At 71.1% G+C, this 112790-nt stretch carries 105 protein-coding genes, 7 tRNA genes and 1 pseudogene; 42 read left to right on the forward strand and 71 right to left on the reverse strand.

All coding sequences use genetic code 11. The features are described from left to right. Positions 1-158 (reverse strand): annotated as a pseudogene (locus tag ACWD68_RS09375) (vitamin K epoxide reductase family protein); the annotation flags it as partial. Between the two features lie 140 nt (positions 159-298). Between ACWD68_RS09375 and ACWD68_RS09380 the strand changes: the two are divergent. Both ACWD68_RS09380 and ACWD68_RS09385 read left to right on the forward strand, forming a co-directional pair. Next, positions 299-1165 (forward strand): ABC transporter ATP-binding protein, encoded by an 867-nt coding sequence (locus ACWD68_RS09380; RefSeq protein ID WP_451805865.1) that lies wholly within the window; start codon positions 299-301, stop codon positions 1163-1165. Then, on the forward strand, positions 1162-2007 hold the full coding sequence (locus ACWD68_RS09385; RefSeq protein ID WP_451805866.1) for an ABC transporter permease: 846 nt from the start codon (positions 1162-1164) through the stop codon (positions 2005-2007). Before ACWD68_RS09380 ends, ACWD68_RS09385 begins: the two co-directional genes overlap by 4 nt. Before the next feature lie 264 nt (positions 2008-2271). On the opposite strand, the gene hisS is transcribed toward ACWD68_RS09385, so the two are convergent. Together hisS and ACWD68_RS09395 are read right to left on the reverse strand one after the other, a co-directional pair. Beyond that, positions 2272-3534 carry a histidine--tRNA ligase gene (gene hisS, locus ACWD68_RS09390; RefSeq protein WP_451805867.1) on the reverse strand — a complete coding sequence of 421 codons (1263 nt, stop codon included), beginning with the start codon at positions 3532-3534 and terminating at the stop codon, positions 2272-2274. A gap of 11 nt (positions 3535-3545) precedes the next feature. Then, positions 3546-4259: an MBL fold metallo-hydrolase gene (locus ACWD68_RS09395; RefSeq protein WP_451805868.1), complete on the reverse strand. Its 714-nt coding sequence runs from the start codon at positions 4257-4259 to the stop codon at positions 3546-3548. Positions 4260-4439: 180 nt separating this feature from the next. On the opposite strand from ACWD68_RS09395, the gene ACWD68_RS09400 reads away from it, so the two are divergent. Continuing rightward, positions 4440-5258, forward strand: coding sequence for a peptidylprolyl isomerase (locus ACWD68_RS09400; RefSeq protein ID WP_451805869.1), 819 nt, complete (start codon positions 4440-4442; stop codon positions 5256-5258). Positions 5259-5393: 135 nt separating this feature from the next. Beyond that, a complete protein-coding gene (locus ACWD68_RS09405) occupies positions 5394-6623 on the forward strand; it encodes a DUF349 domain-containing protein (protein WP_451805870.1) in 1230 nt (409 codons plus the stop codon). A gap of 90 nt (positions 6624-6713) precedes the next feature. Here ACWD68_RS09405 and ACWD68_RS09410 read toward each other — a convergent pair whose 3' ends face one another. From ACWD68_RS09410 to pgsA, 15 genes are all read right to left on the reverse strand, one after another. Continuing rightward, complete coding sequence (locus ACWD68_RS09410) at positions 6714-9278, reverse strand: RelA/SpoT family protein (RefSeq protein ID WP_451805871.1); 2565 nt, start codon at positions 9276-9278, stop codon at positions 6714-6716. A gap of 230 nt (positions 9279-9508) precedes the next feature. After that, on the reverse strand, positions 9509-10048 hold the full coding sequence (locus ACWD68_RS09415; protein WP_451805872.1) for an adenine phosphoribosyltransferase: 540 nt from the start codon (positions 10046-10048) through the stop codon (positions 9509-9511). Then, positions 10045-11163, reverse strand: coding sequence for a protein translocase subunit SecF (gene secF, locus ACWD68_RS09420; protein ID WP_451805873.1), 1119 nt, complete (start codon positions 11161-11163; stop codon positions 10045-10047). Before secF ends, ACWD68_RS09415 begins: the two co-directional genes overlap by 4 nt. Position 11164: 1 nt before the next feature. Further along, on the reverse strand, positions 11165-12907 hold the full coding sequence (secD, locus tag ACWD68_RS09425; RefSeq protein WP_451805874.1) for a protein translocase subunit SecD: 1743 nt from the start codon (positions 12905-12907) through the stop codon (positions 11165-11167). Positions 12908-13045: 138 nt separating this feature from the next. Further along, the gene (yajC, locus tag ACWD68_RS09430) at positions 13046-13567 is read right to left on the reverse strand and encodes a preprotein translocase subunit YajC (RefSeq protein ID WP_451805875.1); all 522 of its coding nucleotides are present in this window, start codon (positions 13565-13567) and stop codon (positions 13046-13048) included. A gap of 163 nt (positions 13568-13730) precedes the next feature. Continuing rightward, on the reverse strand, positions 13731-14825 hold the full coding sequence (gene ruvB, locus ACWD68_RS09435) for a Holliday junction branch migration DNA helicase RuvB (protein WP_451805876.1): 1095 nt from the start codon (positions 14823-14825) through the stop codon (positions 13731-13733). A gap of 89 nt (positions 14826-14914) precedes the next feature. After that, positions 14915-15526, reverse strand: a complete 612-nt coding sequence (gene ruvA / locus ACWD68_RS09440) for a Holliday junction branch migration protein RuvA (protein WP_451805877.1) — start codon at positions 15524-15526, stop codon at positions 14915-14917. Continuing rightward, positions 15523-16119: a crossover junction endodeoxyribonuclease RuvC gene (gene ruvC / locus ACWD68_RS09445; RefSeq protein WP_451805878.1), complete on the reverse strand. Its 597-nt coding sequence runs from the start codon at positions 16117-16119 to the stop codon at positions 15523-15525. Before ruvC ends, ruvA begins: the two co-directional genes overlap by 4 nt. 130 nt (positions 16120-16249) lie before the next feature. Continuing rightward, a complete protein-coding gene (locus ACWD68_RS09450) occupies positions 16250-17002 on the reverse strand; it encodes a YebC/PmpR family DNA-binding transcriptional regulator (RefSeq protein WP_451805879.1) in 753 nt (250 codons plus the stop codon). Between the two features lie 75 nt (positions 17003-17077). Further along, entirely contained in the window at positions 17078-17683 is a 606-nt protein-coding gene (gene pdxT, locus ACWD68_RS09455; RefSeq protein WP_451805880.1) for a pyridoxal 5'-phosphate synthase glutaminase subunit PdxT, read from the reverse strand. Between the two features lie 6 nt (positions 17684-17689). Next, positions 17690-18613, reverse strand: coding sequence for a pyridoxal 5'-phosphate synthase lyase subunit PdxS (gene pdxS, locus ACWD68_RS09460; protein WP_451805881.1), 924 nt, complete (start codon positions 18611-18613; stop codon positions 17690-17692). Between the two features lie 121 nt (positions 18614-18734). Continuing rightward, positions 18735-19280 carry a hypothetical protein gene (locus ACWD68_RS09465; RefSeq protein ID WP_451805882.1) on the reverse strand — a complete coding sequence of 182 codons (546 nt, stop codon included), beginning with the start codon at positions 19278-19280 and terminating at the stop codon, positions 18735-18737. 425 nt (positions 19281-19705) lie between these two features. Continuing rightward, a complete protein-coding gene (locus ACWD68_RS09470) occupies positions 19706-20866 on the reverse strand; it encodes a glycosyltransferase family 4 protein (RefSeq protein ID WP_451805883.1) in 1161 nt (386 codons plus the stop codon). After that, a complete protein-coding gene (locus tag ACWD68_RS09475) occupies positions 20863-21810 on the reverse strand; it encodes a phosphatidylinositol mannoside acyltransferase (RefSeq protein ID WP_451805884.1) in 948 nt (315 codons plus the stop codon). Before ACWD68_RS09475 ends, ACWD68_RS09470 begins: the two co-directional genes overlap by 4 nt. Further along, complete coding sequence (gene pgsA / locus ACWD68_RS09480) at positions 21807-22529, reverse strand: phosphatidylinositol phosphate synthase (RefSeq protein ID WP_451806020.1); 723 nt, start codon at positions 22527-22529, stop codon at positions 21807-21809. The genes ACWD68_RS09475 and pgsA overlap by 4 nt, the downstream gene beginning before the upstream one ends. A 247-nt stretch (positions 22530-22776) precedes the next feature. On the opposite strand from pgsA, the gene ACWD68_RS09485 reads away from it, so the two are divergent. After that, positions 22777-24972: an elongation factor G-like protein EF-G2 gene (locus ACWD68_RS09485; RefSeq protein WP_451805885.1), complete on the forward strand. Its 2196-nt coding sequence runs from the start codon at positions 22777-22779 to the stop codon at positions 24970-24972. Between the two features lie 156 nt (positions 24973-25128). Further along, the gene (locus ACWD68_RS09490; RefSeq protein ID WP_451805886.1) at positions 25129-26796 is read left to right on the forward strand and encodes a hypothetical protein; all 1668 of its coding nucleotides are present in this window, start codon (positions 25129-25131) and stop codon (positions 26794-26796) included. Positions 26797-26925: 129 nt separating this feature from the next. Here ACWD68_RS09490 and ACWD68_RS09495 read toward each other — a convergent pair whose 3' ends face one another. After that, positions 26926-27486, reverse strand: coding sequence for an HIT family protein (locus tag ACWD68_RS09495; protein WP_451805887.1), 561 nt, complete (start codon positions 27484-27486; stop codon positions 26926-26928). A gap of 67 nt (positions 27487-27553) precedes the next feature. On the opposite strand from ACWD68_RS09495, the gene ACWD68_RS09500 reads away from it, so the two are divergent. Continuing rightward, entirely contained in the window at positions 27554-28210 is a 657-nt protein-coding gene (locus ACWD68_RS09500) for a potassium channel family protein (protein ID WP_451805888.1), read from the forward strand. Positions 28211-28263: 53 nt separating this feature from the next. On the opposite strand, the gene thrS is transcribed toward ACWD68_RS09500, so the two are convergent. From thrS to ACWD68_RS09515, 3 genes are all read right to left on the reverse strand, one after another. Further along, a complete protein-coding gene (thrS, locus tag ACWD68_RS09505) occupies positions 28264-30240 on the reverse strand; it encodes a threonine--tRNA ligase (RefSeq protein WP_451805889.1) in 1977 nt (658 codons plus the stop codon). A gap of 134 nt (positions 30241-30374) precedes the next feature. Then, on the reverse strand, positions 30375-31592 hold the full coding sequence (locus ACWD68_RS09510) for a hypothetical protein (RefSeq protein ID WP_451805890.1): 1218 nt from the start codon (positions 31590-31592) through the stop codon (positions 30375-30377). Continuing rightward, on the reverse strand, positions 31589-32155 hold the full coding sequence (locus ACWD68_RS09515; protein WP_451805891.1) for a DUF4365 domain-containing protein: 567 nt from the start codon (positions 32153-32155) through the stop codon (positions 31589-31591). Before ACWD68_RS09515 ends, ACWD68_RS09510 begins: the two co-directional genes overlap by 4 nt. A 170-nt stretch (positions 32156-32325) precedes the next feature. Between ACWD68_RS09515 and ACWD68_RS09520 the strand changes: the two genes are divergently transcribed. After that, on the forward strand, positions 32326-33051 hold the full coding sequence (locus ACWD68_RS09520; RefSeq protein ID WP_451805892.1) for an exonuclease domain-containing protein: 726 nt from the start codon (positions 32326-32328) through the stop codon (positions 33049-33051). 65 nt (positions 33052-33116) lie between these two features. On the opposite strand, the gene ACWD68_RS09525 is transcribed toward ACWD68_RS09520, so the two are convergent. Next, positions 33117-33188 (reverse strand) — tRNA-Val (locus ACWD68_RS09525). Between the two features lie 39 nt (positions 33189-33227). Then, a complete protein-coding gene (locus ACWD68_RS09530; RefSeq protein ID WP_451805893.1) occupies positions 33228-33674 on the reverse strand; it encodes an SRPBCC family protein in 447 nt (148 codons plus the stop codon). Between the two features lie 117 nt (positions 33675-33791). Here ACWD68_RS09530 and ACWD68_RS09535 point away from each other — a divergent pair, with 117 nt between their 5' ends. After that, positions 33792-36290, forward strand: a complete 2499-nt coding sequence (locus ACWD68_RS09535; RefSeq protein ID WP_451805894.1) for an SCO7613 C-terminal domain-containing membrane protein — start codon at positions 33792-33794, stop codon at positions 36288-36290. A 7-nt stretch (positions 36291-36297) separates the two neighbouring features. Here ACWD68_RS09535 and ACWD68_RS09540 read toward each other — a convergent pair whose 3' ends face one another. From ACWD68_RS09540 to ACWD68_RS09570, 7 genes are all read right to left on the reverse strand, one after another. Further along, positions 36298-39036, reverse strand: coding sequence for an exo-rhamnogalacturonan lyase family protein (locus tag ACWD68_RS09540; protein ID WP_451805895.1), 2739 nt, complete (start codon positions 39034-39036; stop codon positions 36298-36300). 82 nt (positions 39037-39118) lie between these two features. Beyond that, positions 39119-39625 carry a hypothetical protein gene (locus ACWD68_RS09545; protein ID WP_451805896.1) on the reverse strand — a complete coding sequence of 169 codons (507 nt, stop codon included), beginning with the start codon at positions 39623-39625 and terminating at the stop codon, positions 39119-39121. Positions 39626-39800: 175 nt separating this feature from the next. Then, the gene (locus ACWD68_RS09550) at positions 39801-40706 is read right to left on the reverse strand and encodes a carbohydrate ABC transporter permease (protein WP_451805897.1); all 906 of its coding nucleotides are present in this window, start codon (positions 40704-40706) and stop codon (positions 39801-39803) included. Next, complete coding sequence (locus ACWD68_RS09555; protein ID WP_451805898.1) at positions 40703-41659, reverse strand: carbohydrate ABC transporter permease; 957 nt, start codon at positions 41657-41659, stop codon at positions 40703-40705. The genes ACWD68_RS09550 and ACWD68_RS09555 overlap by 4 nt, the downstream gene beginning before the upstream one ends. A gap of 11 nt (positions 41660-41670) precedes the next feature. Continuing rightward, positions 41671-42960, reverse strand: coding sequence for an ABC transporter substrate-binding protein (locus ACWD68_RS09560; protein ID WP_451805899.1), 1290 nt, complete (start codon positions 42958-42960; stop codon positions 41671-41673). Between the two features lie 1694 nt (positions 42961-44654). Then, positions 44655-44726 (reverse strand) — tRNA-Val (locus tag ACWD68_RS09565). A gap of 82 nt (positions 44727-44808) precedes the next feature. Further along, positions 44809-45243, reverse strand: coding sequence for a TIGR02611 family protein (locus tag ACWD68_RS09570; protein WP_451805900.1), 435 nt, complete (start codon positions 45241-45243; stop codon positions 44809-44811). A gap of 191 nt (positions 45244-45434) precedes the next feature. Here ACWD68_RS09570 and ACWD68_RS09575 point away from each other — a divergent pair, with 191 nt between their 5' ends. Both ACWD68_RS09575 and ACWD68_RS09580 read left to right on the forward strand, forming a co-directional pair. Next, complete coding sequence (locus ACWD68_RS09575; protein ID WP_003959770.1) at positions 45435-45848, forward strand: SsgA family sporulation/cell division regulator; 414 nt, start codon at positions 45435-45437, stop codon at positions 45846-45848. A 463-nt stretch (positions 45849-46311) separates the two neighbouring features. Continuing rightward, positions 46312-46869, forward strand: a complete 558-nt coding sequence (locus ACWD68_RS09580; RefSeq protein ID WP_451805901.1) for a CGNR zinc finger domain-containing protein — start codon at positions 46312-46314, stop codon at positions 46867-46869. Positions 46870-47070: 201 nt separating this feature from the next. Here ACWD68_RS09580 and ACWD68_RS09585 read toward each other — a convergent pair whose 3' ends face one another. Both ACWD68_RS09585 and ACWD68_RS09590 read right to left on the reverse strand, forming a co-directional pair. Next, positions 47071-47223: a hypothetical protein gene (locus ACWD68_RS09585; protein ID WP_266756592.1), complete on the reverse strand. Its 153-nt coding sequence runs from the start codon at positions 47221-47223 to the stop codon at positions 47071-47073. 159 nt (positions 47224-47382) lie between these two features. Continuing rightward, positions 47383-47829: a hypothetical protein gene (locus tag ACWD68_RS09590; RefSeq protein ID WP_451805902.1), complete on the reverse strand. Its 447-nt coding sequence runs from the start codon at positions 47827-47829 to the stop codon at positions 47383-47385. Positions 47830-48001: 172 nt separating this feature from the next. On the opposite strand from ACWD68_RS09590, the gene ACWD68_RS09595 reads away from it, so the two are divergent. Then, positions 48002-48523: a DsbA family protein gene (locus ACWD68_RS09595; protein ID WP_451805903.1), complete on the forward strand. Its 522-nt coding sequence runs from the start codon at positions 48002-48004 to the stop codon at positions 48521-48523. A 60-nt stretch (positions 48524-48583) separates the two neighbouring features. On the opposite strand, the gene ACWD68_RS09600 is transcribed toward ACWD68_RS09595, so the two are convergent. The 3 genes from ACWD68_RS09600 to ACWD68_RS09610 all read right to left on the reverse strand — a co-directional run bounded on the left by ACWD68_RS09600 (position 48584) and on the right by ACWD68_RS09610 (position 51448). Further along, positions 48584-49408 (reverse strand): GNAT family N-acetyltransferase, encoded by an 825-nt coding sequence (locus tag ACWD68_RS09600; RefSeq protein ID WP_451805904.1) that lies wholly within the window; start codon positions 49406-49408, stop codon positions 48584-48586. 79 nt (positions 49409-49487) lie between these two features. Then, the gene (locus ACWD68_RS09605; RefSeq protein ID WP_451805905.1) at positions 49488-50309 is read right to left on the reverse strand and encodes an aminotransferase class IV; all 822 of its coding nucleotides are present in this window, start codon (positions 50307-50309) and stop codon (positions 49488-49490) included. Positions 50310-50401: 92 nt separating this feature from the next. Further along, positions 50402-51448 (reverse strand): chorismate-binding protein, encoded by a 1047-nt coding sequence (locus ACWD68_RS09610; RefSeq protein ID WP_451805906.1) that lies wholly within the window; start codon positions 51446-51448, stop codon positions 50402-50404. A gap of 156 nt (positions 51449-51604) precedes the next feature. On the opposite strand from ACWD68_RS09610, the gene ACWD68_RS09615 reads away from it, so the two are divergent. The 5 genes from ACWD68_RS09615 (at position 51605) to ACWD68_RS09635 (ending at position 52069) form a co-directional block, all read left to right on the forward strand. Then, a tRNA-Gly gene (locus tag ACWD68_RS09615) sits at positions 51605-51677 on the forward strand. Between the two features lie 39 nt (positions 51678-51716). Continuing rightward, positions 51717-51790: transfer RNA gene (locus ACWD68_RS09620), tRNA-Cys, on the forward strand. A 1-nt stretch (position 51791) separates the two neighbouring features. Further along, a tRNA-Val gene (locus ACWD68_RS09625) sits at positions 51792-51863 on the forward strand. A gap of 19 nt (positions 51864-51882) precedes the next feature. Then, positions 51883-51954 (forward strand) — tRNA-Val (locus ACWD68_RS09630). A 40-nt stretch (positions 51955-51994) separates the two neighbouring features. Next, positions 51995-52069: transfer RNA gene (locus ACWD68_RS09635), tRNA-Val, on the forward strand. 130 nt (positions 52070-52199) lie between these two features. Here ACWD68_RS09635 and ACWD68_RS09640 read toward each other — a convergent pair. The 4 genes from ACWD68_RS09640 to ACWD68_RS09655 form a co-directional block, all read right to left on the reverse strand. Next, on the reverse strand, positions 52200-52493 hold the full coding sequence (locus tag ACWD68_RS09640; protein ID WP_451805907.1) for a TFIIB-type zinc ribbon-containing protein: 294 nt from the start codon (positions 52491-52493) through the stop codon (positions 52200-52202). Positions 52494-52567: 74 nt separating this feature from the next. Next, positions 52568-53512, reverse strand: a complete 945-nt coding sequence (locus tag ACWD68_RS09645) for a phosphotransferase family protein (RefSeq protein ID WP_451805908.1) — start codon at positions 53510-53512, stop codon at positions 52568-52570. A 215-nt stretch (positions 53513-53727) separates the two neighbouring features. Beyond that, on the reverse strand, positions 53728-53934 hold the full coding sequence (locus ACWD68_RS09650; protein WP_451805909.1) for a hypothetical protein: 207 nt from the start codon (positions 53932-53934) through the stop codon (positions 53728-53730). Positions 53935-54175: 241 nt separating this feature from the next. Continuing rightward, positions 54176-54409 carry a hypothetical protein gene (locus ACWD68_RS09655; protein WP_389504281.1) on the reverse strand — a complete coding sequence of 78 codons (234 nt, stop codon included), beginning with the start codon at positions 54407-54409 and terminating at the stop codon, positions 54176-54178. A gap of 196 nt (positions 54410-54605) precedes the next feature. On the opposite strand from ACWD68_RS09655, the gene ACWD68_RS09660 reads away from it, so the two are divergent. After that, positions 54606-55922, forward strand: a complete 1317-nt coding sequence (locus ACWD68_RS09660) for a serine/threonine-protein kinase (protein ID WP_451805910.1) — start codon at positions 54606-54608, stop codon at positions 55920-55922. An 83-nt stretch (positions 55923-56005) separates the two neighbouring features. Here the strand turns inward: ACWD68_RS09660 and ACWD68_RS09665 are convergent, their stop codons facing one another. The 9 genes from ACWD68_RS09665 to ACWD68_RS09705 all read right to left on the reverse strand — a co-directional run bounded on the left by ACWD68_RS09665 (position 56006) and on the right by ACWD68_RS09705 (position 68461). Beyond that, positions 56006-56824, reverse strand: a complete 819-nt coding sequence (locus ACWD68_RS09665) for a TrmH family RNA methyltransferase (protein ID WP_451805911.1) — start codon at positions 56822-56824, stop codon at positions 56006-56008. Positions 56825-56888: 64 nt separating this feature from the next. Beyond that, positions 56889-58121 (reverse strand): uroporphyrinogen-III C-methyltransferase, encoded by a 1233-nt coding sequence (gene cobA / locus ACWD68_RS09670; protein WP_451805912.1) that lies wholly within the window; start codon positions 58119-58121, stop codon positions 56889-56891. A 152-nt stretch (positions 58122-58273) separates the two neighbouring features. After that, positions 58274-62077, reverse strand: coding sequence for a nicotinate-nucleotide--dimethylbenzimidazole phosphoribosyltransferase (gene cobT, locus ACWD68_RS09675; protein WP_451805913.1), 3804 nt, complete (start codon positions 62075-62077; stop codon positions 58274-58276). Between the two features lie 345 nt (positions 62078-62422). Further along, a complete protein-coding gene (gene cbiE, locus ACWD68_RS09680; protein ID WP_451805914.1) occupies positions 62423-63634 on the reverse strand; it encodes a precorrin-6y C5,15-methyltransferase (decarboxylating) subunit CbiE in 1212 nt (403 codons plus the stop codon). A gap of 261 nt (positions 63635-63895) precedes the next feature. Then, a complete protein-coding gene (locus ACWD68_RS09685; RefSeq protein ID WP_451805915.1) occupies positions 63896-64534 on the reverse strand; it encodes a GNAT family N-acetyltransferase in 639 nt (212 codons plus the stop codon). Between the two features lie 219 nt (positions 64535-64753). Then, positions 64754-65599, reverse strand: coding sequence for a MetQ/NlpA family ABC transporter substrate-binding protein (locus ACWD68_RS09690; protein WP_451805916.1), 846 nt, complete (start codon positions 65597-65599; stop codon positions 64754-64756). 77 nt (positions 65600-65676) lie between these two features. Next, on the reverse strand, positions 65677-66414 hold the full coding sequence (locus ACWD68_RS09695; protein WP_451805917.1) for a methionine ABC transporter permease: 738 nt from the start codon (positions 66412-66414) through the stop codon (positions 65677-65679). Further along, positions 66411-67445 (reverse strand): methionine ABC transporter ATP-binding protein, encoded by a 1035-nt coding sequence (locus tag ACWD68_RS09700; RefSeq protein WP_451805918.1) that lies wholly within the window; start codon positions 67443-67445, stop codon positions 66411-66413. Before ACWD68_RS09700 ends, ACWD68_RS09695 begins: the two co-directional genes overlap by 4 nt. Positions 67446-67813: 368 nt before the next feature. Then, entirely contained in the window at positions 67814-68461 is a 648-nt protein-coding gene (locus ACWD68_RS09705; RefSeq protein ID WP_451805919.1) for an HAD family hydrolase, read from the reverse strand. Between the two features lie 69 nt (positions 68462-68530). Here ACWD68_RS09705 and ACWD68_RS09710 point away from each other — a divergent pair, with 69 nt between their 5' ends. Then, on the forward strand, positions 68531-68890 hold the full coding sequence (locus ACWD68_RS09710) for a hypothetical protein (RefSeq protein WP_451805920.1): 360 nt from the start codon (positions 68531-68533) through the stop codon (positions 68888-68890). A 118-nt stretch (positions 68891-69008) separates the two neighbouring features. After that, positions 69009-69401 (forward strand): hypothetical protein, encoded by a 393-nt coding sequence (locus tag ACWD68_RS09715; RefSeq protein WP_451806021.1) that lies wholly within the window; start codon positions 69009-69011, stop codon positions 69399-69401. On the opposite strand, the gene ACWD68_RS09720 is transcribed toward ACWD68_RS09715, so the two are convergent. The 3 genes from ACWD68_RS09720 to ACWD68_RS09730 all read right to left on the reverse strand — a co-directional run bounded on the left by ACWD68_RS09720 (position 69398) and on the right by ACWD68_RS09730 (position 71760). Further along, positions 69398-69901 (reverse strand): GNAT family N-acetyltransferase, encoded by a 504-nt coding sequence (locus ACWD68_RS09720; RefSeq protein WP_356463849.1) that lies wholly within the window; start codon positions 69899-69901, stop codon positions 69398-69400. The genes ACWD68_RS09715 and ACWD68_RS09720 overlap by 4 nt on opposite strands. Before the next feature lie 58 nt (positions 69902-69959). Then, complete coding sequence (locus ACWD68_RS09725) at positions 69960-70454, reverse strand: sigma-70 family RNA polymerase sigma factor (RefSeq protein WP_451805921.1); 495 nt, start codon at positions 70452-70454, stop codon at positions 69960-69962. A 142-nt stretch (positions 70455-70596) separates the two neighbouring features. After that, positions 70597-71760 (reverse strand): glycerophosphodiester phosphodiesterase, encoded by a 1164-nt coding sequence (locus ACWD68_RS09730; RefSeq protein ID WP_451805922.1) that lies wholly within the window; start codon positions 71758-71760, stop codon positions 70597-70599. Between the two features lie 409 nt (positions 71761-72169). Here ACWD68_RS09730 and ACWD68_RS09735 point away from each other — a divergent pair, with 409 nt between their 5' ends. Beyond that, on the forward strand, positions 72170-72841 hold the full coding sequence (locus tag ACWD68_RS09735; protein ID WP_351130230.1) for a lysophospholipid acyltransferase family protein: 672 nt from the start codon (positions 72170-72172) through the stop codon (positions 72839-72841). A 172-nt stretch (positions 72842-73013) separates the two neighbouring features. On the opposite strand, the gene ACWD68_RS09740 is transcribed toward ACWD68_RS09735, so the two are convergent. From ACWD68_RS09740 to ACWD68_RS09760, 5 genes are all read right to left on the reverse strand, one after another. Further along, entirely contained in the window at positions 73014-74531 is a 1518-nt protein-coding gene (locus ACWD68_RS09740) for an MFS transporter (protein WP_451805923.1), read from the reverse strand. Continuing rightward, positions 74528-75079, reverse strand: a complete 552-nt coding sequence (locus tag ACWD68_RS09745) for a TetR/AcrR family transcriptional regulator (RefSeq protein WP_451805924.1) — start codon at positions 75077-75079, stop codon at positions 74528-74530. The genes ACWD68_RS09740 and ACWD68_RS09745 overlap by 4 nt, the downstream gene beginning before the upstream one ends. A gap of 187 nt (positions 75080-75266) precedes the next feature. Beyond that, positions 75267-76238: an aldo/keto reductase gene (locus tag ACWD68_RS09750; RefSeq protein ID WP_451805925.1), complete on the reverse strand. Its 972-nt coding sequence runs from the start codon at positions 76236-76238 to the stop codon at positions 75267-75269. 211 nt (positions 76239-76449) lie between these two features. Continuing rightward, positions 76450-77883, reverse strand: a complete 1434-nt coding sequence (argH, locus tag ACWD68_RS09755; RefSeq protein WP_451805926.1) for an argininosuccinate lyase — start codon at positions 77881-77883, stop codon at positions 76450-76452. A gap of 133 nt (positions 77884-78016) precedes the next feature. Next, entirely contained in the window at positions 78017-79210 is a 1194-nt protein-coding gene (locus tag ACWD68_RS09760; protein ID WP_451805927.1) for an argininosuccinate synthase, read from the reverse strand. A gap of 234 nt (positions 79211-79444) precedes the next feature. On the opposite strand from ACWD68_RS09760, the gene ACWD68_RS09765 reads away from it, so the two are divergent. From ACWD68_RS09765 to ACWD68_RS09775, 3 genes are all read left to right on the forward strand, one after another. After that, positions 79445-80275, forward strand: coding sequence for a hypothetical protein (locus ACWD68_RS09765; protein ID WP_451805928.1), 831 nt, complete (start codon positions 79445-79447; stop codon positions 80273-80275). A 133-nt stretch (positions 80276-80408) separates the two neighbouring features. Beyond that, positions 80409-80996: a pyridoxamine 5'-phosphate oxidase family protein gene (locus tag ACWD68_RS09770; RefSeq protein ID WP_451805929.1), complete on the forward strand. Its 588-nt coding sequence runs from the start codon at positions 80409-80411 to the stop codon at positions 80994-80996. A 3-nt stretch (positions 80997-80999) separates the two neighbouring features. Next, positions 81000-81698 (forward strand): L,D-transpeptidase family protein, encoded by a 699-nt coding sequence (locus ACWD68_RS09775; protein WP_451805930.1) that lies wholly within the window; start codon positions 81000-81002, stop codon positions 81696-81698. 66 nt (positions 81699-81764) lie between these two features. On the opposite strand, the gene ACWD68_RS09780 is transcribed toward ACWD68_RS09775, so the two are convergent. After that, positions 81765-83192, reverse strand: coding sequence for a sensor histidine kinase (locus ACWD68_RS09780; protein WP_451805931.1), 1428 nt, complete (start codon positions 83190-83192; stop codon positions 81765-81767). An 80-nt stretch (positions 83193-83272) separates the two neighbouring features. After that, positions 83273-84184 carry a winged helix-turn-helix domain-containing protein gene (locus ACWD68_RS09785; RefSeq protein ID WP_451805932.1) on the reverse strand — a complete coding sequence of 304 codons (912 nt, stop codon included), beginning with the start codon at positions 84182-84184 and terminating at the stop codon, positions 83273-83275. A 208-nt stretch (positions 84185-84392) separates the two neighbouring features. On the opposite strand from ACWD68_RS09785, the gene ACWD68_RS09790 reads away from it, so the two are divergent. From ACWD68_RS09790 to ACWD68_RS09810, 5 genes are all read left to right on the forward strand, one after another. Next, positions 84393-85754 carry a ferredoxin reductase family protein gene (locus ACWD68_RS09790; RefSeq protein ID WP_451805933.1) on the forward strand — a complete coding sequence of 454 codons (1362 nt, stop codon included), beginning with the start codon at positions 84393-84395 and terminating at the stop codon, positions 85752-85754. A 7-nt stretch (positions 85755-85761) separates the two neighbouring features. Next, entirely contained in the window at positions 85762-86259 is a 498-nt protein-coding gene (locus ACWD68_RS09795; RefSeq protein WP_451805934.1) for an FMN-binding protein, read from the forward strand. A gap of 123 nt (positions 86260-86382) precedes the next feature. Further along, a complete protein-coding gene (locus ACWD68_RS09800) occupies positions 86383-87720 on the forward strand; it encodes a ferredoxin reductase family protein (protein ID WP_451806022.1) in 1338 nt (445 codons plus the stop codon). A gap of 19 nt (positions 87721-87739) precedes the next feature. Continuing rightward, positions 87740-88543 carry an FMN-binding protein gene (locus ACWD68_RS09805; RefSeq protein WP_451805935.1) on the forward strand — a complete coding sequence of 268 codons (804 nt, stop codon included), beginning with the start codon at positions 87740-87742 and terminating at the stop codon, positions 88541-88543. Further along, positions 88536-89327, forward strand: coding sequence for an FAD:protein FMN transferase (locus ACWD68_RS09810; protein WP_451805936.1), 792 nt, complete (start codon positions 88536-88538; stop codon positions 89325-89327). The genes ACWD68_RS09805 and ACWD68_RS09810 overlap by 8 nt, the downstream gene beginning before the upstream one ends. Positions 89328-89450: 123 nt before the next feature. Here ACWD68_RS09810 and ACWD68_RS09815 read toward each other — a convergent pair whose 3' ends face one another. The 5 genes from ACWD68_RS09815 to argC are packed head-to-tail and all read right to left on the reverse strand — an operon-like array spanning position 89451 to position 94321. After that, a complete protein-coding gene (locus tag ACWD68_RS09815) occupies positions 89451-89987 on the reverse strand; it encodes an arginine repressor (protein ID WP_351135320.1) in 537 nt (178 codons plus the stop codon). A 23-nt stretch (positions 89988-90010) separates the two neighbouring features. After that, positions 90011-91210 (reverse strand): acetylornithine transaminase, encoded by a 1200-nt coding sequence (locus tag ACWD68_RS09820; RefSeq protein ID WP_451805937.1) that lies wholly within the window; start codon positions 91208-91210, stop codon positions 90011-90013. After that, positions 91207-92121, reverse strand: coding sequence for an acetylglutamate kinase (argB, locus tag ACWD68_RS09825; RefSeq protein WP_451805938.1), 915 nt, complete (start codon positions 92119-92121; stop codon positions 91207-91209). The genes ACWD68_RS09820 and argB overlap by 4 nt, the downstream gene beginning before the upstream one ends. Continuing rightward, positions 92118-93296 (reverse strand): bifunctional glutamate N-acetyltransferase/amino-acid acetyltransferase ArgJ, encoded by a 1179-nt coding sequence (gene argJ / locus ACWD68_RS09830; RefSeq protein ID WP_451805939.1) that lies wholly within the window; start codon positions 93294-93296, stop codon positions 92118-92120. The genes argB and argJ overlap by 4 nt, the downstream gene beginning before the upstream one ends. Further along, the gene (gene argC / locus ACWD68_RS09835; protein WP_451805940.1) at positions 93293-94321 is read right to left on the reverse strand and encodes an N-acetyl-gamma-glutamyl-phosphate reductase; all 1029 of its coding nucleotides are present in this window, start codon (positions 94319-94321) and stop codon (positions 93293-93295) included. Before argC ends, argJ begins: the two co-directional genes overlap by 4 nt. A 1206-nt stretch (positions 94322-95527) precedes the next feature. Here argC and ACWD68_RS09840 point away from each other — a divergent pair. Next, on the forward strand, positions 95528-95824 hold the full coding sequence (locus ACWD68_RS09840) for a hypothetical protein (protein ID WP_451805941.1): 297 nt from the start codon (positions 95528-95530) through the stop codon (positions 95822-95824). A gap of 33 nt (positions 95825-95857) precedes the next feature. Here the strand turns inward: ACWD68_RS09840 and ACWD68_RS09845 are convergent, their stop codons facing one another. Beyond that, entirely contained in the window at positions 95858-96745 is an 888-nt protein-coding gene (locus ACWD68_RS09845) for a helix-turn-helix domain-containing protein (protein WP_451805942.1), read from the reverse strand. 125 nt (positions 96746-96870) lie between these two features. Here ACWD68_RS09845 and ACWD68_RS09850 point away from each other — a divergent pair, with 125 nt between their 5' ends. The 4 genes from ACWD68_RS09850 (at position 96871) to ACWD68_RS09865 (ending at position 100973) form a co-directional block, all read left to right on the forward strand. Beyond that, positions 96871-98256 carry an MFS transporter gene (locus ACWD68_RS09850; protein ID WP_451805943.1) on the forward strand — a complete coding sequence of 462 codons (1386 nt, stop codon included), beginning with the start codon at positions 96871-96873 and terminating at the stop codon, positions 98254-98256. A 7-nt stretch (positions 98257-98263) separates the two neighbouring features. Beyond that, a complete protein-coding gene (locus ACWD68_RS09855; RefSeq protein ID WP_451805944.1) occupies positions 98264-99052 on the forward strand; it encodes an S-4TM family putative pore-forming effector in 789 nt (262 codons plus the stop codon). Positions 99053-99544: 492 nt separating this feature from the next. Then, on the forward strand, positions 99545-100573 hold the full coding sequence (locus ACWD68_RS09860) for a SecDF P1 head subdomain-containing protein (RefSeq protein WP_451805945.1): 1029 nt from the start codon (positions 99545-99547) through the stop codon (positions 100571-100573). 76 nt (positions 100574-100649) lie between these two features. After that, complete coding sequence (locus tag ACWD68_RS09865; RefSeq protein WP_451805946.1) at positions 100650-100973, forward strand: hypothetical protein; 324 nt, start codon at positions 100650-100652, stop codon at positions 100971-100973. Between the two features lie 47 nt (positions 100974-101020). Here ACWD68_RS09865 and ACWD68_RS09870 read toward each other — a convergent pair whose 3' ends face one another. Next, the gene (locus ACWD68_RS09870) at positions 101021-101413 is read right to left on the reverse strand and encodes a DUF5997 family protein (RefSeq protein ID WP_451805947.1); all 393 of its coding nucleotides are present in this window, start codon (positions 101411-101413) and stop codon (positions 101021-101023) included. 81 nt (positions 101414-101494) lie between these two features. Between ACWD68_RS09870 and ACWD68_RS09875 the strand changes: the two genes are divergently transcribed. The 4 genes from ACWD68_RS09875 (at position 101495) to ACWD68_RS09890 (ending at position 103923) form a co-directional block, all read left to right on the forward strand. Then, positions 101495-102316, forward strand: coding sequence for a LysR family transcriptional regulator substrate-binding protein (locus ACWD68_RS09875; protein WP_451805948.1), 822 nt, complete (start codon positions 101495-101497; stop codon positions 102314-102316). A 192-nt stretch (positions 102317-102508) separates the two neighbouring features. Continuing rightward, on the forward strand, positions 102509-102928 hold the full coding sequence (locus ACWD68_RS09880) for a MerR family transcriptional regulator (RefSeq protein WP_451805949.1): 420 nt from the start codon (positions 102509-102511) through the stop codon (positions 102926-102928). Further along, a complete protein-coding gene (locus ACWD68_RS09885) occupies positions 102925-103377 on the forward strand; it encodes a carboxymuconolactone decarboxylase family protein (RefSeq protein ID WP_451805950.1) in 453 nt (150 codons plus the stop codon). The genes ACWD68_RS09880 and ACWD68_RS09885 overlap by 4 nt, the downstream gene beginning before the upstream one ends. A 102-nt stretch (positions 103378-103479) precedes the next feature. After that, positions 103480-103923 carry a DUF6314 family protein gene (locus ACWD68_RS09890; protein ID WP_451805951.1) on the forward strand — a complete coding sequence of 148 codons (444 nt, stop codon included), beginning with the start codon at positions 103480-103482 and terminating at the stop codon, positions 103921-103923. Here the strand turns inward: ACWD68_RS09890 and ACWD68_RS09895 are convergent. Together ACWD68_RS09895 and ACWD68_RS09900 are read right to left on the reverse strand one after the other, a co-directional pair. Next, positions 103905-104495, reverse strand: a complete 591-nt coding sequence (locus ACWD68_RS09895; protein ID WP_451805952.1) for a histidine phosphatase family protein — start codon at positions 104493-104495, stop codon at positions 103905-103907. The two genes, ACWD68_RS09890 and ACWD68_RS09895, sit on opposite strands and share 19 nt — an antisense overlap. A gap of 359 nt (positions 104496-104854) precedes the next feature. Beyond that, a complete protein-coding gene (locus ACWD68_RS09900) occupies positions 104855-106291 on the reverse strand; it encodes an aminotransferase-like domain-containing protein (RefSeq protein WP_451805953.1) in 1437 nt (478 codons plus the stop codon). Here ACWD68_RS09900 and ACWD68_RS09905 point away from each other — a divergent pair. Then, the gene (locus ACWD68_RS09905) at positions 106290-107345 is read left to right on the forward strand and encodes a DMT family transporter (RefSeq protein ID WP_451805954.1); all 1056 of its coding nucleotides are present in this window, start codon (positions 106290-106292) and stop codon (positions 107343-107345) included. The two genes, ACWD68_RS09900 and ACWD68_RS09905, sit on opposite strands and share 2 nt — an antisense overlap. A 92-nt stretch (positions 107346-107437) precedes the next feature. Then, positions 107438-107632 (forward strand): DUF1918 domain-containing protein, encoded by a 195-nt coding sequence (locus ACWD68_RS09910; protein WP_451805955.1) that lies wholly within the window; start codon positions 107438-107440, stop codon positions 107630-107632. Positions 107633-107668: 36 nt separating this feature from the next. On the opposite strand, the gene ACWD68_RS09915 is transcribed toward ACWD68_RS09910, so the two are convergent. Beyond that, complete coding sequence (locus ACWD68_RS09915; protein ID WP_451805956.1) at positions 107669-108919, reverse strand: glycoside hydrolase family 10 protein; 1251 nt, start codon at positions 108917-108919, stop codon at positions 107669-107671. Between the two features lie 168 nt (positions 108920-109087). Between ACWD68_RS09915 and ACWD68_RS09920 the strand changes: the two genes are divergently transcribed. Further along, a complete protein-coding gene (locus ACWD68_RS09920; RefSeq protein WP_451805957.1) occupies positions 109088-109951 on the forward strand; it encodes a 3-hydroxybutyryl-CoA dehydrogenase in 864 nt (287 codons plus the stop codon). A 203-nt stretch (positions 109952-110154) separates the two neighbouring features. Continuing rightward, positions 110155-110412 (forward strand): hypothetical protein, encoded by a 258-nt coding sequence (locus tag ACWD68_RS09925; protein ID WP_451805958.1) that lies wholly within the window; start codon positions 110155-110157, stop codon positions 110410-110412. Between the two features lie 26 nt (positions 110413-110438). Here the strand turns inward: ACWD68_RS09925 and ACWD68_RS09930 are convergent, their stop codons facing one another. Together ACWD68_RS09930 and ACWD68_RS09935 are read right to left on the reverse strand one after the other, a co-directional pair. Next, positions 110439-110984, reverse strand: coding sequence for an NUDIX hydrolase (locus ACWD68_RS09930; RefSeq protein ID WP_451805959.1), 546 nt, complete (start codon positions 110982-110984; stop codon positions 110439-110441). A 164-nt stretch (positions 110985-111148) separates the two neighbouring features. Beyond that, positions 111149-112489 (reverse strand): transcriptional regulator, encoded by a 1341-nt coding sequence (locus ACWD68_RS09935; protein WP_451805960.1) that lies wholly within the window; start codon positions 112487-112489, stop codon positions 111149-111151. Positions 112490-112790 lie beyond the last annotated feature (301 nt).

The following is a 112790-nucleotide window of genomic DNA, read 5'->3' on the forward strand; positions in this document are numbered from 1 at the left end:
AGCTTGAACTTGTCGATCGTGATGACCCACGCGGCAAGGAGACCGGCCGCACCCGTGATCACCAGCAGCAGGGCGAGGGCACGGCTGCCGCCGGCCGTCCGCGGCGCGGCGGGGCGTTCCTGGTCGGTCGGGATGTCCTTGACTGTCGTCTTGCTCATCACGCCGTTTCCGTAGCTTCGAAGGGGCCTGCGGGGCAGGCTCATTGTGCCGCACCCGCCCGCTTGTCCACCGTTCGGTGGACATAAGAAGGTACGCACGGTCCTCCCGGAGCGTTCGGTTCCGCGGGAGGCTCGCGGTCATGACTACAGACGCGGACCGGCTCGCGGTGGACGTACGGGGGCTGCGCAAGCAGTACGGGGACGTGACCGCCGTCGACGGCATCGATCTCGGCATCCGGCAGGGCGAGGTCTTCGGCCTGCTCGGGCCGAACGGAGCGGGCAAGAGCACCACCGTGGAGATCCTCCAGGGCAACCGCCGGCGGGACGCGGGCGAGGTCTCCGTGCTCGGCTCGGACCCGGCGACCGCCACGCGCGCGTGGCGGTCCCGTGTCGGAATCGTCTGGCAGGACGAATCCGCGCCCGCCGAGTTGACGGTGGGCGAGACGGTGCGGCATTTCTCCCGCTATTACCCGAATCCCCGCGATCCCGAGGAGGTCATCGGCCTGGTCGGTCTGCAGGAGAAGGCGGGCAGCAGGATCAAGTCGCTCTCGGGCGGTCAGCGGCGACGGCTCGATGTGGCCCTCGGCGTGATCGGCGGCCCCGAACTGCTCCTCCTGGACGAGCCGACGACGGGATTCGACCCGGCGGCACGACGGCAGTTCTGGGACCTGATCCGCAAGCTGGCCGACGAGGGCACGACCATCCTCCTGACCACGCACTACTTGGAGGAGGCGGAAGCCCTGGCGGACCGGCTGGCGGTCGTCGCGCGCGGCCGTGTCGTCGCCGAGGGCGAACCGGCCGCGCTCCGCGAGCGCTTCGGCACCGGGGCCACGGTCGAGTGGACGGAGGCCGACGGCAGCCCGCGCAGTGAGCGCACTGACACCCCCACCAGGACCGTCGCCGCGCTCACGCACCGTTTCGACGGGGAGATCCCGGGGCTCCGGGTGAGCCGCCCCACCCTGGAGGACGTCTATCTGCGACTGACCGGCCTGGAGGACGCGCGATGACCACCACCGACGCACGCGTGCGCACGAGGACCGCGGCGGGCAGGCTGCCCGGAGCGTGGGGGCTGGGGCTGCGGCGCGGCGCCCTGGAGATCAGGCAGTTCTTCCGGCAGCGCGACCAGGTGATGTTCACCTTCGCCTTCCCGGTCGTCTTCCTGTTCCTGTTCGCGTCGATCTTCAGCGACGACGTGGCGGGCGCGGGCATCACCGCCTCCCAGCTGTACGTCCCGGCGATGATGGCCGCGGGCATCATGTCGACCAGTTTCCAGTCGCTCGGCATCTCGATCGCGATCGAGCGGGACGAGAGGGTGCTGCGGCGGCTGCGCGGGACACCGATGCCGCCCGCCGCGTACTTCCTCGGCAAGATATGGCTGGTTCTCGTCACCGGCGCCCTGGAGACGGCGATCCTGCTCCTCGTCGGCACCACGCTGTACGACGTCGACCTGCCCTCGGACCCGGGCAAGTGGGCGGACTTCGCCTGGATCTTCGTCCTGGGGCTCACGGCCTGCGCCCTGCTGGGCATCGCGATCAGTTCGGTCCCGAAGTCGGGCAAGAGTGCCACGTCGGTGGTCGTCCTGCCGTTCCTGGTCCTCCAGTTCATCTCCGGCGTCTACATCGCCATCGACACCATCCCGGACTGGATGCTGAACATCGGCGCGTTGTTCCCCCTCAAGTGGATGTGCCAGGGGCTGCGCGGGGTGTTCCTGCCCGAGTCCGCCAAAGTCCTCGAACAGGCGGGAGGCTGGGAGTTCGGGCGGATCGCCCTGGTGCTCGGGGCATGGTGCGTCGGAGGATTGCTGCTGTGCCTGCTGACCTTCCGATGGAAGAACCGGCGCGACGGATGAGGACTCCGGCCGCGCGCCCCGACTCGGCGCCGGACGCGGTGCGTTCGGCACAGGAGCCGAGCGGGGCTCCCGCGCGTCCCGCGTCGGGCGGGGGCCGGCCGGTGCCGGGATCAGCCCGTACCGTGCCGGGCCAGGAGCGGCCGGGGCCGGGTCGGGAGCCGCTGGGGCCGGTGCCCCGGCGAGGCGGTCGCCGAGGCGGGAGGACCCGCCGCCGGCCGGGGCACCGGCCGGCGGCGGTCGGTCGCCGATGCGGGAGGACCCGCGTCAGCCCAGGCGGGACCGCAGTTCGGCCACGATCGCGTCGACCGCGACCGCCGCCTGCTCCCCGGACTCCATGTCCTTGAGCTGCACGACGCCCTCGGCGAGATCACGCTCGCCGGCGACGATCGTGAAGCGCGCGCCGCTGCGGTTCGCGTTCTTCATCGCGCCCTTGAGCCCCTTCGCGCCGTACGAGAAGTCGGCGGCGACACCGAGCCTGCGCAGTTCGGTGACCACACCGAACAGCGTCCGGCGGGCCTCCTCCCCGAGCGGCACCGCGAACACACTGGTGGCCGACGGGAGTTCGAGCTCCACACCCTCCGCCTCCAGCGCCAGCACCGTACGGTCGACGCCCAGCGCCCAGCCGACGGACGGCAGCGCGGGACCGCCGATCATCTCGGACAGTCCGTCGTAACGGCCACCGCCGCCCACCGCGGACTGCGAACCGAGACCGTCGTGCACGAACTCGAACGTGGTCCGCGTGTAGTAGTCGAGTCCGCGCACCAGCTTCGGGTCGTCCTCGAAGGAGACGCCCGCGGCCGTGATCAGGTCGCGCACCTCCTCGTGGTACGCCTTGCAGGCGTCACAGAGGTAGTCCCGCAGCAACGGCGCCCCGCCCAGCTGCTTCTGGACGTCCTCGCGCTTGTCGTCGAGGACGCGCAGCGGGTTGATCTCCGCACGGCGGAGGGTGTCCTCGTCGAGGTCCAGGCCGCCCAGGAAGTCCTGCAGCGCGGCCCGGTAGACGGGACGGCACTCCTTGTCGCCCAGGCTGTTGAGCAGAATCCGGAAGTCGCGCAGGCCGAGCGAGCGGTAGGCCTGGTCCGCCAGGATGATCAGCTCGGCGTCGAGCGCCGGGTCCTCGGCTCCGATCGCCTCGGCGCCCACCTGGGAGAAGTGGCGGTAACGGCCCTTCTGGGGACGCTCGTAGCGGTAGTACGAGCCCGAGTACCAGAGCTTGACGGGGAGGTTGCCCAGCTTGTGCAGGTTGGCCTCGAGGGCCGCGCGCAGCACGGAGGCGGTGCCCTCGGGGCGCAGCGCCAGCCTGTCGCCGCCCTTGGTCTCGAAGGCGTACATCTCTTTGGTCACGATGTCGGTGGACTCACCGACACCGCGCGCGAACAGTTCGACGCTCTCGAAACCGGGCGTCTCGATGTAGCCGTAGCCGGAGTTGCGCAGCGGGGCGGCGATCGCCTCGCGGACCGCGAGGTACTTGGCGCTGTCCGGCGGAATCAGGTCGTACGTGCCCTTGGGGGCCTTGAAGGTGCTCACGAAGTCTCTCGTCACATTCCTCGTCGAGGAGCGGAGGTCGGGTCCGCTCCCAGGCCGGCGGCCACCTGCCGCAGATACGGGTTGGTGGCGCGCTCCTGGCCGATGGTCGTCTGGGGGCCGTGGCCGGACAGCACCACGGTCGAGTCGTCGAGCGGCAGGCACACACGGCCCAGCGAGTCGAGCATCTCGTCCATGTCGCCGCCCGGCAGGTCGGTGCGTCCGATGGAGCCGGCGAAGAGCAGATCCCCGGAGAAGAACACGGACGGGATGTCCGCGCTCTCGGGCATCCGGAACGCCACCGACCCCTTCGTATGGCCCGGCGCGTGCGCGACGGAGAGGTCGAGACCCGCCAGCTTCAGCTCGGCGCCGTCGGTCAGCGTCCGCACGTCGTCGGGCTCCCCCACGGTCAGTTCACCCATCAGCGGCATTCCGATGGAGCGGCCGAGCGCCCGCTCGGGGTCGCTCATCATGAACCGGTCCTCGGGGTGGATCCAGGCCGGCACGTCGTGCGCTCCGCACACCGGGACGACCGAGGCGACGTGGTCGATGTGGCCATGGGTGAGGATGACCGCGACGGGCTTGAGCCGATGCTTCTCGAGTGCGTCCTCGACTCCCTGGGCGGCCTGATGGCCCGGGTCGATGATCACGCACTCCTCACCGGCGGCGGGGGCGACCAGGTAACAGTTGGTCCCCCAGGCCCCGGCGGGGAACCCGGCAATGAGCACGATCGTCCTTCGTGGTGGCGTACGCGCTGGTGTCGTACGGGGCGGGTGGCTGTGGATCAGAGCCTACCGGCGCTGCCGATTCCTCAGCGAACCCATATACGGTACGGGGCACACGCAGGCGGTCGGCTCACAAGACGCACGCGTCCCACACGACGTACGAGACGCACGAGGAGAAACCCGGTGGTCAGCCAGGAACAGCGGCGGCGTCAGCTCGCCCGGGAGAAGTTCTTGCGACAGCAGCAGCGCCGCACAAACTCGCGACGCAAGACCCATACACGCAACGCGGTGATCGCGTCGGTCGTCGGCGTGGTCGTCGCGGGCGGTGCGCTGTCGTACGTGACCGGGGTCTTCAAGAACGACGACAAGAAGACCAACGCGGGCGCCGAGGTGACTCCGAGCGCCACGCCGAGCAAGGCGCCCGATCCGTGCGAGAAGCCGGCCGAGGGCAAGGTGAAGTCGCTGAGCTGGAAGAAGGAGCCGGCGGTCACCGTCGACAAGGCCGCGGACTACACCATGAAGATGGCGACGACCTGCGGCGACATAGACATCGCCCTCAAGGCGTCCGCCGCCCCGCACACGGTGAACTCGTTCGCGTTCCTCGCGGGCAAGGGCTTCTTCGACCACACCAAGTGCCACCGGCTCACCACGAACGGCATCTTCGTGCTGCAGTGCGGTGACCCGACGGCCCAGGGCTCCGGCGGTCCCGGCTACACGATCCCGGACGAGAACCTGAAGGACAAAACCCTCAAGAACAACGTGTACCCGGCGGGCACGATCGCCATGGCCAACACCGGCCAGAAGCACACCGGCGGCAGCCAGTACTTCCTCGTCTACCAGGACAGTCAGCTTCCGCCCAGCTACACACCGTTCGGAACTATTTCCAAGTCCGGCATGACGGTCCTCAAGAAGATCGCGGCCGCCGGCGAGAGTACGGGCCAGGGCGACGGAGCACCCAACGCGACGGTCGTCATCAACAGGATGACCGTGACGAAATCCTGACCGCCAGCTGCTTAATTTCGGTCGCGCGGGATGCGGACAGCCGCCCCGCCGGTCGCCTATGTTGGCCGTGACGAAACTGTGGACGATGCCAGGGGGCGCTGACGCCCCTCACAGGCATCATGTGGAGGAGGCGCTGTGAGCAGCGACCCGTGGGGCCGCGTCGACGAGACGGGGACCGTGTACGTGCGTACGGCCGACGGCGAGCAGGTCGTCGGTTCCTGGCAGGCCGGCTCCCCTGATGAGGCGTTGGCCTACTTCGAGCGCAAGTACGAGGGCCTGGTTGTCGAGATCGGCCTCCTCGAAAAGCGAGTGAAGACCACCGACCTGTCGGCGAAGGACGCCCAGACCGCCATCGATCACATCCGTGAGCAGGTGGACGCCCACCACGCGGTCGGCGATCTGAACACGCTGAAGGTCCGGCTGGACAAGCTCGTGGAAACGGTCGACGCGCGCCGTGAGGAGCGCAAGGTCCAGCGGGCCAAGCAGTCCGACGAGGCACGGCACGCCAAGGAGGCGCTGGTCGTCGAGGCCGAGGAGCTGGCCCAGAGCGACCAGTGGCGGGCTGCCGGTGAGCGGCTGCGGGCCCTGGTGGACACCTGGAAGGGGCTGCCGCGACTCGACCGCAAGTCGGACGACGAGCTGTGGCACCGCTTCTCGCACGCCCGCTCGGCGTTCTCCAAGCGGCGCAAGGCGCACTTCGCCTCGCTGGACGCGCAGCGCGAGGAGGCCCGCAAGACCAAGGAGAAGCTGGTCGCCGAGGCCGAGTCGCTGTCCGGCTCGACGGACTGGGGCCCGACGGCGGCCCGCTACCGCGAGCTGATGGCGGACTGGAAGGCCGCGGGCCGCGCCCAGCGCGAGCACGAGGACGACCTGTGGAACCGCTTCCGCGGCGCCCAGGACGTGTTCTTCGCGGCGCGCAGCTCCGTCTTCGCCGAGCGTGACGCGGAGCAGTCGGAGAACCTGAAGCTCAAGGAGGAGCTGGCCGAGGAGGCCGAGAAGCTCGTCCCGGTGCAGGACCTGAAGGCGGCCCGTGCGGCCTTCCGTTCCATCAACGAGCGCTGGGAGGCCATCGGTCACGTGCCGCGCGACGCCCGCCCGAAGGTCGAGGGCAGGATGCACGCGGTCGAGCGGACCCTCCAGGAGTCCGAGGAGACCGAGTGGCGCCGGACGAACCCGGAGGCACGCGCGCGTGCCGAGGGTCTGACCGGTCAGCTCCAGGCCGCCGTGGACAAGCTCCAGGGCCAGGTCGAGGCGGCGCGCTCCGCGGGCAACACCGCGAAGGCCGACAAGCTCCAGAAGGAGCTGGACGGCCGTCAGGCGCTGCTGGACCAGGCGCTGAAGGGTCTTCAGGAGTTCGGCGGCTGACATCGCCCGACACACGAAGGGGCTCCCGTACGCAACGTACGGGAGCCCCTTCGCGTGGTGCCCGGCCACCGGGCCGGGCACCGGCCGGTGTCAGGCCTCGGAGGGCCGGCGGGCCGACGTCACGCGGTACACGTCGTACACGCCCTCCACGCCCCGTACGGCCTTCAGGACGTGTCCGAGATGCTTGGGGTCGCCCATCTCGAAGGTGAAGCGGGAGGTGGCGACTCGGTCGCGGGAGGTCTGGACGGCCGCGGACAGGATGTTGACGTGCTGGTCGGACAGGACGCGCGTGACGTCCGACAGGAGCCGGGACCGGTCCAGGGCCTCGACCTGAATGGCGACCAGGAAGACCGAGGACTGGGTGGGCGCCCACTCGACCTCGAGGATGCGTTCGGGTTCGCGCGACAGCGAGTCGACGTTGACGCAGTCGCTGCGGTGCACCGACACACCGCTTCCGCGGGTGACGAAGCCGATGATCGGGTCACCCGGCACCGGCGTACAGCACCGGGCGAGCTTGACCCACACGTCGTCGACGCCCTTGACGACCACACCGGGGTCGTTGTTGCTGCGCCGCTTGCGGCCGCGGCCGCGCGCGTGCGGTACGGACTCGTCGATCTCCTCGGTGGCCGCCTCCTCGCCGCCGAGCGCCTGGACGAGCTTCTGGACGACGCTCTGGGCCGTGACATGGCCCTCGCCGATCGCCGCGTACAGGGACGAGATGTCGGGGTAGCGCATCTCGTGCGCGAGGGTGACCAGGGAGTCGCCGGTGAGGATGCGCTGGATCGGCAGGTTCTGTTTGCGCATCGCGCGGGCGATGGCGTCCTTGCCGTGCTCGATCGCCTCGTCGCGGCGTTCCTTGGAGAACCAGGCGCGGATCTTGTTGCGGGCGCGCGGCGACTTCACGAAGCCGAGCCAGTCGCGGGAGGGTCCCGCCCCGGCCGCCTTGGAGGTGAAGACCTCCACCAAGTCACCGTTGTCCAGGGTGGATTCGAGCGGCACGAGGCGTCCGTTGACCCGTGCCCCTATCGTCCGGTGGCCGACCTCCGTGTGAACCGCGTACGCGAAGTCCACCGACGTCGCACCGGCCGGAAGCGCTATGACATCGCCCTTGGGCGTGAAGACGAAGACCTCGTTGCGCGACAGGTCGAAGCGCAGGGACTCCAGGAACTCGCTGGGGTCCTCGGTCTCCTTCTGCCAGTCGAGCAACTGGCGCAGCCACGCCATGTCGTTGACGGTGTCCTGGCCCGCGCTGCCCTTGGCCGCCCGGGGCACGTCCGTACGGATCTTGGAGGAGCCGGCGACGGTCTCCTGCTTGTACTTCCAGTGCGCGGCGATGCCGTACTCGGCGCGGCGGTGCATGTCGAACGTACGGATCTGGAGTTCGACGGGCTTGCCGTTGGGGCCGATGACCGTCGTGTGGAGCGACTGGTACATGTTGAACTTCGGCATCGCGATGTAGTCCTTGAACCGGCCGGGGACCGGGTTCCATCGCGCGTGCACGGTGCCGAGCGCCGCGTAGCAGTCGCGGACGGTGTCCACGAGGACACGGATGCCCACCAGGTCGTAGATCTCCGCGAAGTCACGGCCGCGGACGATCATCTTCTGGTAGACGCTGTAGTAGTGCTTCGGGCGGCCGGTGACGGTCGCCTTGATGCGGGCCGCGCGCAGGTCGGACTGGACCTCGTCGGTGACTATGGCGAGATATTCGTCGCGCTTGGGGGCGCGCTCGGCGACCAGGCGCACGATCTCGTCGTACATCTTGGGGTAGAGGATCGCGAAGGCGAGGTCCTCCAGCTCCCACTTGATGGTGTTCATGCCCAGGCGGTGAGCGAGCGGCGCGTAGATCTCCAGGGTCTCGCGCGCCTTCTTCTCCTGCTTCTCGCGCTTGAGATAACGCATGGTGCGCATGTTGTGCAGCCGGTCGGCGAGCTTGATGACCAGGACGCGGGGGTCCTTGGCCATGGCGACGACCATCTTGCGCACGGTCTCGGCCTGGGCGGCCTCGCCGAACTTGACCTTGTCCAGCTTGGTGACGCCGTCGACGAGCAGCCCGACCTGGTCGCCGAAGTCGCGGCGCAGGGTGTCGAGGCCGTACTCGGTGTCCTCGACCGTGTCGTGCAGGAGACCGGCCATCAGCGTCGCCGGGTCCATGCCCAGCTCGGCGAGGATGGTCGTGACGGCGAGCGGGTGCGTGATGTACGGGTCGCCGCTCTTGCGCTTCTGGCCTCGGTGCCAGCGCTCGGCGACCTGGTACGCCTTCTCGATCTGCCGGAGCGTCGCCGTCTCGATCTTGGGGTCGTTGCTGCGCACTATCCGCAGCAGCGGCTCCAGAACCGGGTTGTACGGGTTCGAGCGCTGGACGCCGAGACGGGCGAGGCGGGCGCGGACGCGGTTGGAGGAGCCACCGGAGCGCGCGGGCTGACCTGCCGCGGGACGGACCGCCGGGGTGCTCGCGGGGCGCTCGGGAGGGGCCGGCTTGGGGCGTGACTGCTCGGCCGCCGAGTCGTCGGGCGCTGACTGGGCGTGCTCCACCGGCCCGCTCGCGGCGTTCCCTGCGGGCGTCTCCGCGGGGCCCGAGGCGGGCTCGGGCTTGGTGGAGGCGGTTCCCCCCAGGCGTTCAGCACTGGGGGCGAGTGGCTGGGCCTCGTCTGGCAAGAGGGCTCCTCGTGCGCGATCCGGGTCCCCCGGTCAGGCTCCGGAAACCCCATGGTAGCGATCCCGGGCGCCGGACTCGCTGTCGGCCGCCGGGGGCGGCCTCGTACAGGGAGAACGCCAGAGGCGGGCACCGGATTCCTCCGGGCCCGCCTCCACGGTGTCCTACGGGTGTCTCAGGCCTTTCGGGGGCCTTTCCCGGGGCTGTCTCCGGGTTGGTACGCGGACGGGCCTCAGATCGTGAGGAGCGCCTGCAGTGGAGCGCCGGCCAGAGCCGGCTCCAGACGGCCGCGGCCGCCGAGGAAGCCGAGCTCCATCAGTACGGCGACGCCCGCGACCTCGGCGCCCGCCCGGCGGATGAGCTGGAGCGAGGCCTCGGCGGTGCCGCCGGTGGCGAGGACGTCGTCGACGACCAGCACCCGGTCGCCCGAGTTCAGGTCCTCGGCGTGCACCTCGATCTCGGCGGAGCCGTACTCCAGGTCGTACGCCTGCGACAGGGTCGCTCCGGGGAGCTTGCCCGCCTTGCGCACCGGGATGAAGCCGAGCCCGGCGCGAACGGCGACCGGTGCGCCGAGGATGAAGCCACGGGCCTCCAGGCCGACGATCTTGGTGGCCCCGGTGCTCACGGCGATGTCCGCCAGGGCGTCGGTCAGCGCGCCGAACGCGGCCGGGTCGGCCAGGAGCGGGGTGATGTCCTTGAACATCACTCCCGGCTCCGGGTAGTCGGCCACGTCACGGATACGGCTGGACAGCAGCTCTTCGATGCCGGTCATCGGCGCTTGCCCGAGGGCCGGCCGCGGCCGCGGGTGCGGGACGCGGGCTGGTTGCGGGGGCCGACGACCGCCGGTGTGGCGTCCTCCGGCTCGTCGTCCTCGTACGAGGCGCCCGCGACCTGCGGTTCCAGGGACTCGCCCTTGGCGGCGGCCTGGGCCCGCTTGGCGAGGACCCGCTTGCGCAGGGCCTTCATCTGCGGCTCGGCCTCCTTGAGGTCGGCGACGAGCGGCGTGGCGATGAAGATCGAGGAGTACGCACCGGCCGCGAGGCCGACGAACAGCGACAGCGAGATGTCGTTGAGCATGCCCGCCCCGAGCACGCCGCCACCGATGAACAGCAGGCCGGCGACCGGCAGGAGCGCGACCACCGTGGTGTTGATGGAACGCACCAGGGTGCTGTTGATCGAGCGGTCGGCGACGTCGCTGTACGTCCAGCGGGTCTGCTTGGTGATGTCCTTGGTCTGCTCCTTGAGGCTGTCGAAGACGACGACCGTGTCGTAGAGCGAGTAACCGAGGATCGTGAGCAGACCGATCACGGTGCCCGGGGTGACCTCGAAGCCGACCAGGGCGTAGATGCCGACCGTGATGGTGATGTCGTGGATCAGGGCGACCAGCGCCGCGATGGCCATGCGCCACTCGAAGGCGATGGCCAGGTAGATCACGACGAGGACCATGAAGATCGCCAGGCCCTGCCAGGCCTTGTTGGCGATCTGGTCACCCCAGCTGGGGCCCACCAGGTCGGCGTTGATCGACTCGGAGTCGACCTTCAGGTCCTTGGCGAGCTGATCCTTGATCGTGTCCGATTTGTCGGTGTCGATACCGGCGATCTGGACGCGCAGTCCGCCGTTGCCGAGCTTCTGGACGACCGCGTCGTGGTTGGAGGCCTCTTCCGCGTACGTCTCCGCCTGGCTCACCGAGACGCCGGTCTTGCCGGTGGTGAAGACGGCACCGCCCTGGAACTCGATGCCCATGTTCAGGCCGCGCACCGTCAGACCGAGGATGGCCGTGATGGTGATCAGGATCGAGATGCCGTACCAGATCTTGCGCTTGCCGACGAAGTCGTAGCCGATCTCGCCGCGGTGGAGCCGGGCGCCGAGGGTGCCGAGTTTCGACATCTCACGCCTCCTTCGTGTCGACGGGGGCGGACGCGCGACGGGTGCGGCGCAGCGGCGGCTTGGCGCCGAGTCGCTTCGGGTCGAGGCCGGACCAGCTGTGGCCCTCCGCGAAGAACCTCTTGCGGGCGAGGAGCGTCATCAGCGGCTTGGTGAACAAGAACACGACGACGACGTCGAGGACCGTGGTCAGACCGAGGGTGAACGCGAAGCCCTGGACCTTGCCGACGGTGACGATGAAGAGCACCGCGGCGGCGAGGAACGACACGAAGTCGGAGACCAGGATGGTGCGCCGGGCACGCGGCCAGGCACGCTCGACGGCGGGCCGCAGGGAGCGTCCCTCGCGGATCTCGTCCCGGATGCGTTCGAAGAACACGATGAACGAGTCCGCTGTGATACCGATCGCGACGATCGCTCCGCAGACGGCCGGAAGGTTCAGCGCGAAGCCGATGGCAGGGCCGAGCAGCGCCATGAGCACGTACGTGAGGACGGCGGAGACCAGCAGGGAGGCGATGGCGATGGCCGACAGGCCCCGGTAGTAGATCACCAGGTAGAGGACGACCAGGGCGAGGCCGATGGCGCCCGCGATCAGACCGGCGTGCAGCTGCTCGCCGCCGAGCGCGGCGGTCACCGTGGTGACGCTGGACTCCTTGAAGCTGAGCGGCAGCGCGCCGTACTTCAGCATGTTGGACAGGTCCTGCGCCTCGGTCTGCGTGAAGCTTCCGGAGATCTCCGCACTGCCGCTCAGCGACTGGCTGACCGAAGGGTCGGAGACGACCTCACCGTCGAGGACGATGGCGAACTGGTTCTGCGGGGGCTGGTTCTGCGCGAGCTTGCCGGTGATGGCGGCGAACTTCTTGGAGCCACCGGACGTGAAGTCCATGGTGACCTTCCAGCCCGCGGCGCTCTGCGTGTCGAAGACCGCGCCGGCCTTCTTGATGTCCGTGCCGGCCACCTCGGCCGGGCCGAGAACGTACTTCTGCCACTGGCCCGAGGAGTTCTGGCCGCAGGCCACGGTCGGGTCGGTCGGCTTGGCGCCGTCACCGGCCTTGGCGCGGACATCCTGCTTCGTGCAGTCGAGCGCGGCGTACGCGGCCTGCAGCTTGGCGGTCGCGGGGTCCGCGCTGGCGCTCGCGGAGGGCGAGGCGCTGGAGGAGGCCGAGGAGCTCGGGGAGCCGCTCGACGACGGCGTGGAGTCGGCCTTCAGGGCGTCGGTGACCGCGCGGCCCTGGGAGGTGGCGGTGGCCGACGGCGTCGCGGAGGCCGAGGAGGACGAGGTCGCCTTGTCCGTGGCCTTGCCGGAGGCGCTCGGCGACGGGCTGGCCGACGCGTCGGCCCCGGAGACCTCGGTGGCCAGCACGGGACGGAAGTAGAGCTTGGCGGTGGTGCCGACCTGCTCGCGGGCCTGCTTGGAGTTCGTTCCCTTGGGGATGTTGACAATGATGTTGTCGCGGCCCTGGGTCTGAACCTCGGCCTCGGAGACACCGAGACCGTTGACACGGCGGTTCATGATGTCGACCGCGGTGTCCATGTTGGTCTTGTTGATCGCGTTGGGCTGGCCCGGCTCGTTCTTCGCCGTGAGCGTGATGCTCGTGCCGCCGGCGAGATCGATGCCGAGACGCGGAGTGGTGTGCCCGGAGGCGAACATCCCCCCGGTGAGCGCCGCGATGGCGATCAGGATCAGGGCCAGCGAGCGCCCCGGCCTGCTCTGGGCGCTCGCGCTCCGGCCCTTCTTCGGTGCTGCCACCTTCTCGTACTCCCTCTCGGGCCGCCCTGCGCCGGGTGAGCGCGGGACGGCCATGCCATGGTGTCGGGACTCCGTGCGAGAACAGCACGTCCCGGGAGGTGCCGGCGCGATCGGTAGCGCCGCGCTCCCGGGTCGTGGCTACTTCGCCTCGGCCTCGCCGTCGGTCTTCTTCGCCTCTGCCGCGTCGATGTCGGAGACCTGGTCGGCCTTCGGCTCGGCGACCTCGTCGGCCGGCTTGTCCGCCGTGTCCTTCTTCCCGAGGTCGAGGGGCTTGTCGTCGGAGGCGTCGGAAGAGGCGTCGGCGGCGGGCTCGTCGGTCTCGGTGAGGGAGGAGGCGTCGTCCGGCACGACGGAGCCGTCGGCCTTCAGGTCGTGCTCGATGCCGTGGACGATGCGGTTGTACTCGTCGTCCGTGAGGACGGCGCCGATCGCGTTCTTCGCGAAGAGCAGGTCCACACCCGGGGCAGCGTCAAGGAGAACCGTGTCCTCGTTGACCTCCTTGACTGTGGCGTACATACCGCCGATCGTGCGCACGCCGGAGCCGGGCTGCAGCTCGTTGCGCATGGAAGCCGCCTGCTGCTGCTTCTTCTTGGCCGACCGGGTCATCAGGAACATGGCCCCGATGAGCACGATGAACGGGAGGAGGGTCAGAGGACTCACGGGTCGGGACTTCCTTCTTCGACCGCAAAGGTGAGCGGCCTGCTGGATGGGGGTATATAAGCCGTCGACAAGGGCGGCATCGGCGGAGTCTAAGCGAGTCCGCACTCAGGGAACAACGCTCAGCATGGCACCGGGGTTCCTGCCCCGGTACCGACGCGCGCCGTCACGCCCCGAACAGGTCCTGTTGTCCGTTTCCGCCTGCTGAGCGGCTCGGCGGCGTGAGGCCGAGATGTGCCCATGCCGCGGGTGTCGCCACCCGGCCACGGGGAGTACGGGCGAGGAGTCCCTCTCGTACGAGGAAGGGCTCGGCGACCTCCTCCACCGTCTCACGCTCCTCCCCCACAGCGACAGCGAGTGTGGACAATCCGACAGGGCCGCCGCCGAAAAGCTTGATCAGCGCCTCGAGGACACCGCGGTCGAGGCGGTCCAGGCCCCGCGCGTCGACCTCGTAGACCTTCAGTGCCGCCCCGGCGATCTCCCGGGTGATGATCCCGTCGGCCCTGACCTGCGCGTAGTCGCGGACGCGGCGCAGCAGGCGGTTGGCGATGCGGGGCGTGCCGCGGGAGCGGCCGGCGATCTCCGCGGCGCCCTCGGTGCCGATCTCGACGTCGAGGAGGCCGGCGGAGCGGTGGATGACGCGCTCCAGCTCGGCGGGCTCGTAGAACTCCATGTGCGCGGTGAAGCCGAAGCGGTCGCGCAGCGGCGGCGGCAGCAGTCCCGCGCGCGTGGTGGCGCCGACCAGCGTGAACGGGGGCAGCTCCAGCGGGATGGCGGTGGCGCCGGGGCCCTTGCCGACGATGACGTCGACGCGGAAGTCCTCCATCGCCATGTAGAGCATCTCCTCGGCGGGCCGGGACATGCGGTGGATCTCGTCGAGGAACAGGACCTCGCCCTCCTGGAGCGAGGAGAGGATCGCGGCGAGGTCTCCGGCGTGCTGGATGGCGGGGCCGCTGGTGATGCGGATGGGGGCGCCCATCTCGGCCGCGATGATCATGGAGAGGGTGGTCTTGCCGAGGCCGGGAGCGCCGGAGAGGAGCACGTGGTCGGCGGTGGCTCCGCGCGCCCGTGCGGCCCGCAGGACCAGGTCGAGCTGCTCGCGGACCTTCTCCTGGCCGATGAACTCGTCCAGGTCCTTGGGGCGCAGCGCGGCCTCGACGGCCTGGTCCTCACGGTCGGCGACCGATCCCACCAACCGCTCCGCGGCGCCGCCGACGAGCCCCTCGGCGGCGGATTCGTCGGTCGTGTCGTCCCAGTTCATCGGTGGTGCCTCGCGGTCTCGTGGTGGTGGGGCGGTCGGCGGGTCGGCGGGCCGCACCGGGGCGCGCCCGCCCCGGGGGCCGGGGCTGTTCAGCGTGCCCGGTTCAGGGTCTGCAGAGCTGCCCTGAGGAGCTGGCCGACCTGCGGAGTCCCCTCGGCCGCCTCGGCCTGCGGGGCGACGGCGGAGACCGCCTCGTCGGCCTCGCGGGTCGCGTACCCGAGGCCGATGAGCGCGGCGTGCAGCTGGTCGCGCCAGCCGGCGCCGGCCGCCGTGCCGATGGCCGGGCCACCGGGGCCGAGGGGCTGGCCGAGCCGGTCCTTGAGGTCCAGCAGCAGCTTCTGGGCGCCCTTCTTGCCGATGCCGGGGACGGCGATGAGCGCCTTCTCGTCGCCGGTGGACACGGCACGGCGCAGCGCGTCGGGGCTGTGCACGGCGAGCATCGCCTGGGCCAGGCGCGGGCCGACTCCGCTCGCGGTCTGGAGCAGCTCGAAGACCTGGCGTTCGTCGTCGTCGGCGAAGCCGTAGAGGGTGAGCGAGTCCTCGCGGACGACGAGCGAGGTGGCGAGCTTGGCCTGCTGTCCCGTGCGGAGCCCCGCGAGCGTATTGGGCGAGCACTGGACGGCGATCCCGATGCCGCCGACCTCGACGACCGCGGAGTCGGGGGCGAGGGCGGCGACCGGGCCGCTGACGAAGGCGATCATGCGGTACGGCCTTTCGATGCCTGGAGCGAGGCGTGCGCGGCTGCGGCCTGCTGGAGTCTGTTCTGCGCGACGGCCTGCTGGGGCCGGTTCTGTGCGGCGGCCTGCTGGAGTCTGTTCTGGGCGGGGGCGCGCCAGATGTGGCAGATGGCGAGCGCGAGGGCGTCCGCCGCGTCTGCGGGCTTGGGGGGCGCGGCGAGCCGGAGCAGCCGGGTGACCATCGCGCCGACCTGGGCCTTGTCCGCGCGTCCGCTGCCGGTGACGGCGGCCTTCACCTCGCTCGGGGTGTGCAGGGCGACGGGGATGCCGCGCCGGGCCGCGCAGAGCATGGCGACGGCGCTGGCCTGGGCGGTGCCCATCACCGTACGGACGTTGTGCTGGCTGAACACCCGCTCGACGGCGACGAATTCGGGCTCGTACTCGTCGAGCCACTGCTCGATGCCCTGCTCGATGGCGACCAGCCGCAGGCCCAACTCGGCGTCCGCCGGGGTGCGTACGACGCCGACGCCGCGCATGGTCAGGGGCCGGCCGGCGACTCCTTCGACCACCCCGACACCGCACCGGGTCAACCCGGGGTCAACACCCAGCACCCGCACCCGAGCTCCTCCTTCGACGTCCCCCGGCCACCACCGGGAGATTCCCCAGTTCGTGCAGGCTATCGGGTGCCACTGACAGAGCGACGGGCCGACGGGTGTGTCCCGTCGGCCCGTCGCGCTGTGCAAGCCCTCAGGCGTCGACCTTCTCCATGACTTCGTCGCTGACGTCGAAGTTGGCGAAGACGTTCTGCACGTCGTCGCTGTCCTCCAGGGCGTCGATCAGCTTGAAGATCTTCCGGGCGCCGTCCTCGTCGAGCTCGACCTGCATGGTCGGGACGAAGTTGGCGTCGGCGGAGTCGTAGTCGATGCCGGCCTCCTGGAGCGCGGTGCGCACCGCGACCAGGTCGGTGGCCTCGGAGACGACCTCGAAGGTCTCGCCGAGGTCGTTGACCTCTTCGGCGCCCGCCTCGAGGACGGCACCGAGGACGTCGTCCTCGGCCAGCTCGCCCTTGGGGACGATGACGACGCCCTTGCGGTTGAAGAGGTACGACACGGAGCCGGGGTCGGCCATGTTCCCGCCGTTGCGGGTCATGGCGACGCGGACGTCCGAGGCCGCGCGGTTGCGGTTGTCGGTGAGGCACTCGATGAGCACGGCCACACCGTTCGGGCCGTAGCCTTCGTACATGATCGTCTCGTAGTCCGCGCCACCGGCCTCGAGGCCGGCGCCGCGCTTGACCGCGGAGTCGATGTTCTTGTTGGGTACCGAGCTCTTCTTGGCCTTCTGGATGGCGTCGAACAGCGTGGGGTTTCCGGCCGGGTCAGCGCCACCAGTGCGGGCCGCGACCTCGATGTTTTTGATCATCTTCGCGAAGAGCTTGCCGCGCTTGGCGTCGATCACGGCCTTCTTGTGCTTCGTCGTAGCCCATTTAGAGTGGCCGGACATCTGCCTGTCTCCTTCGCGTTACCCAACCGGTACGAACTCCCCCGGACGTTGCGAGCCTGGGGGGACCCCCAGATCCTACAAGGACGTGGCTGTCCGGTTCGCGCGGACCATGTCGACGAACAGGCCGTGCACACGATGGTCGCCGGTCAGCTCCGGGTGGAACGACGTGGCGAGCGCGTTGCCCTGGCGTACCGCGACGATGTGGCCGCCGTGCTCGGCGAGCACCTCGGCCTCGGCGCCCACGGACTCGACCCACGGGGCACGGATGAAGACGCCCTCCACGGGAGCCCCCTCGACACCCTGGACGTCGACCGCCGCCTCGAAGGACTCGTTCTGCCGTCCGAAGGCGTTGCGGCGCACGATCATGTCGATGCCGCCGATGGTCTCCTGGCCCGAGCGCGGGTCGAGGATCTTGTCGGCGAGCATGATCATGCCGGCGCAGGTGCCGTAGACGGGCATGCCGTCCCGCACGCGCGCACGGAGGGGCTCCATCACTCCGAAGAGGACGGCCAGCTTGGAGATGGTGGTGGACTCGCCGCCCGGGATGACCAGACCGTCCACCTCCGCGAGCTCCTCGGGGCGCCGCACCGGCCTGGCCACGGCGTCCGCCGCGGCCAGGGCGATGAGGTGCTCCCGTACGTCGCCCTGGAGAGCCAGGACACCGATGACAGGAGTGTTCATGGGTGACTACCAGCCACGGTTGGCGTAGCGCTCGGTCTCGGGGAGGGTGTCGCAGTTGATGCCGACCATGGCCTCGCCGAGGTTGCGGGAGGCGTCCGCGATGATCTTCGGGTCGTCGAAGAAGGTGGTGGCCTTCACGATGGCGGCGGCACGCTTGGCCGGGTCGCCGGACTTGAAGATGCCCGAGCCGACGAAGACGCCCTCGGCGCCGAGCTGGCGCATGAGCGCGGCGTCGGCGGGGGTGGCGACGCCACCGGCGGAGAACAGCACGACCGGGAGCTTGCCGAGCTCGGCGACCTCCTTGACGATCTCGTACGGGGCGCGCAGCTCCTTGGCGGCGGCGTAGAGCTCGTTGTTGTCGAAGCCGCGCAGCCTGGCGATCTCGTTCTTGATCTGGCGCAGGTGACGGACGGCCTCGACGACGTTGCCGGTACCGGCCTCGCCCTTGGAGCGGATCATGGCCGCGCCCTCGGCGATGCGGCGCAGGGCCTCGCCCAGGTTGGTGGCGCCACAGACGAAGGGGGTGGTGAACGCCCACTTGTCGGAGTGGTTGACCTCGTCGGCCGGGGTGAGGACCTCGGACTCGTCGATGTAGTCGACGCCGAGGGACTGCAGGACCTGGGCCTCGACGAAGTGGCCGATGCGGGACTTGGCCATCACCGGGATGGAGACCGCTTCGATGATCTCCTCGATCATGTTCGGGTCCGACATCCGGGCCACGCCGCCGTCCTTGCGGATGTCGGCGGGCACCCGCTCCAGGGCCATGACGGCCACGGCGCCGGCGTCCTCGGCGATCTTCGCCTGCTCGGCGTTGACCACGTCCATGATCACGCCGCCCTTGAGCTGCTCGGCCATGCCGCGCTTGACGCGGGCGGTGCCGATCGCGGTGTTCTCAGCGGGCTGGGCGGAGTTGGAGAGCGTGCTGGACACGGGTTGACCTCACTCGGTGAAAGAGGATTTGAGCTCTCTGAGGAAACGCGAGGCGACCAGGCCACTGCAAGGGCCAATGGGGAGGCGGTGGATCGTTTTCCCCTCCGCCCGCCCCCGTGCGTCAGTTCGTCGGGCGGTCCGCCAGGGCCGTCGGGGGCTCGTCGTCCATCTCGAAGGCCATCGGGAACGGGGCGTGGCCCGCGAGGCGGAACCAGCGGACCTTGCGGTGGCGGCGCAGGGCGCGGGCCGCGCGTACGGCGTCGTTGTGGAAGCGCCGCGCCATCGGCACCCGGCGCACGGCCTGGGCCAGCTCGCCGGCCGCCTCCTCGCCGCCGGGCACCTCGCGTACCGCCTCGACCTGCTGCACCTCCCCGAACACCGCCCGCAGGGCCTGGCTCAGCTCGCTCTCGGCCACCTCGCGCTGCTCCTCCTCGGCCTGCCGGGCCGCGTGCGCCGCTTCGTAGAGCACGATCGAGGCGGCCGGGTCGAGCACCCCGGAGGTGGCCAGCTCCTGGGCCACGGAGGCCCGGCGCAGCAGCTGCGCGTCGAGGGCGGCGCGGGTGGCGTCGATGCGGGCGTGCAGCCGGTCGAGCCGCCCGGCGGTCCAGCTCAGGTAGAGGCCGATCGCGACAAGTCCGACGAGGATCCAGATGAGGGTTGCGGTCACGGGCGGCAAGGCTACCGGTGCGTGAGCACGACTCCCTCAGGCCCCAGGGGCCACGGGAGCTTCCTTGTCCGGCCGTCCCCTCCCGCGCACAGCGGAGCCGGAACGGGGCACCCGCGCGCGGGAGCCCCGAGAAACCGGGGCACCCGGGCCACCCGGCACGAGGGAGCGGCAAGCCTTGCCCTGACCGGCCACCGCCCACACCCCACGGCGAAGCCGGACCGAGCCGCCGACACGACGGCCTGCGAAGCCAGTGCGGAGCGCCGTCGGCCCGCATGCGAGGGCGGCAGGACCCATCCGGACGCCGCCGCCCACACCCGCGCGGCGAAGCTGGACCGAACCCACGGACACCGCGGCAAGGGCGGGCTGGGCGGTCGGCCCGCGGGAGCGCGCCGCCGGGTCCCTTCGCGTCGCGTGTACCGGTGCGGTCAGTCCCGGGCCAGTCCGAAACGGGCCCGCAGCCCCGTGCGTTCGTCCGTGGCGACCGCTGCCGCGCCGTCCGCGACCGTCTCGTACACGGACAGGATGTCCGCGCCGACCGTCGACCAGTCGAAGCGCCGTACGTGGGCGCTCCCCCGCTCGCGCAGTCCGGCCCGGCGCTCCGGGTCGCCGAGCAGCCGCACCGCGGCCGTGGCCAGGGCGTCCGCGTCCTCGTTGGCGAACAGCTCACCCGCCGCGCCCTGGTCGAGGACCTGGGCGAACGCGTCGAGATCGGCGGCGAGCACGGGTGCTCCGGCGGACATCGCCTCGACCAGGATGATCCCGAAGCTCTCGCCGCCCGTGTTGGGCGCGATGTAGAGGTCGAGGCTGCGCAGGAAGCGGGCCTTGTCCTCGTCGCTGATCATGCCGAGGAACTCGACGCGTGAGCGCATCTCGGCGGGCAGCGACTCCACGGCCTCCTTCTCGTCGCCGCGTCCGGCGACCAGCAGCCGCGTCTGCGGGCGCTCGGCGAGGATCTTCGGCAGCGCCTTCATGAGCACCGGCAGGCCCTTGCGGGGCTCGTCGATGCGGCCGATGAAGCCGATCGTGTCGCCCTGCCATTCGGGCCGGGGCTTGGCGCGCGCGAAGAACTCGACGTCGACGCCGTTCGGGATGACGACGGCGTCGCCGCCGAGATGCTCGACGAGGGTGCGCCGCGCGTACTCGCTCACGGCGATCCGCGCGCTGATCTTCTCCAGGGCGGCCTGGAGGATCGAGTACGCGGCGACCATCGCCCGGGAGCGCGGGTTCGAGGTGTGGAAGGTCGCGACGATCGGACCCTGCGCCGCCCAGCACGTCAGCAGGCCGAGCGACGGCGAGGACGGCTCGTGGATGTGGACCACGTCGAAGGTGCCGTCGTGCAGCCAGCGCCGTACCCGGGCCGCCGACAGGAAGCCGAAGTTCAGCCGCGCCACCGAGCCGTTGTACGGCACCGGGACCGCGCGGCCCGCCGAGACGACGTACGGCGGCAGGGGGGTCTCGTCGTCCGCGGGGGCAAGGACGGAGACCTCGTGCCCGAGGCCGATGAGGTGCTCGGCCAGGTCGCGGATGTGGAACTGGACGCCGCCCGGAACGTCCCAGGAGTACGGACAGACGATGCCGATCCTCACGGGGTCCTCTTCTCGGGATCCTGCGCGGTGGACTCCTGGGGACCCTTCCCGGGGTCGAGGTCCTTGAGCCACAAACGCTGCAACATGTGCCAGTCCTCCGGGTGGTCGGCGATGCCCGTGCCGAAGGCGTCGGCCAGCGCCTGTGTCATGACAGACGTCTTCTCGGCCCGGGTACCTGACTCGGGGACCTCGACGGGCGGATGCACCCGGCCCTGCATCACGGGCGAGTCGTCGTACCAGAGCGTCACGGGCAGGAGGATGGCGCCGGTCTGCTGGGCGAGCAGGGCCGGTCCCGCGGGCATCCGGGTCGCCTCGCCGAAGAACTCCACCTCGACGCCCGAGGCGGACAGGTCCCGTTCGGCGACCAGGCAGATCAGTCCGCCGTCGCGCAGGCGCCGGGCCAGCGTGCCGAACGCGGTACCACCGCTGTGCGGCAGGACCTCCATGCCGAGACCTTCGCGATAGGCGACGAAACGGTCGTACAGGGACTCGGGCTTGAGGCGCTCGGCGACGGTCGTGAACGGCGTCTCCAGCCGGGTGGTGACCCAGGCGCCCGCGAGATCCCAGTTCGCCATGTGCGGAAGGGCCAGGATGACGCCCCGGTCGGAGGCGAGCCCGTCGGTGAGGTGATGCACGTCCTTCACCTCGAACCCGTTCCGCACCCGCTCCTCGCTCCACGCGGGAAGCCGGAACGACTCCATCCAGTAGCGCAGGTACGAGCGCATGCCGGCCTTGGAGAGCTCGGCCAGCCGCTGCGGCGTCGCGTCCGGCACCACGCGCGCGTAGTTGCTCTCCAGACGCTGTACGCCCTTGCCCCGCTTCTTCCAGGCGATGTCGGCGATGGCGCGGCCGAGGCGCACGGCGACCGGCTCGGGGAGCTTCTTGACGGTGCTCCAGCCCAGGGCGTAGGCACCGTCCACCAGCCTGTCCTTGAGGCTGGTCACGAGGTGGCCCCGCTGTTCTGGGCGGCGTCCGCGGCGTCCGCCTCGGCGGACTCCCGGCGGACGGTGACGACGCGCTGGATCAGCGTGACGAGGCTGCCGACGGCGACGATCCACAGCGCGATGGGCAGCAGCACCTGGATGCCGGGCACGCCGAACGCGTGCAGGCCCGCCAGACCGGCCGCGACCAGCGAGATCACCAGTCGCTCGGCGCGCTCGACGAGACCGTTGACGGCGACCGGCAGACCGATCGACTCACCACGGGCCTTGGTGTACGACACCACCTGGCCGCTGGCCAGACAGAAGATCGAGACGGCGCACAGGACGTTGTCGTCGCCGTTGCCCGCGTACCAGAGCGCGAAGCCGCCGAAGATCGCTCCGTCGGCGACCCGGTCGAGCGTGGAGTCCAGGAAGGCGCCCCAGCGGCTGGAGCGGCCGAGCTGGCGTGCCATGTTCCCGTCGACCAGGTCGGAGAACACGAAGAGCGTGATGACGATCGTGCCCCAGAAGAACTCTCCCCGTGGGTAGAAGACCAGCGCGCCCGCCATGACTCCGGCCGTGCCCAGGAGGGTGACCGTGTCGGGGCTTACCCCCCGGCGGATGAGAAACGCGGCGAACGGTGTGAGGACACGCGTGAAGAATGCACGCGCGTACTTGTTCAGCATGGCCTTCCCGAGGGTCGGTGTCGCCGGGCGGCCCCTGCTGGCCGTCGGCTGGCCCATCGTAGCCACGCGTGCGCTTGTGCGATGGTCGGGCACCCGCACCCCGTGTCACGACGGGATGCCATCGGTGTCACGGCGGGATCGCGTCCCCTGTATGGACGCACCGTGACGCGAGTGCAAAGCTCGAAGACACCGCGGGGCGTCACCGGAGCCGCCACCGCTGGGGGTGCCCCCGGGCGGAGTCCGGGGGGAGGCTTCGGCATGTCCCGCGCCCACAGTGACCTCACCGTGCACGGGAGGCAAGGCCATGGGCGACAAGGCGAATGCACACCCCGGAGCCGCCGGCAGGGCTACGGCGGCCGACCACCCCGCGTCCGTACGGAATGTGGTGCTGGTCGGCCACAGCGGATCGGGCAAGACGACATTGGTGGAGGCTCTCGCGCTGACGGCGGGAGCGGTGAACCGGGCGGGCCGCGTGGAGGACGGCGGCACCGTCTCCGACTACGACGAGATCGAGCACCGGCAGCAACGCTCGGTGCAGCTCTCCCTGGTACCCGTCGACTGGGACGGATACAAGATCAATATTCTGGACACTCCCGGGTACGCCGACTTCGTCGGGGAGTTGAGGGCCGGTCTGCGAGCGGCGGACGCGGCCCTTTTCGTCGTCTCGGCCTCGGACGGCGTGGACGGCTCGACCCGGATGGTGTGGGAGGAGTGCGCGGCCGTCGGAATGCCGCGGGCCATCGTGGTCACCCACCTCGAATCGGCCCGGGCGGACTTCGAGGAGATGACCCGGATCTGCGCCGAGGCGTTCGGCGGGGACGACCCCGACGCCGTACTGCCGCTATATCTGCCGCTGCGCGGCCCCGAGGCGCCGGACGGGCACGCGCCGGTGACCGGCCTGATCGGACTGCTCACCCAGCGGCTCTTCGACTACTCCTCGGGGGAGCGCAAGGAGGCGGAGCCCGGGCCCGACCAGCAACCGCTCATCGACGAGGCCCGCAACCGGCTGATCGAGGGGATCATCGCCGAGAGCGAGGACGAGACGCTCATGGACCGCTATCTCGGCGGCGAGGAGATCGACCTCAGGACACTCGTGCAGGACCTGGAACGGGCCGTGGCACGCGGGAGTTTCTTCCCGGTGCTGGCCGCGGCTCCGGCCGCCGAGGGCGCCCGGCAGGGGCTCGGCACGGTCGAGCTCCTCGAACTGGTCACGGGCGGCTTCCCCACCCCGCTGGAGCGCCCGGCACCCACGGTGACCACGCCGGACGGCGCCGCGCGCGAGGTGAAGGCCTGCGACCCGGACGGACCGCTGGTCGCGGAGGTCGTGAAGACCGCGTCCGACCCGTACGTGGGCCGGGTCTCCCTGGTCCGGGTCTTCTCCGGAACCCTGCGCCCCGACGCGACGGTGCACGTCTCCGGGCACGGGCTGACCGACCGCGGACACGAGGACCACGACGTCGACGAGCGCATCGGCGCCCTGTCCGCGCCGTTCGGCAAGCAGCAGCGCGTCCTCAGCCACTGCATCGCGGGTGACCTCGCCTGCGTCGCGAAGCTGAACCGCGCCGAGACGGGAGACACGCTTTCGGCCAAGGACGACCCGCTGCTCATGGAGCCGTGGCAGATGCCCGATCCGCTGCTCCCGCTCGCCATCGAGGCGCACAGCAAGGCGGACGAGGACAAGCTCTCCCAGGGACTCGGGCGGCTGGTCGCCGAGGACCCCACGATGCGCCTGGAGCAGAATCCGAACACCCACCAGGTCGTCCTGTGGTGCCTGGGCGAGGCGCACGCCGACGTCGCCCTGGAACGGCTGCGCAACCGGTACGGCGTGCAGGTCGACGTGGTCCCGCACAGGGTCTCCCTGCGGGAGACGTTCGCCGGCTCGTCGGCCGGGCGCGGACGCCATGTGAAGCAGTCCGGCGGGCACGGCCAGTTCGCGATCTGCGAGATCGAGATCGAACCGCTGCCCGGCGGCTCGGGCATCGAGTTCGTGGACAAGGTCGTCGGCGGCGCCGTGCCGCGGCAGTTCATCCCGTCCGTCGAGAAGGGCGTGCGCGCCCAGGCCGCCAAGGGCGTGGCCGCGGGCTATCCGCTCATCGACGTACGGGTCACGCTGACCGACGGCAAGGCGCACTCGGTGGACTCCTCCGACGCCGCCTTCCAGACGGCGGGCGCGCTCGCCCTGCGCGAAGCGGCCCGCGACGCCAAGATCCATCTCCTGGAGCCGGTGGCCGAGGTGAGCGTCATGGTCGGCGACGACTACGTGGGGGCGGTGATGAGCGACCTGTCGGGGCGCCGCGGCCGGGTCGTCGGCACCGAGCAGGCGGGCGACGGGCGCACGCTCGTACGGGCCGAGGTACCGGAGATCGAGATCGGGCGGTACGCCGTGGATCTGCGGTCCATCTCGCACGGCACCGCGCGTTTCGACCGGCGTTACGCGCGGCACGAGCCCATGCCGCAGCAGATCGCCGACCGGCTGCGCGAACAGGAGCCGGGTGCCTGAGGGTTGAGGCTTCGTCCGTCGGCGGGCGGCTTCCGCCGTCCGCCGACGGATGTCGGTCGCGGCCGTTACCCTGAGAACCTGATCAAGACGATGACCTGATCAACAGGTGTGCGGGACACCGAAGTCGGGAAGGCCGCAGGAGCGGGTGCGGCGGCGATGGGGGCGGAAGTGGCGTTCGACGGTTTCGATTTCACTCCCGGGGCGCAAGTGCCGCTCACGGGCTCCGCGGGGCAGACGGCGGCGAGCTTCGCCCTGGCCTCTGCGGCGTACCGCGACAATCCGGTGGAGGAGATCCTCAAGGCCGACAACGAATGGCACAAGTCCACGGTCAAGGCCGGCCGGATCAAGCTGTTCGCGCCGAATCTCGGCGAGGCCTTCGCGGGGGCCGTCACGGCCCGCATGCTGGGCACGGGCCGCAAACCGCTGATCCAGTCCTTCGGCACCGAGCCGCAGGTCGTCGTGGAGCACTGCCTCGCGGCCACCAACATCCGCCGGGACCGCGACAACTGGCTCTCGGCCGTCATGGTGCTCTGCGGGCTGCTGTTCCTGCCCGGACTGCTGGTGTGGCTGCTGGTCTTCCAGATCCGTACGCAGATCGCCAAGCGCGAGGACAAGCGCGCCTCCGCGCTCGGCACCACGCTCCTCGTCGCCGTCGGCGCCCTGGCCGTCCTCTTCCTCCTCCGCATGCCGTTCACCGGCTTCTGGGCCTGGTACGCGCGCGCCGCGGTGGTCCTCCCGGTCGTCGGCTGGCTGTGGGCGAAGCAGATCTGCGAGCGCACGGCGAAGGATCTGCGGGCGCGCTGGGACAGCCTGCTGTCGGGCGGCGGCATCGGCGCCAAGATCCCCGAGGCGGTCCCCGGCAGCCCCGGTGAGACGGCGGCGGAGCGGCTGCGTCAGGCGCTCGCCCGGCTCACCGCCGAGCAGCAGTCCAACTCGGTCTTCTACGCGGGCCCCAAGGGCATACTCGGCATGGGCACCCGCTGGGGCAGCTGGCAGCTCGCCGAGGACCTGGTGGCGCGGGACGCGGGCAAGGAGATCCACCCGTTCCGCAGCTGGGACGTCATCCGCAACATCCACGACCAGTTGCGCATGCTGGAGCGCGGTCCGCTCAACACCGGTGGTTTTCCGGCGCCTTCGATCAAGCACTGGATCGTCACGCCGATCGGCGAGAACGCGAACGCGGTGGCCCGGCCGGGCGGCACGGATGTGGACGCCTACACGATCAAGACGCACGCCGTGCAGGACATCTGCAACAAGCAGCAGTTCGGCAGCGGCGACCGGCACTATCTCGGGGTCCAGTGGACGCTGTGGGACGGCCAGTTGATCATCACCATGATGATCACGGTGACCGTGCTGCACCAGACGCTGCGCATCGAGGTGACCGGGCATGCGCTGGGGCCGGTGAACTCGCTGTTCACCACCAAGCCGGAGGCCCCGACCAAGGAAGTCGCGAAGGCCGTCAAGTTCTGGGAGACCCGCAAGGTGAGCCTGCCGCTGGTCACCGCGGACGAGGTCGTGCGGCTCGCGGCGCGGGCCCCCCTGACCTGGTATCCGCCGCTTCTGAACTGGCTCGGCGGGAGTCTGGAGCTGCCCGAGCCCTTCGGACTGCGGCACGCCTGGGCCGATCAGCCGTGGCGGCACCGTTTCATGGCGGACGACGCACTGCGGGCCGCGACGCCCGTGCTGCGCGTGGTGCACTCGGCGGCGATCAAGGTCCTCGAGGAGAACGGCGTCGACACGGAGAAGTTCGGCAACCGCTCGGCCTTCCTCAGCACGTCGGTGCAGGATGTCTCGCCGCGCAAGGCCGACCTGTACGACGCGTAGATCCGGCCCGTACGACGCGCAGAGCCGGCCGGAACGGCGCGCGGCACCGGGCGGCGGGGCCCGCGGGCCGACCGCACGCCGTCGGTCCCGCGAAGGACGGGGCGCCCGCAGGAGGCGCCCCGTGCCGGACTACGCGGTGGGCCAGGCCTCCGCCAGCATCTTGCGGGTGTCCGCGAGGAGTTGCGGCAGGACCTTGGTGTGGCCGACGACCGGCATGAAGTTGGTGTCGCCGCCCCAGCGGGGGACGATGTGCTGGTGCAGGTGGGCGGCGATGCCCGCGCCCGCGACGGTGCCCTGGTTCATGCCGATGTTGAACCCGTGGGCGCCGGAGGCGGTGCGCAGGGCGGTCATGGCCTGCTTGGTCAGCTCACCGAGTTCGGCGGTCTCCGGCACGGTGAGGTCCGTGTAGTCGGCGACGTGACGGTAGGGCACGACCATCAGGTGCCCACCGTTGTACGGGTAGAGGTTGAGCACCGCGTAGACCTGCTCCCCGCGCCTCACGATCAGCCCGTCCTCGTCGGACTTGGCCGGAATCGAGCAGAAGGGACAACCATCGTCGGCCCCCGGACCGGTGGGCTTGTTCTCGCCCTGGATGTAAGCCATCCGGTGGGGCGTCCAAAGGCGCTGGAACGCGTCCTGCGTTCCCACTCCGATCTGCTGCTCCGGCTCACTCGTCATGTGTTGCAGCATATTGCTTCGCCCGTTCGCGGCGTGTCGGCGGGTGTCACGCAAAGGGGCCTGCGGCGAAGCTGGGGCCATGGACGACGACAGCCCCATGACCCGCTGGGAACAGCGGACCGATCTACCACTGAGTGTCGCGTCGATGCTGTTCCTCGCCGCGTACGCGGTCCATGTGCTGGCGCACGGTATGTCCGACGCGGGGCGGGACGTCTGCCTCTCGGTGATCATGCTCACCTGGGCGGCGTTCCTCGTCGACTACCTGGTGCGCTGGCGGCTGAGCGGGCAGGGCCTCCCGTTCGTCCGGAAACACGGGCTGGACACCCTGGTGCTCGTCCTGCCGCTCCTGCGGCCACTGCGGGTCGTCAAGCTCTACGACGCCGTGCTGAGGCGCCGCGGAGAGCCTCGTCTCACGCTGCACGCCCGGGTGATCTTCTACGCGGGCATCGCGGTCCTGCTGCTCGGCTTCGCGGGTGCCCTCGCCGTCTACCAGGCGGAGTACGCGGCCCCGCACGCGACGATCGTCACCTTCGGCGACTCGGTGTGGTGGGCCGCCTCCACGCTGGCGACCGTCGGGTACGGGGACGTGACGCCGGTGACACCCCGGGGCCGCACGATCGCGGTCGCCATGATGGCGTGCGGTCTGGCGCTGCTCGGCGCGGTGACGGGGTCGTTCTCGTCGTGGCTGCTGCAGTTGTTCTCGCGCGAGGGCGACGAGAGGCCGCCGGGGATCTGAGCTCCCCGGCGGCCTCTCGTCGCGTGCGGACAGCGGTGCACGGCCCGCTCCGATCAGACCTGCGCGCGCTCCTCGACGACCTTCGCGATCTTGGCGATGGCCTCGTCGAGCGGGATGCCGTTCTCCTGGGAGCCGTCGCGGTAGCGGAAGGAGACGGCGCCGGCCGCCATGTCCTCGTCGCCCGCGATGACCATGAAGGGCACCTTCTGCTTCTGCGCGTTGCGGATCTTCTTCTGCATCCGGTCCGAGGAGGCGTCGACCTCGACCCGCAGACCCTTCTTCCTGCCCTCGGCGGCGAACTTCTGGAGGTACTCCACGTGCGCGTCGCCGATCGGGATGCCGATCGCCTGGACGGGCGCCAGCCAGGCCGGGAACGCGCCCGCGTAGTGCTCCAGGAGCACGGCGAAGAACCGCTCGATGGAGCCGAAGAGCGCACGGTGGATCATGACCGGGCGCTGCTTGGTGCCGTCGGGGCCGGTGTACTCCAGGTCGAAGCGCTCGGGCAGGTTGAAGTCGAGCTGCACGGTCGACATCTGCCAGGTGCGGCCGATGGCGTCCTTGGTCTGCACGGAGATCTTCGGGCCGTAGAAGGCGGCGCCGCCCGGGTCCGGGACCAGCGGGAGACCCTGCTTCTCGGCGACCTGGCGCAGCGTCTCGGTGGCCTCTTCCCAGACCTCGTCCGAGCCGACGAACTTCTCCGGGTCCTTGGTGGACAGCTCCAGGTAGAAGTCGGTGAGGCCGTAGTCGCGCAGCAGGTTCAGGACGAAGGTGAGCGTCTTGTCGAGCTCGTCCGCCATCTGCTCCTTGGTGCAGTAGATGTGCGCGTCGTCCTGCGTGAAGCCCCGGGCACGGGTCAGGCCGTGCACGACGCCCGACTTCTCGTACCGGTACACGGTGCCGAACTCGAAGAGGCGCAGCGGCAGTTCGCGGTACGAGCGGCCGCGCGCGTCGAAGATCAGGTTGTGCATCGGGCAGTTCATGGGCTTGAGGTAGTAGTCCACGCCCTCGTCGAGCTGCATGGGCGGGTACATGCCGTCGGCGTACCAGTCCAGGTGGCCCGAGGTCTCGAAGAGCTTCCCCTTGGTGGCGTGGGGGGTGTAGACGAACTCGTAGCCCTCCTCCTCGTGCCGGCGGCGCGAGTAGTCCTCCATGACCCGGCGGATGATGCCGCCCTTGGGGTGGAAGACGGCGAGGCCGGAGCCGATCTGGTCCGGGATGGAGAACAGGTCCAGCTCGTTGCCCAGCTTGCGGTGGTCGCGCTTCTCGGCCTCGGCGAGGAATTCGAGGTGCGCCTTGAGCTCTTCCTTGGAGGGCCAGGCGGTGCCGTAGATGCGCTGGAGCATGGGGTTCTTCTCGCTGCCGCGCCAGTACGCGGCGGCGTTGCGCATCAGCTTGAACGCCGGGATGTTGCGGGTGGTGGGCAGGTGGGGACCGCGGCAGAGGTCCTTCCAGCACAGCTCGCCGGTCTTGGCGTCGAAGTTGTCGTAGATGGTCAGCTCGCCGCCGCCCACCTCGACGTCCGCGCCGTCGTCCGAGGAGGCGGAACCCTTGATGCCGATGAGCTCCAGCTTGTACGGCTCGGCGGCGAGCTCCTCGCGGGCGTCCGCGTCGGTGACGACACGGCGGGAGAAGCGCTGCCCGCGCTTCTGGATCTCCTGCATCTTCTTCTCGACGGCCTTGAGGTCCTCGGGCGTGAAGGGCTTCTCGACGTCGAAGTCGTAGTAGAAGCCGTCCTTGACCGGCGGGCCGATGCCCAGCTTGGCGTCGGGGAAGAGCTCCTGCACGGCCTGGGCCATGACGTGCGCGGTGGAGTGGCGCAGGATGTTCAGGCCGTCCTCGGAGGAGATCTCGACGGGCTCGACCTCCTCGCCGTCCTGCACCTCGTACGCGAGGTCCCTCAGCTCGCCGGCCACACGGGCCGCGACGATGGTGCGCTCGCCGGTGAAGAGGTCGGCGGCCGTAGTGCCCGTCGTCACCACGCGCTCTTCCCGCTCGGAATCGCGTTGGATGATCACACGGACGTCTGACACCGGACTCTCCTGACTGAAGGGGTCCACACCACATACGGCATGGCATGGCAATGCCCCGAATCCTACCGAGCCCGGGGTGCCCTCCGCGAAACGGTTGTGGACAGTACGGTCTCGGTCCTCCCCGTACGCGCGCCTCAGTCCTCGCTGCACGCCTCCTCGAAGAAGTCCAGATTCTCCTGGAGCGACTTCATCAGCCGGTCCCGCTCGGCCTCGTCGACCTGTACGGGGACGACGCCGGAGGCGTCCGTGAGCCTGCGGAAACCACCGCGGCTCTCCAGCCGCCCGTGCACCCGCACCGGCAGCCCGACCAGATGAGCCTGGCCCGCTATCCGGTACGCCTCCTCGTCGAGGGTCATCCGCACGTGCGGGACCTCGGCACCCGCGAGGACCCGCAGCCGTACGGTGCCCGCGCCGCGCGGGCCCGACCTGCGCATCCGGACCACGGCGCCGGTGACGCGCACGGGCACGGACGGCTCCTCGCGCAGATAGCGGGCCCCGGCCTCGCGCAGGACGGGCAGGTCGCCGGGCGAGAACTCGACGGGCTCGGCGGGGTTCGCGCCGCCCTCGGGGACGCCTGCGGCGGGCGACCACTCGACGGTGATCCGGGCGCCCTCGGTGCCGCGGACGAGGGCCACCAGGGCTTCCATCAGTTCATGGCTGACGCCCGCCTCGACGGCCGCGTCGAAGGCCTCCATGCCGCCGGTGGCCCGCTGGTAGTCGATGGCCTCGCGGGCGGCGCACAGGGCCTCGTGCAGGCGTACGGCGAGCGGCCGGCCGGTGGCCACGGGCACGAAGGCGGTGAGGCGGCGGCCGCCCGGGTCGGCGCCGACCAGGAGGTTCTCCAGGGAGGCCGCTGCGGACCTGCGGTGGCGGGCGCCGTAGTAGCCGGCACGCGCGCGCGTCGCCAGGGCGCCCGCGAGCAGCATCTGGCGGGCGGCGGCGCGCAGGTGCTCCTCGACGGTCCAGGGCGCCGCGCCCACGGGACCGGTCGGCACATCCCGCCACCAGCGGATCTCGTCGCTGGGCACCGCGAGGGCGACGAGCACGTCGCGGGCGGACGGGGAGGCGCTGCGGGCGAGCGCTACGAGGGCCTCGCCAAGGAGGTCGTCGCTGTCGGGGAAGGCCCGGTTCTCCGGCACCAGCAGGCTGGTGCCGCCGCCCCCGGGCCCGGGTGGGGTCCAGCGGCCGTACCGTCCGGCCGCTCCCCCGCGGCGCTGCCAGCCGTGCCGGCGGAGCAGTGCGCCGAGGACGGCGGGGTCGACCTGGTCGGGGGTCGGCGGATCGTTCCAGAAGGCTTCGGCGGGGTGCGGCCTGACCGGCCGGAGCACCTCGTCGATCGGGCGGTGTGTCATGGTCTGCCTCCCGTCCCGACCCTCGTCATGATCTCGCAGAGGGCCCGGTCGTCGAAGATCCGGGCCGTCGGGACGCGGACGGTGGTCCGGCTCCGGCCCGTGATGGCGTGCCCGGCGAGGTTGATCCAGTAGCAGCAGTGCCGCAGGTCGAGCCGGTCGTGGCCGGCGCGCAGCCAGTCGTCCTGGGATCTGGGCACGAGCATCACGACGAGGATCTTGTGCACCGAGACCGGGGTGCGCGCGAGCTTCGCCAGGTGCTCGTTGTCGAGCGTGAAGGAGAAGGCGGGCCCCGGAGGATTGGGCGGTATCTGGTACGTGCACTTGAGCTGCACCTTGATGGTGACCTCGTCGTCGACGGTGTGCCCGGGGGCGCTGTGGCTGACGTGCCAGTCGATGCCGTTGTCGGGAAACGGCTGGGACAGCGAGCAGCCCGCGGCGGCCGCGACGGCGTGCAAGTAGCCCACCTGCAAGGTCTCCATGCAGGCGGTGGTGGCGAGCGATCCGCGATGGGGTGCCGTCCGCTGGGGCAGCAGCCCGCCCCGCTCGGGCTGCGCGAGTGCCATGAGTCCAACAGCCTTCCAGGCTTGGTGTATCCCCGCGACGAGTCGCTGAACTGCAAAGACCCGTACCTCTGTTGTCTCCTTCCGGCGTACGGCGCAAACAGCCCGGGTATCACCAAACGGGCAGAAGACGGTGCGTCAGCTGCCGTGGGTGAACGAGGAGTTGTGTGCGTATGACGTGCTGGTACGAGGGCCCTTTGGCCGCGTTCGACACGGAGACCACGGGCGTGGACGTCGAGACCGACAGGATCGTGTCGGCCGCCGTCGTCGTCCAGGACGCCGCGGGTGCCCGTCCGAGGGTGACCCGGTGGCTGGTGAACCCGGGAGTGCCGGTGCCCGCTGGGGCGACGGCGGTGCACGGGCTCACGGACGAGCATCTGCAGCGCAACGGCCGCTGGCCGTCGCCCGTGATGGAGGAGATAGCCCGGGAACTGGGCGAACACGCCGCGGCGGGCCGCCCGCTCGTGGTGATGAACGCCCCGTTCGATCTGACGCTTCTGGACCGGGAGTTGCGCAGGCATCGCGCCTCGTCCCTCGACCACTGGTTCGAGCCGACATCGCTGCGCGTGCTCGATCCCCGCGTCCTCGACAAGCACCTGGACCGCTATCGCAAGGGGCGCCGCACCCTGACCGATCTGTGCGCGCACTACGACGTGGTGCTGGAGGGCGCGCACGACGCGGCGGCCGACGCGCTGGCCTCGATGGAGGTCGTCCGTGCGGTGGGGCGCCGTTTCGCGGCCCGGCTGGAACGGCTGTCGCCGGCCGAGCTGCACACGCTCCAGGCGGTGTGGCACGCGGCACAGGCCCGCGGGCTCCAGGCCTGGTTCGCGCGCAGCGGCTCTCCGGAGGCGGTGGATCCGGCGTGGCCTCTGCGCCCGGAACTGCCGGCGGCGGCCTGACCAGGGGCGATGCCCGCGAGCAAACAAAAAACCGGTCCGTCGGTGACGGACCGGTCTTCTCCGGGTGGGCGATACTGGGTTCGAACCAGTGACCTCTTCGGTGTGAACGAAGCGCTCTCCCACTGAGCTAATCGCCCGGGAACGGACTGAACAATACAGGTCCCGGCGGGTGGGGTTCAAACCGCTTCGAGATGGGCCCTCAGTCCGCGCTGTCCCGCACGCATCATCAGGGCATGGTTGGCGCGGAAGAAGGGGCGTCCCGGCACGGCGAGCCGCCGCAGCAGCGGCGTGGTCACGCGCACTTCCTGGTCGTACCGGGCACGGGTTCCCGGGCCGGTCGCGTCGAAGGTCCAGCGCGCCCAGCCGTCGAGGTCGCCCGACATCGCGATCTCCAGGACACCCGCCGCCGGGTCCCGGCGGACCGCGCCGGCGGTGAAGGTGATGTCGTACGGCAGGACCGAGCGGACCCGTATGACGCCGGTGTCGTCGTCCACGCGGGTCACCTCGCGCACCTGGGGCCACCAGCGCGGGTAGTTCTCGGCCCGCTCCAGGACCGTGTACACGTCCGCGGGTGGCGCGGGCAGCTCCCAGACGCTGTGAAAACCGTAGTGGGTCCAGTCCATGGAACGAGTCTTCCCAGCGGCGGACGGATGTACCGACGGCGTCCGTCCGCCGATCTGAGTACGGCGTGAGTACCCGCACTCATGCCCGGCGACGTGACCGGCACCACACTCCGGAGTATGACCCAGATCCCGTCCCCGGCCGAGGAGTTGCGGCTCCTCGACGCCGAGCTGCGGCAACTCGACGCGCGCCGGACCGTGTTGCTGACCCGCCGCGCCTGGCTGGTGCACGCGCTCCGGCCGCCCGTACGGACCCCGCCCCCGGCACCTCCGACCCGTCGGCCGGAGGCCACGGCACCCGGTGTGCAGAACGTGCTGCTGGTCCTCGGCGGCATCCTGCTGACCATCGCCGCCGTCGCGTTCACGCTGGTCGGATGGGGCCACCTGGGGATCACGGGGCGGTCGCTGGTGCTCGGCGCGGTGACGCTGGCCGCGCTCGGCGCGCCCGTGCTCCTGCTGCGGCGCGGGCTGCGCTCCACCGCCGAGTCGCTGGCGGGGCTCGGCCTCGCGCTGACGGTCCTGGACGCGTACGCGCTGTACGCGGTCGCGCTCCCCCGTACGGACGGTCTCGGCTACGCGGCGATCGCGTCGGCGGTGCTGGCCGCCGTATGGGCGGCGTACGGACTCGCGGTGGGCGCCGCGCACCGGACGACGGACGCGCGGACGGCCGCCACGGGCACCCCGGAGCCGTCCGCCGCGGGCGCCGGACGGCAGCCGGCCACGAGCGGCACCGGACGTCAGGCAGCCGATACCGGACAGCTGGCGGCCGGCACCGGAGTGCGTGTGCCGCTGCGGCTGCCTCTGCCCGCCGCCGTGGTCGCCGCGCAGTTCCCGCTGGTCCTGTGGGCGGTGGCCGCCGCCGCGGGCGCGCACGCCATCACCGCCGCCCTGCTGGTCACGGCGGCGTTCGACGCGGTGCTCGCGCTGCGCATGCCCCTGAAGTCCGTCCGCGTCGTCGCCGTCGCCGGGGCGTACGGCCTGGGCGGCTGGGGCACCTTCGCCGCCGGCTGGCTGTCCTGGACGGCCGCCGGCCCGAGCGCCGCCGCCCGTGCGGCGGCGCTCCTCCTCCTTGCCGCGTCGATCGCCCTGACAGCGGCGTGGGGCGCCCCGAAGCCGGGCGTCGCGACGGGCACCGCGACGGCCGGGGGCCTGATCACCGTCGTCGCGTTCGGCGGCGTGCTGCGCACGTCCCTGCCCGGAGAGTGGACGGTTCCCGGTCATCTGGTGTGCGGGATCGCCCTGTTGGCCGTCGTACGGACGGGACTTCCCGAGCCGGTACGCCGTGGGGTCGCGCTGGCCTCCGGCTGTGTGCAGGCCCTCGCCGTGGCGTGGACGCTGCCCGTGGTCGTGATCACCCTGCTGGGACCGGTCGGCCTGCTGGGTTCGGTCTGGTCGGGTGCTCCGGCGACCGCGCGCGACGCGCCGGCCGGCGATCTGCCCTGGCCCTCGGACGCGGTCACGGCACCGCTCGTCCTCGCGCTCGTCGCCGCGGTCCTGATCGTGGCCGTCCGCGCCGCCGAGTGGCGCCCCCGGGCCCTGATCTGCGCGCTGACGCTGACGTGGGCGACGGTGTTCGTCCTCCCGGCGACCCTCGAACTCCCTTACCTGGCCGCGCTGTCCGTGCACGGGCTCATGACGGTGGCCTTGCTCGTGTACGCCCGCCGGACGCACGCCCCGTTGGCGGCACTGCTGCTCGCGCTCCTCACCTCGGTCAGCCTCGCGTTCCTCGCACTGGCCTCCGAGGCCGCGACCCTGACGGTGCTCGCCGCCCTGGCCGCCCTGTTCGCGGCCGCCGCCCCGCGGCCCGGCCTCGGACCGGTCGCGGCGCCCGCCTCGCTCGGGTACGCCACCGCCCTCGCCTGCGCGGCGGGTGCCTCCCTCGGCCTGCGGCCCCAGCACATCGCGCTGCTCGTGCTGGTGGTGCCCGTGGTCGCGGCTCTCTCGGCGGCGCGCGTCGACGACGTGCCGACGAGGGTGTCGGTCGAGGTCACCGGTGCCGTCGCGGGGCTGGTCGCCATCGCGCTCACGGTCGCCGATCCGGCCATGCTCGCCACGGTCCTGGCCCTGTGCGGGGTGATCGCCGCGGGCACGGCCGTACGGGAGGACCGCCGCCCCGTCGGATACGCGGCCACCGCGCTGTTCGTGATGGCCGCCTGGGTGCGGCTGGCGGCCTGGGGTGTCGGCTCCCCGGAGGCGTACACGCTGCCGGTGACCGTTCCGGCGCTGCTGGTGGGAGCGCTGAGGCGCCGCCGGGACACGGCGGTGTCGTCGTGGACGGCGTACGCTCCGGGGCTGTCCGTGACGCTCGTGCCGAGTCTCCTCGCGGCGTGGGGCGACGCGCACTGGCCGCGCCCGCTGCTGCTGGGCGCGGCGGCGCTCGCCGTCACCCTGCTGGGTGCCCGGCACCGTCTGCAGGCTCCGCTGGTGCTGGGCGGCACCGTGCTCGGGCTGGACGCCCTGCACGAACTCGCCCCGTACATCGTCCAGGTGGTGGACGCGCTCCCCCGTTGGATGCCTCCCGCACTCGCCGGTCTGGTGCTGCTCGCGCTGGGTGCCACGTACGAGCAGCGGATCCGCGACGCACGGCGGGTGCGGGAGGTGCTGGGGAGGATGGACTAGGGATCGGTCACGAAGGCATCCTGTCGCCGAGGAGTGCCAGATTCTCGATGGCGGCGAGGCCGTAGAGCGCTGTGTCGTTCGTGTAGACCCAGTTGGCCTCGCTGCCCGGCACCGGCGTGACAGGGCCGCTCAGCTTCTCCGTCTTCCAGGGCGAGGACTCGGTGTAGCCGTCGGAGCCGTAGAACTTCGTCCAGGCGCGCGTGGCGAGTTGGGCATCGCCCGTCTGTACCGCGGCGTACGCGTCGAGGCGTGAGTGGCCCTGGAAGAGCAGCAGGGTGCCGAAGTTGGTTCCGTAGCGGGCGGCCTGCTCGGCCTTGGTGGCGTTGAAGTAGCGGCAGTAGTCGAGATACGCCTCCTTGAAGGCGGGCAGGTCGACGAGATCGATGAGCTCGGCGCACAGTTCGTTCAGGCCGAAGACCGCGGAGAGGTGCGAGACGCCGACCACGGGCTCCGCGGCGACGGCGAACCGGCCGGTGTCGAGGTCGTACAGGCCGGTGCCCTGGACGAATCCGTTGGGCTGCGCGGCGATGGTCTCCATCGTCGACAGCACGCGCGCCTTGGCCTTCTCCCACTTGGGGCCCTTGCGCTCCCACTCGGTCAGCCACGCCGAGACGAGCCCGCTCCAGTCCGTGCCGAAGCCGATCGACAGCGCGTGCCGGTCGGGCGTGTAGGGCTCGGTGCGGATCTTGCGGATCGGGTCGAGGACGAGGAAGGTCTCGTCGGAGTCGACGTTGGCGTGCATGAGATCGCCGACCCGCTCGTCGGCGGTGAGGAAGTAGTAGTAGCGCCGGTAGGTGGTGTTGGCGATGCGCTGCTGCTTGGCGCTGTCCGCGTAGTGCTGCACACCGTGCCGGGTGCCGAGGCCGGCCCACTGGCCGAGGTGGTAGACGTCGACCTCGCCGGTGTGCCGGGTCATCGCCTCGGCGAAGCGGAAGATGTCCGCCCGGCCGCTGCGGAGGTACGCGAACCACAGCCAGAGGTCCGGCGACAGTTCGGAGTTGTCCCAGGCGTAGCCGCCGACGTCGTAGCGCCACTGGTGCCGGACCGGGTCGTACGAGTGCATGATGTCGCCGTAGTCCCAGAAGCCGTACCAACGGCGCATCTCCACCTGGTCCTTGTAATAGGTGAAGAGGAAGTCGAGGTGGTCCTCGATCTTCGCCTTGGCGGGCGTGGACCGGTCGGGCTCGGAGTAGAGGCCGGGACCGAAGACCTTCGCCTTGATCAGCTGCTTCGGCGGGACGGCGAGCTGCGGCAGCACACGTACGGCGTCGACCTGTTCGGCGAGCTTCTCGGGTGTGGGTGTCGACTCGTCGGCCCAGAAGAGGAGTTCCGATGTCCGGGCGATGCCGTAGGGGGTGCCGAAGCCCGGCTCGTAGTCCTCGTAGGTGATGTTGAGGCCTTCGAGCTGTTCGGCGTACGTGTCCTGGCCCATGCCGTCGTGGTAGAAGCGCAGGTCCATGGGCTGCGCCTCGGGCGACCAGAGCCAGAGGGTGACCTCGGCCTCGTCGGTGTGGGCGTCCCGGATGTCGAGCTGGGCGGGGAACTTCTCCCAGAAGTCCCGCAGTCCGAAGGAGAATCCGCCGCTCGGCCCGCCGACGTAACCGAACCCGGAGGCGCGCCGGCCGCCGCCGGCACCGATCCAGCCGTACCCCTTCTTCGTGCGCTTGCGCAGGGAGAAGCCGTCGGCGGAGAGCTGGGAGAGGGTGTAGTCGCCCCACTCGGGGATGTACTGGAGCCGGGTGGTGACCCGCTGGTCCCAGGTGGACGGGTCGGGCAGCTTCTCCCCCGCGAACTGGGCGGCCTGGACGGCCGCTCCGGGGTCGCGGCGCAGCCCGGTGACGCCCTTGACGGCCTCGCGCAGCAGACCGGTGCCGTCGCCGCCGATCCGGATGTGCCGGTCGTAGGCGGCGTCGCGCATCGGCACGGTGAAGCGGACGCCGAGCCCGCGGACGAAGTCGCCGCTGCTCTTCCCGGGCTCCTGCTTTCCGTCGAAGGTGATCGTGTGCACCATGCGGAAGGAGTCGGCGCCCGCGTAGAAGTACAGGCGGACCGAGAAGGGCAGCCAACTCCGTTCGCCCTTGCGGTGCTTGCCGTCGATGCGGACGACGGCCCGCACCGGACCCTCCTGTTCGACCTCGACCGCGGAGATCGCGCTCTCGAAGCGCTCGAACTTCTCGGCACCCTGGTCCTCGTCCTCGATCTCCTGCTGGCGGATGACAACGAGGCGGCCGTTCCTGGCGACCTCGGTCGTGCCGCGTGTCACTGACTTGACCAGCGTGGAGCCGCTCTTGCCGATCCTCGCGGTGATGACCCCGGTCGAGACGGCGATGGTGCCGCCGCTCTTGCCGACGGTGACCCTCCGCTCCGGCGCGGTGGGCTCCCCCGCGGACAGCGTGAGCTTCCCCGCATCCGAACTCACCGCGTGGGCGGTCCACTTGAGGGAACCGTCCGGCCAGTAGGCGAGCGGCCAGGACTGCGCGGGGACGGCCTTGCCGTCGGCGTCCGCGAGCGCGAACGTCTGGTCCGGCTGGTACGTGCCCTTCGGCCAGGGAACGCCGACGGTGGAACCGGGGGCGGCACCGAGGCCGCCGTCCTCCAGCCAGTCCAACGTCACCGGGTCCGCGTCCGCGGCCTCGGCGCTGGGGGCGGCCTGCGCGTTCGTGGCGCCCGGGGCCCAGCTGAACCGGGCGGCGGCTCCGGCGACGGCGGCCGCCTTCAGAAGGGACCTGCGGGGGATGGGGGACATGGCCTTTCCTTTCCCTACGGATAGTCAGGGGCATGACAGGTTTGGGCCTGGAGCTCGGGGCTCCGGCCCGCGGGAGGAGGGCTCAGCGTCGCCGCCGGCGCTCCTCGACGGCGACGGCCGCCGCCGCGACGGCCCCCAGGACGGGAATCGCCAACGGCGCGACGAGCAGGGCGGAGCAGGCCACCACGACCAGCCCGCCGACGAGCAGGAAGGACCCGGCGGGATCGAGGACCGTACGGCGCGCGGCATCCGCGAGCAGGTCCCGCCATGCCGCCCCCGGCTCCCAGACCGCGGCCGCGCGCAGGCCGGCGACGGCTCCCCCGATCAGGGCGACCAGCCCGACGGCCCCGACGAGCGGACCACCGGGGATTCCGGCGCGCACGGCCTGGACGTCCACCCAGACCGCCGCCGCGAGGGCCCATCCGCCTGCTCCGACCAGCCAGCCGCCCCGTACGGCCGCCAGGAAGTCCGCCACGAACTCCCGCCATCCGCCGCCGTCGTGAGCCGTACGCCGACGCAGATGCCGCGCGCCGGCCGCGAACGCGGCGGGAAGGGTGACGAGCGGCAGCGCGGCCATCGTGATCCACACGCCGGTGAGCAGACACTCCGCGAAGACGGCGAACCTCTCGGCGAAGACGGATTCCCGGGATGTCCTGCGGGCCTCGGCCGCCCTTCCGCGACGCGTCGCACCATTCCGCCGCGGCGCGCTGCCCCGCGCGGTCGCCCCGGCTCCAGCACGCGATCTCGGGCGGGTGACGGCCATCTCAGCCCTTCAATCCCGACGTCGCCATACCGTCGATCAGATACCGCTGGAAAGCGAGGAAGAAGAGGAGCACCGGCAGCAGCGCCACCAGCGACATCGCGATCATGCCGCCGTAGTTGGCGACCCCCTCCTGGTCGCGGAACATCATCATGCCGAGCGAGACCGTGTACTTGCCGGGCTCGTTGAGGTAGATCAGCGGGCCCATGAAGTCGTTCCAGGCGTTGATGAAGGTGAAGATCGCGCTGGTGATGAGAGCCGGACGGCACAGCGGCAGCACGATCGACCAGTAGATCCGCAGATGCCCGCAGCCGTCGAGCCGCGCCGCCTCGTCCAGCTCGCGCGGCAGGTTCCGCATGAACTGCACCATGAGGAAGACGAAGAACGCCTCGGTGGCCAGGTACTTGCCGATCAGCAGCGGCACATAGGTGTTGACCAGCTCCACCTTCTGGAACATCACGTACTGCGGGATGAGCAGCACGTGATACGGCAGCAGGAGTGTGCCGATCATCAGCGAGAAGAGCAGGTTCCGCCCCGCGAACCGGATCTTGGCGAAGGCGTACGCGGTCAGCGAGCAGGAGATCAGGATGCCGACGACGGAACCGAGGGCGTAGAAGAGGGAGTTCTGGAAGAAGGTCGCGATCGAGATGTCGGCGATGCCGTCGGCCAGCCCCTCGAAGTTGGCCAGGATCGGGCTGGTCGGAAAGAGATCCAGGCTCCCGATGATCTCGCGGCTCGGCTTGAACGAGGCACCGAGCACCCACAGCACGGGATAGAGGACGACCGCGAGGACCAGCAGGGCCCCGATGTGCCAGGCGAGCGAGCCGGTGCGCCTGCGTCCGGACCTCCCGGGGCTTCCCGAGGCGGTCGCGGCGGCGGAGCCGAATGCCTTGCCGGTGATGCCGCTCATCGGGCGTCCTCCTCGTAGTGCACCCAGCGCTTCTGCGACCAGAAGAGAACGGCCGTCACCAACGCGACGGCGAGCAGCAGCATCCAGGCCATGGCGGAGGCGAAGCCCATCTGGGACTCCTTGAAGCCCTTCTGGTAGAGGTAGCAGGTGTAGACGAGCGTGGCGTCGGCCGGACCGCAGGTGGTGTTGGACACCACGTACGCCGAACCGAAGATCTGGAACGAGTGGATGGTCTCCAGGAGCACGTTGAAGAACAGCACCGGCGAGATCATCGGCAGCGTGATGCTCCAGAACCTCCGCAGCGGTCCCGCGCCGTCCACCTCGGCAGCCTCGTACAGCTCCTTCGGCACCTGCTTGAGCCCCGCCAGGAAGATCACCATGGGGGCGCCGAACTGCCAGACGGTGAGCGCGACCAGGCTGTAGAGCACCCAGTCCGGGTCGCCGACCCAGCCCCCGGTGTGCAGGCCGAAGAACGACTGGGCACGGTCCACGGCGGCGTCGTCGGAGAACAGCGCGCGCCACACGAAGCCGACCGAGACGCTCGCGCCGATCAGCGACGGGGCGTAGAACGCGGCCCGGTAGAAAGCCTGCCCGCGGCGGCTCTGCGCGAGGAGCAGGGCCACCCCGAGCGCCAGCAACAGCTTGAGCGGCGTCCCGATGACGACGTACTTGGCCGTCACCTCGACCGACTTCTGCCACCGGGGATCGCCGAACATCGTCGCGAAGTTGTCGAAGCCGATCCATTTCGGCGAGCTGAAGAGGTTGTAGTCGGTGAAGGCGAAGTAGAGGGAAGCTGCCATCGGGCCCGCGGTCAGGAGCAGGAAGCCCGCGATCCAGGGTGACATGAAGAGATAACCGGCGAGATTCTCCCGGCGCCCCCGCCGCCTTTCGGCGACGGGGGCCGCGGGGCGCATCTCCGGCGCGTCGGGCGGAGAGTCCTTGACGAGCGTCACGGCGGTTCCCATCAGACGGCGAGGGCTGTCTTCGCCTCGGAGAAGAACTGCTTCACCGCGTCGGAGACCTTGGTAGTGCCCTGCGACATGTCACCGCCGATGCGCAGAAAGGCGGATTCGACGGTGTCGGCACCGGCCGGGTGCGGGGTGATCGGGCCGAGCACGCCGGCCGCGGCGACATCCTGCTCGTACTGCGCGATGGCCTTGCTGGGGGCGTCGGACGGCTTGAACGCCTCGTACTGCTCGGTGGTCGCCAGGATGCCGCGGTCGTAACCCATGATCTTGCCGACCTCGGGGTCGTGGACCATGAAGTTGATGAACTGGGCGACTTCCTTGGGGTGCTCGGTGCGTGCGGAGGCGCTGAGCATCAGGGAGGCCAGGTACTGGCCGGTCTGCTTGCCGTCGGTCGTCGGGATCGGCGCCAGGCCGTAACTGCTGTCGCCCTCGGCCGTGTAGCGGACCGTGAAGTTGTCCCAGGTGAACTCGGAGGCGGCGTGGCCCGCCGAGAGCGACGACTTGGGCTTGTCCTGCTCGACCCGCTTGGGATCGGTGATGATGCCGGCCTTGACGCGGTTGTAGCCGTCGGCCCACCACTCCGTCAGATCCGCCTCGTCGAAACCGAGTCCGTCCTTGGTGAAGAACGCCTTGCCGTTCTGCCGGAGGTAGAGGTCGTACAAGTACATGATGCCGAAATAGCCGGTGTCGCCCGCCGTCTTCTGGCGGTCGTGAATCTTCTTGAGCGCGGCGAAGTACTCGTCCCAGGTCCATCCCTGCTTCGGCTCGATGCCGGCCGTCTCGAACACCTTCTCGTCGATGACAAGTGACATGGTGTTGGATCCGACGGGAATACCGAGCTGCTTTCCGTCGACCTGACCGACCTTCTCGACTCCGGAGCGGAAGTTTTCCAGGCTGAGATTTCCGGCGTCTATCTGGGACTTGAGGTCGAGCAGGATCCCTCGCTTGTCGTACTTCCGCAGAAATCCGACGGCGTTCTGGAATACATCCGGCGGATTTCCGCCGGCGGCCTGGGTCTGGAACTTCTCCCAGAAGGCCACATAATCCTGGAAGTCCGTCTTCACCTTGATCTTCGGATACTTCTTCTCGAAGAGCGCGATGGACTGGTTGATCCTCTTCGCCCGCTCGTCCGCACCCCACCAGGCGTAGCGGATCGTCACGGTCCCGTCGCCGGCGCCCCCGCCGTCCCCACCGCACCCGGTCGCCGCGGCCAGCCCCAGTGTGGCCAGCGAAGCTCCGGCGGTCTTGAGGACCGTCCGCCTCTCGACACTCCCGTTGTTTCCCACTGTCGGGCCTCCCCGCAACGTCGCCGCCGCCTGCATGAATCGTTTCAAGTAAGCGCTTGCTGGCACAAGCTACGGAGGGCTTTCGGGCGCGTCAATGATTCGGACAGGAATTGATGTGCGGCGCCTCGATCCCGTCGCGCCGGGCTCCGTGGCGGGAGCGACGCATGCGAACAGGAGTACGCAGGTCGGGCCCGCGCGATCGACCGATCGAACAATTCTCCGGCGATGAGGCGGGCATCACGCGCGGCCGAAAAGGTACTGCTGTCACGGGTGTTGGCGTCGGGCATGGGAACGGAGCGTGATGGGTGGGGGGTTGATGTCGGGGGCGTTGGTGCCGGGAGAGGTGGTGCTGCGAGGGGGGCGGACGCAGGGATGGCGGGTCGGCTGATGCCGGGAGGCCGCCGGGAGGGGCGGTATCGGGGTCGGTCGAGTTGGCCCGTGGCGGTGGGGTTCGGCTCGGCCGGGCTCAACTCGATTCGGGCGACGGGGGATCGGCCAGGGGTGAACGGGTGGGCCCAAGTCGATCCGGTCGGCTCGGGCCGGCCTGGTCGGTTGGCCCTGACCCTGACCAGGTCGGCTTGGCTCAGCTCGGCCCTGACCAGGTCGGCTCAGCTCGGCCCAGACCAGGTGGGATTGGCCAGCTCGACCCGGACCAGGTCGGCACGGCTCAGCTCGACCCGGACCAGGTCGGCTCGGCCGGCTCGGCCCTGACCAGTCGGCACGGCCGGCTCGACCCGGACCAGGTCGGCTCGGCTCGGCCCAGACCACTCGTGCCCCGCCGGCACAGCCCTGCCGTACGCCCCTGACGGCACAGTCCGCCCCGGCTCAAGAGACATGGGCCGGAGGGGTGTTCGCCGAGATGTCGGCTCGGTGCCAGGACGCCCGACTGGATGCCACGCGGGTGACGCGAGTGCCTCAAGAGGCGGGCACCGAGCTGCCGTTCCGCGATGGCGAGCCGCCCGGAAAGGCCGTCCAACAGGCACCGTCGGCGAGATGTGCGTACACGGCCTGGCAGGGCAAGCCGAGCACTCGACCTCGTGGATCGACGCAGGTCAGGCGGCCGACCGACACGTCCACCCGGACCCCGAATCCCTCGCCGTACGGCAGGACCCGAACGCCGTACCGCGATGCCCGCATGTCGCACAAAGGTGCCCACTCCCCGCACCGGCACCGGCACCGGCAACCGGCAACCGGCAACCGGCAACCGGCGTGACATACCGAAACACCTGCGCCCCACACCAACAGCTGCGCGCCATGAGAGGGCTCCGCGCTCAGCCCCGGAGCGACGGCGTCCACCTCGGCGCCCCGGACCGCACGCACCGCCCGAGCCGCTCGCCCTCACCCACGCAACCGCGACCCGCCACGACCCGGCATCTGCGGCCACAACTGCGACGCGGCGGCAGCGGCGGCGAAGGTCGTGCTCCAGCGGACGCCGGACACGGGAGGGCCACCGCGTTCAGCCCGGAGACCAGGACGACGCGCTCGACGGACCGACCTCGGACGTGCCACGACCCAGGCATGAGCCGTGCCGGGGACCGCGCAGGGGCGAGGGCGCCGGCGGCACCCGGCGGCGAGGCCAGGCCCGAGCCCCCGGTGCCGGACGCCCGGCCCTCCCGGCCGCCCCGGCCGTCCTCGCGACGACGAAGAAGGCCCCGCTCCACGATGCCGTGGAGCGGGGCCGTCTGTCGTATGTGTGGGCGATACTGGGTTCGAACCAGTGACCTCTTCGGTGTGAACGAAGCGCTCTCCCGCTGAGCTAATCGCCCGGGCGCAGGGAGAACATTACCCCATGTCAGGGGGTGGCTCCGACCAGCGGAGTCGGCTCGGAACAGGCCCGAGCCGACCTCGTCATTCCTTGATGTTCCACGGCATCTCGAAGCCGAACTTCCAGAGGTACACGCCGACGAGGACGGCCACGATCACGAGGCCGACCGTGGTGAGGATGATGTTGCGGCGCCGGACCTTGGGATCCAGCGCGCGCTGCGTCGCCTCCGTGACCTTGCGCTTCGTCCAGCGGAGCACCAGCTGGGCCCAGACGAACTCGGTCGCCCAGATCGCCATGCCGCCGAAGATCACCAGCCAGCCGGGACCCGGCAGCGGCAGCATCACCACGCCCGCGCCGACGACCGCGAGCCCGATGATGAAAACACCCACCTGCCAGCTCACGTGCAGCGCGCGGCGCGCCTTGATGAATTCCGGCGCCCGAGAACCGAGCGCTCGCTCATTCTTCGCCTCGTCGTCCGCCATGGCGACCTCGCCCGGCTCGTCACTCCCCGTATTCATACGACCAAACCCTACCCGAGAGAAACCGGTCACCGGAATGGCCCTATCCGACGAAGGCGCCCTCGGCCGGATGAGTTACATAAAGACACGCAAAACACTCAGAGGGGTTTACAACGGCACCGTAGGTGGCATGTCGATTTCGCCGACGTGCGAATCCCCGAGCGCACACTGAGCGAAAGGCCCTGGCGCTTATGAACACCACGGTCAGCTGCGAGCTGCACCTGCGCCTCGTTGTGTCGAGCGAGTCCTCACTGCCTGTACCCGCAGGACTGCGGTATGACACGGCCGATCCCTACGCCGTGCACGCCACCTTCCACACCGGAGCCGAGGAAACCGTCGAGTGGGTGTTCGCCCGCGACCTCCTCGCCGAGGGCCTGCACCGGCCCACCGGTACCGGCGACGTCCGAGTCTGGCCGTCCCGAAGCCACGGCCAGGGCGTCGTATGCATCGCCCTGAGCTCTCCGGAGGGTGAAGCCCTGCTCGAAGCCCCTGCGAGGGCCCTGGAATCATTCCTGAAGCGAACGGACGCAGCCGTGCCCCCCGGCACGGAACACCGGCACTTCGATCTCGACACGGAGCTCTCACACATCCTGGCCGAGAGCTGACGCGTCACCAGAGCCGCCCGGCGCCGTCCACTCGGGGAGACGGCTCGGGCCTAGACAACCGCATAAGGCACACACCGGCGCCGACGTCGCGGAAAGTCCGCGGCGGCGGCGCCGGTGCGCGTCCACCGCCCTGGACCCACCCGGCCACCCCCACGGGCCGGCATCCACCCGGCCACCCCCGCCGGGCACACGCCTCCCGCTCCCCCGCAGTCACCACCCGTCACCATCCGTCATCACCTGCCACTTCCCCTCAGGCGCTCCCCTCCGCCGGACACCGTTCCCTCTCAGGCGTCACCTTCCGGGGCACCCCAGGAGGCTCGGCCGCCCCGTGCCCGCAGGCCTTCCCGCGACGGGCTCCCGCCCCCGCGAACGCCCGCCCGTCTCCACCGCGCCGGGAAGCCACTACCATCGGCCAGCATCGGGGCGGGCACCCTCGCCCGACCCCCAGGCCAGGGAGCGAATCGTGCTGATCACCCACGACACCCGGTGTGCGCTCGACGCCGTGGTGGATCTGGTGAACACCGCGCCGGAGGACGAGACGGCGGACGGGCTCGCCGATGTCCCGTCCCTCGCCGACTTCGTGCGAAAGCACGACATCAGCGATGTCGGCGTGCTGTCGGAGCACGATCTCGCGGCCGTGCACAAGGTGCGCGACCACTTCGCCGGGATCTTCGCCGCCGACGATCCGCGTGTCGCCGCCTCGCTCATCAACCAGCTGGTCGCCGCCGCCGGCACCACGCCTCGGCTGACGGACCACGACGGCTACGACTGGCATGTCCACTACTTCGCGCCAGGCGCCTCGGTCGCCGACCATCTGGCGGCCGACTGCGGGATGGCGCTGGCCTTCTTCGTGGTCGCCGGAGAGCAGGAGCGACTGCTCCGCTGCGAGGCCCCGGACTGCCGACGGGCCTTCGTCGACCTCTCCCGCAACCGCTCCCGCCGCTACTGCGACAGCCGCACCTGCGGGAACCGGCTCCATGTGGCCGCCTACCGGGCGCGCCGCAAGGAAGCCGCGGGCTGAGGCCCGACAGGACACGGACGGACGGCCGAGAGGCCGGCAGGCCCAGGACAGGCGACCGAGAGCCCGGAAGGCTCACGGATGACGGGCAGGCTCACCGGCCGGCGTCAGGCGGGTCGCGTGAAGGGATGGCCGGGCGGCGCTCCGGAGTGGGCCGGGCTGACGGAGCCCTCGGCGGGTGACGCCAGGGGCTCCGTGTACAGCTCAGAGCAGCAGCAGGTCATGCAGCGAAGCCATGAGCAGCAGACAGCCGATCACCGCAAGGAAGATCATCAGCGGCGGCTGGGAGAGCGCGAAGAGACAACCACGCCGCTCCTCGGGCGGGGCAGCGGTGTCGCTCGGTGTTGTGTCCAGCATCTCGCGGGCGATGATGACGCAGGGAGCACCCCCTCCGCGATCAACACGCCCGGAATATACGGGAGTTCGCTGGATCATGTGACGGGCGCGCTCGAACGTGAACGGTTCCGCGCATTCACCGTCCGACGCGCGTGCGATCTTGGGTCTCGGCTCAGCCGGTCAGATGCCGTGCTTCTTCAGGATCGCCTCGATGTCGCTGAAGTCGTCCCCGGAACCTTTGGCCCGCGGTGTCGCGGCGGGCCGGGCGACGGTGCCGGTGCCCTGGCCCAGCGAGGGGGCCGAGGCCGCGGGAGCCACCACCTCGCGCTGAGCGGCGGCCTTCGCCGCCTTGCGCTCCTTCCGCGTCCCCCCGCCGCGACGCTCCACGGCACGGGTGATCATGAACAGCAGCCAGGAGCCGCCGAGCACCACGAAACCGGCCCACGCGGTCGGACTGAACGCGGTGTCGGCCAGCCAGCCGACCACTCCGGTCATGACCAGGCCGATCGGCACCAGGGAGTACGCGGCTATCCGGGCGGCCGCCAGGAAACGCTTGCGGTAGGCCGTCACCGCGGCGATGCCCAGGCCGGCGACGGAGACGGCGGAACAGACGGTCTCGGCGATCATTCCGGTCCTCCAGGCAGGGCTCGGTGGGGCTGAGTGGTTCGTCCCTTCCATCCTGCACCGCTCCATGCCCGGTATGCCATGGTCCGGGCAGACCTCAGGGAGATCTCCGGGTAGTCGTCCTCCCCAGGTCCCGGTTGGGCCACCCCCTTCCGGGGCTGGGAGACTGGGTCCCATGAACGACTCCTCCCCCGTGCCTCCGGTCCCCGTCGTCCTGGACGTCTGGTGTGAACTCCAGTGCCCCGACTGCCGTGGCGCCCTCGCCGACCTGCGCGCGCTGCGTGCCCGCTACGGCGACCGTCTCGAGCTGCGGCTGCGGCACTTCCCCCTGGAGAAGCACAAGCACGCCTTCGCCGCGGCGCAGGCCGCCGAGGAGGCCACCGAGCAGGGCAGTGCCTGGCCGTACATCGAGGCCGTGCTCGGTCGGGTGGAGGAGCTGGACCGCGGGGGCGAGGCCTTCCTGGTCGAGATCGCGCGGGAACTCGGCCTGGACGCCGAGGAGTTCGACACGGCCCTGATCGACGGCCGACACATCCTGATCGTCGACGCCGACCAGGCCGAGGGCAAGGCGATCGGTGTCACCGGCACCCCGACGTACGTCATCGACGGTGAGCGTCTGGACGGCGGCAAGAGCCAGGAAGGACTGCGCGAGCGGATCGAGGAGATCGCCGACCGGCTGCTCGCCGAGCGGGCCTGAGCCCCGCGCCGAGCCACCCGGCCGGCCTGCCACGGGGGCTCGTTGGGGAGCGCACCACGGCTAGAGCAGCCTCTTGTACAGGTGGTACGCCGTCGTCTCGTAACCGAGTGACTCGTAGAGCCGCTCGGCCGGGGTGTTCCCAGCGAAGACGTTGAGGCCGACACGGCTCGACCCGACGGCCATCGCCTGTGCCTCGGCAAGCCGCATGAGCGTCCGCCCGTGACCGCGTCCGCGCCGGTCGCCGCGGACCGCCACGTCGTAGACGAAGCTGCGCCCGTCCCGGTCGCCCAGCCAGAGCTCGCCCACGGGGACACCCTCGTGCTCCAGGACGCTCAGCCGCATGTTCGCGGTGTCCGGGCCCTGGGGCAGCGCGCCGCCGAAGTCCCGGTCCGCCTTGGCGAGCGCGTCGGCCTCCGGCACACCGTGCCGGATCCAGTCCCCGGCGTACTCCTGCCGGCCCGTCCGGTCCCAGATCTCGTACTCGTCCCGGGTCATGGGCCGGTCGGCGCTGCCGGCGGGCAGCACGGGAGGGGGACCTTCGAGCACCTTCTCCATCCCGCGGTTGCGCAGGACGTAGCCGAGTGCCCTGGTGAGCTCCAGCGCCGCGGCGGCGGCGCCGGGGACGGTCACCTCGATCTGCCGGCAGCCCCAGCCGCGCGCCACTTCCTCGGCGGCCAGCGCGGCCACGGTGCCGCGACCGCGACCGCGGTCCGGCTCCTCGATGCGAAGCTCGTGGATCTTGGCGACGGCCGGCCCGAAGGAGGTGTCCGTCGCCAGGTGTACGGCGCCGACGGGACGGCTGTTCACACACACGTGGTAGCGGCGTGAACGCGTTCCGTCGGCGGCGCGCTGAAGCGGCTCGGTCGGCCGCAGTGTCGTGGTCATCAGGGGTGTTGTACCCCCTGATGCGTGCGAGGTCAGCCGAATTACCGCGCGATCAGGGGCCGGTGGCCCCTGAGGACCGTCAGGGATCGAGGTCGTCCGCGGCCCGCTCGTCGAAGACGCGCATCGCCTTGGCGGTCACCGGGCCCGGTGCGCCCGGCAGTTCACGGGCGTCGACCCGGTGCACGGCCTGCACATCGCGCAGTGTGGACGTCAGGAAGATCTCGTCGGCGTGCTCGAGGACGTCCAGCGGCAGGTCGGTCTCCTTGGCGCCGGTCCACTCGACGGTGAGGGCGCGGGTGATACCGGCGAGGCAGCCGGAGGCGACCGGCGGGGTGTGGATCTCGCCGTCGAGGACGACGAAGACGTTGGACCCGGTGCCCTCGCAGAGTTGACCCACGGTGTTGGCGAACAGCGCCTCGGACGCGCCGTGTTCACGCGCGCGGGCCAGGGCGACGACGTTCTCGGCGTACGAGGTGGTCTTGAGGCCGGTCAGCGCGCCGCGTTCGTTGCGGGTCCAGGGGACGGTGACGACCGCGGTGGAGTCGGGGCGCCGGTCGGAGGCGCCGAGCGCGACGACGAGGGTCGGACCGTGCTCGCCGCGGTCGGAGCCGAGCGGGCCGTGACCGCCGGTGTAGGTGATGCGGAGCCGGCCGAGCGGCATCGGGTTGGCGTCGAGGACGGCGGCGCAGGCACGGCGCACCTCGTCGGCGTCGGGCTCGGGCAGACCGAGGCCGCGCGCCGAGCGGGCCAGCCGGTCGAGGTGGCGGGTGATCGCGAAGGGCCGGCCGTCGACCGCCTTCACGGTCTCGAAGATGCCGTCACCCACGGTCAGCCCGTGGTCGAAGACGGAGACGCGGGCGGCCTCGATGTCCTGCAGCCCGCCGTCGAGCCAAAGCTTCACTGGTCCCTACCTCGCATGAATCTGCCGGAGCCGGACGAGCCGCCCGGCGTGGCGTTTCGGCCGCGGCCCCGGGTGTGGTCCCCGGGACCGGCTCAGGACGGGAGAGTCCCGTCACCCGCCTCGTACTCTCCCGACGCTACCGCGAGCAGCCGGGACGCCTTCAGCTCGGTCTCCCGCCACTCCCCCTCGGGGTCGGATCCCCAGGTGATGCCCGCTCCCGTGCCGAAGCGCAGGACGCCGTCGGCGCGGTCGATCCAGAAGGTGCGGATGCCGACGGCCAGCTCGCCGGTGCCGCGGTCGGCGTCGACCCAGCCGACACCTCCGCAGTACGGGCCGCGCGGCGCGGTCTCCAGGGCGTCGATGATCCGCAGGGCACTGGACTTCGGGGCGCCGGTGACGGAGCCGGGGGGGAAGGCGGCGGCGAGGAGCCCGGGCCAGCCGACGTCCGCGCGCAGTTCGCCGTGGACGGTGGAGACGAGGTGCACGAGTCCCGGGTGCTTCTCGACGACGCACAGGTCGGGCACGGTCACGGTGCCGGTGGCGCAGACCTGGCCGATGTCGTTGCGGACGAGGTCCACGATCATCACGTTCTCGGCGTAGTCCTTGTCCAGGAGGTCCGCCTCGGTGCGTCCGGTGCCCTTGATCGGGCCCGACTCGACGGAGCGGCTCGCCCGGCGCAGGAAGAGTTCCGGGGAGGCGGTGGCGATCTCGACGCCGTGGGCCGGCAGCCGGATCGTTCCCGCGTACGGTGCCGGGTTGCCGCGGGCGAGCAGAGCGGTCAGCGCGTCCACGTCCGCGTCGGGCGGGACGGGTGCGCTGAGCACGCGGCAGAGGTTCGCCTGGTAGACCTCGCCGGCCGCGATGTGCTCGCGTATGCGTCGCACGCCGGCGGTGTAGGCGGCGCGGTCGAGGGACGTGTGCCAGTCACCGGCCGCCGGGCCGCGCCACCGCCCGGGCACCGGCGCGGGCACCGGCTCCTCACGTACGTCCCGGAAGCGGGCACAGGTCAGACGCCCCTCGAAGTCGGCCGAGACGGCCCAGAAGCCGGTCGAGTCCAGGGCTGCGGGATCGCTGGTGACGTCGAGGAGACCGGTCGCGACGAGGCCGCCGAAACGGGCGAGAGGAGGGAGGTCGAGCACGCAGACGAGTCTAGGGCGGGTGTGCGGCGGGTGCCCCGACCATGTCCTCGGGGGGACAGACCGCAGCACGCTGCACAAACGCGTTTTTGTGCTGGCCGGGGAATCCGCTAGAGTTCAACTCGTCGCCGGGACGCGCAAGCGCAACGGAAACGACAAGCGGACGTAGCTCAGTTGGTAGAGCGCAACCTTGCCAAGGTTGAGGTCGCCAGTTCGAACCTGGTCGTCCGCTCGCAGGATGAGGGGGATCTTCCCGAACCCCCGCACTCCTGGTGGAGTGGCCGAGAGGCGAGGCAACGGCCTGCAAAGCCGTCTACACGGGTTCAAATCCCGTCTCCACCTCCAAGGACGATTAGCTCAGCGGGAGAGCGCTTCCCTGACACGGAAGAGGTCACTGGTTCAATCCCAGTATCGTCCACTGGTCCGCAAGGATCCCCGCGCGATTAGCTCAGCGGGAGAGCGCTTCCCTGACACGGAAGAGGTCACTGGTTCAATCCCAGTATCGCGCACGCAAGTCCAGCAGCAAGCGTGGCTCCGGCCGCGTGACCTGCGCGATTAGCTCAGCGGGAGAGCGCTTCCCTGACACGGAAGAGGTCACTGGTTCAATCCCAGTATCGCGCACCAGCAAAGCCCCCGGCCGTCTCGTACGGTCGGGGGCTTCGTCGTGTTCCGGACACGGCGGCCCGCCGCGACCGGCCGTGTCCCGGACACGACGAAGGGGCCCCTCCGCTCAGGAGGAGGCCCCTTCGGTCGTTCAGGACGAGAAGAGCATGTGGCCGAAGCTCTTGTGCCGGTGGTGGCCGCCGTGGCCGCCGTAGTGACCGCCGCCGTGCTGCGGGGCGCCCCAGGCCGGCGCCGGGGCGGACGGGTAGGCCTGCGGAGCGCCCTGGGGCGGCGGCGCCGGCTGGGACCACTGCGACTCCACTCGGGTCAGCGACTCCAGCTCGCCGTAGTCGAGAAATATCCCGCGGCAGCCGCTGCACTGCTCGATCTGGACGCCATTGCGGTTGTACGTGTGCATCTGCGCATGGCACTTCGGACACTGCATGCTCGGCTCAACTCCTCGCCGGTCGGTACTGCTTCCGCCAGGACAGACACTGCCCGGCTTCGGTCGGTTGCACCCTACGTCGCGAAACCTCGCGTCAACTCGGGCGGGGCGGAACTCATTCGGTCGCAGGCGTCGACGACGGCCTGCTGCACCTCGTCCAACGGGCGGTCCGCGGCGGCGGACTTGGCGACGGCCAGGGCCGCGGTCTGCACGGTGAGGGCGCGGGCCGCTACGTCCAGTGCGGGCCAGGGATCGCCGGTCGCGGGAACGGATGGGCCGCCCGCGGCCCGGTAGGCGGTCAGGAAGCGGAGCCACTCGTCGGGCGGGAGAAGCCCGCAGGCGTACCAGGCGGCCGGACGGGCCAGGTCCCAGGTCGGATCACCGACGCCCAGGTCGTCGACGTCGATGAGGACCCAGGGACCGTCCGGCGCGGGATGACGTACGAGCTGGCCGAGGTGCAGGTCGCCGTGGCACAGGGTCGCGGCGTCCGGCATCGGGGCCTCGGCCCGTGCCCAGCCGGGCAGCGCCGCCCAGGCGCGCAGGACCGGGGCGGCGGCCGGGTGCGGGCCGGCAGCGCGCAGGCGGGCGATCGCGCGGGCGGCCTTGGCGGGGCCCCGCATGGACGGCAGGCCGTCCGGGGCGGGGGCCCGGTGCAGGCGGGCCAGGAGGGTCGCGGACGCCTCCCAGGGGGCCGCGTCGGGGGTGTCGGGGTCGACGGGGCCGCCGTACGGCCAGAAGGTCACCCGGCGGCCGAGGAGACCGGCGGAGGCGGGGTTCAGCGGCGGCAGGAGGATGCCCGGGAGGCTCGCGGCCACGGAGAGGCGGAGGGCGAGCGCGGCGGGGTCCGTGTCCGGGGCGTGGGCCTTGGCGACGATGTCGCCGTGGCGCACGACGGTGCCGTCGTCGCGGTCCGCGAGGAGCCCGTCCTCGGCGTCGCAGGGGCAGGACGCGGCCGGCGCCGGGTGGGCCGCGCGGCGCACCGCGGCGGTGAGTGCGGGCAGCAGGGTGTCTGCGGTCACGGGTCCCCCTGGGGCTGTACGACGTCTGCCGGTGAGGGTACGCAGGTGGGAGGCGACCCCGGCACCGCGGCCACTCCGCCCCCGGCATGAAGAATGCCCGCGCAGCTCCCCAGCTGCGCGGGCATTCTTCGTGCCGTCCGCCGCACCCCCGTCCCCACGGGGTTTCATGGCCGGATGTCCCCGCCCGGACCGCTCTTCCGGGCCTGGGGCGCCGCTCAGCGCCCCAGCATCACGCCCACGGACGACGCCTGTGTGACCACCGCGTCCCAGCCGCCGAAGACGACTACGAGCAGGGCCGCCAGGGGAAGGACCATCGCTGTCGCCACCAAGGGGTGGCGCCGACCCTGGCGGGTGCCGAACGCGGCGCTGTACGCCCTGCGTCCCTGCGTGCGGAGCGCTGTCCGCGGTGCCGTGTGGGCCATGGTCCCTCTCCTGACCGAGTTTCTGTCGTGTCTGGCAGCGGCGGGTGTCTGACCTCGGGGGACGAGTGCTGCACCCGCCGCTTGACCTCAAATCTAGGCGCGCGGCGGCCGTGGGTCGTCATGCCCTCGTACCGATTGCCGGGCCTCCCGGAGGATGAGCGATGACCTGCGGACTACTCCCCTGGGTGGAGACGAGGACCCAGGTCTCAGGGTCTTCCCGGAGAGGGCGCCCGATGTGCCCCTACTGTTCCGAACTGTCCTCCCGGGGAACCGGCTGCTCGACGAGCGCCAGCACCCGGGTCGCCATGAAGCGGGCGGTCCGTACCACTGATCCGTTTCGGGTGACTTCGCTCACTTCCACGACACCTCGGCGCACCGCCGTCTCCACCCGGCGACCCGCCCTGCTGGCTACCACCTCGTACGTACGCGTCGTGTCCCCTGCGTCCACGACTATCTCCACGCGGTCACCCTTCACGGGCTCAATCCCCCTTCTGCGATGGATGGTTGGGATCACAGGCGGCCCAAAGAGCCACTGTTCGCAGGCTCCCTGACCACCTTTCAAGTTTCCCACCCGGCACTGACAATCGATCGGAACGAGAGGGCGCGGCCTCTGCGCGCACCCGGCCGCGGAAACGTAAGCTGTGGCTCGTCAAACGGACCGGGCAGCGGGGATGGACATGGCGATGATGCGCCTGAGGCGCGAGGACCCGCGTGTCGTCGGCTCGTTCAGGCTTCACCGACGGCTCGGCGCGGGCGGGATGGGTGTTGTCTATCTGGGCTCCGACCGGCGCGGCCAGCGGGTCGCTCTGAAGGTGATCCGGCCGGATCTGGCGGAGGATCAGGAGTTCCGCTCGCGGTTCGCGCGCGAGGTCTCGGCGGCACGGCGGATCAGGGGCGGCTGCACGGCCCGGCTCGTCGCCGCCGACCTGGAGGCGGACCGGCCGTGGTTCGCCACGCAGTACGTGCCCGGCCCCTCCCTGCACGACAAGGTCGCCGAGGAGGGGCCGCTGTCGGCCGCCGACGTGGCCGCCGTCGGTGCCGCCCTCTCCGAGGGACTGGTCGCGGTGCACGAGGCCGGGGTGGTCCACCGTGACCTCAAGCCGTCCAACATCCTGCTGTCCCCGAAGGGCCCGCGGATCATCGACTTCGGCATCGCGTGGGCGACCGGGGCCAGCACACTCACGCACGTCGGCACCGCGGTCGGGTCCCCCGGATTCCTGGCGCCCGAGCAGGTGCGCGGCGCCGCCGTCACCCCGGCAACAGACGTCTTCGCGCTCGGGGCCACGCTCGCGTACGCGGCGACCCAGGACTCGCCCTTCGGACAGGGCAGTTCCGAAGTGATGCTCTACCGGGTGGTGCACGAGGAGCCGCACCTGCACGGGGTTCCGGACGCCCTCGCCCCGCTCGTCCGGGCCTGTCTGGCGAAGGACCCCGAGGAGCGGCCCAGCACGCTCCAACTGTCGTTGCGGCTCAAGGAGATCGCGGCCCGCGAGGCCCAGGGCATGGCGGACGTGCGGCCGCCCGCGCCGCGCACGGATCCGGACCGGCCGACGGGGCGCCTGGCCGAGAATTACGTCGAGCAGCGCACCCAGCGGCGCCCGGGGGCCACTCCCCCGCCGCGCACCGGCGGGACGAACGGCGGATCACGGTCGGGATCGCGGCCGGCGCCCGCCCGCAACACCGGCCGCTCCGGGAGCAGGCCCGCACCGCGCAGCGGCGCCGGACGGCCCGGGCCGCGGACCACCGGAACCGGCAGGCGGCCCGCCAATCCGCGGCTGCTGCGCCAGCGGCTCTTCGTGTTCGTGGTGGTGACGCTGCTGGTCGCGCTCGGCATCGCGGCGGCCCAGGGGTGCCAGGGGCCGGCCCGCGGGCTCGACGACGGGACCCCGCGCAAGGACGTACGCCAGGAGCAGTCGTCGTACAAGCCGCTGCCCACCGGCGCTTCGACGACCGGGACGGACCGCGGCCGGCTCCATCAGGACGGCTAGAGCCTGTCCCTTCGATCACGTCGCGGTGGCGGGGTCGGGCACGTACGCCCGCTGGCGGGGGCGGCCGGGCCCCCGCGCGGACGTCAGCTCTCCGGGCGGCCCGTCGCCACCGCGTAGAAGGCGACCGCGGCCGCCGCTCCGACGTTCAGGGAGTCGACGCCGTGGGCCATCGGGATGCGGACCCACTCGTCGGCCGCCATCAGGGCCCGGGTGGACAGGCCGTCTCCCTCCGCGCCGAGCATCAGCGCGACGCGGTCCATGCGGTGCGGGGCGGCCTCGTCGAGCGACCTGGCCTTCTCGTCCGGGGTGAGGGCGAGCAGGTTGAACCCGGCGTCCCGCACCGATTCCAGGCTCTTGGGCCAGGCGTCGAGACGGGCGTAGGGCACCGAGAAGACCGCACCCATCGAGACCTTCACGGAGCGGCGGTAGAGGGGGTCCGCGCAGTCCGGGGAGAGCAGCACCGCGTCCATGCCGAGGGCCGCGGCGGAGCGGAAGATGGCGCCGATGTTGGTGTGGTCGTTGACCGCCTCCATGACGACGACCCGGCGCGCGGACCGCAGCAGTTCCTCCGCCGTCGGCAGCGGCTTGCGCTGCATGGAGGCGAGCGCTCCCCGGTGCACGTGATAGCCGGTGACCTGCTCGGCGAGCTCCGGGCTGACCGCGTAGACGGGGGCCGGGAGCTCGTCCATGACATCGCGCATGACGTCGACCCACTTGGCGGACAGCAGCATCGAACGCATCTCGTACCCGGCGTCCTTGGCCCGTCTGATGACCTTCTCGCCCTCGGCGATGAACAGGCCCTCGGCGGGTTCGCGCTTACGGCGCAGCTCCACGTCGGTCAGGCCCGTGTAGTCGCTCAGACGCGGGTCGTCGGGGTTCTCGACGGTGATGAGATCGGCCACAGGGTGATACTGCCTTGTCCTGGGTGTGGTGCCAACGGCTTGGAACGGGTTGGGTTACCCGTGGTTACTCGAGAAGTCCGGAGCCTGCGTTCACGACCTCGCCGATGACGATGACCGCGGGCGGCCTCACATCCTCGGTACGGACGGTCTCGGCGACGGTGGCCAGGGTGGCGTCGACGCGGCGCTGCGCCGCGGTCGTGCCCTCCTGGACGAGGGCGACGGGGGTGTCGGCCGGCTTGCCGTGCGCGACGAGCGTGTCGGCGATCCTGCCGATCTTGTCGACGCCCATGAGGACGACAAGGGTGCCGCGCAGCTTGGCGAGCGCGGGCCAGTCGACGAGGGAGCGCTCGTCGTCGGGCGCGACATGACCGCTGACCACGGTGAACTCGTGTGCGACACCCCGGTGGGTGACCGGGATGCCCGCCGCGCCCGGCACCGAGATCGAGCTGGAGATGCCGGGGACGATCGTGCAGGCGATGCCCGCCTCGGCGAGCGCCTGGGCCTCCTCCATGCCACGGCCGAAGACGAACGGGTCGCCGCCCTTCAGCCGGACGACGGACTTGCCCTGCTTGGCGTGCGCGATGAGCGCGTTGTTGATGGCCTCCTGGGCCATGAACCGGCCGTACGGGATCTTCGCCGCGTCGATCACCTCGACGTGCGGGGGGAGTTCGGCGAGCAGGTCACGGGGACCGAGGCGGTCGGCGATGACCACGTCGGCCTCGGCGAGCAGCCGGCGGCCGCGGACCGTGATCAGGTCGGGGTCGCCGGGACCTCCGCCGACCAGGGCGACGCCGGGGGTGCGGGTGCGGTGGTGCGGCGCGACGAGGGTGCCGTCGCGCAGGCCCTCGACCACGGCGTCGCGGATCGCGGCGGTGTGCCGGGGGTCGCGGCCCTTGGCGTTCGTGGTGAGGACGGCGACGGTCACGCCCTCGCTGTGACCGGTGGCCGGGGTCCAGGCCGTCGCCGCGTCGGCGTCGTCCGAGCGGACGCACCAGACGCGGTTGCGCTCCGCCTCGGCCGAGGCGTCGGCGTTGGCCCGGGAGTCGCTCGTGGCGATCAGCGCGTACCAGGCTTCGGCGAGGTCGCCCTCCTCGTACGGGCGCCGCGTCCAGGCGATCTCGCCCGCGTCCGCCATCGCCTCGACGGACGGTGTCGCCTGCGGTGACACGAGGTGGATGTCCGCGCCCGCCGCGATGAGCGCGGGGAGCCGGCGCTGCGCCACCTGGCCACCGCCCAGGACGACGACGCGACGGCCGGCGAGACGGAGGCCCAGGGGGTAGGCGGGGTGTTCGGCCATGGAGGTGCGGCTCCTCGTACGGGCAGGCGGTGCGGGCGGGCGCGCTGCGGCTTTGGAGCGGCCCTGACGTGGGGTTTTTCGGTAGGGGTCCAGACTACGGCGGGGTCGGGCGGGCAGCGCGGAACGTCTGCCCGCCCCCTGGCGCCGTCGGCCTACTTCTCGGTCACCCCGGCCGAGTCGAACGTCGCGACCTCGTGCATCGCCCGCGCGGCGCTCTGGACGATGGGCAGGGCCAGAAGGGCGCCGGTGCCCTCGCCCAGACGCAGGTCGAGGTCGATCAGCGGGCGCAGGCCCAGCTTGTTCAGGGCCGCCACATGACCGGGCTCCGCGCTGCGGTGACCCGCGATGCAGGCGGCCAGGACCTCGGGGGCGATGGCGCGGGCCACCAGTGCGGCGGCGCCGGCGCTGACGCCGTCCAGGATCACCGGCGTACGCAGGGACGCGCCGCCGAGGAGGAGGCCGACCATGGCGGCGTGCTCGAGGCCGCCGATCGCCGCGAGGACACCGATCGGGTCGGCCGGGTCCGGCTGGTGGAAGTCGATGGCGCGGCGGACGACCTCGGTCTTGCGGGCCAGGGTCTCGTCGTTGATGCCCGTGCCCCGGCCCGTCACCTCGGCGGGGTCGGCGCCGGTGAAGACCGAGATCAGGGCCGCCGAGGCGGTCGTGTTGGCGATCCCCATCTCACCGGTCAGCAGCGCCTTGTTGCCCGCGGCGACCAGGTCACGGGCCGTCTCGATGCCGACTTCGAGCGCCGCGACGACCTCTTCCCGGGTCATGGCGGGACCCGTCGTCATGTCGGCGGTGCCCGCGCGGACCTTGCGCGGCAGCAGGCCCGGCGTGGCCGGCAGGTCGGAGGCGACGCCCACGTCGATGACGCAGACCTCGGCGCCCACCTGGTTGGCGAACGCGTTGCAGACCGCGCCGCCGCCCAGGAAGTTGGCCACCATCTGCCCGGTGACCTCCTGCGGCCAGGGGGTGACGCCCTGGGCGTGCACACCGTGGTCGCCCGCGAAGATCGCGACGGCGGCCGGCTCCGGGATCGGCGGCGGGCACATCCGGGACAGGCCCGACAGCTGCGCGGAGATGATCTCCAGCATGCCGAGGGCGCCCGCGGGCTTGGTCATCCGCTTCTGGCGCTCCCACGCCTCGCCCAGCGCCTTCGCGTCCAGGGGGCGGATGTTGGAGACCGTCTCGGCGAGCAGGTCGTGCGGCTCCTCGCCGGGCAGCGCGCGGCGGCCGTACGTCTCCTCGTGCACGACCCACGACAGGGGACGGCGCTTGGACCAGCCGGCCTGCATCAGCTCGGGCTCGTCGGGGAACTCGTCGACGTATCCGACGCAGAGGTAGGCGACCACTTCGAGGTGGTCGGGCAGGCCCAGCGCGCGGACCATCTCCCGCTCGTCGAAGAAACTGACCCAGCCGACGCCGAGGCCTTCGGCGCGGGCCGCGAGCCACAGGTTCTCGACCGCGAGGGCGGAGGAGTACGGGGCCATCTGCGGCTGGGTGTGACGGCCCAGGGTGTGGCGGCCGCCCCGGGTCGGGTCGGCGGTGACGACGATGTTGACCGGGGTGTCGAGGATGGCCTCGATCTTCAGTTCCTTGAACTGCTTGGCACGGCCCTTCGGCAGGGACTTGGCGTAGGCCTCGCGCTGGCGCTGGGCGAGTTCGTGCATGCTGCGCCGGGTGTCGGCGGAGCGGATGACGACGAAGTCCCAGGGCTGGGAGTGGCCGACGGACGGCGCGGTGTGCGCGGCCTCCAGGACGCGCAGCAGCACGTCATGCGGGATCGGGTCGCTGCGGAAGCCGTTGCGGATGTCACGGCGTTCGCGCATCACCCGCAGGACGGCCTCGCGTTCGGCGTCGTCGTAGCCGGGGGCCGCCGGACCGGTGGACTCTCGTACGTCTTCCACTACGGCCGTGCTCTCTTCCTGGTCGGCGACCTGGGTACGCAGGTCCTCCGCTTGCTGTGCGGCTACGGGTTCCGGCTCCGCCGTGAGCGGTTCCGGCACGGGGACGGGCTCGGAGGTGATCTCGGGCGCGGCCTCCGCCTCCCTGGGGGCGGGCACGGGCGCCGGAGCGATAGGTTCCGCCTCCGCGACAGGGGTCTCCGCGATCCCCTCGGGGGTCTCCTCGACCGGAGCGGGCGCCGCGACGATCGCGGCCTCGGCGGACTCCTGGGCCACCGGCGGCTCCTCCTCGACGGGGAGGGGCGGCACCGTCATGGCGTGCGGCGGGGTCGGGGCCAGGTGCGGGGTGGTCGGCACGGTGCCCTCCACGGGCACGAAGTGGCCGACGCCCTGGTCGCCCTGGGGCACGAAGGACGCACCGGGGTGTCCGGGAGCACCCGCCGCGTCCAGGGCGCCCGGGTGGTGCCGGTCGCCGTGGGACCGGCCCGCGGCCGGGTGCGAGACCTCCGCGTGCGCGGCCACGCCCACCGGTACGCCGTGCAGGGCCTCGTCGGTGGCGGGCTCGGGGAAGACGACGCCGTTCTGGGAGAAGACACCGTCCTCCGAGAGTGCGGCGGCGGTCTCGGAGAGGGCGGCTCCGTTCCCGGCGAACGCGGCCTGGTCGATGAACTGCTGGGCCTGGAACTCTTCGAGGCCGATGCCCGGCCCGCCGTGCGACGCGTCCGCCGAGCGCGCGGAGAGCGCCGACAGCGCGGACTCCGGGGCCTCGAAGACGTGCGGGGCGGCGGCGAGGGGCTGCTCGGCCTCCGGCCGGGGTGCCTCGTCCGCGAATCGGACAGCAGGTTCCGGCACAGGGACGCCGGGTTCGGCGAGCTCGACATCCCCGGCCACGAGGCCGGCCGGGTCGGCTTCGTACATCTCCTGGCCGGCGATCTGCGGCGGGGTCGTCCGAGGGGCCTGCGCGGCGGCGTCCTCGACCGGGGCGAGGTCCTGCGCGGGCGCGATGTGCTCGGCGTCGGCGGGGATCCCCACCGGTGCCGACTCGTGCGCGGACAGCTGCGCGTCGTCACCGGCCTGCTCGGCGGATCCGGCCGGCTCGGCGACCTCGGTGGCGTCCGGCGCACCGAGGGTGTGCGGGGCGTCCGGGAACTGCGGGGCGTCCGGGAACTGCGCGGCGTCGGGGAACTGCGCGGCGTCGGGAATCCGGGAGGCCGACGAGCCGTCCGTCGCGGGCACGGCCTCGGGAGCCTGTCCGTCGGCGTGGTCCTGGAGGTCGAGCGGCGCTTCGTGGGTCTGCGGCACCGGCGCCTGGGCGGCGTCCGGCGTCTGGGCGGCGTCCGGCGTCAGGGCCTGGTCATGGACGAAGGGCGCCGCCACGAACCCCGGCACCTGCTCGGCCTCCGCCGCCCGCGCCTCGGGAACCGGTCCGGCCGCCACGTCCACCGCGGCCGCGGGCAGCTCCCCCGCCTCCGGGACGACCGTTTCTGCGGCCGTCGCCTCGAGCCCCACCGGCGGAGTGCCCCACGGCACCGCGCCCTGGGGCGAGGCCTCGCCGAGCTGGGCCACGTCCAGGTACTCGGGACCGACAGTCGGCGGGCCGGCGTGCCGTACGGGAGTGACGGGGGCGGCCATGGGGCCCGGACGCGCGCCCGCGGGTCCGCGGTCGGCCAGGGAGCGCACGGGGCTGGAGGAGCCGTCCGGCGTGGGCGGGCCGAGGTGCAGCGGGCGACGGGGCGTCACGGGCTGCGGGGCGGGCGACGGGTTCGGCGCGCGGACGGCGCCGAGGTCGACCGCGCCGGTGTCCCGTCCGGCCGTCTCGTGCGGGCCGGGCTCGTCGGTGAAGGGCATCGGGGCCGGCGGCGGCACCTCGTTGCCCCAGGCGCCCTGGGCACCGGGCGCTCCCGGCATCAGAAGCAGGTCGTCGTCCTCGGCGGGGTTCTCGGAGGGGTCGAGGAAGGTGTACGCGCCCGGCGTGGTGACGCCCGGCTGCTCCACCATGCCTGCGTTCTCCGGCAATCCCTCGCCCGGGACCTGGCCGGTGTCGGTCATGCGTACCCCTCGCCCATCGGTTAGTGCTTCCAAGTCCAGCTCGCCCGGAACGGCGCACCGACCGCCCCACAGTGAAGAACGAGCGTGCGTGCCCAGCGGCACGAACGACCGGCCAACAAAGACGACAAAGCCATTAACTGGCATTGTCCCGGTCGTACCGCCCTCGCGACAGGTTGATCCGCGAGCGCCCGCTGTGGACTGCGCCACGTTGCGCGTCCTCCGGTTCTGCCGTACCACACACGCCTCAAAACGGGCGGGTTTTCCGGACATTGGCCTACGAAAGGCCGACCCCACGGGAGCGGTACAACGATCGGCCAGCCTACCGCGCGCAGTACGACAACAGGATCACGGGGCGCGATCCGGCAAACGGCCGCTGAGCAGGAACGCGACGCTCCGCTCCTTCTCCGTCCAGGCCCGTGTATCGAGTTCGACGGACTGAATGAGGGCGCACTCGACGTCATAGCCGTGCTCGGTCAGATCGCGGCCGATGAGTTCGGCGGCGTCACGGGTGGCGGCGTGCGTGACGATGCGCTGGGGCCGGCGGTCGGCGACGGCAGAGACGACCGCCGCTCCCCCGCCGCCGATGCGGACGACATCGGGTTCGGGCAGGTCTTCGAGCACGTGCGGGGCGCTGCCGTGCACGATCTGCATCTGGACGCCGAAGCGGCGGGCGGAGTGTTCGGTGCGGGTGCAGGCGCCCGGGCTGCGGTCGACCGCGATGACGGCGGCACCGGTGCGGGCGGCCTCGGTGGCGAAGGCGCCGCTGCCGGAGCCGATGTCCCAGACGAGATCGCCGACGCGGGGCCCCAGGCGGGCGAGTTGGGCGGCCCGCAGCAGATCCGTCTCCCCCTCGCCGAGTGCGCCGCCGTACGCCCCGGCGGGCAGCGCCCAGCCGCGTGGTCCGCCGCCGGGCTCCCGGCCGGCGATCCAGCCGCCCCCTTCTGCCGCGGCCACGAAGCCGCCGATGACGATGACGACGTTCGGGTCGCGCCAGGTGTGGTCGGCCGCCTTGTCCGAGGTCAGGATCGTGACCTGTTCGCGGGCGGTGCCGAGTTCCTCGCAGATGACGAAGGTGCGGTGCACTCCTTCGAGCAGCAGCCCGAGTTCGGCGGGTCCGGCGCCGGGTGAGGTGAGAACGGCGACCTTGGTGTGGGCTCGGCATACATTCACCGCGCGTCGCAGGGTGCGGCTGTGTGCGACGACCACTTGTGCGTCGTCCCAGGGCATTCCGGCGCGGGCGAAGGCGGCGGCCACCGAGGAGACGGCGGGCACGACTTCGACCTCCAGGCCGAACTCGGGTGCGCGCAGGGAGCGTACGACGCCGAAGAATCCCGGGTCCCCGTCGGCCAGGACGACGGCGGTGCCCCGGTGGCCCGCGATCCGGCGGGCGGCGAGGCCGACGCTGCCGAGACGGATGCGTTCGGCGCTCTCGGGCACTTCGGGGAGTGCGAGATGGTGGGCCGCGCCGGCCACCAGCGTCGCGGCACCGAGAGCCGAGCGCGCCGCGGCGGTCAGCGGCGAGCCGTCCCAGCCGATCACCGTGACCCGGTCGGCCATCGTCGTCAGTCTCCAGAAGGTCTTCGCAGGTCGTCAGGTGCAGCCCGGGCGGGCTTCGTGAGGGTACCTGGTGCGGCCGGGCGGTGCCGGAACGGGCGGTGTGGCGCGGGAGCGGTCCCGCCGTCCCCGGACCGTGGTCCCGGTCCACGCCCCCCGGGGTCCGGTGAGGGAACGCCCGTCCATCCACATGACCCGTCGCGACCGCTCCGGTACGCCGGTGAGGGCCCTGCGCGCGGAATGCCGTACGGCTGCCGGGCCGGGTCAGGCCCAGTCGTTGAACGATGTGTAGCCGCCGCTGTCGGCGAGGTGCTCGCCCACGCCGTCGAGGTCCTCCGGCAGCAGGCTCCACACGATGAAGTCGGTGCGCAGTTCGACCCAGGTGCCGTCCTCGGTCCGGGTGCGCGCTATGCAGGCGTTGCGCAGCACGCCCTCGCTGATGCAGCCGATCTTCTGGGCGACCTGCTGCGAGGCGGTGTTGTCGGCGGCCGTGCGCAGTTCGATGCGCTCGAACTTCTGCTCGCGGAAGAGCCATCGGGCGGTGGCGAGCGCGGCTTCGGACGCGTAGCCCTCGCCGCGCGCCCAGGGGGCGACGATGTAGGAGAGTTCGGTGGAGCGAACGCGCCAGTTCGTCTTGCCGAGTTGGATGACGCCGACCAGGCGCTGGGTGAGGAACTCCGTGACGGCGAGGTCGAGTCCGCGGCCCTCCTTGCGTTCCGTGGGCGCGTAGTCGTCCACCCAGCCGCGGGCACCGTCCTCCGTGAACGGCTGTGGAATCGACGTCCAGGCCGCGACCATCTCGTCGTTCATCATCTCGGCCAGCGCGGGCACGTCGTCCTCGTGGAGCGCACGCAGGACCAACCGCTCCGTGCTGATGGAGATGTCGGGGAAGGTGCTCGTCATGCGACGCTCCGTAACCGTCGGGGACTTCGGACCTGATGTACCGTCGGGTCCGCTGAACTGCCCAGCATGCAGCATGAAACCACCGAACGGCACAACGGGGTCCACTCCGGGTAATGGAGTGGACCCCGTGCGGTGACGAGGGGGGCCGCCGGCCGTGGGCGGCCTCCGGGGCCGGGCCCTCGCCGCCGCCCTCGTCGCTGTTCTTCCCCCGGTCCCGGCCTACTTGAAGGACGGGATGACGGAGCCGGCGTACTTGTCCTCGATGAACTTCTTGACCTCGGGCGAGGTGAGGAGCTTCGCGAGCTTCTTCACGCGCGGGTCGTCCTCGTTGCCCTTCTTGACGGCGAGGAAGTTGCCGTACGGGTTGTTCGTCGCCGACTCCAGGACGAGGGCGTCCTTGGCGGGCTTGAGGTCGGCGGCGATGGCGTAGTTGCCGTTGATGACCGCCGCGTCCACGTCGTCCAGGGAGCGCGGGGTCTGAGCCGCCTCGACCTCCTTGAACTTGAGGTTCTTCGGGTTCTTCGCGATGTCCTGCGGGGTCGCCGCGTTGCCGGCGTCGTCCTTGAGGGTGATGAGCCCCTTGGACGCGAGCAGCTTCAGGGCACGCGCTTCGTTCACCGCGTCGTTGGGGACCGCGACAGTCGCACCGCTCTTCAGGGCGTCGGCGCTCTTCACCTTGTGGGAGTAAAGGCCGAGCGGCTCCAGGTGCACCGTGACGACGGGCACTATGTGCGTGCCGCGCTTCTGGTTGAAGTCGTCCAGGTACGGCTGGTTCTGGAAGTAGTTGGCGTCCACCGAGCCGTCCTCGGTCGCCGTGTTCGGCACGATGTAGTCCTGGAACTCCTTGACCTCGAGGTCGAGGCCCGCCTTCTTCGCCAGGTGGTCCTTGATGTAGTTGAGGATCTCGGCGTGCGGGACAGGGCTGGCGGCGACGACGAGCGGCCCGCTCGTGTCGGCCGACGAGGAGGAGGACGACGAGTCCTTGTCCGAGCCGCAGGCGGAGAGCCCCAGGGTGAGGGCTCCGGCGGCGAGGACGGCGGTGGTGATCTTGGCGGTGTTACGCACGAAAAGTGCCTTTCCTTATGGGTGGAGCTGCCCCGCGAAGGGTGTGCGGGGAAACTTGGGGGATGCGCGCGGGGCGCTCAGGCGACCTTGCCGATGTCGGTGACCGAGGGCTTCTTCGCCTTCAGCAGCCGGAGTTTCGGTGCGGGGCCCGAGTGGCCGGAGCGGCGGTCCAGGGTGCGGGCCGCGTAGTCGCCCGCGAACTGGATGGCGGAGATGGCCACGGCCAGGACGGCCACGATGATCCACATCAGCTCGGTCTCGAAGCGCTGGTAGCCGTAGCGGATGGCCAGGTCTCCGAGGCCGCCGGCGCCGACGGTGCCGGCCATCGCGGAGTAGCCGATGAGCGCGACGATCGTCGTGGTGGTGCTGGAGATCAGCGACGGCAGGGACTCTGGGACGAGCACCTTGCGGACGACGGTCCAGACATTGCCGCCCATCGCGTGCACGGCCTCCACGAGCCCGCCGTCCACTTCGCGGACGGCCGTCTCGACCAGGCGCGCGAAGAACGGGATCGCGCCGATGGCGAGCGGCACGATGGCCGCGTCACGGCCGATGGTGGTGCCGGTGACCCAGCGGGTGAAGCTCATCAGCGCGACCATCAGGATGATGAACGGCATCGAACGGGTGACGTTCACGATCTGCCCGATCACCCGGTTGGCGAGGACGTTCTGCAGCAGGCCCCCACGGTCCGTGAGGACCAGCAGAACACCGAGCGGCAGGCCTCCGACGATCGCGATGAGGGTGGACCAGCCGACCATGTAGAGCGTGTTCCAACACTCCGCGGACAGCAGCGGCTGCATCTCCGACCAGGTCACAGGGCACCTTCCTTCACCAGCACGGGCTCCTGGCCCTGGATTTCGATCTGCAGGCCCTGCTCGCGGAGGAAGCCGATCGGCACGACGTTCTCCTCGTAGCGGCCGGGCAGTTCGATGCGCATCCGGCCGACCTGCTTGCCCGCGACGGTGTCCATCGCGGCGCCGAGGATCGAGATGTCGATGTTGTAGGTGCGCGAGAGCTGCGAGATGACGGGCTGGGTCGCCGCCTCGCCGTGGAAGGTGACGTCGATGACGGTGCGGTCGTCGCCGGAGGCATCGCCGCTGACCGGGAAGAGCGCGGAGGCCAGCTCGGAGCCGGGCGTCGCGAGGAGCTCGCTGACCGTGCCGGACTCGACGATGCGGCCCTCTTCCATCAGCGCGGCCGAGTCGCAGATCGTCTTGACGACGTCCATCTCGTGGGTGATGAGCAGGACGGTGAGGCCCAGCTGGCGGTTCAGGTCGCGCAGCAGCTGGAGGATGGAGCGGGTGGTCTCCGGGTCCAGGGCGCTGGTCGCCTCGTCGGAGAGCAGCACCTTCGGGTCTCCGGCGAGCGCCCGGGCGATGCCGACGCGCTGCTTCTGGCCTCCGGAGAGCTGGGCCGGGTAGGACGTGGCCTTGTCGGACAGGCCGACCAGGTCGAGCAGTTCGAGCGCCTTGCGGCCGCGCTCCTTCCCGGAGACGCCGAGGATCTCGAGCGGCAGCTCGACATTGTCCTGGACGGTCCGCGAGGACAGCAGGTTGAAGTGCTGGAAGACCATGCCGATCCGGCTGCGCGCCCGGCGCAGTTCCCGGCCGGCGCGCGGGCCGCGGCCGACGAGGGCGGTGAGGTCCTGGCCGGCGACGGTGACCGTGCCGGAGGTGGGACGCTCCAGGAGGTTGACGCAGCGGATGAGCGAGGACTTGCCGGCGCCGGACTGGCCGATGACGCCGTACACCTCGCCTTCGCGGACATGCAGATCGACGCCGTCGAGGGCGGTCACTTCACGGCCGCGCGAGCGGTAGACCTTGGTGAGGCCCGTTGTCGTGATCACTGGGGTTTCCGTCACTGTCGAGTGCAGGGCGTGGGTGTGCGCCGGGCACGGGTGCATGCGGTCGGGAACGCGGCACGGTTCTCGCGATGGGCGATGGAACCGGAAGGAGAACGTGTGCGCTGGGCAGCCCGGTCACGTACGCGGTACGGACTCAGGGCGCGTCGATCCCGCTTCGGGGCGCGGGATCAGGCGGTGGTGCGAGGGCCCTCTAACAGGCGCACATTCGACACATACAACGAGCACCGGGCGTCATGGTCGCCTCGGTCGCAAGGATGCGGGAGCTCGTCGTGGTCATGGAGTGAAGTAAAGCAGACCGGGAGCCGGGGGCCGCCACCGCTGTCCGTATAGCGGACAGCCGTGGACACTTTTCAGTCCCGGACGGAGATCTCCACTCCCCGGTCGGTGACCAGTACGGACAGGGCCGAGAGGTCCTCGACGACGAGGTCGGCGGCCAGCTCATGGGCCTGGTGGGTTGTGGCCAACGCCACGGTGGTCATACCGGCGGAGCGGCCCGCCCGGAGCCCGGCGGGGGCGTCCTCGAAAACGACGCAGCGGGCCGGGTCGACGCCCAGTTCGCGGGCGGCGAGCAGGTAGGGCTCGGGGTCGGGCTTGCCCCGGGTGATGTCGTCGGCGGTGATCATCGTCTTGGGGCGGATCCCGACCTCGTCGAGCCGGGCCTCGGCGAGCCGGCGGGTGGCCGAGGTGACGACGGCCCAGCGCTCGGGCGGCAGCGCGGCGAGCAGCGCGAGGGTGCCGGGCAGCGGCACGACCCCGCCCCGCACGTCCTCGACCTCCAGCTGCTCGATGCGGGCGAGCGCCTCGGGGACGAGGTCGGCGGGCAGCAGGTCGGCGGCTATCTCGGCGGCGGGGCGGCCGTGCAGTCCGATCCGGGCGAAGTCCTCGGCGGTGATCCCGTACTCGTGTGCCCACAGGGTCCAGCAGCGGTTCACCGACTCGAGGGACGAGACGAGGGTTCCGTCGTTGTCGAACAGGAGGGCTTCAGCGTGGATCTTCATGCCTTCGACCCTACGGGGCACCCCGGGGGCGAGCGCATCGGGCCTTTTGGCCCGTAATAGGGTCGCGGCATGTTTGATGCCCTGACGGTCGCGACGGCCGTCGCCGCGCTCGCGCTCGCCGCCTGGTGCGGCTGGGCCGCCTACCGTGATCAGCCCACCAAGGACTGGCACTTCATCGGCATGGCCGTGGTGTCGCTGCTCGCCGTGATCCAGCTGGTGATCGGTGTCGTCCAGCTGGCACGTGGCGAGAAGCCGGAGCAGGGCACGACGATCTTCGTGGCATATCTGCTCGGCGCCTTCGCGTGCGTTCCCGCCGCGGGGTTCATGTCGCTGGCGGAGCGCAGCCGCTGGGGTTCGGTCACGGTGGCGGCCGGCGGCGTCGTCCTCGCCGTGCTGGAAGTACGGCTCTACGACATCTGGGGAGGCTGAGATGACGGCCACGGAGGAGAACACGGGCGTGCCTCGGGACGAGCGGGACGAGCGGACCGGGGAGCCGACCGCGCGGCCGGCGGAGAAGAAGCGCACGCGGCTCATCAGCGGCCCCGGCATGCTGCTGCTGTGGCTGTACGGCGTGATGGTGGTCGGCGCCGTCTCACGGTCGGCCGTGCAGATCTCCACGGAGTTCGACAAGGCGCCGCTCGCCTACTCGCTCTCCGCGATCGCCGGTCTCGTCTACGGATTCATCACGTACTCGCTCGTGCGCGGCGGCGAGACGGCGCGCAGGGCGGCGCTGGTGTGCTGCGCCGCCGAGCTCGCGGGCGTGCTGATCGTCGGGACCTGGACGCTGGTCGAGCCGTCCGCCTTCCCCGACGCCACGGTGTGGTCGGACTACGGCATGGGCTATCTCTTCATCCCGGTACTGCTGCCGCTGTCGGCGATGTACTGGCTGCGCAAGGCGCGTACGACCGCCGACCAGGGCGTGGCCTTCGGCGAACGCTAGGCGCTGGTGGCGTACGCGCCGGTGTCGGCACCCTTGGCCAGGGTCACCAGTGTCATGCGCTCGCCCACCCGCTCCTGGGAGACGGGCGCGTAGCCGTGCTTGCGGTAGAGGCGCAGGTTGCGCTCGCTGCGGTGGCCGGTGAAGAGCTGGAAGGACTTGGCCGCTCCGTCCGCGCCGAGCCGGGTCTCGATCGCGGCGAGCAGGCGCCCGCCGAGGCCGTGCCGCTGCATGCGCGGATGCACGATGAGTTTGTTGATGCGGGCCGTGCCGTCGGCGTCGACGGCGCCGCGTACCGAGGCCACCACCTCGTCGCCGAGCCGGGCCACCAGTACGGTGCCGCCCGCCAGTTCCGCCCGGAGCGAGTCGAGCGGCTGCGTGAGCGGCTCGATGCCGTAGTCGCCGTACAGCTCGGCCTCGCTCTGGTAGCAGAGGTACTGCAGCTTCAGGATCTGTTCTGCGTCCTGCTCGGTCGCCGCCGAGATGGTCACGCTCATGCCCATGTGTGCATGCCTCCCGCTCACCTGTTCCACCGGTCGTCCCTCACTCCTATCCCCGTCGTCAGCGGGCCGCAACCTCCACCGTCAGCAAACGACGCAGACATCCCAGGCATCTGGAACGTTCCGGACCAAGACTTCCCTGTGAGATACCCAACTCACCTGCGATCTCCCGGTAGGTGAGGTCGTCCGGGGAGAGCAGAGCGGCCATCAGGCTCGGGCAGCGGCCGGGCAGCCGGCGCACGGCGTCGTGGACTTCGCGACGGCGCTCGGCGGTCATCGCCCGCTGCTCGGGCCCGGGGTCGCTGTCGTCCGCGGGCTCGACGGCGTACGGCTGCTCGGCGCGGGCCCTGCGGCGGCTCAGGCGCGCCTCGGAGCGCACGGCTCGCCGCACCCAGCGCTGCGGGTCGTCGGGCGGTCCCGTCGCGTCCAGCCGCTCCAGGAGGCGCAGCCAGACCGCCTGTTCCAGGTCTCCGCGCTCGGCACCGGTCGCGTGGGCCTCCGCCGATGCCTCGGCGGCGAGGAGCGGTCGCAGGGTGGAAACCATCTCGTGGGTCATGGTCGGCACGACGCGTCCGCCCCGGCGGGAGGTTGCCGGGGCGGACGGTTGTCACCCCATCCGGGGTGACCGGGTCATCCGTTGACGACCGGGCACAGGTCTCGTCGCCCGGACGCGCCCCTCGACGGCCCGGGCACCGGACTCATCTCTTGAGGAAGTCCGCGCGGGCCAGCAGCGCGGTGTCCGCGTTGTCGGAGAAGACGCCGTCGATGCCCGTCTCGAAGTACACCTTGAAGGCGCCGAAGGCGTCCCCGTAGGCGTCCGCGGCGGTGCCCTTGCGGAAGTTCGCGGGCAGGAAGGGGTTCTCGTTGCGCATGGTGTACGGGTGCAGGATCAGGCCCGCCCGGTGCGCGTCGGCGACGAGGGTGGTCGGCTGGGTGAGGTTGCCGGCCGCGTCCTTCGGGATGACCAGGTCGAGCGTGGGGCCGATGCCCTGCGCGTACGAGGCGATCCACTCCAGGCCCTCGGGCGTGACGAGGTCGGCGACCGTGCGGGGGTCGCCCGCCTCGACGAAGTCCCAGGGACGGGTGTTCGCGGCGGACAGCAGGACGGCGAGCGGGTTGCCGACGAGCTTGTTCAGCCGCTCGATGCTGCTCGGCTCGAAGGACTGGAGGATGACCGGCGAGTCCTTCCTGTCCTTGCCGTACTTGCGCAGCAGCCTGGCGACCCGCTCCTCCAGGCCGAGGCCGAGCTTCCGGAAGTAGGTGGGGTGCTTGGTCTCGGGGTAGATCCAGACCTGCTTGCCGCGCTTGCGGGTCTGCTCGTCCTGCCAGCGGAGCACCTCTTCGAAGGTGGGGATCTCCCAGCGGCCGTTGTAGAGGATGTTGTGCGGGCGGTTGGCGGGGATGCGCTCGACGGCGCGCAGGGTCTTCAGCTCGGCGAGAGTGAAGTCCTCGGTGAACCAGCCGGTGGTGGCGACCCCGTCGAGCGTCTTGGTGGTCCTGCGGCCGGCGAACTCGGGGTGCGCCGAGACATCCGTCGTCCCGCCGATTTCCGGCTCGTGACGGCATACGAGGTGGCCGTCCCTGGTGGGCACCAGGTCGCCGGCCTCGACGACGTCGGCGCCCAGGTCGAGGGCCAGCTGGTACGAGCCGAAGGTGTGCTCCGGCCGGTAGCCGCTGGCCCCGCGGTGGCCGATGACCGTCGGCTTGGGCAGGCTCCGGTAGCCGCCGCCCCCGTGACGTTCGTCCGCTCCCGCCACGCCGGGCAGGCCGAGGACGGCTCCGCCCGCCCCGAGCACCGCGGCTCCCAGCAGCGTCCGCCGTGCCGTGCCCCGCTCCTGACCGTTCGACTCCTGCGCTCCCATGAGCGCTCCTCCCGCCGTAGGTGCCCTGCCTGTCGAAGCGGGACGATCGTAGGTGCCCTCGCGTGACGGGAGGGAGGCCTGCGACGGAACAGGTGGGTGAGCCTGGATGTCGTACGGGATCCGGAACCTGACGGTCCGTCGGCTTCGGTCCGGCGGTCGGGGGTAGGCGTAGGACTACGGCGAACGAGCGGCGAACCATGACGGGGTCACCCGTTCGCCGGTGCGACGCGCGATGTCCGTCACATCGTGTCGTCCCGATGTCGGGGGCTCACGGGCGCGCCACCGCAGGTAAACGTGCGTCAACAGTGCGTATCCAGTCGATGAACCCGATGTGCAATCACCCGGGAACCGCGAGTATCGTCCTCACCTGCACAGACTCCATACCGATCCCTTGACACCGGAGGGCCCGTTGTCCCGCTTCGCGCTCATCAAGGCAGTGCTCGGACCGATCATGCGCCTGATGTTCCGCCCACGGGTGGAAGGCGTGGAGCACATCCCGGGCGACGGCCCGGTGATCCTGGCCGGCAACCACCTCACCTTCATCGACTCGATGATCCTTCCGCTGGTCTGCGACCGGCAGGTGCTCTTCATCGGCAAGGACGAGTACGTCACGGGCAAGGGCCTCAAAGGCCGCCTGATGGCGTGGTTCTTCACCGGCGTCGGCATGATCCCGGTGGACCGGGACGGCGCCAACGGTGGCGTGGCGGCGCTGATGACCGGCCGCCGCATCCTGGAGGAGGGCAAGGTCTTCGGGATCTACCCCGAGGGCACCCGCTCCCCCGACGGCCGCCTGTACCGCGGCCGTACCGGCATGGCCCGGCTCACCCTGATGACCGGCGCCCCGGTCGTCCCGTTCGCGATGATCGGCACGGACAAGCTCCAGCCGGGCGGCGCGGGGATCCCGCGGCCGGGCCGGGTCACGGTCCGCTTCGGCGCGGCCATGGAGTTCTCGCGGTACGAGGGCATGGACCGCGACCGTTATGTGCTGCGCGCCGTGACCGACTCCGTGATGACCGAGGTCATGCGGCTGTCCGGCCAGGAGTACGTCGACATGTACGCCACCAAGGCGAAGGCCGCCTAGCCCTTCACCGGGCCCCGCGACATCGCACACGGGTGGGCCCCCGACCGGCAGTTGCCGGTCGGGGGCCCACCCGTTTCGTGCGGCTTTCGTACGGTCGGGAGGAGGTCGTTCGGAACCGCGCCGGTCCGGCCCGTGCCGGGCGCCCAGATCCCGGGGCGGTCCGAACGGCGTCCTACACCTCGAGCTTCTGGCCGCGCAGCAGGAACCACGCCGCCACCGCGGTGGCGAGCAGGACCACCGCGCCCGCGCCGGACGCGAGCGCCAGACCGTCCACGAAGGAATCCCTGGCCGCGCTCAGCAGCGCCTCGGAGGTGTGCCCGGGAAGGCTCCCGGCGGCCTCCACCGCTCCGCCGAGCGAGTCGCGCGCCTCGGCCGGTGTGCCCGCTGGTCCGGCGAAGCCCGCGTAGACGCCGGTCACGATCGAGCCGAGCAGGGCGATACCGAGAGCCGCGCCGAGTTCGTACGCCGTCTCGGAGACCGCGGACGCGGCGCCCGCCTGGTCCTTGGGTACGGCGGAGAGGATGACGTCGGCGGTGACGGTGAACGAGAAGCCCGCGCCGACGCCGACGACCAGCAGCGCGGCACCGAGCAGCGGATAGCCGGTGGAGCGGTCGAGCAGGGTGAGCGTGCCGAGCGCGAGACCCACCGCGGCGAGTCCGGCGGAGACGACGGTGCGCACGGAGAACCGCCGCGCGAACCTTCCCGCGACCAGACCGGCCGCCACCGCGCCCACAGCGGCGGGGATTTCGGCCAGCCCCGCCTCGAACGGCCCCCGGCCCTGAACGAGTTGCAGATACTGAGAGAGGAAGAACACGAGTCCGGACAGGCCGAGCACGGTGAACAGGTCGGCGAGCACGGCACCGGAGAATCCCCGGTTGCGGAACAGCCGGACATCCAGCAGCGGTGTGGGAAGCGTCAGTTGGCGGCGCACGAACCAGAAGAGCGCACCGGCGCCCAGCAGACCCGCGGCGAGTGCCTCGCCGCTCGCTCCGTGCGCGGCGACCTCCTTGACCGCGTACACCGCACCGATCACACCGACGAGCGAGAGCGTGACGCTGATCAGGTCCCAGGGTCCGTGGGTCGGGCTCTTCGACTCGGGCAGCAGCCTGCCGCCGACGAGGACGAGCACCACCATCACCGGAAGGTTGATGAGGAAGACCGAACCCCACCAGAAGTGTTCGAGCAGGAAGCCGCCGACGACGGGACCGACCGCCGTACCCGCGGAGGCCGTGGCACCCCAGATGCCGATGGCGAGGCTGCGCTCGCGCGGGTCGTGGAAGATGTTGCGGATCAGGGCGAGGGTGGCCGGCATCAGGGTCGCGCCCGCGACACCGAGCAGTGCCCGCGCCAGGATCATCATCTCGGGTGTCGTGGCATAGGCGTTGAGCACGGATATCAGACCGAACGCCGTCGCGCCGACGAGCAGCAGCTTCTTGCGTCCGATGCGGTCGCCGAGGCTGCCCATGGAGACGAGCAGACCGGCGATGACGAAGGAGTAGACGTCACCGATCCACAGGAGCTGGGTGCCGGAGGGCTGCAGGTCCTCACTGATGTACGGCGTCGCGAGGCCGAGGACGGTCGCGTCCACGGCCACCAGCAGCACGGCGAGGACGAGGACGCAGAGCGCGAGCCAACGACCGGGGCGCTTCTGCACCTCCGTCGCGAGCGCCGGCTGCAGGGTGCTGGTCATGATTCCTCTCTCCGTAGCGCGCCGCCGAGCAGCAGCTCGACGATCATGTGGTGGAAGTCGTTGGCGGCGACCCGGCCCTCGGTCACGGCCCAGGCCGCCGAGGCCATCAGCCCGTAGAGCGCCTCGGTGAGCCAGGCCGGGGTGAGATCGATGCGGAACTCGCCGCTCTGCTGTCCGCGCCGGAACAGCGCGGCCATCCGGGCGTCGAGCCGGGCCCAGCCCTCGTGCTGGCCGTCGCCCTCGAACAGCTGGTTCTCCGTGTAGAGGAAGGCGAGCAGTCCGGCCACCTTCTCCAGCTCCCGCACCAGGCGGCGCACGGCCTCCTGGGCGGTGCCGTCGTCGAGGCGGGCCGCGTCCAGAGCGGCCTCGCACTCCTCGATGCCGAGCGCCTCCAGCGCCCGTACGAGCGCGTCACGGCCGGCGAACTGGCGGTGCAGCGTGGCCCGGCTGATCCCGGCGGCCTTGGCGACCTCGTCCATGGTCGCGGTGGATTTCCGGGTGAGCAGGGCGGCTGCGCTGCGCAGCACGTGGTCACGGTCGACAGCCATGAGACAACGGTACCGCATATGAGACATCCCTGTCTCACAGGGGGCACGCGTGTCTCAGTCGTGTGGCGTACGACAGGACGAGCGGCACTCGGAGTATTCGGGTGAGCCGGGGTGGACGCTTCGCCCTGGGCCGGCTACTCGGAGTGTGTTCGGGTGCCCCTCGGACGCTTCGCCGGGGGCGCGGTGCTCAGTGCCAGGGCAGCTGCCCGCGCCGCTCCCAGTACGCCCCCGGCTCCTCCACGAGGGCGGCGAGCCGGGAGAGCTGGTCGTCGTCGAGGTCGACGACCGGGGCGTGCAGGTTCGAGGCGAGCTGGCTGGCGGTGGCCGCCCCCGAGAGCACGACGCCCGCCCAGGGCTGCCGCAGGATCAGCGCGAGCGCGACCGCGTCGCAGTCGAGAGAGGTCTCCAAGGCGACGGCCCGCAGCGTGTCCGGCGCGTGCGACCGCGCGAGCCGGCCGTTGGCCAAGCCCTCCTTGACGATCACCGTGAGGCCGGCGTCGTGGGCCTCGGCGAGCGCCGGGGCGGCCGAGGTCTCCAGGACGTTGTACGTGGACTGGACGGTACGGAAGAGCGGATCGCCGTCGACCGTCACGGCGAGCGCTGCACGGATCGCCTCGGCCTGGGCGGGCCCGCTGGTGGAGAAGCCGATCGACAGGCCTCCGGCGGCCGCTTCGGCGAGTGCCGCGTGCAGCTCCTTGTCGGTGAGGGCCGGACTCTCCGGAGTCACCGAGTGGATCTGGTAGAGGTCCAGCCGGTCGCCGAGCAGCTCCGCGGTCTCGGCGCGCTGCCGCTCGTACATGGCGAGGCCGTGGTCCTTGACCTCGTGCGCCTCGGCGTCGGTGCGCCAGTCCGCCGTGTACCGGTAGCCCCACTTGCTGCCGATGACGATGTCGTCGATGTCCGGGCGGCGGCGCAGCCAGTCGGCGAGGAACTCCTCGGAGCGGCCGTAGGAACGGGCCACGTCGAAGTAGCGCACCCCCTGGGCGTAGGCGGCTTCGAGGAGTTCGTGGGTGCGCTCGCGCAGGGCGTCGACACTGCGGTCGGGCGGGAGGTCCTCCGCGCGGCCGAGATTGATGTAGCCGGGGCGGCCGACGGCGGCGAGCCCCAGTCCGATGTGGGCGGTGGGAGTCGTGGCTGAGGCGAGACGTGCGAAGGGCATCGCGGCTCCGTTCGGTCGGCTCCTTTACGGCTGCCGACCAACGTAACCCGCGACGCCCTCCGTCGAACGGCACCCGCCCCGTACGCGAACCGCTTCCGCTCTTCCGCGCCCGGGGAGAGGCAGCCGCCCCCGGCGTCGAACCGTGCCCTGCGGCACATGCCCGCCGAGGCCGGTCAGGCCTCCGCCTCTCCCCCGGGCCTTCGCGCGGGGGCTACTTCTTGTGCTTCGCCACTGCCCACGCCTGCTGGGCGGCGACGTCCGTCTTGATCTCGGCGAGCTGGACGGCGACCGCGCTGGGCGCCGTACCGCCGCGGCCGTCGCGGGAGGCGAGGGCGCCGGAGACGTTGAGGACGGACCGCACCTCGGGCGTCAGATGCGCCGAGATCTTCGCGAACTGCTCGTCGGTCAGCTCGTCCAGTTCCTTGCCGTCCGCCTCGGCGACCTTCACGCACTCACCGGCGACCTCGTGCGCGACTCGGAACGGCACGCCCTGCTTGACCAGCCACTCGGCGATGTCGGTGGCGAGCGAGAAGCCGGCCGGGGCCAGCTCCTCCATGCGCTCGCGGTGGACGGTCAGCGTGGCCATCATGCCGGTGAAGGCGGGGAGCAGGACCTCCAGCTGGTCACAGGAGTCGAAGACCGGCTCCTTGTCCTCCTGGAGGTCGCGGTTGTACGCGAGGGGCAGGGCCTTGAGCGTGGCCATCAGCCCGGTCAGATTCCCGATCAGGCGGCCCGACTTGCCGCGCGCGAGCTCGGCGATGTCCGGGTTCTTCTTCTGCGGCATGATCGACGAGCCCGTGGAGAACGCGTCATGGAGGGTGACGAAGGAGAACTCCTTCGTGTTCCAGATGATGACCTCCTCGGCGATCCGGGAGAGGTTCACACCGATCATCGCGGTGATGAAGGCGAACTCCGCCACGAAGTCGCGGGAGGCCGTGCCGTCGATGGAGTTGGCGACGCTGCCGTGCTCGAAGCCGAGGTCCTTCGCGACCGCCTCCGGGTCCAGGCCGAGGGAGGAACCGGCCAGGGCACCGGAGCCGTACGGCGAGACGGCCGTCCGCTCGTCCCACTGGCGCAGCCGCTCCGCGTCCCGGGACAGGGACTGGACATGGGCCAGCACATGGTGGGCGAACAGCACCGGCTGGGCGTGCTGGAGGTGCGTGCGGCCGGGCATCGCCACGTCCGGGTGGGCCTCCGCCAGGCCGATCAGTGCTTCCTGGAGGTCGGCGATCAGGCCGCCGACGATCCGGGCGTGGTCCCGCAGGTACATCCGGAAGAGCGTGGCCACCTGGTCGTTGCGGGAGCGGCCGGCGCGCAGTTTGCCGCCGAGGTCGGGGCCGAGGCGCTCGAGGAGGCCGCGCTCGAGAGCCGTGTGGACGTCCTCGTCGGCGATCGTGCCGACGAAGGAGCCGTCGGCGACATCGGACTCCAGTCGGCCGAGGCCCTCGATCATCCGGGTGAGCTCGTCCTCGGTGAGCAGCCCCGCGCCGTGCAGCACGCGCGCGTGGGCACGCGAACCGGCGATGTCGTAGGGCGCGAGGCGCCAGTCGAAGTGGACCGACGCGGACAGCTTGGCCAGGGCCTCGGCGGGACCGTCGGCGAAACGTCCGCCCCAGAGCCGAACGTCACCGCTGTTGCTGCTCACTTGCGTTACTCCTCGAAAGGTGTGGATGTGCCACCGCCTCCCCACGCGCGAGTGAGGAGGCGGCTGTCAGGCTAGTGCTCGGGAGGCTTCGAGGCGGCGGACACGACACGGCCCGCGCCAAGTCCCGTACGGCTTACGCCTGGTCCCGCTTGGCGGCGATCTTCGACGACAGGCTGTAGATGTCGATGAAGCCCTTGGCCGCGGCCTGGTCGAAGGTGTCACCCGTGTCGTACGTCGCGAGGTCGAAGTCGTAGAGCGAGGTGTCGGAGCGCCGGCCGGTGACGACGGCGCGGCCGCCGTGCAGGGTCATCCGGATGTCGCCGTTGACGTGCTGGTTGGCCTCGTCGATGAATCCGTCCAGGGCGCGCTTGAGCGGGGAGAACCACTGGCCGTCGTAGACCAGTTCGCCCCAGCGCTGCTCGACCTGCCGCTTGTAGCGGGCGAGTTCACGCTCGACGGTGACGTTCTCCAGCTCCTGGTGGGCGGTGATCAGCGCGATCGCGCCCGGAGCCTCGTACACCTCACGGGACTTGATGCCCACGAGCCGGTCCTCGACCATGTCGATCCGGCCGATGCCCTGGGCGCCGGCGCGCTCGTTGAGCTGCTGGATGGCCTGGAGCACGCTGACGGGCCTGCCGTCGATGGCGACCGGGACACCCTGCTTGAAGGTGATGACGACCTCGTCGGCCTCGCGGTGCTCGGCCGGGTTCGAGGTGTACTCGTAGATGTCCTCGATCGGGGCGTTCCAGATGTCCTCCAGGAAGCCCGTCTCGACCGCGCGTCCGAAGACGTTCTGGTCGATGGAGTACGGGGACTTCTTGGAGGTGGCGATCGGGAGCTGCTTCTCCTCGCAGAAGGCGATCGCCTTGTCCCGGGTCATCGCGTAGTCACGGACCGGGGCGATGCACTTGAGGTCGGGGGCGAGGGCGACGATGCCGGCCTCGAACCGCACCTGGTCGTTGCCCTTGCCCGTGCAGCCGTGGGCGACCGTGGTGGCGCCGTGCTTCTGGGCGGCGGCGACGAGGTGCTTGACGATCGTCGGCCGGGAGAGGGCGGAGACCAGCGGGTAGCGGTCCATGTAGAGGGCGTTGGCCTTGATCGCCGGGAGGCAGTACTCGTCGGCGAATTCGTCCCGGGCGTCCGCGACCTCGGCCTCGACGGCACCGCAGGCGATGGCGCGCTTGCGGATGACGTCCAGGTCCTCGCCACCCTGGCCGACGTCGACCGCTACGGCGATGACCTCGGCGCCCGTCTCCTCGGCGATCCAACCGATGGCGACGGAGGTGTCCAGACCCCCTGAATAGGCGAGTACGACGCGCTCGGTCACGGGATTCTCCTCACAGTGCATTCGCTGACATGCATGAGTATGCAGCACTCTGCATGATTCGTCAATCTCGGCCCGTCCGGCGACGGAATCTTCCGGGAGCTTGAACACGGGAAACCGCTTTCGCGTATCTCCCGCTGAACGCAGGCGCCGCGTTCGCGTACGGCAGCACCACGGACAACGACCGCCCGGACGACCACCGGGCGGTCCCACCCCCGACCCGAATGAGGCTTCCGCATGTCCAGGGCTCTTCCGAAGTACAACAAGCGGCGTGTCGTGATGATCGGCGGAGCGTCCGCCGTCGTGCTGTCCGCCGCGGTGATCGCCGGCAGCGCCCTGGCGGGCGAGACCCCCGGGAGCGGCGCCAGGAACGCCACGACGAAGGCCGCCGCGAACACCGTGAACTGCCCGGCCGTGGCACCGAGCCTGCCCGCGGTGCCCGCGTCCGCGAAGGCCGAGGTCGACCGTAACCTCGCCCTGCTGAACACCCAGATCGCCGAGGCGAACAAGAGACTGGTGGACACGGCCGGGCAGGGCGGCCCGAACTTCGTCCAGAACGCGATCCTCGGCCCCCTCAAGGACAAGCGCGTCGCCACCGTCAACCGCATAGCGACGGCCATCGGCCGTACGGCCGCCAAGCCGCAGGGCCTGGACGCGCTGGCGCCGTGCACCCTCAACGGCGCGGGGGGCGCGGCCACCGGCAGCGCCGCGCCCAGCGCGCCGGCCACCGCGCAGGCGGGCGGGGCCGCCGGTGACACGGGTGCCGCCACCGCCGCGGGAACCATCGCCTGCCCGGACGTCGCGTCGAAGCTGCCCGCCGTCCCGGCCTCCGCGAAGGCCGAGGTCGACCGTAACCTCGCCCTGCTGAACACCCAGATCGCCGAGGCCAACACCCGCCTGGCCGCCACCGTCGGGCAGGGCGGGCCCAACTTCGTCCAGAACGCGATCCTCGGCCCCCTGAAGGACAAGCGGACCTCCACGATCGACCGCATCGCGATCTCCATCGGCCGCACCGCCGCCAAGCCGACGGGACTGGACTCCCTCGCCGCCTGCACGGTCACCCCGTGACGTGACAGGCGACGTGACCGCCCCGCCAGCGCCGGCCGGGGCGGCCACGGGGTTCCGGCGATGCCCCTGAACGGCGTCGCCGGAACCGCAATTCCTTAGACAGCCGAAAGACTTTCCCGAATAATCGTTAGACATGGGAAAGACCTATGAGCACATCGACGGCCGCCTCCGCACGTTCATCGAGGCGCAGCCCCTCTTCTTCACCGCCACCGCACCGCTGTCGGGGGACGGCACGGTCAACCTCTCCCCCAAGGGACTCACCGGCTCCTTCGCCGTACTGGACGAGCGGACGGTGGCCTACCTGGACTTCGCCGGGAGCACCGCCGAGACGATCGCGCATCTGCGTGAGAACGGCCGGATCACCCTGATGTGGTGTGCCTTCCAGGGCCCGCCCAACATCGTCCGGGTGCACGGCCACGGCGAGCCGGTCTTCCGCGACGACCCGCGCTTCGCGGAACTCCTCGGCCATTTCGCCGGCATCGACCCGACCCCGCACGGACTGCGCGCGATCATCGTCGTGACCGCCGAGCTGGTCCGCGACAGCTGCGGCTACGCCGTGCCCCGCATGTCCTACGACGAGGACCGCGATCTGCACGGCAGGCGCTTCGCGCGCGAGGACGACGTCTCGCTGAGCGAGTACTTCACCAAGAAGGAGCACATCGCGACGAGCCTGGACGGACTGCCCGGGCTGCCGCTTCCGCTGCCCCCCAGTACCGTCTGAGCCATGCGCCTCGGAGCCGCCGCCCTCGCGTCCGCGTCCCTGCTCACCCTGGCCCCGGGCGGGCCGCCGCCCCTGCGCGAACTGCCCGCGCGGATGGCCGACACCGGCGGCGGAACCCAGCTGATCACCGCTCAGGCACCTCGCGGGAAGGCAACGTCGGGGACGCTCACCTGGTGGAACCGGAACGGCGGGCGCTGGGTGCGGGCCGGATCCGCCCGCGCGCGGTTCGGGGCGGGCGGACTGGTCGAGGGCCGGTCGCGGCGCCAGGGCACGAACACCACCCCCACGGGCCTGTACGAGCTGCCGTACGCGTTCGGTATCGAGGCGGCGCCGGAGGGGACCTCGATGCCGTACCGCCGGGTGCGTGAGGGCTCCTGGTGGTGCCAGGACAACGCGTCCCGCTCGTACAACCGGTGGACCGAGCCGCGCCCCGCGGACTGCCGGGCCGGCGAGTCCGAGCATCTGATCACCTACAGGAAGCAGTACGCGCACGCCGTCGTCATCGGGTTCAACTACGAGCGGCCGGTGCGCGGCCGCGGCGCGGGGATCTTCCTGCACGTCGACGGGAGCGGGGCCACGGCCGGTTGTGTGTCCGTGCCCGCGGGCGCGATGCGGCGGATCCTCGCGTGGGCCGATCCCGCGCGCGGGCCGCACATCGCCATCGGCACGGCGAGCGGGGCGACGGCGCTCTCCCGGTACTGACAGAACCCCGGAACGCGCCTCGGGCCGCGGGTGACCGGCAGGCCACAGCGCGGTTCGGGCCGCGGTTCAGGCGACGGGTAGTCGTACGGTGAACGTCGTCGCTCCGGGGCGGCTCTCCAGGCCGACCGTGCCGCCGTGCGCCTCGACCACGGCCGCCACGATCGACAGACCGAGCCCCGCTCCGGTGCCGGCACCGTCCGCGCGGCGGCGGTCCGCCCGGGTGAAGCGTTCGAAGACGCCGGGGCGGACGTCCTCGGCAACCCCCGGTCCGTCGTCGTGGACCTTCAGCACGGCCTCCGTGCCGGCACCCTCCAAGGACACCGTCACGCCGGTGCCGACAGGCGTGTGCACACGGGCGTTGGCCAACAGATTGGCCAACACCTGTTGGAGCCGGTGGGCATCGCCCGTCACGGTCACCGGCTCCTCCGCCAGCTCCAGCACCCACCGGTGGCCGGGGCCCGTCGCGCGGGCATCGGTGACCGCGTCGAGGACGAGGTGGGTGAGGTCGACGGGAAGCCGCTCCAGGGGGCGTCCGGCGTCGAGGCGGGCGAGCAGAAGCAGGTCGTCGACCATCTCCCCCATGCGCGTCGACTCGGCGGCGATCCGTTCGAGGGCGCGGGTCACCTTCGGGGGCACCGGGCCGGGGTGCAGCAGTGCGAGCTCGGCGTGGCCGCGGACCGAGGCGACCGGGGTGCGCAGCTCGTGGCTGGCGTCGGCGGCGAAGGTGCGCAGCCGTTCCTCGCTCGCGTGCCGCTTGGTGAGTGCGTCCTCGACATGGCCGAGCATGCGGTTGAAGGCACTGGCGACGCGGCCCACCTCGCTGCGCGGGTCGGACTCGGGCGCACGTGGGGGCAGCGCCACCTCTCCGCTGGCGAGCGGGAGTTCGCTGACCCGGGTGGCGGTCGCGGCGACCCGGTTCAGCGGGCGGAGCGACCAGCGCACCCACAGGGCCCCGGCGACTCCGGCGACCACGAGGGCCATGCCGAGGACCAGGGAGGCGACGAGTTCCAGCCGGTGGACGGCCGCGTCGACCGGCTCCGTGGGCAGCCCGGTGATCAGTACGTCGCCGTCCTGGCCGGAGGCCGCCAGCACGCGGTAGTCCCCCAGCCCCGAAAGGCAGACGGTGTGGGCGCGGCCGTCCACCGGGACCCCGGCAAGTACCGCCTCGTCGCGGGCGGTGGGATCCACGTTCCGGACGGCAGTGGTGGTGCCGGACGGCACGACCGCGGCGTTGGTGACGTCCTCGCCCACCAGGCGCGCTCCGAAAGTGCCGGCGCTCTGCCGGCGGGTGTCGCCGTGTTCGTCACCGTCGTGGTCGGACGGCTTCACCGAGCTGTGCTCCAGGCTTGCCGGGAACCGCGCGCCGGCTTCCTGCAGCTGCTGATCGAGACGGCCGGTGAGGAAGCCGTTCAGTTCGTACACCGCAGCCACGCCGACGGCGGCGCAGCTGACGGCGAGCAGCACCACGAGCCCGGCGGTGAGGCGGGCGCGCATCGTGCGCGGGCGCGGCAGAGCGCGCAGGGCCGGCCTCAGGCGGAGCTTCCATCGCCTGCCCCGGGCCCACCTGGTCGCCCTCACCGGCCGGCCGCGGGTTTGATGACGTACCCGGCGCCCCGGACCGTGTGGATCATGGGCTCGCGGCCCGCGTCGACCTTCTTGCGCAGGTAGGAGATGTAGAGCTCGACGACATGGGCCTGGCCTCCGAAGTCGTAGGACCAGACACGGTCGAGGATCCGGGTCTTGCTGAGCACGCGGCGCGGGTTGCGCATCAGGAAACGGAGCAGCTCGAACTCGGTGGGCGACAGCTCGATCAGGTCGCCGCCCCGGGTGACCTCACGCGCCTCCTCGTCCATCGCCAGGTCCCCGACGACGAGCCTCGGGCCCTCGTCGCTCCGGCGGGCCATGCCCGCGCGGCGCAGCAGTCCGCGCAGCCGGGCGACGACCTCCTCCAGGCTGAACGGCTTGGTGACGTAGTCGTCGCCGCCCGCGGTGATACCGGCGATGCGGTCCTCCACGGCGTCCCGGGCGGTGAGAAAGAGGACGCAGACGCCCGGCAGCACGGTGTGGAGGTCGCGCAGCACGGTGAAGCCGTCGGTGTCCGGGAGCATCACGTCGAGGACGACGGCGTCGGGCAGCAGTGCGCGCGCCTCGACGGCGGCCGAGGCACCGTCGCCCGCGGTACGGACCTCCCAGCCCTCGTAGCGCAGGGCGCCGGACAGGACCTCGGCCAGGTCCGGATCGTCGTCGACGACGAGAACGCGTACGGGCGTCCCGTCGGGCCGGGTCAGCGAGGGCGGCCTGGCGACACCCCGGGAGCGGACGGCTCCGGATTCCGGGACTCGGGCAGCGCCGGGCTCCGGGACTCGGGCAGCGCCGGTGCCTGGGGCGCGAGGAGCCTCGGGGTCTGGGGCGCGAGGAGCCTCGGGATGCGGGGTGCCAGGAGCCTCGGGGTCGGGGGAGGGAGTGTTCATGTCGCCTTCCAGCATCGCCCCTCCATACGGTCGCGCCGTGCCTCGTGGCCTCTGAGTTTCCTCTGAGTCACCTCCCGCTCGAGGCCGCCGTCCTCCCCTCCGTTCTCCGCCTCCCCGGGCTCTCAGTTTGCTGTGAGTCCGCGCGGAACCGGCCCGTTCAGAGCCTCCTCAGAGGTTCCGGACGCACAGTTTCCTCCCGGACTGCCGGAAGAAGGACGGAAACATGACCACGGTGCACGAGCGGGCGGCGGACCCGCGCCCGACACGAGGACGCGGGCGACCACGGCCCTCGCCCGCGGGGCCGCTGCTGGCCCTGCTGTGGGCGGGAGCGGCCGCGGTCCTCGCCCTGTGGTGGAGGGACACCGGGTCGGTGGTGGGTACGGCCGGATGGCTGACGGACGCAGGACGGATCGCCGGGCTGCTGTGCGGCTACAGCTGCGCCGTCCTGGTGGCGCTGATGGCCAGGGTCCCGCTCCTGGAGCGGCGCATCGGCTCCGACCGGGTCGCCCGCTGGCACGCCATGGCGGGCCGCTACACGGTCTGCCTGCTGGTCGCGCATGTCACGCTGATCCTCTTCGGCTACGCCGCCCAGGACGGGGCGGACATCGCGCACGAGACGCTGAGCGTGGTGTTCGACTACCCGGACATGCTCGAAGCGACGATCGGCACGGTGATCCTGTTCGCCGTCGGGATCACGTCGGCGCACCTGGCCCGCCGCCGGATCAGCCACGAGTTCTGGTACTACGTGCACCTGCTGACGTACGCGGCGGTCTTCCTGGCCTTCTTCCACCAGCTCGCGCTCGGCTCCGACTTCGTCGGCGATCAGGCCGCGCGGGCCGCCTGGTACGCGCTCTACCTCGGTACGGCCGCGCTCGTCGTAGGGTTCCGGCTGCTCGCGCCGGTGCGGCTCAACCTGCGCCACCGGCTGCGCGTGGACGCCGTGCACCGGGAGTCCCCCGGAGTCTTCTCCGTCGTGATCCGCGGTGAGCGTCTGGACGAACTGGACGCCCGGCCGGGCCAGTTCTTCCGCTGGAGGTTCCTCGCGGACGGGATGCGGTGGACCTCGACGCCGTACTCGCTGTCGGCGCCGCCCCGGCCGGACCGGATGCGGATCACGGTCAAGGCGCTCGGCGACCACAGCGCGGCCGTGGGGCTGCTGCGGCCCGGCACCCGGGTGTGGGCCGAGGGCCCGTACGGCTCGCTGACCGCCGACCGGAGCACGTCGTCCAAGGCCCTGCTGATCGCGGGCGGCGTCGGCATCACGCCGCTGCGCGCCCTGTTCGAGACGCTGCCGGGCCGGGTCACGCTGCTCTACCGGGCGCGCACGGCCGAGGACCTGGCGCTGGGCGGCGAGCTGGAGGCCATCGCACGGTGGCGCGGGGCCCGCGTCCTGTACGCCGTCAACGCCGCCGACGGCACCCGCCCGCGACTCACCGCCGAGTCGCTCCGCGAGAGCGTGCCGGACATCGCCGAGCACGACGTCTATCTCTGCGGACCTCCCGCGATGGCACGGGATCTTTACGGGGCGCTGCTCGCAGCGGGTGTCCCCGACCGCCGTATCCACCACGAGTCGTTCGAGCTGTGAGGCCGCCGTGCACGCGCTGAAGAAGAACCGTCCGCTGCGCCGGGTGACGCTGGCGGCCGCCACCACGGTCACCGGTGTCGTCCTGCTGCTCTCGCTGAAGCCGCACACGCCGCCCACCCCGGCCGAGGCGTCCTCGTCCGCGGGGCATTCCTCGTCCTCGTCCCCGGGAGGCTCGTCCCAAGACTCCTCGGGCGGCTCCTCCGGATCGTCCGGCACGAAGAGCACGGGGACCAGGACCGTCACCGGCGACACCGTGCAGACCCGTTGGGGCCCGGTCCAGGTACGGATCACGCTGAAGAACGGCAGGATCACCGAGGTGACGGCGGTCGCCTACCCCTCGGAGAATCCCAGGGACCAGGAGATCAACAGCTACGCGATTCCCCAGCTCAGGCGTGAGGCACTGGCCGCGCAGAGCGCGGGGTTCGACTCGGTCTCGGGGGCCACCTACACCAGCGACGGATACAAGAGGTCCCTCCAGTCGGCACTCGACTCCGCCGGCCTCTGAACGCACGGGCGTTGTGGACCGTATCTCTGGGCCAGGGGGCCACTCCCCTCGCCCCGTCTCCAGGACGAACACGGAGGAACCGTGTCCACGATCGCCGGTGGTCGCGCCGCGCGGCGCCAGACCATGCGCCGAATCCGCCCTCGCCGCTCGCCCGCCGTCCCGCTGCTGATCGCCGTCTGGGCGGGCGCGGCGGGAGTCATCTGGCTGTGGTGGAACAACACCCCGTCCATCGCGGACAACAACGGCAGGATCCTCAACGCGGGCCGCATCACCGGGCTGCTCGCCGGATATCTGATGGCACTCGTGGTGCTGCAGATGGCCCGCGTTCCCGCCCTGGAGCGCAGGGTGGGATCCGACCGGGTGGCGCGCTGGCACGCGATGACCGGCCGCTACACGATCTGTCTGGTCCTCGCCCACCTGTTCCTGACCATGTGGGGCTACGCCCTGCAGTCCGGCAAGGGGCTCGGCGGGATCGTGCAGCAGACCGTCGACTCGGTCAACCAGCTGCCCGACATGGGCAAGGCCGCGATCGGCACGGGCCTGCTCGTGCTCATCGGGTTCATCTCCATGGGCTGGCTGCGCCGGCTGATCCCGTACGACACCTGGTACCACGTCCACCTGCTGACGTACGCCGCGGTGTTCCTGACGTTCTGGCACCAGCTGTCCACCGGCAACGACTTCGCGGTGGAACCCGTCGCCAAGACCGTCTGGTACGGGCTGTACGGGTCGGTGACGGCGCTGGTCCTCTGGTACCGAATCCTTTCTCCTGTCCGGCTGAACCTGAAGCACCGGATGCGGGTCGAGGCGGTCATCGAGGAGACGCCCGGCATCGTGTCGGTACTGATCAGCGGGCGCAAGCTGCACCGGATGGGCGCGGAGGCAGGGCAGTTCTTCCGCTGGCGCTTCCTGGCGCCCGGGATGCGTTTCAGCTCCCACCCGTACTCGCTCTCGGCGGCGCCCCGCCCCAACATGCTGCGCATCACCGTGAAGGCGATCGGTGACCACAGCGCCGCCCTGCGGGATCTGGAGCCGGGCACCCGGGTGTGGGCCGAGGGCCCGTACGGCGCCCTGACGGCCGGCAAGCGCAGTCGCGGCAAGGTGCTGCTGGTGGCGGGTGGCGTCGGCATCACCCCGATGCGGGCCCTGTTCGAGACCCTCCCCGGCGCGTCCGGCGACCTCACACTGCTCTACCGCGCCAACACCACCCAGGACCTGGCCCTGTGGGACGAGCTCGCCGCCATCTCCAAGGAGCGCGGGGCGCGTCTGATGTACGCGGTGAACAGCCCCGACGGGGAGCGCCCGGACATCTCGGCGGAGTCCCTGCGCCGCAAGCTGCCCGACATCGACAGCCACGACGTCTTCATGTGCGGGCCGCCCGGCTTCGCGCAGCAGGTGTACGACGCACTGCGCGGCGCGGGGGTCCCCGCCCGCCGCATCCATCACGAGTCGTTCGAGATGTGAGCGACGGGAGCCAGGAGCGATGAAGAAGAGTCACCCCATTCGGCGGTTCATGCTCGCGACCGCCGCCACCGTGTCCGGAATCGTGCTGCTTCTCGCGCTCAAACCGGCGTCCGATCCGGCCGCCGCGTCGGCGCAGGGCGAAGCGGCGCCCCAGCAGACGGCCGCCGGGCAGGAGTCGCCACAGGGCGGCAGCGCTCAGCAGTCGGGGACCCAGACCGTCACCGGTGACGTGGTGAAGACCCAGTACGGGCCGGTCCAGGTGCGGCTGACCATGAGCGGCGGCAAGATCACCAAGGCGGACGCGGTCCAGGCCCCCGCGGGCGGAACCAGCGATCAGAAGACCGCCCTCGCGATACCCGAACTCAACAAGGCGACGCTCACCAAACAGAGCGCCGACATCGACGCCGTCTCCGGCGCCACCTACACCAGCAGCGGCTACAAGCAGTCCCTGCAGTCGGCCCTGGACAAGGCGAAGACCGCCGGCGGTACGTCGCAGTCCTCGGGAGCGGCCGGGGCGTCCCCGTCACCGAAGGCGCCGGCCACGCAGACCCGGATCATCACCGGAAAGATCGCCCAGACCCAGTACGGCCCGGTCCAGGTCCGTCTCACGTTCGCCGGCACCAAGGTCACCAAGGCCGAGGCGGTCCAGGCTCCGAGCGGCGGACGCAGCACGGAGGTCAGCGACAACGCGGTACCGAAGCTCAACCAGGAGGCCGTCGCGGCGGGTGGCAGCGCCGACATCGACGCCGTCTCCGGCGCCACCTACACCTCCGGCGGATACAAGAAGTCGCTGCAGTCGGCCCTGGACAAGGCCGGTGGCTGAACCCGCGGAGGAGGCACCGCCGGCGCTGCGCCATGCCGAGGAAGTGATGGGCACCGTCTTCTCCTTCGACGTGCGCGGCGGGGAACCGGACGCCGTGCAGGCGGCGTTGCAGGAGGCGATCGCCCGACTCCACCATGTGGACGAGGTGTTCAGCACCTACCGCGAGGACAGTCAGATCTCCCGGCTGGTACGCGGAGAACTCACCGTCGAGGAGTGCGACCCGGAGGTCGCCGAAGTGCTCGCGCTGGGCGCGGAGGCGGAACGGGTCAGCGACGGCTGGTTCAGCACGCGGTACGAGGGCCGGCTCGATCCGACGGGGATCGTCAAGGGCTGGGCGGCCGAACGTGCGGCCCTGCACCTCGTCGCGGCCGGGGCGAGCGGGGTGAGCGTCAACGGCGGCGGCGACGTCCAGCTGTGCGGCGTCCCCGGGCCGCACCGGCCCTGGCGGGTGGGCGTGTCGGATCCGCTCCGCCCGGGTTCGCTCGCCGCCGTGGTCTCCGCGGCCGGTGTCGACGAGCTGGCCGTGGCGACCTCCGGCACCGCCGAACGCGGCGCCCACATCGTCGATCCCCGCACCGGCAGGTCGGCGGTCACCGACCTGCTGGCCGTGACCGTGGTGGGTCCCCGTCTGACCTGGGTGGACGCCTGGGCGACGGCGGCCTTCGCGATGGGCTCGCGGGCGGGCCTCGACTGGCTGGAGTCGCTACCGGACGTGGAGGCCCTGCTGATCACGGCGGGCGACGAGGTCAGATGCACGGGCGGACTCGCCCAGCGCCTGGGGTGACCGGGGTCCCTTCAGGTGCAGGAGCGAGGGCGCCCGTACGGTCGGCCGCGCCCGCCCCCGTGTCACAGGCACGCACAGGCCGAGGCGCACCCCCTTCGGGGCGCGCCTCCGCCGTCGTACCTGTCAGTGATCGTTCTGGGCCAGCCGCAGCAGGTGATCGGCCAGTGCCTGCCCGCCCGTCGGACCACGGCTGATCAGCAGCAGGGTGTCGTCACCCGCGATCGTCCCGAGAATGTCGTGCAGCTCCGCCTGGTCGATCGCCGAGGCGAGGAACTGGGCGGCCCCCGGCGGGGTGCGCAGGACCACGAGATTCGCCGAGGCCTCCGCGGAGATCAGCAGCTCCGAGGACAGCCTCCGCATCCGCTCCTCCTTCGCCGACTCCCCCAGCGGCGCGCGCGGGGTGCGGAACCCGCCCTCGCTCGGCACCGCGTAGATGAGGTCGCCGTCGTTGTTGCGGATCTTCACCGCGTTCAGCTCGTCGAGGTCCCGGGAGAGCGTCGCCTGTGTGACGTTCAGCCCGTCGTCGGCGAGAAGCTTCGCCAACTGGCTCTGCGAGCGCACCGGTTGCCGGTTGAGGATGTCCACGATCCGGCGGTGGCGTGCGGTGCGGGTGTGCGGCACGGCAGGCCCTGCGTGCTCGTGGTCCTGCGCCTGACTCATCGTCGTCGTCCCATTTCCCGTGATCATCCGTCCCCGTTGGCTGCGTCGAGGATGCCGGGAAGGGCCCGGAGGAACGCGTCCACTTCGTCATCGCCGAGATTCAGCGGCGGCATCAGCCGTACGACATCGGGGGCGGGCGCGTTCACCAGGAAACCGGCGTCCTGAGCCACCTGCTGCACCTGGGGCGCGAGCGGCTCGGTGAGCACGATACCCAGGAGTAGTCCCGCACCCCGGACATGGTCGATCAACGGATGGCCGGAACCGCCGCCGGCGGCCTCGATTCCGTCCCGGAGCTTCTCGCTCGCGCGCTTCACGTTCTCCAGGAGTCCCTCGGACTCGATCGTGTCGAGCACGGCGAGTCCGGCGGCGCAGACGACCGGGTTCCCGCCGAAGGTCGTGCCGTGGTGGCCGGGCTTCAGCAGCCCGGCGGCGCGGCCGAAGGCGACGGTGGCACCGAGCGGCAGTCCGCCGCCGAGACCCTTGGCGAGCGTGACGATGTCGGGCAGGACGCCCTCGTGCGCCTGGTACTCGAACCAGTGACCGGTACGGCCGATTCCGGTCTGTACCTCGTCCAGCACGAGCAGGGCGCCATGGGCCGCGGTGATCGCGCGGGCCGCCTTGAGGTAGCCGGGGGGCGGCACGACCACGCCGTTCTCGCCCTGGATCGGCTCGATGATCACCAGCGCGGTGTCCTGGGTGACCGCCTCGGCGAGGGCCTGCGCGTCGCCGTACGGGACATGCGTGACATCGCCGGGCAGCGGCAGGAAGGGTTCCTGCTTGCCGGGCTGGCCGGTGAGCGCGAGGGCGCCCATGGTCCGGCCGTGGAAGGCGCCGGTGGTGGCGACCATATGGGTCCGGCCGGTCAGCCGGCCGATCTTGAAGGCGCCCTCGTTGGCCTCGGCACCCGAGTTGCAGAAGTACACCCGGCCCTCGCGCCCGAAGAGCTGGAGCAGCCGTTCGGCGAGCGCGACGGGCGGTTCGGCGACGAAGAGGTTCGAGACATGGCCGAGGGAGCCGATCTGCCGGGTCACGGCCCCGACGATCGCGGGGTGGCCGTGTCCGAGCGCGTTGACCGCGATGCCGCCGACGAAGTCGAGGTACTCCTTGCCGTCGGCGTCCCACAGCTTGGTTCCGGCACCGCGGACGAGGGGCAGTCGCGGGGTGCCGTAGTTGTCCATGAGCGCGCCCTGCCACCGCTGGGTGAGCTCTTGGTTGCCGGTCATGCCGCGTTCCCCGCTTCCTCGTCGTCCGGCACGACCATCGTGCCGATGCCTTCGTCGGTGAAGATCTCCAGCAGGATCGAGTGCTGGACCCGGCCGTCGATGACCCGGGCGGTGGTGACGCCGTTGCGCACGGCGTGCAGACAGCCCTCCATCTTCGGCACCATGCCGCTGGCCAGCTCGGGAAGGAGCTTCTCCAGCTGGGAAGCGGTGAGGCGGCTGATCACCTCGTCGCTGTTCGGCCAGTCCTCGTAGAGGCCCTCGACGTCCGTGAGGACCATGAGCGTCTCGGCGCCCAGCGCGGCAGCGAGTGCCGCAGCCGCCGTATCAGCATTGACGTTGTAGACATGTCCGTCGTCCTGGCTCCGGGCGATCGAGGAGACGACCGGGATCCGGCCGTCGGCGAGCAGAGCCCCGATCGCGCCCGTGTCGATCGCGGTGATCTCGCCCACCCGCCCGATGTCGACCAACTCGCCGTCGATCGTGGGCTGGTGCTTGGTCGCGGTGATGGTGTGCGCGTCCTCGCCGGTGAGGCCGACGGCGAGCGGTCCGTGCTCGTTGAGGAGCCCGACCAGCTCGCGCTGGACCTGTCCGGCCAGCACCATGCGGACGACGTCCATCGCGTCCTCGGTGGTGACGCGCAGGCCCGCCTTGAACTCGCTGACGATGCCGTGCCGGTCGAGGGCGGCGCTGATCTGCGGTCCGCCGCCGTGCACGACGACCGGCTTGAGGCCCGCGTGGTGCAGGAACACGATGTCCTGGGCGAAGGCGGCCTTCAGCTCGGTGTCGATCATGGCGTTGCCGCCGAATTTGACAACGACGGTCTTGCCGCGGTGCCGGGTCAGCCAGGGCAGCGCCTCGATGAGGATCTGTGCCTTGGGCAGAGCGGTGTGCTTGCGGGTCACATTGCTCATGAGGAATACGCGCTGTTCTCGTGGACGTAGTCGGCGGTGAGGTCGTTGGTCCAGATCGTGGCGGTCGCGTCGCCCGCGGCGAGGTCCGCGACGATGTGGACCTCGCGGTAGCGCATGTCGACGAGTTCGCGGTCCTCGCCGACACCGCCGTTCTTGCAGACCCAGACGCCGTTGATGGCGACGTTCAGCCGGTCCGGCTCGAAGGCGGCCCCGGTGGTGCCGATCGCGGACAGCACACGGCCCCAGTTGGGGTCCTCGCCGTGGATCGCGCACTTGAGGAGGTTGTTGCGGGCGATGGAGCGGCCCACCTCGACGGCGTCGTCCTCGGTCGCGGCGCCCACGACCTCCACCTTGATGTCCTTGCTGGCGCCCTCGGCGTCGCGGATCAGCTGCTGACCGAGGTCGTCGCAGACCGCGCGTACGGCTTCGGCGAACTCCGCGTACTCCGGGGTGACTTCACTGGCCCCGGAGGCGAGCAGCAGCACGGTGTCGTTGGTGGACATGCAGCCGTCGGAGTCGACGCGGTCGAAGGTGGTGCGGGTGGCGTCGCGCAGCGCCCGGTCGAGGTTCTCGCTGTCCACGTCCGCGTCGGTGGTGAGCACGACGAGCATGGTGGCGAGGCCGGGGGCGAGCATGCCGGCGCCCTTGGCCATGCCGCCGACGGTCCAGCCTCCCCGCGTCACGACCGAGGTCTTGTGCACGGTGTCGGTGGTCTTGATGGCGATGGCGGCCTTCTCGCCGCCGTGCGGGCCGAGCTGGGCGACGGCCTTGTCGACGCCGGGGAGCAGCTTGTCCATCGGCAGCAGCACGCCGATGAGACCGGTCGAGCACACGGCGATCAGGCCCGGGGCGTGCCCGCCCGATTCGTCGAGTCCGGCCGCGTTGAGGGACTCGGCGACCTTCTCGGCGGTGGCATGGGTGTCCTGGAAGCCCTTGGGGCCCGTACAGGCGTTGGCGCCGCCCGAGTTGAGGACGACCGCGGTCAACTGACCGCTCTTGAGGACCTGTTCCGACCAGAGGACCGGCGCGGCTTTCACGCGGTTGGAGGTGAAGACGCCCGCGGCGGCGCGGCGGGGCCCGTTGTTGACCACGAGGGCCAGGTCCGGGTTGCCGTTCTGCTTGATCCCCGCGGCGACCCCGGCCGCGCTGAATCCCTGTGCTGCCGTGACGCTCACGGTGCGACTCCGATCGTGGAAAGTCCCAGCTCCTCGGGGAGACCGAGGGCGAGGTTCATGCTCTGGACGGCACCGCCCGCGGTGCCCTTGGTCAGGTTGTCGATGGCACTGATCGCGATGATGCGATGTGCGGCGGCGTCGTACGCGACCTGGACCTGAACGGCGTTGGAACCGTAGACGGACGCCGTGGCGGGCCACTGCCCCTCGGGAAGGAGGTGGACGAAGGGCTCGTCGGCGAAGGCCTTCTCGTAGGCGGACCGGACCGACTCGGCGGTGACCCCGGGCTTCGCCTTGGCGCTGCACGTGGCGAGGATGCCGCGGGGCATGGGCGCGAGGGTGGGCGTGAAGGAGACGGTGACGGGCTCTCCGGCGGCCGCGGTGAGGTTCTGGATCATCTCGGGGGTGTGCCGGTGGACGCCGCCGACGCCGTACGGGGTCATCGATCCCATGACCTCGCTGCCGAGCAGGTGCGCCTTGGGCGCCTTGCCGGCACCCGAGGTACCGGAGGCGGCGACGATGACGGCCTCGTTCTCGGCCAGCCCGGCCGCGTATGCCGGGAAGAGGGCGAGTGAGGCGGCCGTCGGGTAGCAACCGGGCACCGCGATGCGCTTGGACCCCTCCAGCGCGGCGCGGGCGCCCGGCAGTTCAGGGAGGCCGTACGGCCAGGTCCCGGCGTGCGCGGAGGCGTAGAACAGCTCCCAGTCGGCCGGGTTCTTCAGCCGGAAGTCGGCGCCCATGTCGACGACGAGGACATCGGGGCCGAGCCGCTCGGCGACCGCGGCGGACTGCCCGTGAGGCAGCGCCAGGAACACCACGTCGTGTCCGGCCAGCACCTCGGGGGTGGTCTCCGCGAGGACGCGGTCGGCGAGGGGCAGCAGATGCGGCTGGAGCGCACCGAGCCGCTGGCCCGCGTTGGAGTTGCCGGTCAGGGCGCCGATCTCGATCTCGGGGTGTGCCAGGAGCAGACGCAGCAGTTCCCCGCCCGCGTACCCACTCGCTCCCGCCACTGCCGCACGTATCGCCATGGAACCCTCCTCTTGGATGGCATGACTATACGTATCGCTGCACGTTTATGCAATCTTGTTCGCGGGCTCGACGACGGCTCGACTGTGCTCGACTGTGACCGAGAATTTTAGTTGGCGAATGAGAACGATAGTTGGCGGATGCCAGGGGTGTAACGCTGCGTTACCGCTAGGCTTCCGGGCTGACGACGCCTGGCCGCGACGGTTGACACCGTGGAGCCAAGAACAGCCGATCCGGTCCTCGAGTGGTTGAGTTGCCTGCCCAAGCGTTACCTGCGTGTGTGTTCGGAGAACGCCGTCTACCTCACCATGGCCACGCTGCTCGTGCGGTGCCTCGCAGGATCAGCCCGCTGACAGGCTTGTCAGACGCCCTCGCGGGCGTGGAACTGGCGGGCGGTGGCGAGGTTCACGGCCCATCTGGAGTCCTGTCACCGGGGCGCGTCCGGCACCGGCTCGCCCTCTGCCGGGGGGTATGTCGCCCCTGCAGTTCGCGTGGCTGCAGGTGAACTGGATCGGTCGTGATTCGTCTGAGAGCCCGCCGGGGCCGCTGCCCCCGGGGCACGTCACAGCGCGAACACCGGGACCCCGGGGTACGGGTCACACCGCACACCCCCCGAGCCCGCGAGGGCGCCGCGAGCGACGGCGCGAGGGCCGGCCCGCGACATGACAGCCGCCAGCATCTCCGCCTCGCTCGCGGTCCCGTCCACGACCAGATCGGCCGCCGCCCGGGAGGGCGCGCCATGGGCTGCGTGGCGGTCCCTGCCGGTCTGCAGATAGTTGCGTCCGCTGGCCCACTCTGTGAGTTCAGACCAGGAACGGTCAGCCACCGATGGGCTGGTGTGACCGAGACTTCTAGGGGGCGGGTCATGATCTGAACCGTGGAGGTCAGGGGCACCCGGAGGGTTCTTGTTGGCGGATCTTGAGGCTTCAAGACCGGCCGGGCATTGGACAGGTTCCCCCGGATCATCGCCGCCCTATCGGGTATGGCACAGCGGTTCTGCACCATGCTGGACTGCGTCGACATTGGCTTCATCCCCGATGGCACCCTCGATGAGCTGCCGCTGCCCTCCCAACTCTGCGCCACCCGCGTTGGCGGGATCGATCTGAACAAGCCCCGGATCCGCGCCGTGCTGGCCGGAGTCCCGGCCGGCCCTGGCACCCGCCCCCGGCGGCTTCACCGCCGCCGACCTGACCGCCCAGGTCACCGCGATGCGTGGCATGGACGGCTACACCACCCGCCAGACCGCCTACGACCTGCGTAAACTCCGTGGCAAGAACCTGGTCGACAAACCCGGCCGAACCCGGCACCACCTCGTACCACCCGCAGCCGCCCGCAGCATCGCGGCTCTAACCACCCTCCGCGACAAGGTCATCAGCCCACTACTCGCCGGTGTCACCGAACCCCGACGCCCCCCCGCCACCTGGACCACCATCGACCAGCACTGCCAGACCCTCCGCTTGGAGATGATGGCCATGTTCACCGAACTGGGCATCGCCTGCGCATAGACAACATTTTGTCGATCGGGATTTCGTAAGCGCCTAGCCCTGTCTCCGGGAGGGTGAGACGGGCGCCGTCTCGCCGGAACCGACGGACGGGCCGGAGGCGGCGAGGTCGAGGAGAGTCATCTTGTCGTGGTCCGGGCTGCCGGGCGGCGCCATGTAGATGATGAGGCGCTGGCCTTGTGCGCGGTTGAGGGACAGCCCTTCGTGCGAGAGCGTCATCGTGCCGACCTCCGGGTGTCGGAGCGTCTTCTCGCCGTCGCCGATCGTGTGCACCTCGTAGCGCTCCCAGAGCCGGTTGAAGTCGGGGCTCTTGACGATTAGCTCACCTACGAGTGCGGCGAGATCCGGGGCATCCGGATCGGTGCCGGCGATCGCCCGCAACTGGGCGACGCACCCCTTGGCCTTCTGTTCCCAGTCCGCCCACAGCTCGCGGGCAGCTGGGTGCAGGAAGGTGTACCGGACGGTGTTCCGCTGCCGCTCCGGCCAGTCGGCGATGCCGTGGAGCAGCCGCAGCCCGCCGGGATTGGCCGCCAGCAGGTCGTTGGTGCGGCTCACGACGTACGCCGGGTTGGGCCGGAGCGTCTCCAGAAGCTGCGTGACGGTCGGACGGACCCGCCGTGACGGCAGGGGACGGGGCTCGGGCCCACGCCGCGCCGCCCGCGCCGCCAGCTCGTGCAGGAAGCCGCTCTCCTCCTGATTGAGGCGGAGCGCGTCGGCCAGCGCCTCGACCACGGAGGGGCTCGGATGGGTCTCCTTACCGCGTTCCAGACGTATGTAGTAGTCGATGCTCACACCGGCCAGCGCCGCCAGCTCCTCCCGGCGCAGACCCGGCGTACGGCGCGTTCCGGTTCCGGCGGGCAGTCCGACGTCTGCCGGGCGTACGTCGCCACGGCGGGCCCGCAGAAACTTTCCGAACTCGGTCACGTCGTCATTCTGCCAGCGTGTGATCAGGGGTCCAGCCCGGAGCCTGGCCCTGTTACACCCACCTATGGCGCACCCCGGAAGATCACGGTCTGCCTCGCCCTCGCGAGCCTCACCAGTCTGGACGGATGACCACTCTTGAACCAGCCCGCGCGTCACAGGATGCCCGGCAACGCACGGCCGCACCGAAGCTGATCCTGGCGACCACGTTCATGGGCATCTTTCTGCTCAACCTCAACACCATGGCGATGAACGTGGCGCTGCCCGGGATCGGGCGGACCTTCGGCGGCAGCACGGCAGGACTGCAATGGATCGTGGACGCCTACACGCTGATGTTCGCCGCACTCCTGCTTTCCGCGGGCACGCTCTCCGACCGCATCGGGGCGAGCCGCGCGTTCGGCGCCGGCGTCGCGGTCTTCACGGTCGCCTCGGCGGCCTGCGGACTGGCGCCGGGGCTGGGCGAGCTGATCGCCGCCCGCCTGATCCAGGGGAGCGCGGCGGCGATCATGCTGCCCTCCTCGCTGGCCCTCGTCCGGCAGGCCTTCCCGGACGCGGCCGAACGGACACGGGCCATCGCGCTGTGGACCGTTGGCGGAGCCGTCGCGGTTGCCGCCGGCCCGGTGGCCGGCGGGGTGCTGTCCAGCACTCTGAGCTGGCGGGCGATCTTCGTCGTCAACCTGCCCGTCGGCATCGCCACCCTCGCGGTGTTGACCCGCGCGGAGCGCTCGCCGCGCCGTGCCGCGCCGCTCGATCCGTACGGCCAGCTCACGGCGATCGTCGCGCTCGCGGCGCTCACCTTCGCGGTGATCGACGGAGGGGAGAACGGCTTCGGCGAGCCCGTGGTGCTGGGCTGCCTGGGGCTCGCCGCAGTGGCGACGGCCATGTTCATCATGATCGAGGCACGTACCGCCGCGCCGTTGGTCCCGCTCGACCTCTTCCGTTCGCGCACGGTGACGGTTTCGGTCGCGATCGGCTTCGTCGGCAATGCCGCGTTCTACGGGCTGGTGTTCGTGCTGAGCCTGTTCTTTCAGGACGTTCTGAACCTGTCCGTCATGGCCGCGGGGCTGATGTTCCTACCGATGATGGCCGTGATCGCCGGAGCCAACCTGGCCTCGGCCAGGGCTGCGGCACGCTTTGGGCCGCGGATGCCGATCGCCATGGGACAAGCGATCTTCGCGCTGGCGGTGTTCGGCCTGCTCTGGATCGACGAGGGCACCAGCAGACCAGTGATCGCGGCGATGCTCATCCCGGTCGGCCTCGGCCTAGGCTTCTTCGTACCTTCCCTGACCGCCATCCTGCTGAACGACATCGCCGCAGATCGGGCCGGAATGGCCGCCGGGATCCTGAATTCCTTCCGGCAGACGGGCGGCGCGCTCGCCGTGGCCGTCTTCGGAGCCTTGGTCGCGGACCGGGGTGAGTTCATTGTGGGTCTGCGGGTCGCCTTGTGCGTCGCGGCTGTGATGCTGACAGCCACCACGGCCGCGGCCCTCATGCTGCCGCGCGGCCGTGGCTGACGGGACGGTGACGACGCTGATCGGCCACGGCCGGACCACCATCTCGATCGTCGGATTCCTCTGGTTCGTCATCTCCGCGTTCCTACTCAAGGGCCTTGCCGCGGACACCGCCCGCCAGGGCGCCTTGCTCCAGGAGATGTTCGACATCGCTCTGTTCCACATGCCGTGGCGCGCCACCGTTGCAGGCGATCCCGTCCCCGAACCCGACGTCCGCCGTCTCGCACGCAAGCTCCCCAGAGGAGGCTCGATGGACAAGCGAATCACCAACGGCTGGTACGACCCCACCCACGGGGTCCATCACCCCTGCGACGTGCTCATCGCCCAGGAGCAGAACCTCGCCTGGGACGCTCGGCTCCGCCGCCGCTACAGCCACCTCATCGCCGCTACCGGCATGGTATCGGCCACCGTTGGCCTCGTCGCCGGTCTGGTGATCGCTGACGCCACTCTGGGCGACATTCTTCTCAGCTTCTTCGTCCCGTCCCTGGCGGCCTACCAGATCACGTACGAGATCTGGTCCGGCCAACGCAAGGTGGCCGACGAACGCGACCGGCTCACCAAGGTTGTCGACGCCGAGCTACGCCATGGTTGCGCGGGCCTCGTCCCCGACGAGGAATGGCACCGCCTGCGGAACGTCGCACGGGATGTGCAGGACGGCGTACTCCGCACCCGCCTGGACACCACCCGAGTACCTGAGTGGTTCTACAAACGCTTCCGCGAAGATGACGAACGCGACTTTGGCGACACGGCAGAAGGCCACCGCGTCCGCCTCCCCCGAAACGCGCCCCCACCCACATAGATCTCTGAGGCAGGGCAACGCGCGACGTTCGCACTGACCGTGTCCCTTGGAGCTCGATCACTGGCACCGAGCATGCGTCGGCCCCGGTCCTCTTAGCCGCTCCTGCCTGACGTCGAAGCACATCATCACGACACTCACGCTCCGTGAGGGTCCACAATCATGATCCGCCAACTATCCCTCTCAAGATCCGCCAATAAGCATTCTCGACGTGCTTCCGACCTCCACGGTTCAATTCATGATCCGCCAACCAAAGTCCTCGGTCACACTCGACCACAGCACATACCGCGCACCCCGCCGACCGACGGGAGCCGGGTGCACACCCGGGCGTCCCCCGGCACAACGATCCGATCCCCACCCCCACACCGGCGCAACCTCCTCCATCCGGACATCAGATGATCGGACCCGAAAGAAAAGCATGGGTCCGTCGGATGAATTGCGATCAAACCCTGGCATCCGCCTCACCCGGCACCACCGGCTTGGAAGCATCCCCGCATGCGTCTCCCCCGGGCCCCGCACACGGCTCTCCTCATCTGCGTCGCCGCGGCGACGCTCGCCGCCTGCTCCGGCTCCGGCTCCGAAGACCACCCATCGGGCTCGGCGGGGTCCGCCCGTACCGGCGGCGCGGCTCCCTCGGCCGCGGCGGACGGCCGGCGGTCCGTCGTGACCTTCGCCGGGTCGTCGCCCCTGGGGTCCGAGGCGCTGCGCCACAACGTTGACCGGATGCGGGCGCGCGCCGAAGCGCTGAAACTCACTGATGTACGGGTGGAGGCACGCGAGGGCACGATCACCGTCACCGGGCCGACGGCCGACGAGAAGCGTCTGACGGAGCTGGGCGCGTCCGGCCGGCTCGGCTTCCGGCCCGTCCTGGCGGCAGAGGCGGCGCTCAGTCCCTCGCTCACGCCGCAGCCGTCCCCCAGCCCCGACCCGGCGCGAGGACGCGCTGTCACCGAGGGCCTGCGCCCGCGTGCCACCGGGTCGGCGTCCGCCAGTGCCGCGCCCGCTCCGGACGAGGGGAGCGCGGACGACGCGGCGCTCCAGGCGCGCTTCGCGGCGCTGGACTGCTCGAAAGGGCAGAAGCCGACGGCGGAGACGGACGACAGCGCGCGGGAATCCGTCGTCGCCTGCGGAGACGGCGGCGGCGCCGGCTCCGCGCCCGCCAAATACGTGCTCGGTCCGACGGCCGTGGACGGGGCGCACGTCGCCTCGGCCGAGGCGGCCTACGACAAGGGGATCGGGATCTGGACCGTGCGTCTGGACTTCGACTCCGTCGGCACCCGGCAGTTCGCGGCCGTGACCGCGGACCTGTCCGCGCAGCAGGCGCCGCAGAACCAGTTCGCCATCGTGCTGGACGGTGCCGTGATCTCCGCCCCGTCCGTCAACCAGAGCCTCACCGGCGGCCAGGCGGAGATCTCCGGCGGCTTCACCCGGAAGTCGGCCGAGCAGCTCGCGGTCACCCTCGACTCGGGGGCGCTCCCGAATCCCCTGACCGTCACCGGGGTTACCCGGCTTCCCCACCCCTAGGCCGTGACGTGCGACGGGAGCCATCGCCCGTGACGTGCGACGGACCGGTTTCCGAAGACCCCTGGAGGACCGACCCTTGTCATCGTCGTCCGCTCACTGGAGCGCATACGAGATCTTCGCCGTCCTGTCGGGAATCATCCTGATCGGAGCGGCCTTCGTGCCCGGTATGTCGGTCAAGGACCGCGCCTGGGCGGTCCTGGGCGGGATCTTCTTCGTCTGTTACGGGTGGTACGTCGCCCACCAGACCACGGGCACGTTCACTTTCCCCGTCGTCATCTTCCTCATCCCGCCGGGCGCGGTGATCTACCTGCTCGTCAAGGCGTACGGCCACACGAGCCCGAGTGCCCCGCCCGGCACCACCGACCCCGACGGCCGCCGTTCCCCGGGAACCGACGGCTGAGCTCCGGGAGGGGCCCGGTCGGCGCCCCTCCCGGCGTGCGGCTCGGGTCAGGAACGCTTGGCGGCCTGCTCCGCGTTCTTCTCCTTGATGCGCGCCGCTTCCTTGCGGACCTCCGCCTGGGTGACGCGCTCACGACGCAGCCACCCGGGGTCCTCGGTCTTCAGCGCCTCGATCTGCTCGGTGGTGAGTGCCTCGCTGACGCCGCCGCGGGCGAGGCCCGCGATGGAGACACCGAGCTTGGCCGCGACGACCGGCCGCGGGTGCGGGCCGTTGCGGCGCAGCTCCTGGAGCCACTCCGGCGGATCGGTCTGCAACGCGTTCAGCTCGGCACGGGAGACGACACCCTCCTGGAACTCGGCGGGGGTGGCCTCGAGGTACACACCCAGCTTCTTGGCCGCGGTGGCGGGCTTCATCGTCTGGGCGGTCTGGTGCGAACTCATGGGTCAAGGGTATCGAGCGCGCGAGCTCCCGCCGACCATCGCCGGTACGGCGGCCGCGGCCACGCCGGGTAATCTGACGTGGTGACCGGTTCCGAAGCATCCCCCTCGTTCAGGCTCGCCTACGTTCCGGGGGTGACGCCCTCGAAGTGGGTGCGGATCTGGAACGAGCGACTGCCCGGCGTACCGCTGACCCTCGTCCCGGTGTCCGCCGCCGAGGTGTACGACATCCTGCGGAGCGGCGAGGCGGACGCGGGCTTCGTCCGGCTGCCGGTCGACCGGGCCGACCTCAGCGCGATCCCCCTCTACACCGAGACGACCGTCGTCGTGGTCCCGAAGGATCACATCGTGGCGGCGGTCGAGCACGTCTCCGGTGAGGACCTCGCCGACGACATCGTGCTGCACCCCCTCGACGACCCGCTGGAGTGGGAGCGTCTGCCGGGGAAGCCCGCGCTGGAGCGGCCCGCCGGTACGGAGGACGCCGTCGAGCTCGTCGCGGCGGGCATCGGGGTCGTGGTGGTTCCGCAGTCCCTCGCCCGCCTCCACCACCGCAAGGACCTCACCTACCGGACGGTCACCGACGCACCCGAGTCACGCGTCGCGCTGGCCTGGCCCGAGGACCGGACCACCGACCTGGTGGAGGATCTCATCGGCATCGTGCGCGGCCGGACGGTCAACAGCACGCGAGGGCGCTCCCAGGCCCCGGCCGCGGCGCAGCAGAAGGCCTCGGGCACGGCCGGGTCCACGCCCCGGAAGTCGGACTCGGGCGGTGCGCGGCGCAAGCCCGCGGCGGGCAAGGCGGGCGGCAAGGCGACGGGCAAGAACCCCCGGAGCAGCGGTTCCGGCGGCCCGAAGGGCGGCGCGAAGGGCGGCGCGAAGGGCGGCAAGCCCCGCCGCCGCTCCTGACCCGGCACCGCTGATCCGGCACCGCTGACCCGGCACCGGCCGGGTCGAGGCGGGCGCCCGGTCCAGGGCGGCGTTCGCGCAGCTCGGGCGCACCTCTCGCTCCCTGATCACGGCTCACCTCGAACCGGCCCACGAAGCGCACCCTCCGACAGCGCTTGACCTGGAGCACGCTCCAGGTTCTACGGTTTTCTCATGACCGCCGGACAGCCCCTCCCGCGTGCCGCGGAACCGACGCTCACGATCGCCCAGGTCGTCGAGCGCACCGGCCTCTCGCACGACACGCTGCGGTACTACGAGAAGGCCGGCCTGATCGAACGGGTCGGCCGGACCACCGGGAACCAGCGGCGCTACGTCGCGGCGGACCTGACCTGGCTGGAGTTCCTGATCAGGCTCCGCGAGACGGGCATGTCCATCGCGGACATGCAGCGGTTCGCGGAGCTGCGCTCCCGGGGCGACGTCACGGTCCCCGACCGGCTGGCGATGCTCCGCGAACACCGCGCCGGGCTCGAGGACCGGATGCGCGCACTGCGCCGGAACGCCACCGCCCTCGACGGCAAGATCGACCACTACGAACGGCTGCTCGACCAGCCGGGATCGGACGGACCGACATGAGCGACGCCCTACGGAACAGTGAGTCCACCACCCGCGAGGAGCGTTTCGAGCACGGCCTGAAGATCCTTGAGGGCGTGGACGGCGAGGCCGGCCGGCGGGTGGTCGCCGCGCTCGGCGACATCAACCCGGAGCTGGGACACCAGATCGTCGCCTGGGCCTTCGGTGACATCTACGACCGGCCCGGACTCGCCCCGCGCGACCGCCAGTTGGTGACCCTCGGCATGCTCACCGCGCTCGGCGGCTGCGAGACCCAGCTGGAGGTGCACGTCAACGCGGCGCTGAACGTGGGACTCTCCTCGCAGCAGATCGTCGAGGCGCTGCTGCACTCCGCCGTCTACTGCGGCATCCCGAAGGCGATGAACGCGACCCTGGTCGCGAAGAAGGTGTTCGGCGAGCGTGGACTGCTGCCGGTCGGCCAGCGGCCCACGGCCGGCTCCGACGCTGCCTGATCCGACCGGGGCGGCCTCCGTGCACCTCGAGCGGCAGGATAGAAGGTGCGGGAGCGCGTCGATGGGTCGCGCACCGCCGGACGGGACGGAGAGCGGGACGGTATGGGCGAGCTCTGGCCGGTGCGGGACGTGCTGATGTACCTGGCCGGGAACTGGCGGGTGGAGCGCACCGTACGGGACCTGGCGAGCGACGCGGAGGGGCGCTTCACCGGCACGACCGAATTCGGACCGCTCGAGGGCGCGGGGCTGCTGCACCACGAGTCGGGCACGTTCGTGTGGCAGGGCGTCCCACGGACCGCCGAGCGGACACTGCGCTTCCTGCCAGGACCGGGCCCCGGGACCGCGCTCGTACGGTTCTCCGACGGCCGCCCGTTCCACGACCTGGACCTGACGAGCGGGCGGTATGTCGCCGACCATCCGTGCGCGGCCGACCTCTACCGGGGCGAGTTCACCGTCCGGGACGAGCACCACTGGCGGACCGTCTGGCGCGTGCGGGGGCCCGCGAAGGATCTGGTGCTCACCACCGGCTACGCGCGCGTGGGCTGAGTGAACATCCCGTCGAAGCGCAGATTCCAGCGGCCCGCCCGGCCCGTCACGGTGATCGCGGACAGGGGGCGGACATCGATGTTCCAGTACGTCGACGGCGGCGCCTTCAGGGCGTAGACCAGCGCGGCCCGGACCACCGACGGCTCGGCCACCGCGACGATGGTGCCGCCCTCGTCCGCGGGCCGGGTGTCGAGCCAGCCGCCGACGCGGGCGATGAAGGACAGCAGACATTCGCCACCGTGCGGTGTGGAGCGCGGGTCGGCCAGCCAGGCGTCCACGGCCTCGGGCTCGCGGGCCATGGCCTCACCCAGGGTGAAGCCGCGCCAGCGGCCCATGTCGCAGTCGCGCAGGGCGAGCTGGACCAGGGGGGCGTAGCCGAGGGCGTCACCGGTGGCCCGGCTGCGGGGCGTCGGCGAGCAGTAGCGCAGCTCGGCCGCCGCCAGCGGCACCAGGCCGGCGGCGGCGCGCTGCACTTCTTCCCAGCCCGCCTGGTCCAGCGGCCGGTCGTCCTCGAAGCGCTCCGCGAGCAGCGAGGAGCTGCGCGCGGCTGCGACGAACGTGACCCGATGCATGCGCAGATCGTGGAGCGCGGGACTCCGCAGGTCAAGGGGGGTTACGCAGGGTATCCAAAAGTTTCACCAGCGCTTGGGCTCCGGCCGGCGCTCCGGCTGCGCGGGCTCGCGGGACCCGGCCCCTTCGCCCGGGCGCTCCCGGACGGACGGCGCCGACACGGCGAGCGCGACCCGCGGGACACGGCGCGACCGGATAGATCCGAGGTCAGGACTACGCCCGTCGCGGGGTGAGGACGGAGGCCGGAGTTCCGGGTGCCGCGAGGCGAGAACCGACGTCGGGGCTCCGTCCACGCCAGGGTGAGGATCGTGGTCGGGGCTCCGCTCGGGACTCGCCCGTCTCGGGTTCGGCTCCGGGCGGGTCAGCGTCGCACCTCGTCGTACGCCGCCGTCAGCCTCCGTACCCCCTCCGTGATCTCCTCCGTCCCGGCCACCGCGGCGAAGCTCAACCGGAGCTGGGCGGCCGGGGGTTCGGCGCTGAAGTAGGGGCGGCCGGGAGTGACGGCCACCCCCGCGCGCAGGGCGGCGGCGACGAGCGCGGACTCGTCGGTGCCGTCCGGCAGCCGGACCCACAGGTGGTAGCCGCCGAACGGGATGTGGGGCAGGGCGAGTTCGGGCAGCCGCAGCCGCAGTGCGGCGGTCATGGTGTCGCGCCGGGCCTTCAACTCGGCGGAAACCGTGCGCAGATGGCGCGGCCAGGCCGGGGAACCGACGAGTTCCAGCGCGGCCTCCTGGAGCGGACGCGGCACGAAGAAGGTGTCGACGACCTGGATGGCACGCAGTCGTTCGAGCACCGGACCGCGCGCGGCCAGTGCGCTCACCCGGAAGCTCGGTGAGGTCGCCTTGGTCAGGGAACCGACGTGCACCACGACCCCGTCCGGGTCCTCGGCGGCCAGGGGGCGCGGGAGCGGACCCGCGTCCTCGTGCACGAGGCGGCGTACGAAATCGTCCTCGACGACGAAGGCTCCGGCGTCGCGCGCGATGCGCAGCACCTCGCCCCGCCGCTCGGGTGCGAGCACGGCACCGGTCGGATTCTGGAACAGCGGCTGGCAGACGAAGACCCGGGCGCCGGTCGCCCGGAAGGCGTCCGCGAGGAGCGCGGGCTTCACCCCGTCGGGATCCACCGGGACCGGAACGGGACGAAGACCCGCGGCCCGGGCGATGGCCAGCATTCCCGGATAGGTGGGTGACTCGACCAGGACGGGGGCGCCGGGCGGCGCGAGCGCGCGCAGAGCGGTGGTCAGGGCGGACTGGCCGCCTGCCGTGACCAGCACCTCGGCGGCGCCGATCGCACCGCCGATTCCCCGCGCGAACCACTCGCGCAGCTCCGGCAGGCCTTCCATGGGCGGCCGGGACCACGCGCCGGGGCGGCGGCCCGCCCGGGAGAGGGCCGCGCCCATAGCCCGTTCCGGCTGGAGCGAGGGGTGCAGATAGCCGCCGTTGAACTCGACGACACCGGGCGGTGGCGCGGCGAGCGAGGCGAGGACACCGGACGCGTCCACGGTCCGCGGGACGAGTTCGGTCGCGGCGTCCGCGCTGAGCGCGACCTCCTGCCAGGACGTGTCCCCGGTGGACGTGATGGCGGCCCGGGGCTGCGCCCGGAAGGCGCCGGCACCGGGCCGGGTGACCACGAGCCCCTCGGCGGCGAGCTGCGCCAGCGCCCGGGACACGGTCACCGGGCTCACACGGAACCGCTCGACGAGCGCCCGGCTCGACGGCAGCTTTCCCCCAGGAGAGTAGCGGTTCAGCTCCTGTCGCAGCTGATCCGCCAGATCACCCACACTGCTACGCTCTTGCATGAGAGCAGAGAGTAGCGCTATCGACGGGACCGGGATAGCGGTCAGCACCGACACAGGCCTCACGTCCGCCGCGCACGCGGGGACCGACCGGGCCACGGACGATGCGCGCGCCCTGAGCGGCGGGACTCCGGCCGGCTCACTCCACCGGACCCCCGGATCCGCGGCCGGCACCGGGCACGGGAACCCCTCGCCGGCGGACCGCCGTTCCGGCACCCTCCAGGCGGCCCTCGGCGTCACCGGCTTCTCCCTCACCTTCCCCGCCACCGCCTGGGGCCTGGAGGGCTTCGGCCCCTGGTCCCTGGTGGCCGTGCGCTGCGTTCTCGCCGCGGTCGTCGCGGGCGGCTGCCTCCTCGCACTGCGGGTCCCCGTACCGGCCCGGCGGCATCTGGCCGGGCTCGCCGTCGTCGCCGCGGGGGTCGTCTTCGGCTTCCCCCTGCTGACGACACTCGCTCTTCAGACATCGACCACCGCCCACGCCGCCGTGGTCGTCGGGCTGCTGCCGCTGACGACGGCGCTGTTCTCGGCGCTGCGCACCGGCGCACGGCCGTCGCGGATGTTCTGGCTGGCGGCCTGCGCGGGTGCGGCCGCCGTGATCGCGTTCACCGTGCAGCAGAGCGGTGGCGCGCTGACCGGCGCGGACGCCTATCTGTTCGGGGCGCTGCTGATCTGCGCGGCGGGCTACACCGAGGGCGGCCGGCTCGCCCGTGTGATGCCGGGCTGGCAGGTCATCGGCTGGGCACTGGTCCTGTGTCTGCCGCTCAGCGTGCCGGGCGCGCTGGTGGCACTGTCGTACGAGCCGGTGCACTTGACGGCGCACAGCGTGACCGGGCTGCTGTGGGTCGCGGTCGGTTCGCAGTTCCTCGGTCTCGTCGTCTGGTACCGGGGGATGGCGTCGATCGGGATCCCGAAGGCGAGCCAGTTGCAGCTGGCCCAGCCGCTGCTCACACTGGTGTGGTCGGTACTGCTCCTGGGCGAGCAGCTCACACCGGCGGCACCCCTGACGGCGGCCGCCGTGCTCGTCTGCATCGCCCTCACCCAGCGGGCGCGGGGCTGACCCGCGTGCACGGGCCGGGCCAACCTGGGCCGTCGGCCGTAGACTTGAGGCCACGAACCGTTACTCCCGCACAGGACGAGGAGACCGTTCAGATGCACGCAACCAAAGGCGACCAAATGGTGCAGCACGGCAGGGTTGTCGGGCAGCACGACAAGGTCGCGGAGATCACCGAGGTCATGGGAGCGGAAGGCGCTCCCCCCTACCGCGTGCGGTTCGAGGACGGTCACGAGGCCGTGTGCTCGCCGGGCCCGGACACCGAGATCCGTCACAAGGACATGCCGCAGTAGGACGACCGGGACGACCGCCGGGAGGCGGGCGCTCCGTCAGCGCGGGGGCTTCGCCGACTGCTGCTGGTAGTGGTCGGCGACGACCCGTGCCATCGCACCGACGCGGTCGGCGCCGACCTCCGCGGCCGAGAAGAAGACATGGCCTCGCACCTCCGCGTGACCGCGGGCGAACGTGAGGTGCCGGGAGAGTTCGGCGGGGTCCTGCCAGGCCGCGGGCTGCCCCGGGGCGCCCGCCTTGTACAGCGCCTCCCCCACGTACAGCTGTACGCCCGTCCCCCGCGCGACCTTGGCCCACCAGGGCAGCAGCTTGGCGTAGTCGGCGGCGGCGAAGCCGATGTTCCAGTAGAGCTGAGGACAGATGTAGTCGATCCAGTGCTCTCTGACCCACTTCCTGGTGTCGGCGTACAGATCGTCGTACGTCTCGACACCGGCCCGGGTCGGTGAGCCGAGCGGGTCGCTCGACGCGTTGCGCCAGACCCCGAAGGGGCTGATCCCGAAGCGGACACCGGGGCGGACCTTCTTGATGCCCGCCGCCATCTCCAGCACCAGCCGGTCGATGTTGTGGCGCCGCCAGGCCGCCCGGTCCGCGAAGCCCGCGCCGTGTTCGGCGTACGCCGCGTCGTCGTCGAAGACCTCGCCCGCCACCGGGTACGGGTAGAAGTAGTCGTCCCAGTGCACGCCGTCGACCGGGTAGCGGCGCACCGCGTCGAGCATCGCGGTCCGGACGAACGTCCGGACCGGGGGCAGCCCGGGGTTGTAGTAGAGCTTCCCGCCGTACCGCACGACCCAGCCCGGGTGGAGGCGGGCGGGGTGCGAGGGGGCGAGCCTGCCGGGGTCCGGCTGTCCCGAGACGCGGTACGGGTTGAACCAGGCGTGCAGTTCCAGGCCGCGCGCGTGGGCCTCCCGCACCGCGGTGCTCAGCGGGTCCCAGCCGGGGTCCTTGCCCTGGACACCGGTCAGGTACTGGGACCACGGCTCGTACGGCGAGGGCCACAACGCGTCGGCGGCGGGGCGTACCTGGAAGATCACCGTGTTCAGGCGCAGGCGTACCGCCGTGTCGAGATGGGCCAGGAGCTCGGCGCGCTGGCGCGCCGCGCTCAGGCCGGTGCGGGAGGGCCAGTCGCGGTGCGAGGCGGTGGCGAGCCACATGCCCCGCACGGCACCCGGGGCTCTCGGCCGGTGCGGCGCGGCCGGGCCCCGGGCCGCCGCGGCGTCCCCCGCCGTGCCGAGTCCCGACAGCGTCGCGAGCGCGGCCGCCGCGAACGCCCGGCGTGGCAGTCGCCTCATCTCCCTACCCCCTACGCAGCGCATCCGACCGGTCACGGATCGTCTCGATGTCCAGGATGCCCCACCCCGACGATCGATCATCGATACTTGGGGGTAACGTGCACGTTCGGAGCAGGCGCCGAACAACGGAGGACCTGCCAGGCCGTGCGGATCAGCGAAGGGGACGATGTGACCGACATCGAACGCGTCGGAGTGGTGGGCTGCGGCCAGATGGGAGCGGGCATTGCCGAGGTGTGCGCCCGCGCCGGCCTTGACGTCAAGGTCGCCGAGACCACCGGCGAAGCCCTGGAGATCGGCCGGACCCGGCTGTTCAACTCCCTCTCCAAGGCGGCCGGGCGCGGAAAGATCTCCGAGGACGAGCTCAAGGCCACCCAGGACCGGCTGAGCTTCACCACGGACCTCGGCGAGTTCGCCGACCGCGACCTCGTGATCGAGGCCGTCGTCGAGAACGAGCAGGTCAAGACCGAGATCTTCCAGGTACTCGATCAGGTGGTGACCAGGCCGGACGCGATCCTCGCCTCCAACACCTCCTCGATCCCGCTGGTGAAGCTGGCCGTCGCGACCTCGCGTCCCGACCAGGTCATCGGCATCCACTTCTTCAACCCGGCCCCGGTGCAGCAGCTCGTGGAGCTGATCCCGGCGCTGACCACGTCCGAGGGCACCATCGGCCGCGCCCAGCTGTTCGCCGAGAAGGCGCTCGGCAAGCACGCGATCCGCGCCCAGGACCGCTCGGGCTTCGTCGTCAACGCCCTGCTGATCCCCTATCTCCTGTCCGCGATCCGGATGTTCGAGTCGGGCATCGCGAGCCGCGAGGACATCGACAACGGCATGGAGATGGGCTGCGCCCACCCCATGGGCCCGCTCAAGCTGTCCGACCTGATCGGTCTCGACACGGTGGCGTCGGTCGCGTACTCGATGTACGAGGAGTACAAGGAGCCGCTGTACGCCGCTCCCCCGCTGCTCCAGCGCATGGTGGACGCGGGACGCCTCGGCCGGAAGTCCGGCTCGGGGTTCTACACCTACGGCCAGTGACAGCGGAGCGCTGACCACGTTCCGTAGAGCTGGGGCGGGCGCGGGCCCGGCACCCTTCGGGGTGCCGGGCCCGCGCCGTTCACACGCCGTGTGCGCGCCGGGCCCGCATATGCCCGGCGCACACGCTCCCCACGCGTCCACCAGGCGAGTTGACTTTCCATGCGCACACAAGGGATGTGCCGACCACGGAAAGGAGCGGACCCGTGACCGCCGACCCCGAGCATCCCCCGGCACCCAGGGAACTCGCGGAGTTACGCCGGTCTCTCGAAGTGGGGTTGACCCGCATCGAGGGAGGACTGGCACTGCTCACTCAGCGCGACGACCAGACCGCCAAGGATCTCGACGATCTCAGTACGCGGATCGTCGCGCTCGAACACACCCGCTGGCCACTGCCCACCGTCGCCGTCGTCGCGGCCGTGGGCGCGCTGGCCGTGGCGGTCTGGCAGGCTCTGGGCCACTAGGTCCCAGGACGCCGAGGGGGCACCGATCAGGGCAACGCGTCCTGCCCGAGCCTGAGATGGTGCAGAAGGAGCAGTGCGGCAGCCATGTTGGCGGCCGGGACCTCACCGCGGGCGACCATGTCGGGAACGAGCTTGAGGGGAACCCATTCCCGACGGTCGGACTCGAAGTCGTCCACGGGGTGTCCGATGTACGCGCCGTCGTCGGCCCAGTAGATGTGATGCCGGGCGTCGGTGAGCCCGTTGGAGGGCTCGACACTCATCAGATGCCGCAGGGGTCCCGGCCGCCACCCGGTCTCCTCCTCCAGTTCACGGGCCGCCGCGACGGCGATGTCCTCGCCGTCCTCCACGACGCCCGCCGCGAGCTCCCATCCCCAGCTGTCGGTGATGAAGCGGTGCCGCCACAGGAGCAGTACCTCGTTGGCCTCGTTCACCACGGTGGCCACGGCGACGGGCCGCAGCCGTATCAGGAAGTGATCGAGGTGCCGCCCGTCCGGCAGCTCCACATCCGCGAGATTGACGCTGAACCAGCGGTTTTCATACACAGTTTGTTCGTTCTGTTTCGTCCACTGCACGGTTCTGCCACCTTCCGCCGAGTAGATGGCAATATCGCAGCAGCAGCGTCCCGACAGCAGGCTCGCAGCGGTCGGGGCACGGCGCAGTGGCGGTGAACACGATGGGCCCAAGCGGTGGCCGGCGTTCCGGTGGGGGGTCGTGAAGTGGCTTTCCGGGGTGTTCTCTACAGCGGTACGCGCAGTGCGCCGTCGATGAGTTCCGCGGCCTCGGTCGTGCCCGCACAGCCGCTGCGCACCAGGTGCTCGCGTACCGCGCGAAGTCTGTCACGCAGCCGCTGGGACTCCATCCCCCGTGCCTGTTCCGCCATTTGCACGGCGGTCTCCACCGCCTTCTCGGCGTTGCCCTGGCGCAACTCGATCTGGCTGAGCATGGCCAGCCGGTGCACGCGCCCCCGGTCGTGCGCCGGGGTGTCGACGGCGGCCGCGGCGTGCTCCGCGGCGGCCACCAGGTCACCGAGACTGAGCAGCGCCTCCGCCACCTGTACGTTGACCAGCCCCGGCTGGACATAGCCGGTCTCGTCCGGCTCGTAACCGCGCCGGATGCGCTCGGCGGCCTGCTCGGCACGCCGTATGCAGGACAGTGCGCTGCTGCCGTCGCCGAGGTGTGCGTACGCCTTGGCCTGCATCGCGTACAGGTCGGAGGCGAGCGCCGGCGTGATGTGGCGCCCCGCGGCGCGCAGCGCGGCCTCGGCGAAAGCGACCGCCTGCCGGTACTCACGCATGAACAGCGCCTGGTTGACGAGCAGAGCTATGACGTAGGCGCCAAGTCCCCTGTCCCCACTGGCCTTCGCCAGACGCAGCGCCTGGTGGAAGTAGCGCTGGGCGAGTCCGTGCGCGTCGGAGTCGTAGGCACAGATGCCCGCGATGGCCACCAACCCACCCGTGGCGCGGTGGAGTTGGCGGCCGGTGGCATCGGTGTAGCTGCCGCGCAGCAGGGGCGCGGTCTCGGCGTTGAGAAAGCCGACGATCCGGGCGCGGGTCGCTATGCCGCCGGCCTTGCGGTACATCTGCTCGTAGTGGGCACGGGCCGCGCGCAGCATCTCGATGTCGGCCATGCTGACGCGGTGGCGGCCGCCGCGGGAGACGTCCACGTCCTCGGGTGGGTTCTCCCACTCCCACACCGGCATCACCGCGGGCGTTCCGGTGACGGCCGGGGCGCCGAGGAGGTGCGGGCGCTGCTGTTCGTCGGAGCGCCACAGGGCGGTGGCGCGCTCGACGAAACCGGAGAGCGACCCGGCGTGTGGGGTGGACGGTTCGCCGGGGACCCCGAGGCCGATGTCGTCGAGCGTGACGGGCCGGTGGAGCCGTCCCGCGAGCACCTCGCAGATCAGGTCGGGCACCTGGCCGCGCGGCCGCTGGCCCTTCAGCCACCGTGCCACGGCGGTGTGTTCGTAGCGGAGTGCGAGACCGCGCGCCCGCCCGGCCTGGTTGACGTGGGCGGCGAGTCCCGCGTGCGAGATGCCGGCCTCGTCGAGGATCGCGTCGAGCAAAGTGTTGGGCTGCATGGCGGGCCCCCCGAGTGGCTCGTTGCCGACGGCGCCGATCGCGCCCGAGGGCGCCGGACCGCACCAGACCGTGCCCGTCACAGTAGTGCGTCCCCTTTCACACGGGGTGTGAAGGGAATGCCCGTATCCGCGCTGTACGCGCGCTGTCGCAGAGAGTTTCGGACCGGTTGACTGAAATGCCTCGCAAGAGGCCGGCCGGGCCGCCGGCTCCCCCTCGTACAGTGCGGCGGCCCGTCTCGCGCCGTCCGCCCAGCTGCCTGCCCGACACTCCGTGGCGGGGCGGACGGCCGATGCCGGATCG

The sequence above is a fragment of the Streptomyces sp. NPDC005141 genome (genome assembly GCF_053599975.1).

Bases quoted from the DNA above. Each gene is read 5' to 3' on its own strand.
- ACWD68_RS09530 (WP_451805893.1), bottom strand. From the start codon at position 33,674: ATGGACTGGACCCACTACGGTTTTCACAGCGTCTGGGAGCTGCCCGCG.
- ACWD68_RS09770 (WP_451805929.1), top strand. From the start codon at position 80,409: ATGGGAAAGACCTATGAGCACATCGACGGCCGCCTCCGCACGTTCATC.
- ACWD68_RS09805 (WP_451805935.1), top strand. From the start codon at position 87,740: ATGAAGAAGAGTCACCCCATTCGGCGGTTCATGCTCGCGACCGCCGCC.
- ACWD68_RS09710 (WP_451805920.1), top strand. From the start codon at position 68,531: ATGTTTGATGCCCTGACGGTCGCGACGGCCGTCGCCGCGCTCGCGCTC.
- pdxT (WP_451805880.1), bottom strand. From the start codon at position 17,683: ATGAACACTCCTGTCATCGGTGTCCTGGCTCTCCAGGGCGACGTACGG.
- ACWD68_RS09485 (WP_451805885.1), top strand. From the start codon at position 22,777: ATGGGCGACAAGGCGAATGCACACCCCGGAGCCGCCGGCAGGGCTACG.
- ACWD68_RS09790 (WP_451805933.1), top strand. From the start codon at position 84,393: ATGACCACGGTGCACGAGCGGGCGGCGGACCCGCGCCCGACACGAGGA.
- ACWD68_RS09570 (WP_451805900.1), bottom strand. From the start codon at position 45,243: ATGAATACGGGGAGTGACGAGCCGGGCGAGGTCGCCATGGCGGACGAC.
- ACWD68_RS09595 (WP_451805903.1), top strand. From the start codon at position 48,002: ATGAACGACTCCTCCCCCGTGCCTCCGGTCCCCGTCGTCCTGGACGTC.
- ACWD68_RS09880 (WP_451805949.1), top strand. From the start codon at position 102,509: ATGACCGCCGGACAGCCCCTCCCGCGTGCCGCGGAACCGACGCTCACG.
- ACWD68_RS09575 (WP_003959770.1), top strand. From the start codon at position 45,435: ATGAACACCACGGTCAGCTGCGAGCTGCACCTGCGCCTCGTTGTGTCG.
- pgsA (WP_451806020.1), bottom strand. From the start codon at position 22,529: ATGGGCCAGCCGACGGCCAGCAGGGGCCGCCCGGCGACACCGACCCTC.
- ACWD68_RS09720 (WP_356463849.1), bottom strand. From the start codon at position 69,901: ATGGGCATGAGCGTGACCATCTCGGCGGCGACCGAGCAGGACGCAGAA.
- ACWD68_RS09840 (WP_451805941.1), top strand. From the start codon at position 95,528: ATGCGTGGCATGGACGGCTACACCACCCGCCAGACCGCCTACGACCTG.
- ACWD68_RS09705 (WP_451805919.1), bottom strand. From the start codon at position 68,461: ATGAAGATCCACGCTGAAGCCCTCCTGTTCGACAACGACGGAACCCTC.
- cobA (WP_451805912.1), bottom strand. From the start codon at position 58,121: ATGGCCGAACACCCCGCCTACCCCCTGGGCCTCCGTCTCGCCGGCCGT.
- ACWD68_RS09765 (WP_451805928.1), top strand. From the start codon at position 79,445: ATGTCCAGGGCTCTTCCGAAGTACAACAAGCGGCGTGTCGTGATGATC.
- ACWD68_RS09650 (WP_451805909.1), bottom strand. From the start codon at position 53,934: ATGGCCCACACGGCACCGCGGACAGCGCTCCGCACGCAGGGACGCAGG.
- ACWD68_RS09640 (WP_451805907.1), bottom strand. From the start codon at position 52,493: ATGCAGTGTCCGAAGTGCCATGCGCAGATGCACACGTACAACCGCAAT.
- ACWD68_RS09750 (WP_451805925.1), bottom strand. From the start codon at position 76,238: ATGCCCTTCGCACGTCTCGCCTCAGCCACGACTCCCACCGCCCACATC.
- ACWD68_RS09850 (WP_451805943.1), top strand. From the start codon at position 96,871: ATGACCACTCTTGAACCAGCCCGCGCGTCACAGGATGCCCGGCAACGC.
- ACWD68_RS09510 (WP_451805890.1), bottom strand. From the start codon at position 31,592: ATGACACACCGCCCGATCGACGAGGTGCTCCGGCCGGTCAGGCCGCAC.
- ACWD68_RS09860 (WP_451805945.1), top strand. From the start codon at position 99,545: ATGCGTCTCCCCCGGGCCCCGCACACGGCTCTCCTCATCTGCGTCGCC.
- ACWD68_RS09715 (WP_451806021.1), top strand. From the start codon at position 69,009: ATGCTGCTGCTGTGGCTGTACGGCGTGATGGTGGTCGGCGCCGTCTCA.
- ACWD68_RS09415 (WP_451805872.1), bottom strand. From the start codon at position 10,048: ATGACCGGCATCGAAGAGCTGCTGTCCAGCCGTATCCGTGACGTGGCC.
- ACWD68_RS09515 (WP_451805891.1), bottom strand. From the start codon at position 32,155: ATGGCACTCGCGCAGCCCGAGCGGGGCGGGCTGCTGCCCCAGCGGACG.
- ACWD68_RS09540 (WP_451805895.1), bottom strand. From the start codon at position 39,036: ATGTCCCCCATCCCCCGCAGGTCCCTTCTGAAGGCGGCCGCCGTCGCC.
- ACWD68_RS09585 (WP_266756592.1), bottom strand. From the start codon at position 47,223: ATGCTGGACACAACACCGAGCGACACCGCTGCCCCGCCCGAGGAGCGG.
- ACWD68_RS09740 (WP_451805923.1), bottom strand. From the start codon at position 74,531: ATGACCAGCACCCTGCAGCCGGCGCTCGCGACGGAGGTGCAGAAGCGC.
- ACWD68_RS09820 (WP_451805937.1), bottom strand. From the start codon at position 91,210: ATGACCGGCAACCAAGAGCTCACCCAGCGGTGGCAGGGCGCGCTCATG.
- ACWD68_RS09870 (WP_451805947.1), bottom strand. From the start codon at position 101,413: ATGAGTTCGCACCAGACCGCCCAGACGATGAAGCCCGCCACCGCGGCC.
- ACWD68_RS09730 (WP_451805922.1), bottom strand. From the start codon at position 71,760: ATGGGAGCGCAGGAGTCGAACGGTCAGGAGCGGGGCACGGCACGGCGG.
- ACWD68_RS09685 (WP_451805915.1), bottom strand. From the start codon at position 64,534: ATGACGAGCACCTTCCCCGACATCTCCATCAGCACGGAGCGGTTGGTC.
- ACWD68_RS09800 (WP_451806022.1), top strand. From the start codon at position 86,383: ATGCGCCGAATCCGCCCTCGCCGCTCGCCCGCCGTCCCGCTGCTGATC.
- argB (WP_451805938.1), bottom strand. From the start codon at position 92,121: ATGAGCAATGTGACCCGCAAGCACACCGCTCTGCCCAAGGCACAGATC.
- ACWD68_RS09660 (WP_451805910.1), top strand. From the start codon at position 54,606: ATGGACATGGCGATGATGCGCCTGAGGCGCGAGGACCCGCGTGTCGTC.
- ACWD68_RS09885 (WP_451805950.1), top strand. From the start codon at position 102,925: ATGAGCGACGCCCTACGGAACAGTGAGTCCACCACCCGCGAGGAGCGT.
- ACWD68_RS09500 (WP_451805888.1), top strand. From the start codon at position 27,554: ATGGACGACGACAGCCCCATGACCCGCTGGGAACAGCGGACCGATCTA.
- ACWD68_RS09520 (WP_451805892.1), top strand. From the start codon at position 32,326: ATGACGTGCTGGTACGAGGGCCCTTTGGCCGCGTTCGACACGGAGACC.
- ACWD68_RS09725 (WP_451805921.1), bottom strand. From the start codon at position 70,454: ATGACCCACGAGATGGTTTCCACCCTGCGACCGCTCCTCGCCGCCGAG.
- ACWD68_RS09935 (WP_451805960.1), bottom strand. From the start codon at position 112,489: ATGCAGCCCAACACTTTGCTCGACGCGATCCTCGACGAGGCCGGCATC.
- ACWD68_RS09495 (WP_451805887.1), bottom strand. From the start codon at position 27,486: ATGCTGCAACACATGACGAGTGAGCCGGAGCAGCAGATCGGAGTGGGA.
- ACWD68_RS09550 (WP_451805897.1), bottom strand. From the start codon at position 40,706: ATGAGCGGCATCACCGGCAAGGCATTCGGCTCCGCCGCCGCGACCGCC.
- ACWD68_RS09490 (WP_451805886.1), top strand. From the start codon at position 25,129: ATGGGGGCGGAAGTGGCGTTCGACGGTTTCGATTTCACTCCCGGGGCG.
- ACWD68_RS09775 (WP_451805930.1), top strand. From the start codon at position 81,000: ATGCGCCTCGGAGCCGCCGCCCTCGCGTCCGCGTCCCTGCTCACCCTG.
- ACWD68_RS09535 (WP_451805894.1), top strand. From the start codon at position 33,792: ATGACCCAGATCCCGTCCCCGGCCGAGGAGTTGCGGCTCCTCGACGCC.
- ACWD68_RS09385 (WP_451805866.1), top strand. From the start codon at position 1,162: ATGACCACCACCGACGCACGCGTGCGCACGAGGACCGCGGCGGGCAGG.
- ACWD68_RS09900 (WP_451805953.1), bottom strand. From the start codon at position 106,291: ATGCAAGAGCGTAGCAGTGTGGGTGATCTGGCGGATCAGCTGCGACAG.
- ruvB (WP_451805876.1), bottom strand. From the start codon at position 14,825: ATGAACTGGGACGACACGACCGACGAATCCGCCGCCGAGGGGCTCGTC.
- ACWD68_RS09600 (WP_451805904.1), bottom strand. From the start codon at position 49,408: ATGACCACGACACTGCGGCCGACCGAGCCGCTTCAGCGCGCCGCCGAC.
- argC (WP_451805940.1), bottom strand. From the start codon at position 94,321: ATGGCGATACGTGCGGCAGTGGCGGGAGCGAGTGGGTACGCGGGCGGG.
- ACWD68_RS09780 (WP_451805931.1), bottom strand. From the start codon at position 83,192: ATGCGCGCCCGCCTCACCGCCGGGCTCGTGGTGCTGCTCGCCGTCAGC.
- ACWD68_RS09745 (WP_451805924.1), bottom strand. From the start codon at position 75,079: ATGGCTGTCGACCGTGACCACGTGCTGCGCAGCGCAGCCGCCCTGCTC.
- ACWD68_RS09910 (WP_451805955.1), top strand. From the start codon at position 107,438: ATGCACGCAACCAAAGGCGACCAAATGGTGCAGCACGGCAGGGTTGTC.
- ACWD68_RS09590 (WP_451805902.1), bottom strand. From the start codon at position 47,829: ATGATCGCCGAGACCGTCTGTTCCGCCGTCTCCGTCGCCGGCCTGGGC.
- ACWD68_RS09785 (WP_451805932.1), bottom strand. From the start codon at position 84,184: ATGCTGGAAGGCGACATGAACACTCCCTCCCCCGACCCCGAGGCTCCT.
- secF (WP_451805873.1), bottom strand. From the start codon at position 11,163: ATGTCGAAACTCGGCACCCTCGGCGCCCGGCTCCACCGCGGCGAGATC.
- ruvA (WP_451805877.1), bottom strand. From the start codon at position 15,526: ATGATCGCCTTCGTCAGCGGCCCGGTCGCCGCCCTCGCCCCCGACTCC.
- ACWD68_RS09815 (WP_351135320.1), bottom strand. From the start codon at position 89,987: ATGAGTCAGGCGCAGGACCACGAGCACGCAGGGCCTGCCGTGCCGCAC.
- ACWD68_RS09380 (WP_451805865.1), top strand. From the start codon at position 299: ATGACTACAGACGCGGACCGGCTCGCGGTGGACGTACGGGGGCTGCGC.
- ACWD68_RS09915 (WP_451805956.1), bottom strand. From the start codon at position 108,919: ATGAGGCGACTGCCACGCCGGGCGTTCGCGGCGGCCGCGCTCGCGACG.
- ACWD68_RS09895 (WP_451805952.1), bottom strand. From the start codon at position 104,495: ATGCATCGGGTCACGTTCGTCGCAGCCGCGCGCAGCTCCTCGCTGCTC.
- ACWD68_RS09905 (WP_451805954.1), top strand. From the start codon at position 106,290: ATGAGAGCAGAGAGTAGCGCTATCGACGGGACCGGGATAGCGGTCAGC.
- ACWD68_RS09890 (WP_451805951.1), top strand. From the start codon at position 103,480: ATGGGCGAGCTCTGGCCGGTGCGGGACGTGCTGATGTACCTGGCCGGG.
- cobT (WP_451805913.1), bottom strand. From the start codon at position 62,077: ATGACCGACACCGGCCAGGTCCCGGGCGAGGGATTGCCGGAGAACGCA.
- ACWD68_RS09450 (WP_451805879.1), bottom strand. From the start codon at position 17,002: ATGTCCGGCCACTCTAAATGGGCTACGACGAAGCACAAGAAGGCCGTG.
- cbiE (WP_451805914.1), bottom strand. From the start codon at position 63,634: ATGGCCGACCGGGTCACGGTGATCGGCTGGGACGGCTCGCCGCTGACC.